This window comes from Streptomyces sp. NPDC107471, assembly GCF_055582845.1.
The window spans coordinates 1-104,501 of sequence record NZ_JBVJPC010000018.1 but is presented as its reverse complement, the minus strand read 5'-3'; the positions used below and the strand labels follow the sequence as shown (position 1 = coordinate 104,501).

At 71.4% G+C, this 104,501-nt stretch carries 87 protein-coding genes, 1 pseudogene and 2 riboswitches; of the genes and pseudogenes, 56 read left to right on the top strand and 32 right to left on the bottom strand.

The genetic code is table 11. From position 1 onward, the window contains the following. Window positions 1-90: 90 nt before the first annotated feature. Entirely contained in the window at window positions 91-531 is a 441-nt protein-coding gene (locus ACZ66S_RS38965) for a MarR family winged helix-turn-helix transcriptional regulator (RefSeq protein ID WP_469906321.1), read from the bottom strand. Between the two features lie 79 nt (window positions 532-610). On the opposite strand from ACZ66S_RS38965, the gene ACZ66S_RS38960 reads away from it, so the two are divergent. Further along, a complete protein-coding gene (locus tag ACZ66S_RS38960; RefSeq protein WP_469906320.1) occupies window positions 611-1,267 on the top strand; it encodes a maleylpyruvate isomerase family mycothiol-dependent enzyme in 657 nt (218 codons plus the stop codon). Window positions 1,268-1,321: 54 nt separating this feature from the next. Here the strand turns inward: ACZ66S_RS38960 and ACZ66S_RS38955 are convergent, their stop codons facing one another. Next, entirely contained in the window at window positions 1,322-2,242 is a 921-nt protein-coding gene (locus ACZ66S_RS38955; RefSeq protein ID WP_469906319.1) for an NAD-dependent epimerase/dehydratase family protein, read from the bottom strand. A 45-nt stretch (window positions 2,243-2,287) separates the two neighbouring features. On the opposite strand from ACZ66S_RS38955, the gene ACZ66S_RS38950 reads away from it, so the two are divergent. The 4 genes from ACZ66S_RS38950 to ACZ66S_RS38935 all read left to right on the top strand — a co-directional run bounded on the left by ACZ66S_RS38950 (window position 2,288) and on the right by ACZ66S_RS38935 (window position 5,967). Continuing rightward, window positions 2,288-2,797 carry an Lrp/AsnC family transcriptional regulator gene (locus ACZ66S_RS38950; protein ID WP_469906318.1) on the top strand — a complete coding sequence of 170 codons (510 nt, stop codon included), beginning with the start codon at window positions 2,288-2,290 and terminating at the stop codon, window positions 2,795-2,797. A 29-nt stretch (window positions 2,798-2,826) separates the two neighbouring features. Continuing rightward, entirely contained in the window at window positions 2,827-3,255 is a 429-nt protein-coding gene (locus ACZ66S_RS38945) for a MerR family transcriptional regulator (protein ID WP_469906317.1), read from the top strand. 14 nt (window positions 3,256-3,269) lie between these two features. Continuing rightward, window positions 3,270-3,584 carry a thioredoxin family protein gene (locus ACZ66S_RS38940; RefSeq protein ID WP_469906316.1) on the top strand — a complete coding sequence of 105 codons (315 nt, stop codon included), beginning with the start codon at window positions 3,270-3,272 and terminating at the stop codon, window positions 3,582-3,584. Window positions 3,585-3,750: 166 nt separating this feature from the next. Continuing rightward, window positions 3,751-5,967 carry a HelD family protein gene (locus ACZ66S_RS38935; RefSeq protein ID WP_469906315.1) on the top strand — a complete coding sequence of 739 codons (2,217 nt, stop codon included), beginning with the start codon at window positions 3,751-3,753 and terminating at the stop codon, window positions 5,965-5,967. Between the two features lie 81 nt (window positions 5,968-6,048). Here the strand turns inward: ACZ66S_RS38935 and glgB are convergent, their stop codons facing one another. The 5 genes from glgB to ACZ66S_RS38910 all read right to left on the bottom strand — a co-directional run bounded on the left by glgB (window position 6,049) and on the right by ACZ66S_RS38910 (window position 15,697). Further along, complete coding sequence (gene glgB / locus ACZ66S_RS38930; protein ID WP_469906314.1) at window positions 6,049-8,934, bottom strand: 1,4-alpha-glucan branching enzyme; 2,886 nt, start codon at window positions 8,932-8,934, stop codon at window positions 6,049-6,051. Between the two features lie 32 nt (window positions 8,935-8,966). After that, window positions 8,967-10,355, bottom strand: a complete 1,389-nt coding sequence (locus ACZ66S_RS38925) for a maltokinase N-terminal cap-like domain-containing protein (protein WP_469906313.1) — start codon at window positions 10,353-10,355, stop codon at window positions 8,967-8,969. 96 nt (window positions 10,356-10,451) lie between these two features. Beyond that, window positions 10,452-12,152 carry a maltose alpha-D-glucosyltransferase gene (gene treS, locus ACZ66S_RS38920; RefSeq protein WP_469906312.1) on the bottom strand — a complete coding sequence of 567 codons (1,701 nt, stop codon included), beginning with the start codon at window positions 12,150-12,152 and terminating at the stop codon, window positions 10,452-10,454. Then, complete coding sequence (locus tag ACZ66S_RS38915) at window positions 12,149-14,278, bottom strand: alpha-1,4-glucan--maltose-1-phosphate maltosyltransferase (RefSeq protein ID WP_469906311.1); 2,130 nt, start codon at window positions 14,276-14,278, stop codon at window positions 12,149-12,151. The genes treS and ACZ66S_RS38915 overlap by 4 nt, the downstream gene beginning before the upstream one ends. A gap of 216 nt (window positions 14,279-14,494) precedes the next feature. Next, window positions 14,495-15,697, bottom strand: coding sequence for a S8 family peptidase (locus tag ACZ66S_RS38910; RefSeq protein WP_469906310.1), 1,203 nt, complete (start codon window positions 15,695-15,697; stop codon window positions 14,495-14,497). Window positions 15,698-16,028: 331 nt separating this feature from the next. Here ACZ66S_RS38910 and ACZ66S_RS38905 point away from each other — a divergent pair, with 331 nt between their 5' ends. Beyond that, a complete protein-coding gene (locus ACZ66S_RS38905) occupies window positions 16,029-18,647 on the top strand; it encodes a glycosyltransferase family 1 protein (protein WP_469906309.1) in 2,619 nt (872 codons plus the stop codon). Window positions 18,648-18,678: 31 nt separating this feature from the next. On the opposite strand, the gene ACZ66S_RS38900 is transcribed toward ACZ66S_RS38905, so the two are convergent. The 7 genes from ACZ66S_RS38900 to ACZ66S_RS38870 form a co-directional block, all read right to left on the bottom strand. Continuing rightward, on the bottom strand, window positions 18,679-19,188 hold the full coding sequence (locus ACZ66S_RS38900; RefSeq protein WP_469906308.1) for a DUF1990 domain-containing protein: 510 nt from the start codon (window positions 19,186-19,188) through the stop codon (window positions 18,679-18,681). 69 nt (window positions 19,189-19,257) lie between these two features. Beyond that, complete coding sequence (locus ACZ66S_RS38895; RefSeq protein WP_469906307.1) at window positions 19,258-20,925, bottom strand: M4 family metallopeptidase; 1,668 nt, start codon at window positions 20,923-20,925, stop codon at window positions 19,258-19,260. A gap of 282 nt (window positions 20,926-21,207) precedes the next feature. Next, entirely contained in the window at window positions 21,208-23,253 is a 2,046-nt protein-coding gene (locus ACZ66S_RS38890; protein WP_469906306.1) for a M4 family metallopeptidase, read from the bottom strand. Window positions 23,254-23,489: 236 nt separating this feature from the next. Beyond that, window positions 23,490-25,268: an ABC transporter ATP-binding protein gene (locus ACZ66S_RS38885; RefSeq protein ID WP_469906305.1), complete on the bottom strand. Its 1,779-nt coding sequence runs from the start codon at window positions 25,266-25,268 to the stop codon at window positions 23,490-23,492. Next, window positions 25,265-26,977, bottom strand: a complete 1,713-nt coding sequence (locus ACZ66S_RS38880; protein WP_469906304.1) for an ABC transporter transmembrane domain-containing protein — start codon at window positions 26,975-26,977, stop codon at window positions 25,265-25,267. Before ACZ66S_RS38880 ends, ACZ66S_RS38885 begins: the two co-directional genes overlap by 4 nt. A 29-nt stretch (window positions 26,978-27,006) precedes the next feature. Then, the gene (locus tag ACZ66S_RS38875) at window positions 27,007-28,869 is read right to left on the bottom strand and encodes an ABC transporter ATP-binding protein (protein ID WP_469906303.1); all 1,863 of its coding nucleotides are present in this window, start codon (window positions 28,867-28,869) and stop codon (window positions 27,007-27,009) included. After that, window positions 28,866-30,689 carry an ABC transporter ATP-binding protein gene (locus ACZ66S_RS38870; RefSeq protein ID WP_469906302.1) on the bottom strand — a complete coding sequence of 608 codons (1,824 nt, stop codon included), beginning with the start codon at window positions 30,687-30,689 and terminating at the stop codon, window positions 28,866-28,868. The genes ACZ66S_RS38875 and ACZ66S_RS38870 overlap by 4 nt, the downstream gene beginning before the upstream one ends. A 207-nt stretch (window positions 30,690-30,896) precedes the next feature. On the opposite strand from ACZ66S_RS38870, the gene ACZ66S_RS38865 reads away from it, so the two are divergent. The 4 genes from ACZ66S_RS38865 to ACZ66S_RS38850 are packed head-to-tail and all read left to right on the top strand — an operon-like array spanning window position 30,897 to window position 34,443. Then, complete coding sequence (locus ACZ66S_RS38865; protein WP_469906301.1) at window positions 30,897-31,814, top strand: ABC transporter ATP-binding protein; 918 nt, start codon at window positions 30,897-30,899, stop codon at window positions 31,812-31,814. Next, entirely contained in the window at window positions 31,811-32,545 is a 735-nt protein-coding gene (locus ACZ66S_RS38860) for an ABC transporter permease (protein WP_469906300.1), read from the top strand. The genes ACZ66S_RS38865 and ACZ66S_RS38860 overlap by 4 nt, the downstream gene beginning before the upstream one ends. Window positions 32,546-32,570: 25 nt before the next feature. Then, a complete protein-coding gene (locus ACZ66S_RS38855) occupies window positions 32,571-33,815 on the top strand; it encodes a sensor histidine kinase (RefSeq protein WP_469906299.1) in 1,245 nt (414 codons plus the stop codon). Then, the gene (locus ACZ66S_RS38850) at window positions 33,805-34,443 is read left to right on the top strand and encodes a response regulator (RefSeq protein ID WP_469906298.1); all 639 of its coding nucleotides are present in this window, start codon (window positions 33,805-33,807) and stop codon (window positions 34,441-34,443) included. The genes ACZ66S_RS38855 and ACZ66S_RS38850 overlap by 11 nt, the downstream gene beginning before the upstream one ends. A gap of 13 nt (window positions 34,444-34,456) precedes the next feature. Here the strand turns inward: ACZ66S_RS38850 and glgX are convergent, their stop codons facing one another. Continuing rightward, window positions 34,457-36,694, bottom strand: a complete 2,238-nt coding sequence (gene glgX, locus ACZ66S_RS38845) for a glycogen debranching protein GlgX (protein ID WP_469906297.1) — start codon at window positions 36,692-36,694, stop codon at window positions 34,457-34,459. Between the two features lie 287 nt (window positions 36,695-36,981). Between glgX and ACZ66S_RS38840 the strand changes: the two genes are divergently transcribed. The 6 genes from ACZ66S_RS38840 to ACZ66S_RS38815 all read left to right on the top strand — a co-directional run bounded on the left by ACZ66S_RS38840 (window position 36,982) and on the right by ACZ66S_RS38815 (window position 43,236). Beyond that, window positions 36,982-38,214, top strand: a complete 1,233-nt coding sequence (locus ACZ66S_RS38840) for a L,D-transpeptidase (RefSeq protein ID WP_469906296.1) — start codon at window positions 36,982-36,984, stop codon at window positions 38,212-38,214. Window positions 38,215-38,375: 161 nt separating this feature from the next. Continuing rightward, complete coding sequence (locus ACZ66S_RS38835) at window positions 38,376-39,614, top strand: L,D-transpeptidase (protein WP_469906295.1); 1,239 nt, start codon at window positions 38,376-38,378, stop codon at window positions 39,612-39,614. A gap of 97 nt (window positions 39,615-39,711) precedes the next feature. Further along, window positions 39,712-40,479 (top strand): enoyl-CoA hydratase/isomerase family protein, encoded by a 768-nt coding sequence (locus tag ACZ66S_RS38830; RefSeq protein WP_469906294.1) that lies wholly within the window; start codon window positions 39,712-39,714, stop codon window positions 40,477-40,479. Between the two features lie 157 nt (window positions 40,480-40,636). Beyond that, window positions 40,637-41,245 (top strand): ATP-binding protein, encoded by a 609-nt coding sequence (locus ACZ66S_RS38825; protein ID WP_469906293.1) that lies wholly within the window; start codon window positions 40,637-40,639, stop codon window positions 41,243-41,245. Window positions 41,246-41,287: 42 nt separating this feature from the next. Next, a complete protein-coding gene (locus ACZ66S_RS38820; protein ID WP_469906292.1) occupies window positions 41,288-42,034 on the top strand; it encodes a polysaccharide deacetylase family protein in 747 nt (248 codons plus the stop codon). Then, on the top strand, window positions 42,034-43,236 hold the full coding sequence (locus tag ACZ66S_RS38815; RefSeq protein ID WP_469906291.1) for a YncE family protein: 1,203 nt from the start codon (window positions 42,034-42,036) through the stop codon (window positions 43,234-43,236). Before ACZ66S_RS38820 ends, ACZ66S_RS38815 begins: the two co-directional genes overlap by 1 nt. Here the strand turns inward: ACZ66S_RS38815 and ACZ66S_RS38810 are convergent. Then, window positions 43,207-43,887 carry a GNAT family N-acetyltransferase gene (locus tag ACZ66S_RS38810; RefSeq protein WP_469906290.1) on the bottom strand — a complete coding sequence of 227 codons (681 nt, stop codon included), beginning with the start codon at window positions 43,885-43,887 and terminating at the stop codon, window positions 43,207-43,209. The two genes, ACZ66S_RS38815 and ACZ66S_RS38810, sit on opposite strands and share 30 nt — an antisense overlap. A gap of 174 nt (window positions 43,888-44,061) precedes the next feature. Here ACZ66S_RS38810 and ACZ66S_RS38805 point away from each other — a divergent pair, with 174 nt between their 5' ends. Next, the gene (locus tag ACZ66S_RS38805) at window positions 44,062-44,280 is read left to right on the top strand and encodes an EF-hand domain-containing protein (protein WP_469906289.1); all 219 of its coding nucleotides are present in this window, start codon (window positions 44,062-44,064) and stop codon (window positions 44,278-44,280) included. Window positions 44,281-44,320: 40 nt separating this feature from the next. Here ACZ66S_RS38805 and ACZ66S_RS38800 read toward each other — a convergent pair whose 3' ends face one another. Both ACZ66S_RS38800 and ACZ66S_RS38795 read right to left on the bottom strand, forming a co-directional pair. Continuing rightward, window positions 44,321-45,115 (bottom strand): ABC transporter ATP-binding protein, encoded by a 795-nt coding sequence (locus ACZ66S_RS38800; protein ID WP_469906288.1) that lies wholly within the window; start codon window positions 45,113-45,115, stop codon window positions 44,321-44,323. Continuing rightward, window positions 45,112-46,736 (bottom strand): annotated as a pseudogene (locus ACZ66S_RS38795) (2-isopropylmalate synthase). The gene ACZ66S_RS38800 and the pseudogene ACZ66S_RS38795 overlap by 4 nt, the downstream one beginning before the upstream one ends. A gap of 240 nt (window positions 46,737-46,976) precedes the next feature. On the opposite strand from ACZ66S_RS38795, the gene ACZ66S_RS38790 reads away from it, so the two are divergent. Next, window positions 46,977-47,654 (top strand): FadR/GntR family transcriptional regulator, encoded by a 678-nt coding sequence (locus tag ACZ66S_RS38790; protein ID WP_469906287.1) that lies wholly within the window; start codon window positions 46,977-46,979, stop codon window positions 47,652-47,654. 36 nt (window positions 47,655-47,690) lie between these two features. On the opposite strand, the gene ACZ66S_RS38785 is transcribed toward ACZ66S_RS38790, so the two are convergent. From ACZ66S_RS38785 to gcvT, 6 genes are all read right to left on the bottom strand, one after another. Beyond that, window positions 47,691-48,233 carry an MOSC domain-containing protein gene (locus ACZ66S_RS38785; protein ID WP_469906286.1) on the bottom strand — a complete coding sequence of 181 codons (543 nt, stop codon included), beginning with the start codon at window positions 48,231-48,233 and terminating at the stop codon, window positions 47,691-47,693. A gap of 31 nt (window positions 48,234-48,264) precedes the next feature. Next, window positions 48,265-48,822, bottom strand: coding sequence for a glycoside hydrolase family 25 protein (locus ACZ66S_RS38780; protein ID WP_469906285.1), 558 nt, complete (start codon window positions 48,820-48,822; stop codon window positions 48,265-48,267). A 155-nt stretch (window positions 48,823-48,977) separates the two neighbouring features. After that, the gene (locus ACZ66S_RS38775) at window positions 48,978-50,345 is read right to left on the bottom strand and encodes an L-serine ammonia-lyase (protein ID WP_469906284.1); all 1,368 of its coding nucleotides are present in this window, start codon (window positions 50,343-50,345) and stop codon (window positions 48,978-48,980) included. 56 nt (window positions 50,346-50,401) lie between these two features. Continuing rightward, window positions 50,402-51,667 (bottom strand): serine hydroxymethyltransferase, encoded by a 1,266-nt coding sequence (gene glyA, locus ACZ66S_RS38770; RefSeq protein WP_469906283.1) that lies wholly within the window; start codon window positions 51,665-51,667, stop codon window positions 50,402-50,404. Window positions 51,668-51,681: 14 nt separating this feature from the next. Further along, window positions 51,682-52,059 carry a glycine cleavage system protein GcvH gene (gene gcvH, locus ACZ66S_RS38765; protein ID WP_053846966.1) on the bottom strand — a complete coding sequence of 126 codons (378 nt, stop codon included), beginning with the start codon at window positions 52,057-52,059 and terminating at the stop codon, window positions 51,682-51,684. Window positions 52,060-52,156: 97 nt separating this feature from the next. Then, window positions 52,157-53,275, bottom strand: coding sequence for a glycine cleavage system aminomethyltransferase GcvT (gene gcvT / locus ACZ66S_RS38760; protein WP_469906282.1), 1,119 nt, complete (start codon window positions 53,273-53,275; stop codon window positions 52,157-52,159). A 52-nt stretch (window positions 53,276-53,327) separates the two neighbouring features. Next, window positions 53,328-53,431: riboswitch (glycine riboswitch) on the bottom strand. Then, a riboswitch (glycine riboswitch) is annotated at window positions 53,432-53,528 on the bottom strand. It lies immediately after the preceding riboswitch. Between the two features lie 182 nt (window positions 53,529-53,710). Here gcvT and ACZ66S_RS38755 point away from each other — a divergent pair. The 10 genes from ACZ66S_RS38755 (at window position 53,711) to ACZ66S_RS38710 (ending at window position 65,066) form a co-directional block, all read left to right on the top strand. Next, window positions 53,711-54,379 carry an AAA family ATPase gene (locus tag ACZ66S_RS38755; RefSeq protein WP_469906281.1) on the top strand — a complete coding sequence of 223 codons (669 nt, stop codon included), beginning with the start codon at window positions 53,711-53,713 and terminating at the stop codon, window positions 54,377-54,379. 93 nt (window positions 54,380-54,472) lie between these two features. Continuing rightward, the gene (locus ACZ66S_RS38750; RefSeq protein ID WP_469906280.1) at window positions 54,473-55,270 is read left to right on the top strand and encodes an enhanced serine sensitivity protein SseB; all 798 of its coding nucleotides are present in this window, start codon (window positions 54,473-54,475) and stop codon (window positions 55,268-55,270) included. A 154-nt stretch (window positions 55,271-55,424) separates the two neighbouring features. After that, a complete protein-coding gene (locus ACZ66S_RS38745) occupies window positions 55,425-56,225 on the top strand; it encodes an enhanced serine sensitivity protein SseB C-terminal domain-containing protein (RefSeq protein WP_469906279.1) in 801 nt (266 codons plus the stop codon). Window positions 56,226-56,561: 336 nt separating this feature from the next. After that, entirely contained in the window at window positions 56,562-57,560 is a 999-nt protein-coding gene (locus tag ACZ66S_RS38740; protein ID WP_037711495.1) for an ABC transporter permease, read from the top strand. A gap of 59 nt (window positions 57,561-57,619) precedes the next feature. Further along, complete coding sequence (locus ACZ66S_RS38735) at window positions 57,620-59,368, top strand: ABC transporter substrate-binding protein (RefSeq protein ID WP_469906278.1); 1,749 nt, start codon at window positions 57,620-57,622, stop codon at window positions 59,366-59,368. A gap of 69 nt (window positions 59,369-59,437) precedes the next feature. Beyond that, window positions 59,438-60,445, top strand: a complete 1,008-nt coding sequence (locus ACZ66S_RS38730) for an ABC transporter permease (RefSeq protein ID WP_469906277.1) — start codon at window positions 59,438-59,440, stop codon at window positions 60,443-60,445. After that, on the top strand, window positions 60,442-61,533 hold the full coding sequence (locus ACZ66S_RS38725) for an ABC transporter ATP-binding protein (RefSeq protein WP_469906276.1): 1,092 nt from the start codon (window positions 60,442-60,444) through the stop codon (window positions 61,531-61,533). Before ACZ66S_RS38730 ends, ACZ66S_RS38725 begins: the two co-directional genes overlap by 4 nt. Next, window positions 61,530-62,897 (top strand): ABC transporter ATP-binding protein, encoded by a 1,368-nt coding sequence (locus tag ACZ66S_RS38720; protein ID WP_469906275.1) that lies wholly within the window; start codon window positions 61,530-61,532, stop codon window positions 62,895-62,897. The genes ACZ66S_RS38725 and ACZ66S_RS38720 overlap by 4 nt, the downstream gene beginning before the upstream one ends. Window positions 62,898-62,994: 97 nt before the next feature. Further along, complete coding sequence (locus tag ACZ66S_RS38715; protein WP_469906274.1) at window positions 62,995-64,386, top strand: M1 family metallopeptidase; 1,392 nt, start codon at window positions 62,995-62,997, stop codon at window positions 64,384-64,386. Between the two features lie 23 nt (window positions 64,387-64,409). Beyond that, complete coding sequence (locus ACZ66S_RS38710; RefSeq protein ID WP_020121087.1) at window positions 64,410-65,066, top strand: trimeric intracellular cation channel family protein; 657 nt, start codon at window positions 64,410-64,412, stop codon at window positions 65,064-65,066. On the opposite strand, the gene ACZ66S_RS38705 is transcribed toward ACZ66S_RS38710, so the two are convergent. After that, on the bottom strand, window positions 64,975-66,195 hold the full coding sequence (locus ACZ66S_RS38705; RefSeq protein WP_469906273.1) for an alpha/beta hydrolase: 1,221 nt from the start codon (window positions 66,193-66,195) through the stop codon (window positions 64,975-64,977). The genes ACZ66S_RS38710 and ACZ66S_RS38705 overlap by 92 nt on opposite strands. Window positions 66,196-66,340: 145 nt before the next feature. On the opposite strand from ACZ66S_RS38705, the gene ACZ66S_RS38700 reads away from it, so the two are divergent. The 3 genes from ACZ66S_RS38700 (at window position 66,341) to ACZ66S_RS38690 (ending at window position 68,796) form a co-directional block, all read left to right on the top strand. Further along, window positions 66,341-67,195, top strand: coding sequence for a thioesterase family protein (locus ACZ66S_RS38700; RefSeq protein ID WP_469906272.1), 855 nt, complete (start codon window positions 66,341-66,343; stop codon window positions 67,193-67,195). A gap of 101 nt (window positions 67,196-67,296) precedes the next feature. Beyond that, window positions 67,297-68,301, top strand: a complete 1,005-nt coding sequence (locus ACZ66S_RS38695; RefSeq protein ID WP_469906271.1) for a helix-turn-helix transcriptional regulator — start codon at window positions 67,297-67,299, stop codon at window positions 68,299-68,301. A gap of 114 nt (window positions 68,302-68,415) precedes the next feature. Then, window positions 68,416-68,796: a hypothetical protein gene (locus ACZ66S_RS38690; protein WP_469906270.1), complete on the top strand. Its 381-nt coding sequence runs from the start codon at window positions 68,416-68,418 to the stop codon at window positions 68,794-68,796. Window positions 68,797-68,881: 85 nt separating this feature from the next. Here the strand turns inward: ACZ66S_RS38690 and ACZ66S_RS38685 are convergent, their stop codons facing one another. Beyond that, window positions 68,882-69,508: a TetR family transcriptional regulator gene (locus ACZ66S_RS38685; RefSeq protein WP_469906269.1), complete on the bottom strand. Its 627-nt coding sequence runs from the start codon at window positions 69,506-69,508 to the stop codon at window positions 68,882-68,884. 133 nt (window positions 69,509-69,641) lie between these two features. On the opposite strand from ACZ66S_RS38685, the gene ACZ66S_RS38680 reads away from it, so the two are divergent. The 3 genes from ACZ66S_RS38680 to ACZ66S_RS38670 all read left to right on the top strand — a co-directional run bounded on the left by ACZ66S_RS38680 (window position 69,642) and on the right by ACZ66S_RS38670 (window position 71,358). After that, window positions 69,642-69,806: a hypothetical protein gene (locus tag ACZ66S_RS38680; protein WP_086723909.1), complete on the top strand. Its 165-nt coding sequence runs from the start codon at window positions 69,642-69,644 to the stop codon at window positions 69,804-69,806. A gap of 50 nt (window positions 69,807-69,856) precedes the next feature. Beyond that, a complete protein-coding gene (locus ACZ66S_RS38675; RefSeq protein ID WP_469906268.1) occupies window positions 69,857-70,123 on the top strand; it encodes a DUF4190 domain-containing protein in 267 nt (88 codons plus the stop codon). Window positions 70,124-70,188: 65 nt separating this feature from the next. Next, window positions 70,189-71,358 (top strand): cysteine desulfurase family protein, encoded by a 1,170-nt coding sequence (locus ACZ66S_RS38670; RefSeq protein ID WP_469906267.1) that lies wholly within the window; start codon window positions 70,189-70,191, stop codon window positions 71,356-71,358. A 267-nt stretch (window positions 71,359-71,625) separates the two neighbouring features. On the opposite strand, the gene ACZ66S_RS38665 is transcribed toward ACZ66S_RS38670, so the two are convergent. After that, window positions 71,626-72,291, bottom strand: coding sequence for an N-acetylmuramoyl-L-alanine amidase (locus ACZ66S_RS38665; protein WP_469906266.1), 666 nt, complete (start codon window positions 72,289-72,291; stop codon window positions 71,626-71,628). 59 nt (window positions 72,292-72,350) lie between these two features. Between ACZ66S_RS38665 and mnmA the strand changes: the two genes are divergently transcribed. Continuing rightward, window positions 72,351-73,475 (top strand): tRNA 2-thiouridine(34) synthase MnmA, encoded by a 1,125-nt coding sequence (mnmA, locus tag ACZ66S_RS38660; RefSeq protein ID WP_469906265.1) that lies wholly within the window; start codon window positions 72,351-72,353, stop codon window positions 73,473-73,475. A gap of 115 nt (window positions 73,476-73,590) precedes the next feature. Here the strand turns inward: mnmA and ACZ66S_RS38655 are convergent, their stop codons facing one another. Both ACZ66S_RS38655 and ACZ66S_RS38650 read right to left on the bottom strand, forming a co-directional pair. Continuing rightward, on the bottom strand, window positions 73,591-74,373 hold the full coding sequence (locus ACZ66S_RS38655) for an alpha/beta fold hydrolase (RefSeq protein ID WP_469906264.1): 783 nt from the start codon (window positions 74,371-74,373) through the stop codon (window positions 73,591-73,593). A gap of 37 nt (window positions 74,374-74,410) precedes the next feature. Then, window positions 74,411-74,734, bottom strand: a complete 324-nt coding sequence (locus ACZ66S_RS38650; protein ID WP_469906263.1) for a DUF427 domain-containing protein — start codon at window positions 74,732-74,734, stop codon at window positions 74,411-74,413. Between the two features lie 50 nt (window positions 74,735-74,784). Here ACZ66S_RS38650 and ACZ66S_RS38645 point away from each other — a divergent pair, with 50 nt between their 5' ends. The 9 genes from ACZ66S_RS38645 to gatB all read left to right on the top strand — a co-directional run bounded on the left by ACZ66S_RS38645 (window position 74,785) and on the right by gatB (window position 85,565). After that, a complete protein-coding gene (locus tag ACZ66S_RS38645; protein WP_469906262.1) occupies window positions 74,785-75,324 on the top strand; it encodes an LOG family protein in 540 nt (179 codons plus the stop codon). Window positions 75,325-75,347: 23 nt separating this feature from the next. Further along, window positions 75,348-76,037 (top strand): SDR family oxidoreductase, encoded by a 690-nt coding sequence (locus tag ACZ66S_RS38640; protein WP_469906261.1) that lies wholly within the window; start codon window positions 75,348-75,350, stop codon window positions 76,035-76,037. A gap of 61 nt (window positions 76,038-76,098) precedes the next feature. After that, the gene (locus tag ACZ66S_RS38635; protein ID WP_469906260.1) at window positions 76,099-77,100 is read left to right on the top strand and encodes a methionine synthase; all 1,002 of its coding nucleotides are present in this window, start codon (window positions 76,099-76,101) and stop codon (window positions 77,098-77,100) included. 15 nt (window positions 77,101-77,115) lie between these two features. Then, the gene (gene ligA, locus ACZ66S_RS38630; protein ID WP_469906259.1) at window positions 77,116-79,308 is read left to right on the top strand and encodes an NAD-dependent DNA ligase LigA; all 2,193 of its coding nucleotides are present in this window, start codon (window positions 77,116-77,118) and stop codon (window positions 79,306-79,308) included. A gap of 273 nt (window positions 79,309-79,581) precedes the next feature. Further along, window positions 79,582-81,816: a putative bifunctional diguanylate cyclase/phosphodiesterase gene (locus ACZ66S_RS38625; RefSeq protein ID WP_469906258.1), complete on the top strand. Its 2,235-nt coding sequence runs from the start codon at window positions 79,582-79,584 to the stop codon at window positions 81,814-81,816. Window positions 81,817-82,003: 187 nt separating this feature from the next. Then, window positions 82,004-82,300, top strand: a complete 297-nt coding sequence (gene gatC, locus ACZ66S_RS38620; protein WP_007384860.1) for an Asp-tRNA(Asn)/Glu-tRNA(Gln) amidotransferase subunit GatC — start codon at window positions 82,004-82,006, stop codon at window positions 82,298-82,300. A 5-nt stretch (window positions 82,301-82,305) separates the two neighbouring features. After that, the gene (gene gatA / locus ACZ66S_RS38615; RefSeq protein WP_469906257.1) at window positions 82,306-83,799 is read left to right on the top strand and encodes an Asp-tRNA(Asn)/Glu-tRNA(Gln) amidotransferase subunit GatA; all 1,494 of its coding nucleotides are present in this window, start codon (window positions 82,306-82,308) and stop codon (window positions 83,797-83,799) included. Continuing rightward, window positions 83,796-84,035 carry a hypothetical protein gene (locus tag ACZ66S_RS38610; RefSeq protein ID WP_031051298.1) on the top strand — a complete coding sequence of 80 codons (240 nt, stop codon included), beginning with the start codon at window positions 83,796-83,798 and terminating at the stop codon, window positions 84,033-84,035. The genes gatA and ACZ66S_RS38610 overlap by 4 nt, the downstream gene beginning before the upstream one ends. A 15-nt stretch (window positions 84,036-84,050) precedes the next feature. Then, entirely contained in the window at window positions 84,051-85,565 is a 1,515-nt protein-coding gene (gene gatB / locus ACZ66S_RS38605; RefSeq protein ID WP_469906256.1) for an Asp-tRNA(Asn)/Glu-tRNA(Gln) amidotransferase subunit GatB, read from the top strand. 51 nt (window positions 85,566-85,616) lie between these two features. Here gatB and ACZ66S_RS38600 read toward each other — a convergent pair whose 3' ends face one another. Further along, complete coding sequence (locus ACZ66S_RS38600; RefSeq protein ID WP_469906255.1) at window positions 85,617-86,432, bottom strand: methyltransferase domain-containing protein; 816 nt, start codon at window positions 86,430-86,432, stop codon at window positions 85,617-85,619. Between the two features lie 139 nt (window positions 86,433-86,571). On the opposite strand from ACZ66S_RS38600, the gene ACZ66S_RS38595 reads away from it, so the two are divergent. The 7 genes from ACZ66S_RS38595 to ACZ66S_RS38565 all read left to right on the top strand — a co-directional run bounded on the left by ACZ66S_RS38595 (window position 86,572) and on the right by ACZ66S_RS38565 (window position 94,326). Continuing rightward, window positions 86,572-86,877 carry a hypothetical protein gene (locus tag ACZ66S_RS38595; protein WP_469906254.1) on the top strand — a complete coding sequence of 102 codons (306 nt, stop codon included), beginning with the start codon at window positions 86,572-86,574 and terminating at the stop codon, window positions 86,875-86,877. Window positions 86,878-87,070: 193 nt separating this feature from the next. After that, window positions 87,071-89,299: an MMPL family transporter gene (locus ACZ66S_RS38590; RefSeq protein WP_469906253.1), complete on the top strand. Its 2,229-nt coding sequence runs from the start codon at window positions 87,071-87,073 to the stop codon at window positions 89,297-89,299. Further along, entirely contained in the window at window positions 89,277-89,852 is a 576-nt protein-coding gene (locus ACZ66S_RS38585; RefSeq protein WP_469906252.1) for a GNAT family N-acetyltransferase, read from the top strand. The genes ACZ66S_RS38590 and ACZ66S_RS38585 overlap by 23 nt, the downstream gene beginning before the upstream one ends. 35 nt (window positions 89,853-89,887) lie before the next feature. Further along, complete coding sequence (locus ACZ66S_RS38580; RefSeq protein WP_469906251.1) at window positions 89,888-90,466, top strand: hypothetical protein; 579 nt, start codon at window positions 89,888-89,890, stop codon at window positions 90,464-90,466. A 196-nt stretch (window positions 90,467-90,662) separates the two neighbouring features. Further along, window positions 90,663-90,851 (top strand): hypothetical protein, encoded by a 189-nt coding sequence (locus ACZ66S_RS38575; RefSeq protein ID WP_469906250.1) that lies wholly within the window; start codon window positions 90,663-90,665, stop codon window positions 90,849-90,851. Between the two features lie 140 nt (window positions 90,852-90,991). Further along, on the top strand, window positions 90,992-94,078 hold the full coding sequence (locus ACZ66S_RS38570; protein WP_469906322.1) for a helix-turn-helix transcriptional regulator: 3,087 nt from the start codon (window positions 90,992-90,994) through the stop codon (window positions 94,076-94,078). 35 nt (window positions 94,079-94,113) lie between these two features. Continuing rightward, window positions 94,114-94,326, top strand: a complete 213-nt coding sequence (locus tag ACZ66S_RS38565) for a DUF6191 domain-containing protein (RefSeq protein ID WP_469906249.1) — start codon at window positions 94,114-94,116, stop codon at window positions 94,324-94,326. Here ACZ66S_RS38565 and ACZ66S_RS38560 read toward each other — a convergent pair. Then, window positions 94,319-95,497, bottom strand: a complete 1,179-nt coding sequence (locus ACZ66S_RS38560) for a PQQ-dependent sugar dehydrogenase (RefSeq protein WP_469906248.1) — start codon at window positions 95,495-95,497, stop codon at window positions 94,319-94,321. The two genes, ACZ66S_RS38565 and ACZ66S_RS38560, sit on opposite strands and share 8 nt — an antisense overlap. Window positions 95,498-95,626: 129 nt before the next feature. Further along, entirely contained in the window at window positions 95,627-96,625 is a 999-nt protein-coding gene (locus tag ACZ66S_RS38555; protein ID WP_469906247.1) for an aldo/keto reductase, read from the bottom strand. A gap of 75 nt (window positions 96,626-96,700) precedes the next feature. Between ACZ66S_RS38555 and ACZ66S_RS38550 the strand changes: the two genes are divergently transcribed. The 5 genes from ACZ66S_RS38550 to ilvC all read left to right on the top strand — a co-directional run. Then, window positions 96,701-97,651, top strand: coding sequence for a 2-hydroxyacid dehydrogenase (locus tag ACZ66S_RS38550; protein ID WP_469906246.1), 951 nt, complete (start codon window positions 96,701-96,703; stop codon window positions 97,649-97,651). A 437-nt stretch (window positions 97,652-98,088) separates the two neighbouring features. Further along, window positions 98,089-101,085, top strand: a complete 2,997-nt coding sequence (locus tag ACZ66S_RS38545) for a putative bifunctional diguanylate cyclase/phosphodiesterase (RefSeq protein ID WP_469906245.1) — start codon at window positions 98,089-98,091, stop codon at window positions 101,083-101,085. 207 nt (window positions 101,086-101,292) lie between these two features. Next, on the top strand, window positions 101,293-103,137 hold the full coding sequence (locus tag ACZ66S_RS38540; protein ID WP_469906244.1) for an acetolactate synthase large subunit: 1,845 nt from the start codon (window positions 101,293-101,295) through the stop codon (window positions 103,135-103,137). Window positions 103,138-103,158: 21 nt separating this feature from the next. Further along, window positions 103,159-103,686, top strand: a complete 528-nt coding sequence (ilvN, locus tag ACZ66S_RS38535) for an acetolactate synthase small subunit (protein WP_037712203.1) — start codon at window positions 103,159-103,161, stop codon at window positions 103,684-103,686. 110 nt (window positions 103,687-103,796) lie between these two features. Beyond that, window positions 103,797-104,501 (top strand): ketol-acid reductoisomerase (gene ilvC, locus ACZ66S_RS38530; RefSeq protein ID WP_469906243.1); only part of this gene is annotated, 705 nt, incomplete at its 3' end.

The following is a 104,501-nucleotide window of genomic DNA, read 5'->3' as shown; positions in this document are numbered from 1 at the left end:
AACGGCTCGATCACCGCCCACGACTCATCAGTCAGCTCATGACGACGCACCACGAACAGACCAACGACACGGGCACTTTGCGGACACGACCTAGGCCCACGGATCGGTGATCTCCCGCAGCAGGGTCAGGGCCTCGCGGAGCTGCTTCATACGGCGCCCGCCGAGGTGCTCCTCCCACTCCTTCTCCACCTCCGCGACCACCCCGTCGGCGACCTCCTTCGCCGCCCACGCCTTCGCCGCGCCCCGCACCAGCCGGGCCCGCTTGTCGGTCGGGTCCGGGACGCGGGTGACATAGCCCGCCTTCTCGAGCTGGTCGACCAGGAAACCGGCGGTCTGCTTGGTGATCTGGGCCTGCTCGGCCAGTTCCGTCAGCCGGGTGCCGTCGGGGCCGATCCGCTGCATGACCCGGGCCTGGGCGGGCGTGAAGTCGTCGAAACCGGCTTCCGCGAGCGCGGCGAAGATTCGATTCTCCAGGGCCCGGTACGGGAGGAACAGGAGCACGCCCGTGTTGAGCTCGCTCTCCGCCACCATCGTCGACGCTCCCTCGCACTGCTTGACATTGGTCAGAGATACTGACTACTTTGGTCAGAGAAGCTTACCACTTGAGTGGGTGATTCACGTGGGTGCAGTGCTGGACACCGACGAGCTCTGGCAGATCGTCGACCGGGAGCGGGCGAGCCTGGCCGACCTGCTGGAGGGGCTGAGCCCGCAGGAGTGGGAGACCCGCACGCGGTGCGGGGACTGGCGGGTGCGGGACGTCGCCGCGCACCTGACGATCGCGGCGCGCTTCTCCCGCGGCCAGGTCGTCCGCGAGATGGTCCGCGCCCGGGGAAACTGGAACCGCATGATCCATGACTCGGCGGTCCGCGAGGCGCAGCAGCCGGTCACCGCGATCGTCGCCGACCTGCGCTCGATCGTCGGCTCCCGCCGCCTCGCGCCCACCACCTCACCCCACGAGCCCCTTCTCGACCTCCTGGTCCACGGCCAGGACATCGCCCTCGCCCTCGGCCGGGAGCGCGCGGTGCCGGCGGCCGCCGCGCGGGACGCCGCCGACCGGGTGTGGACCATGCGTTTCCCGCCGCGCCCCTGGCCCCTGCCGAAGGCACGCCTGGTGGCCACCGACATCGACTGGACGCGCGGGACGGGGGAGGAGATCCGCGGTCCGGTCGCCGCCCTGCTCCTGCTGCTCACCGGCCGCCCCGAAGCGGCCCGACAGTGGGCCGAGCGCACCGGGGAGCCGTGGACGGGGGTCACGGCTTCCCGGTGACGGGAGGGGGTGCGGGTGCTGCCCCTGGCTGTGTCTCGCCGCCCTACGGGCCGTTCACGGGTGAACGTCCCCCGATCCGAGCGTCTCGGCCACGGCCCGCGGCAGCCATCGCCGTACGTCGTCGAAGCCGAACCCGAGCCGGGTGGCACGCGTGTTGTCCATGCCGTAGGCGCGGGTGAAGGAGAACGGCGAGACCTCGCCGTGCTCGACGAGCTGGAGGAGGGTCCTGCCCTCGGGGATGTGCGCGGCGACCGCCTGGCACAGCTCCTCGGTGCCCAGCAGGCCGTGGGAGGCCGCGTTCACCGGCCCGGTGAAGTCCTGCCCCGCCGTCCAGGCGAGGAAGTCGGCGATCTCCTCGACGTGGATGTAGGTGGCGGGCTGGTTGTCGACCGGGACGGCGATCGGCTCACCGGCGCGGATACGGTCGGCGTAATGGGCGAGCCTTCCGGTGAAGTCGTCGGCGCCGCCGAGGACATGCGCCACGCGGACCGCTGTGCAGGGAAAGGCGGGGTCCTCCGAGAAAACGGATTCCGCCTGCCGCTTTCCCTCGCCGTAATGGGAATCGAGGAATGCGGGGTCGTCCCAGGGCAGGTCGAGATCGACCGACACGGCCGTCGGGTCGACGGCGTCCTCCCGGACCGGGGTGATCGAGTCCTCGTACGCGTACACCTCCACCGTCGACGTCATCACATAGCGACGGACCTGTCCGGCGAGGACCCGGCGGGCGATCGCCGCCTGGCGCGGGGTGTAGCAGACCTGGTCGACCACGACGTCGAACGAACGGGCGCCCAGCGCGTCGGCCAGCGCGCGCTCGTCGTCGCGGTCGGCGACCAGGTGCACCACCCCGGCAGGGGGCGCGGACGAGCCCCGGTTGAGGACCGTGACCCGGTCGCCGGCGGCCAGGAACCGTGCGACCAGGCGCTTGCCGACATACCGGCTGCCGCCGATGACCAGTACCTCTCGTGGCGTTTCCATGACCATAATTCTCCCGGCGTACGTCCGGGTACTGAAGGGGGAACCATGGGAGTTCAGGCGGCAGAGCCGAAGGAACCACGGCGTCTGCGCTCCGCTGCCGACGAAACCTCGGTCGCCTTCGACGCGCTCGACCGGCAGATCCTGGAGCTCCTCCAGACCGACGGCCGGATCAAGCTCAGCGAGCTGGGCCGCCGGGTGCGGCTGAGCCCGGCGGCGGTCACCGAGCGGGTGCGGCGGCTGGAGGCGGCCGGCGTGATCGGCGGCTACGGCGCCCATGTGGTCCCGGCCCGGCTCGGCTACGGCATCCAGGCGTTCATCCGGGTCAGCCCGCACGGCGGCTACACCCTGCGGCATCCGCGGACCCTGGAGCTGCTGGAACGCCCCGAGATCACCGAGGTGCACCACGTGGTCGGCGAGGACTGCTGGATCCTCAAGGTCGCCGTCCGCGACACCGTCCACCTGGAGGAGGTCCTCGAGGAGGTCTCCGTCCTCGGCCGCACCACGACGTCGATCGTGTTGACCTCTCCCGTGCAGCGCAAACCGCTCTTGCCTTGACGTCGGCGTCAAGGACTACGTTCGTCAGCATGCGAATCGGCGAGCTGGCCGCACGGGCCGGGACCACCACGCGGACGCTGCGCTACTACGAGGCGCGGGGTCTGCTGCCCGCGAGGCGCGGCGACAACGGCTACCGGACCTACGACGAGGACGACCTGAAGCTGCTCCGGCAGATCCGGACGCTCCAGGACTTCGGGTTCGACCTGGAGGAGACGCGGCCGTTCGTGGAGTGTCTGCGGGCCGGTCACCCCGAGGGTGACGCGTGTCCCGCCTCGCTCGCGGTCTACCGGCGCAAGCTCGGCGAACTGGACGCGCTGATCGGTGAGTTGCAGACCGTGCGCGCCCAGGTCGGGCAGCAGCTCGAACGGGCCGAGCGGGCGCGTGCCGAGCTGGCCGCCGACGCGGAGGTTCCGGGCGGTCCGGAGCCGGTGTGCGAACTGGGAGGGGATCACAGGTGATCAGGGCAGCAGGTGTGGCAGAGGTGACGGACGCGGACTTCGAGGCGGAGGTGCTCGGGGCGGATCTGCCGGTGCTGGTGGAGTTCACCGCCGACTGGTGCCCGCCGTGCCGGCAGATGGGGCCGGTGCTCACGGCTCTCGCCGCGGAGGAGGGGGAGCGGCTCAAGGTGGTGCAACTGGACGTCGACACCAATCCGCTGACCACGAACGCCTACCGGGTGCTGTCGATGCCCACCTTCATGGTGTTCCGGGACGGGGAGCCCGTCCGGTCGATGGTGGGGGCGCGGCCCAAGCGGCGGCTGCTGGAGGAGCTGACCGACGTGCTGTGAGCCGACGCAATACGAGAAATCCCCCGGGCGATTGCGCCCGGGGGATTTCTTTGCGTATATTCAATGGTTCGCGACTTCACCTGAATGAGGCCGCAAAGAAGCTCAGTGAGCACAGTATATCCGGGCGGGAGTGGAATTGTCAAACACCGGTTTTCCGGACGATGAATTGCGACAGGAACAGGAATTCATCGACGGGCTGTACGCACACGTGGACGCTCTGCGCGGCGACACCGAGGCCTCCGTCACGGACGCGCTCGCCCAGGGCAACACCCCCATGCAGGCCCGGCTGGAGCGGGACATCCTGGTCGCCGAGCGCTCGGGACTGCTGGCCGCGCTGAACGCGGTGGACGGCTCCCTCTGCTTCGGCCGGATCGACCTCACCTCCGGCATCACCCACCACATCGGCCGGATCGGCCTGCGCACCGAGGACGCCGAGCGCACCCCGATCCTCATCGACTGGCGCGCCGACGTCGCCCGCCCCTTCTACCTGGCCACCGGCCACACCCCGATGGGCCTGCGCCGCCGCCGGCACATCGGCACCGAGGGCCGCCGGGTGACCGACCTGCACGACGAGATCCTCGACCTGGGCGACCAGGAGCGGACCGGCCACGAGGACCCGGCCGGCGACGCGGTCCTGCTCGCCGCGCTCAACTCCGCGCGCACCGGCCGCATGAGCGACATCGTGCAGACCATCCAGGCCGAGCAGGACGAGATCATCCGGGCACCGCACCGCGGGGTGCTGGTGGTCGAGGGCGGCCCCGGCACCGGCAAGACCGCCGTCGCCCTGCACCGGGCCGCGTACCTCCTCTACGAACACCGGGAACTGCTCGCCAAGCGGGCCGTGCTCATCGTCGGCCCCAACCCCGCCTTCCTCGGCTACATCGGCGAGGTGCTGCCCTCGCTCGGCGAGACCGGGGTGCTCCTCGCGACGGTCGGGGAGCTGTTCCCCGGGGTGCGGGCGACGGCGACCGACAGCCGGGACGCGGCCGCGGTGAAGGGGCGCGCCGCCATGGCGGACGTCCTCGCCGACGTCGTACGCGACTGGCAGGCGCTGCCCGACCCGGTCATCGCGATCGAGCACGACCGCGAGATCCTCATGCTCGACGACGGTCTGGTCAAGGTCGCCCGCGAGAAGACGCGTGCCGCCCGGCTGCCGCACAACGTCGCCCGGGAGCACTTCGAGGGCCATATCCTCAACACGCTCACCGACATGGTCGCCGAACGCATCGGCACGGACCCGTTCGACGGGACCAACCTGCTGGACCCGAGCGACATCACACAGATCCGCGACGAGCTCGCCGAGAACCCCGAGGTCTGGGCCGCCATCGACCAGTTGTGGCCGCGCCTGACCCCGCAGCGGCTGGTCGCCGACTTCCTCGCCGACCCCGTCGGCTACCTCCCGGACGAGGACGCGGCCGCGATCCGCCGCCCGGTGACCCGCGGCTGGACCGTGGCGGACGTGCCGCTGCTCGACGAGGCGGCCGAACTCCTCGGCGTGGACGAGCGGTTGGCGCGGGCCCGGGCCGAACGCGAGCGCGAGACGCAGGTCGCGTACGCGCAGGGCGTCCTCGACGTGTCGTACGCCTCGCGCACCTACGAGTTCGACGACAAGGACGAGGAGGATTCCGAGGTCCTGTCCGCGCACGACATCATCGACGCCGAGCGGTTCGCCGAACGGCAGGAGGAGGACGACCACCGCAGCGCCGCCGAGCGCGCGGCGGCCGACCGCACCTGGGCGTTCGGGCACATCATCGTCGACGAGGCGCAGGAACTGTCGCCGATGGCCTGGCGGTTGCTCATGCGGCGCAGCCCGACCCGTTCGATGACCCTGGTCGGCGACCCGGCGCAGACCGCGGAGGCGGCGGGCGTGGGCTCGTGGCAGCAGATCCTTCAGCCGTACGTCCAGGACCGCTGGGAGCATGCGCGGCTCCGCGTCAACTACCGCACCCCGGCTGAGATCATGGAGCTCGCGGCGGCCGTGGTGCGCGCCTCGGACCCCGGCTTCGAGCCCCCGAGCTCGGTGCGGTCGACCGGGGTACGGCCATGGGTACGGGCCACCGACGACCTGCCCGGCGCGGTCGCGGAGGCGGTGCAGGAACTGACCCCCACCGAGGGCCGGCTCGCCGTCATCGCCCCCCGCCACCTGCACCGCAGGCTCGCGGCCCGCCTCGACGGCGTCACGGCGGGCACCGAACCCGACCTGACACAGACCGTCGTGCTCCTGGACCCCCGCCAGTCGAAGGGCCTCGAATTCGACTCCGTCCTCGTCGTCGAACCGTCCCTCTACGGCACGAGCGACCTGTACGTCGCCCTGACCCGAGCCACCCAACACCTGGGAGTACTGCACACGGGCCGCCTGCCGAAGGCGCTGGACACCACCTGAGCGGCAGGTGTCGTCCCGGTCCTCGCGAAGGTGCCCCGCGTCCCGGAGCGGACCCCGGCGGGTCCGCTCCGGTGACCTCGGTCAGGCCGGGCGCAGCCACACCGTCGCCAGGGGCGGCAGGGTGAGTTGGATGCTGGCCGGGCGGCCGTGCCAGGGGGTGGGGTCCGGTTTCACGACGTCCGGGTTGGTGACGTCACCGCCTCCGTACCGGGCGCCGTCCGTGTTGAGGGTCTCCAGCCAGGCCGGGACGTCGTCCGGGGCGCCCAGGCGGTAGCCGGGGCGGACCACGGGGGCGAGGTTGGAGACCGCCAGGAGGGGGGAGCCGTCGGCGTCGTAGCGGAGGAAGGCGAAGACGTTGTCCTCGGAGGCGTCGCCGACGATCCACCGGAAGCCCGAGGGGTCCGTGTCCCGCTGCCAGAGGGCGGGGGTGTGGCGGTACACGACGTTCAGATCGCGGACCAGGTCACGGACGCCCCGGTGGTCGGCCTCGGCGCCGTACGCCGGGTCGAGCAGCCACCAGTCCGGGCCGTGGGCCTCTGACCACTCGGCGCCCTGGGCGAACTCCTGGCCCATGAACAGGAGTTGCTTGCCGGGGTGCGCCCACATGAAGGCCAGGTAGGCGCGGAGATTGGCCCGCTGCTGCCACCAGTCGCCCGGCATCTTCGACACCAGTGAGCGTTTGCCGTGGACGACCTCGTCGTGGGAGATCGGCAGGACGTAGTTCTCGCTGTACGCGTACACCATCGAGAACGTCATCTCGTGGTGGTGGTACTTGCGGTGCACCGGCTCGTGGGCCATGTAGTCCAGCGAGTCGTGCATCCAGCCCATGTTCCACTTCAGGCCGAACCCGAGACCGCCGAAGCCCCCGGGACCCATGTGGTGCGTCGCGCGCGTCACGCCGTCCCAGGCCGTCGACTCCTCCGCGATCGTCACCACGCCCGGCACCCGCCGGTACACCGTCGCGTTCATCTCCTGGAGGAAGTCCACCGCGTCCAGGTTCTCCCGGCCCCCGTGCACGTTCGGGACCCACTGGCCCGGCTCACGCGAGTAGTCGAGGTAGAGCATCGAGGCGACCGCGTCGACCCGCAGCCCGTCGATGTGGAACTCCTCGCACCAGTAGACGGCGTTCGCCACCAGGAAGTTGCGCACCTCCCGGCGCCCGTAGTCGAACTCCAGCGTGCCCCAGTCCGGGTGGGCGGAGCGCAGCGGGTCCTCGTGCTCGTACAGGGGCCGGCCGTCGAACTCGGCGAGCGCCCAGTCGTCGCGCGGGAAGTGGGCCGGCACCCAGTCCATCAGTACGCCGATGCCGGCCTGGTGCAGCGCGTCGACGAGGTACTTGAAGTCGTCGGGGGTGCCGAGCCGTGCCGTCGGCGCGTAGAACCCGGTGACCTGGTAGCCCCAGGAACCGCCGAAGGGGTGCTCGGCCACCGGCATCAGCTCGACGTGGGTGAAGCCCAGGTCCTTGACATAGGCGGGCAACTGCTCGGCAAGCTGACGGTACGTCAGGCCCGGTCGCCAGGAGGGGAGATGGACCTCGTAGACGGAGAAGGGGGCTTCGTGGGCCGGCGCCCCGGCCGCCCGGTTCGCCAGCCACTCCGCGTCCTGCCACTCGTGGTGCGAGGCGTGGATGATCGAGGAGGTGTTCGGCGGGACCTCCGTGCGGCGGGCCAGCGGGTCCGCGCGCAGCGTCTTGGAGCCGTCGGGGCGGGTGATCTCGAACTTGTACAGCTCGCCCTCGCCGACCCCGGGCACGAACAGCTCCCACACCCCGGTGGAACCGAGCGAGCGCATCGCGAACGCCGAGGGGTCCCAGAAGTTGAAGGTGCCGGCCACCCGCACCCCGCGCGCGTTCGGCGCCCACACCGTGAAGCGGGTGCCCGGCACGCCCTGGTGGGTCATGGGCTGCGCGCCGAGCGCCGTCCACAACTGCTCGTGCCGGCCCTCGCCGATCAGATGCAGGTCGAGGTCGCCGAGCGCGGGCAGGAAGGCGTACGCGTCCTCGGTGTCCTGGACCGTCTCCGCGTACGTGACGAGCAGCCGGTAGGAGGGGATCTCCCGCAGCGGCAGCAGGCCGGAGAAGAAGCCGTCGCCGTCGTCGTGCAGTTCGGCGCGCACCTCCCCGGCCACGACCGTGACGCCCTGGGCGTACGGGCGGAACACCCGGAAGGCCACCCCGCCGGGCACCGGGTGCGCGCCGAGCACGCCGTGCGGGTCGTGGTGCGTGCCGGAGAGCAGCCGGTCCCGGTCACCGGCGTCCAGGGCGGGCGAGCCGGGTGCCTCCGGCGGCTGGACGGGGTCGGGTGCGGAGGTCTGCGCAACCGCGGCCGGTTCCGCCACGGCGTTCTCGGCGGCCACCGTCGGCGCGACGGCCTTCTCGGCGGCACCCTTCTCCACCGCGGCCTTCCCCACGGCAGTCTTCTCCGCCGCGGTCTTCTCGGCCGCGCTCTTCTTCGCCGGGACCTTCTTCACAGCAGTCTTCTTCGCAGCAGTCTTCTTCACCGCGGTCTTGGTGGCGGCGGTCTTCTTCGCTGCGGCCTTCTTCACGGCAGGCGTGTCGACGGCCGCCTCCTTGACCAGCGCCTTCTTGGCCACGGCCTTCCCGGCCCCCGCCTTCTTCGGCGCGGCCTTTCCCCCGGGGGCCTTCTCGCCGCCGGCCCGCTTGGCGACCGCCTTGACGGCGTCGCCCGCCCCAGCGACGGCCTTCTCGCCACCGGCCTTCTTGGCGACGGCCTTGACCGCGTCGGCCGCCTCGGCGCCGACCTTCTCGGCACCGGCCTTCACCGCCCGGGCCGTCTCCGCCGCCGCGGCGCCGACACCGGTCCTCCCGGTGTCCGCTTTCTTCGCGGGAGCCTTCCTGGCCACCGGCTCCGCCTTCTTCGCCGACGCCTTCTTGGTCACTGTCTTCTCCGCGGCCTTCTTCTTCGCAGTCTTCTTCGGGTCCGAACCGCTGGGGGTGGGCGGAGTCACAGGTGGAGCCTCCTCGGCGGGAGTCGGGTCGGTCAGATCAGGTCGGTCGTCGCGTACCGCGCGACCGCGGCCATCGGCACCTGGAGCCAGTCCGGGCGGTGCCGGGCCTCGTAGACGACCTCGTAGATCGCCTTGTCGGTCTCGTACGCGCGCAGCAGCACCGGATCGGTCCGCGGGTCCACGCCGCTGACCTCGGCGTATCCGGAGCAGTACGCGGCCCGGCAGGCCTCGGCCCAGCCCGGAACCGGCAGGTCGGTGGAGTGTGCCGCGTAGTCGAAGGAGCGCAGCATCCCGGCGATGTCCCGGGCCGTCGGCTGCGGCAGCCGGCGTTCGGCGAGCGGCTTGGACGGCTCGCCCTCGAAGTCGATCAGCGACCAGTGCCCGGCGGCCGAGCGCAGGCACTGGCCGAGGTGCAGGTCGCCGTGGATGCGCTGGGCGGTCCAGGTGCTGCCCTCGGCGGAGAGATCGCCCAGCGCGGTGAACGCGGAGCGCAGGCCGGGCGCGTGCGGCCGGAGCGCCGGGACCGCCTGGACGGCCGCCTCCAGCCGCTCGATCATGCCGTCGACCAGCAGGTGCAGTTGCTGGTGGCCCAGCGTCACGGTCGGCAGGGCCCGCGCGAGCGCGGTGTGCACCTCGGCGGTGGCCCGCCCGAGCGCGTGCGCCTCGGCACTGAAGTCCTCACCCTTGGCGAGTTCCCGCAGGGCCAGCTCCCAGCCGTCCGAGGCGCCCTGCACGAAGGGCTGGAGCACCCCGAGGGTGTACGGCTCGCCGTCCAGCTCCGCCCGCAGCCACCCCGTCGGCGCGGGCACCCGGGGGCAGCCCTCGCGGGCCAGCGCCAGCGGCAGCTCCAGGTCGGGGTTGACGCCGGGCACGACCCGGCGCAGGAGTTTCAGGATGAACGTATCTCCGTAGACGATCGACGAGTTCGACTGCTCGGCGGTCATCACGCGGGCCACCAGGCCCTCCCGGATCTCCTGGTGCTCGTCCCGCTCGAAACGCAGCCCGCCGATCCGGCTCCCGGAGCGGATCGCCTCCAGGAGCAGTTCGGCGGGCAGCGGGTCGTAGAGGGCGTCGTACGCGGTCCTGCCGGTGAGCGGGCCCTCCTCGACATGGCCGATCAGCGCGGGCGCCAGCCGGGGCGGCAGCGCCTCGCGCACACCTATGAGGAGCTGGTAGCAGTCGCCGGGGTGCGGCGGGGCGCCCACGGCGAGCGGCTGGTGGGCCCGGACCAGCAGGTGGTACAGGCCGAGCTTGGCGGTGGGCGGCAGCAGCTCGGTGACCGCCACCAGGGAGAACCCGGTGACCGGGCGTCCCTTGCCCGCGAACCAGCGCTGCCGTGGCAGCCACTCGCGCAGGAGTGGATCGAGGGAGGCGAGGAGGCCTGGACTTGTCGTGGCGGTACGGGTGACGGCTTCCGACATGGCGTGGCGTCCTTTCCCCGGGCTGGCTGGTCGGGGTGCTACTGATGCGTGCCCCGGGCGGGGCGGTGGAAACCGCCCCGCCGGAGTCCTCGTCGGCTATGCGGCGTCCTTGCGGAGCCGGAACCAGTAGAACCCGTGCCCCGCGAGGGTCAGCAAGTACGGCAGATCACCGATGGCCGGGAACCGCACCCCGCCGAACAGCTCGACCGGGTGCCGGCCGTTGAAGGCGCTCAGATCCAGTTCCGTGGGCTGTGCGAACCGCGAGAAGTTGTGGACGCACAGGACCAGGTCGTCCTCGTACTCCCGCAGGAAGGCCAGCACCGCCGGGTTGGAGGACGGCAGCTCGGTGTAGGAGCCGAGGCCGAACGCCGGGTTCTGCTTGCGGATCTCGATCATCCGGCGGGTCCAGTGCAGCAACGACGAGGGCGACGCCATCGACGCCTCGACATTGGTGACCTGGTAGCCGTGGACCGGGTCCATGATGGTCGGCAGATAGAGCCGCCCGGGGTCACAGGAGGAAAATCCCGCGTTACGGTCCGGTGTCCACTGCATCGGCGTGCGGACGGCGTCCCGGTCGCCGAGCCAGATGTTGTCGCCCATGCCGATCTCGTCGCCGTAGTACAGGATCGGCGAGCCGGGAAGGGACAGCAGCAGCGCGGTGAACAGCTCGATCTGGTTCCGGTCGTTGTCGAGCAGGGGGGCGAGGCGCCGGCGGATGCCGATGTTGGCGCGCATCCGTGGGTCCTTGGCGTACTCGGCCCACATGTAGTCGCGTTCCTCGTCGGTGACCATTTCGAGGGTGAGCTCGTCGTGGTTGCGCAGGAAGATGCCCCACTGGCAGTTCTGCGGGATCGCCGGGGTCTTGGCCAGGATCTCCGACACGGGGTAGCGGGACTCGCGGCGCACGGCCATGAAGATGCGGGGCATGACCGGGAAGTGGAAGGCCATGTGGCACTCGTCGCCCCCGGACTCGTAGTCGCCGAAGTAGTCGACGACGTCCTCGGGCCACTGGTTCGCCTCCGCCAGGATCACCGTGTCCGGGTAGGACGCGTCGATCTCCTTGCGGACCCGCTTGAGGAACTCATGGGTTGCCGGAAGGTTTTCGCAGTTCGTGCCCTCCTGCTGGTACAGGTACGGCACCGCGTCCAGCCGGAAACCGTCGATGCCCAGGTCCAGCCAGAACCGCAGGGCGGAGATCATCTCCTCCTGGACGGCCGGGTTCTCGTAGTTGAGGTCCGGCTGGTGGGAGAAGAAGCGGTGCCAGAAGTACTGCTTGCGCACCGGGTCGAAGGTCCAGTTGGAGGCCTCGGTGTCGACGAAGATGATCCGCGCGTCCTGGAACTGCTTGTCGTCGTCGGCCCACACGTAGTAGTCGCCGTAGGGGCCGTCGGGGTCCTTGCGGGACTCCTGGAACCACGGGTGCTGGTCGCTGGTGTGGTTCATGACGAAGTCGATGATCACGCGCATGCCGCGCTGGTGGGCGGCGTCGACGAACTCCACGAAGTCGGCGAGGTCACCGAACTCCGGCAGGACGGCGGTGTAGTCGGAGACGTCGTACCCACCGTCTCTGAGCGGTGACTTGAAGAAGGGCGGCAGCCACAGGCAGTCGACGCCCAGCCACTGCAGGTAGTCCAGTTTGGCGGTCAGGCCCTTGAGGTCGCCGACGCCGTCGCCGTTGCTGTCCTGGAAGGAGCGGACGAGGACCTCGTAGAACACGGCCCGCTTAAACCAGTCCGGGTCCCGGTCCTTGGCGGGGGTGTCCTCGAAGGTGTCGTGGACGGGCTCGTTGACGATCATGTTGTGGGTGACCCTCCGATCAGCGGGGTGGACGGTCGCAGGACGGTGCTGTGCTCACCCGGGGGATGACCCCCGGACCCCCGGCCGACCACGAGGACGTGTGCCCCGCCGGGCTCCAGACGCACGTAGTTCGCCCTGCCCCAGTGATAGGTCTCACCGGTGAGCTCGTCGCGCACCGGCACCGACTCGTGCCAGTCCAGGCCGAGTTGCGGCATGTCCAACGAGACCGTCGCCTCCTGGGTGTGGTGCGGATCGAGGTTCACGACCACCAGAACCGTGTTCGAGCCGCTCCGCTTCGCGTATGCGATCACCTCGTCCTTGTCGGCGTGGTGGAAGTGGATGTCGCGCAACTGCCGCAGGGCCGGGTTCTCCCGCCTGATGGTGTTGAGCTGGGTGATCAGGGGGGCGAGGGAGTCGGGGTTGTCCCAGTCGCGGGCCTTGAGCTGGTACTTCTCCGAGTCGAGGTACTCCTCGCTGCCCTCGCGCAGGGGGGTGTTCTCGGCGAGTTCGTAGCCGGAGTAGATACCCCAGGTCGGCGACAGCGTCGCGGCCAGCACCGCGCGCAGCGCGAACGCGGGCCGACCGCCGTGCTGGAGGAAGGCGTGCAGGATGTCGGGGGTGTTGGCGAAGAAGTTCGGCCGCATGTAGGAGGCCGCCTCCCCCGACAGCTCCGTCAGGTACTCGGTCAGCTCCTGCTTGCTGTTGCGCCAGGTGAAGTACGTGTACGACTGCTGGAAACCGATCTGGGCCAGGGTGTGCATCATCGCCGGCCGCGTAAACGCCTCCGCCAGGAAGATCACATCCGGGTCGGTGGCGTTGATGTCGGCGATCACCCGCTCCCAGAACACCACCGGCTTGGTGTGCGGATTGTCCACCCGGAAGATCCGCACCCCGTGCCCCATCCAGTGCCGCAGCACCCGGCACGTCTCCGCGATCAGCCCCTCCAGATCCGCGTCGAAGGCGATCGGGTAGATGTCCTGGTACTTCTTCGGCGGATTCTCCGCATACGCGATGCTCCCGTCCGGGCGGTGGTGGAACCACTCCGGATGCTTGTGCACCCACGGATGATCCGGCGAACACTGCAGAGCGAAGTCCAGCGCGACCTCCAGCCCCTGCCCGGCCGCCTCCCGCACGAACCAGTCGAAGTCCTCGATCGTGCCCAGATCCGGGTGCACCGCGTCATGGCCGCCCTCCGGCGAGCCGATCGCCCACGGCACCCCCACGTCCTCCGGCCCCGCGGACAGCGTGTTGTTGCGGCCCTTGCGGAACGTGGTGCCGATCGGGTGGATCGGCGGCAGATACACCACGTCGAAGCCCATCGCCGCGATCGCCGGCAACCTGCGCGCCGCCGTACGGAACGTGCCGTGCGGCCGCTCCGGAGTGCCCTCCGACCGGGGGAAGAACTCGTACCACGACCCGAACAACGCCCGCTCCCGCTCCACCAGCAGCGGCAACGACTCCGACGCCGTGATCAACTCCCGCAGCGGAAAGCGCTCGAGGACCGCGTCCACCTCGGGCGTCAGTGCGGCGGCGAGGCGGGCGGCGGCCGGCCGGCTCTCGTCGCGCAGGGCGCGGACGGCCGCGAGGATCACGCCGTTGCGCCCGTCGTCGGGGACTCCGGCGGCGGCCCGTTCGTAAAGGCGGGCGCCCTCCTCCAGGACCATCTCGGTGTCCATGCCGGCCGGGATCTTGATCTGGGCGTGGTGCCGCCAGGTGGTGACGGGGTCGCCCCACGCCTCCACGGTGAAACTCCACAGGCCGGGCGCGCCCGCTGTGACGGTGGCGCCCCAGCGGTCGGTGCCGGGGGCCAGTTCCCGCAGGGGGGTCCAGGGTCCGGCGCGGCCTTCCGGATCCTTCAGTACGACATTGGCGGCGACCGCGTCATGACCCTCGCGGAACACGGTGGCCGAGATCTCGAACGTCTCGCCGGTGACCGCCTTGGCGGGCCGGCGGCCGCGCTGCACGACGGGGCGGACGTCCAGGACGGGTATGCGCCCGACGGCCGGAGCCGGTCCGGCCTGCGGGGAGGGTCGCTCCTGAGGCGGTGGGCCGGGGTCGGCGGGGCGAGTGGTGGATGCGTCGGTGCTGGTCGTCAGGGGTGCTGACGAGTGGTGCGTGGCGGGCATGACCGCTCCTGTCCGCGTCAACTTCGGGTGGGCGGATGGCTGTGGGGAGGGGGTCCTGCGGGGCGTACCGGTGAACCTACCTGAGCCGTGTACCGGAGGAGCCTTCCCACCCTCTTCGGGTGGGCAATCCGGCACTTTGCTAACTACTCACGCGTATGTCTTTACACAAGACCGGCCCCGTTCTGGCCGAACGGGGCCTCCTTGCGGACGCTTCCCCTAGGAACCGGGCACCTGGAGAAGTTCGTCCGGTGAACCCGGTCCCCGACCGGACACCTTCCCGCCGACCGCCAGTTTGACCAGCGCTTTGCCGACCTGTGCCGGAGTGGCCCGCGGGTGGTCGGCCAGGTACAGCGCGGCCGCCCCCGCCGCGTGCGGGCTGGCCATCGATGTGCCCGAATACGTCGCCCTGGCGGTGTCACCGGTGATGCCCGCCGAGGTGATCGAGACTCCCGGGGCGAACAGGTCGACGGCCGAGCCGTAGTTGGAGAAGCCCGCCCGCCGGTCGGTCCTGTCGGTCGCGCCGACCGTGATCGCCTGGGGCAGGTCGGCGGGCGAGTAGAGACCGGCCGGCCGGCCGTCGTTGCCCGCGGCGACGGTGTAGGTCACCCCGGACGCGATGGAGGTGCGTACGGCGGCGTCCAGCGGGGCACTGCGGGCGCCGCCCAGGCTGAGATTGGCCACCGCCGGCTTCCGCGCGTGCCTCGTCACCCACTCGACACCGGCGATGACCTGCGCGGTCGTACCCGATCCGGCGTTGTCGAGGACGCGTACGGCGACCACCTCGGCCTTCTTGGCGACGCCGTAGCCGGTGCCGGCGACGGTGGCCGCCACATGGGTGCCGTGGCCGTTGCCGTCGCCCGCCGACCGGTCGCCGTCGACGAAGTCCCAGCCGTGCCGCGCCCGGCCCCCGAAGTCCCGGTGGGAGACGCGGATGCCGGTGTCGATCACGTACACCGTCGTCCCGGCGCCCGCGGACCGGGGCCAGGTGTAGGACCTGTCCGGCGTCCGCTCCGGCTGGTCGAGGCGGTCCAGGCCCCAGGACGGCGGGTTCCTCTGGGTGCCCTCCAGGGTCACCCGGGTGTCCTGCACGACCGAGGCGACCCGGGCGTCCGCCGCGAGCCGCCGGGCCTGTCTCTCGTCCGCCCGGATCGCGTAGCCGTTGAGTACCGTGCCGTAGGTATGGCTGATTCTCGCCCCGTACTTCTCGGCTAGGCCCTTTCCGGCCGCCGACGGGGCGTCCGTTCCCTTCTTGAGCGTCACCAGGTAACTCCCGCTGACGGAACCGGCCTCCCCGGCGCCGAGTATCCGCCCCTCCGGTGCGGCGTGCGCGGGTGGGGAGATGGCCGAAAGCGCGGCGGCACAGCTCACCGCGGTCAGACTCCCCACCCGGCGCAGACGCCGGTCTCGCGTCCGTGCCATGACGTGCGTTCCCCTCCTCGGTGCGGCGTACGGCAGCCGTGGTCCGCCGGATGCACCCGGCGTCGGCCGGTACGCCCTGGGGAAGCCTCTCGTGCGGTGTGAAGTACCACAAGGACGCCTACGGGGGTGTAATCGGCCATATCGGCTATGGGGTGACGTAGGGAGGTTGCGGCGATTTCCGGACTGTTCGAAGCGGAACGGCTTGGCGGCGACACGGCCTTCTGCCGACAACTGCGCCGTGGTGACGAGCCCTCCGCACGGTTACCGTCGAGGCTGAAGACGGGACGCACACCGCCGTGCGTCCCACTCCGCTTGCTCGCCGAGGTGGAATGTGAAGGCGATCCGTCGATTCACCGTCCGACCCGTACTCCCCGATGCCCTGCGGCCCCTGAGCGACCTGGCGCGCAACCTGCGCTGGTCCTGGCACGCGGAGACCCGCGACCTGTTCCAGACCGTCGACCCGGAGCACTGGGCCGCGTCGGGCGGTGATCCCGTACGGCTGCTCGGCAGCGTGCGGCCCGCCCGGTTCGCCGAGCTCGCCGAGGACCGCCGCTTCCTGCGCCGGCTCACCGCGGTCGCCGACGACCTCCACGACTACGTCACCGGTGAGCGCTGGTACCAGGCCCACACCGGTGAACTCCCCGCCGCCGTCGCCTACTTCTCGCCCGAGTTCGGCATCACGGCCGCCCTGCCGCAGTACTCCGGCGGGCTGGGCATCCTGGCGGGGGACCACCTGAAGGCGGCCAGCGACCTGGGCGTACCGCTGATCGGCGTGGGCCTGCTGTACCGCCACGGCTACTTCCGCCAGACCCTGTCCCGGGACGGCTGGCAGCAGGAGCACTATCCGGTCCTGGACCCCAACGAGCTTCCGGTGGCGCTGCTGCGGGAGGCCGACGGCACCCCGGCCCAGGTGTCGCTCGCCCTGCCCGGCGGCCGCCGCCTGCACGCCCGGATCTGGCTCGCCCAGGTCGGCCGGGTGCCCCTGCTGATGCTGGACTCCGACGTCGAGGAGAACGACCTCGGCGAACGCGGGGTGACCGACCGGCTGTACGGCGGCGGCAGCGAGCACCGGCTGCTCCAGGAGATGCTCCTCGGCATAGGGGGCGTGCGCGCGGTACGGACGTACTGCCGGCTGACCGGCCACGCCGACCCCGAGGTCTTCCACACCAACGAGGGGCACGCCGGGTTCCTCGGTCTGGAGCGGATCGCCGAACTCTGCGACCAGGGGCTGGACTTCGACGCCGGTCTGGAGGCGGTCCGGGCGGGGACCGTGTTCACCACGCACACCCCCGTCCCGGCCGGCATCGACCGCTTCGACCGGGAACTGGTCGCCCGGCACTTCGGCCCCGACGCCGAGCTCCCGCGCATGGACGTGGGCCGCATCCTCGGCCTCGGCATGGAGACCTACCCGGGCGGCGAGCCCAACCTCTTCAACATGGCCGTGATGGGTCTGCGCCTGGCCCAACGCGCCAACGGGGTCTCGCTGTTGCACGGGCAGGTCAGCCGGGAGATGTTCTCCGGACTCTGGCCGGGATTCGACCCCGAGGAAGTGCCGATCACCTCCGTGACCAACGGGGTGCACGCCCCGACCTGGGTCGCGCCCGAGGTGTTCCGGCTCGGCGCCCGGCAGATCGGCGCCCAGCGCACCGAGGACGCGCTGACCGTCGGCGGCTCCGACCGCTGGGACGCCGTGGGGGACATCCCCGACCAGGACATCTGGGAGCTGCGCCGAGCGCTGCGGGAGCAGTTGGTGACGGAGGTGCGGGACCGGCTGCGCGCGTCCTGGCGTCAACGCGGCGCGGGTACGGCGGAGTTGGGCTGGATCGAGGGTGTGCTGGACCCCGACGTCCTGACCATCGGATTCGCCCGCCGTGTCCCGTCGTACAAGCGGCTCACCCTCATGCTCCGCGACCGCGACCGGCTGATGGACCTGCTGCTGCACCCCGAACGCCCGATCCAGATCGTGGTCGCGGGCAAGGCGCATCCGGCGGACGACGGCGGCAAGCGGCTGGTCCAGGAGCTGGTGCGGTTCGCCGACGACCCGCGGGTCCGGCACCGGATCGTCTTCCTGCCCGACTACGGCATGGCGATGGCGCAGAAGCTCTACCCGGGCTGCGACATCTGGCTCAACAACCCGCTGCGGCCGCTGGAGGCGTGCGGCACGAGCGGGATGAAGGCCGCGCTCAACGGCTGCCTGAACCTCTCCGTCCTCGACGGCTGGTGGGACGAGTGGTTCCAGCCCGACTTCGGCTGGGCGATCCCGACGGCCGACGGTGTGGGGACCGATCCCGACCGCCGTGACGACATAGAGGCCGACGCCCTCTACGACCTCCTCGAACAGCGGGTGACGCCCCGCTTCTACGAGCGCGGCCAGGGGGGCCTGCCCGACCGCTGGATCGAGATGGTCCGCCAGACGCTCACCCTGCTGGGTCCGAAGGTCCTGGCCGGCCGCATGGTCCGCGAGTACGTCGAGCGCCTCTACGCCCCCGCGGCCCACGCCCACCGTGCGATGGCCCCGGACGCGGCGCGCGAACTGGCCGAGTGGAAGGCCAGGGTGCGGACGCAGTGGCAGGGCGTGACGGTCGACCACGTGGAGACCACGGCCGCCACGACCACGGCCGAACTCGGCACCACGCTGGGCCTGCGGGTCCGCGTCGGCCTCGGCGCCCTCGGCCCCGACGACGTGGAGGTCCAGGCGGTCTCCGGCCGCGTGGACGAGGAGGACCGCATCGCGGACGCGTCCACGGTCCCGCTCAAGCCGGTCGGCGGCCCGGACGCGGAGGGCCGCTGGGTGTACGAGGGCCCCCTGTCCCTGGACCGCACGGGCCCCTTCGGCTACACGGTCCGCATCCTGCCCACCCACCCCCTCCTGGCCTCGGCCACGGAACTGGGAATGGTGGCGATGCCTTCGGAGGACGTGGTGGAGGGGGCGGGGGTGTTGATGCGGTGAGCGGTCGGGGGCGCGGGCCGGGGCTCCGTGCTCAGCCCGCGTCCTCTCCGCCGCACAGCCTGCGCAGGACGGCCCCGCACCGCCGCGCGTACGCGTGCTGGAGTCCCCGGGTCGCAGGGCCGCCCGCCCGGGAGTACCACTTGGCGGCCCGGCTGAAGGCCGAGACCGTCAGCCATACCGTGCCGTCGCCCGTGCGGTCGACTACGAAGGACTCCTCGCCGCATTCGGGGTGGCCGGACAGGGTGCCGTAGGCCCAGCCCGCGCGGCGGTGCTCCTCCACGGTCCACACCACTCGGCAGGGGGCCTTGATGACGCCGGCCAGGGTGACCGTGACGTCCACGTCCGGGGCCGCGCGCTCGGCGGTGGTGTCGATGCCCACCCCGAGCGCCCGGTGCATCTCCCAGGTCAGGACCGCCTCGGAGGCCTTACGGAAGACGTCGTGACCCTCGCCTATGCGCGTGCGGACGTGCAGGGGGTGGAAGCCGGGCGGGCAGAATCCGCTCCGCCGGGTCGCACCGACGTCGTCGTACGTGAAGGACATGGGACCCAAGAGTAGGGCGGTACCCGGGGATGCCTTCGTCCCGGGTACCGCCCGTCGACTCACTGCTGACTAGCTCACGTTGACCGCGGACCAGGCCGCCGCCACCGCCTTGTACTCGGCGCTCGTCGAGCCGTACAGGGCGGACGCCGCGGACAGCGTGCCCGTGCGGGCCGACTTGTAGTTGGTCGTCGACGTGAAGTACGTCGTCAGCGCCTTGTACCAGATCTGCAGCGCCTTGGCGCGGCCGATGCCGGTGACCGTGGAGCCGTTGGACGTGGGCGAGTTGTAGGACACGCCGTTGATCGTCTTGGCGCCGCTGCCCTCCGCGAGGAGGTAGAAGAAGTGGTTCGCGACACCGGACGAGTAGTGGACGTCCTTGTTGCCCACGGTGGACGACCAGGAGTCGGCCGAGCCGCCGTCCTTGCTGGGCTTGTCCATGTAGCGCAGCGGGGTGCCGTCCCCGTTGATGTCGATCTCCTCGCCGATGAGGTAGTCACCGACGTCGTTGGAGTTGCCCGCGTAGAACTCCACGCCCGTGCCGAAGATGTCCGAGGTCGCCTCGTTGAGGCCGCCGGACTCGCCGGAGTAGTTCAGGCCCGCGGTGTTCGAGGTGACGCCGTGGCTCATCTCGTGGCCGGCGACGTCCAGCGAGGTGAGCGGGTTGACGTTGCCCTCACCGTCGCCGTACGTCATGCAGAAGCAACTGTCGTCCCAGAACGCGTTCACGTACTGGTTGCCGTAGTGCACCCGCGAGTAGGCGCCGACGCCGTTGTTCTTGATGCCGCTGCGGCCGAAGGTGGACTTGTAGAAGTCCCAGGTCTCCTGCGCGCCGTAGGTGGCGTCCACGGCCGCGGTCTGGTCGGTGGTGGAGCTGGAGGCCGCGCCGGTGCCCCACACGTTGTCGGCGTCCGTGAACAGGGTCCCCGCGGAGGAGCTGGTCCCGTGGGCCTTGTTGTAGGTCTTGTGGTTGCCGCGCGTGGCGTCGGTGAGGTTGTACGTCGACCCGGACAGCGTGGTGCTGAGGCTGACCGTGCCCGAGTACAGGCTCTTGCCGGTGCCGGTCGCGTTCTCGATGCCCTGGTACTCGTAGAGCTTCTTGCCGGTGACGGCGTCGGTGATGACGTGGAGCTGGTTCGGGGTGCCGTCGTCCTGGAAGCCGCCGACGATCGTCTCGTAGGCGAGGACGGGGGTGCCCGAGGCGGCCCAGACGACCTTGCGGGCGCCGTTGGCGGCGGCCTTGTCGGAGCCCGCGGCCTTGGCGGCGCTCAGCGCCTGGGTCTCGGCCTTGGCGACGGTGACCTTCGGGGTCAGGGAGGCGACCTTGATGCTCTTGGTCGTCGCCTTGGAGACGCCCTCGGCCGCACCGGACTTCGACTCGTGCACGACGAGGTCGCCGCCGAGGACGGGCAGGCCGTCGTAGGTGCGCTCGTAGCGGGTGTGGACGGTGCCGTCGGCGTCCTTCACGACGTCCTTGACGACCAGTTGCTCCTTGGCGCCGAGTCCTATCTGCCGGGCCGTGGCCGCGGCGCCGGCCTGCTGCTCCTTGATGAGCGAGGTGCGGGCGGCCGCGGAGAGCTGGATGGGTGCGCCCGCGAGGGTCGCCTTGCCGGTGCCTTCGGCCGGGGTCACGGCGGCGGCACTTCCGGTGGTCAGACCGGTGGTGAGCAGGGCCCCGGCCGCGACGGCGGTGGCGATGGCCAGGGTGGTGCGCTTGTGACGCGCGTAGAGGGGGGTCACACAAGCTCCTTCGTGGGGGAGCCCGGGAGGCGTGGGGTGCCTTCCGGGGTGGTCGTGAAGTTGTGCGGCGGTTGTGAGGAAGCGTGGCATTAAGGCGCGTACATGTCATGACCCCCATGTGATGTTGGCCGAAAGTCGACCAGCGGGTGAACATTGCCGCTGTGTAAAGCGAGTTGACCTGGGCAAAGCCCCAACAACACGTCGGTCATGGGATGGCAAAAAGAGGGCGCCGCCCCGGGGAGTCGAACCACCGGGACGGCGCCCTGTCCGGGCGGCAGCGACCTACGGGAAGGTCAGCTTCCAGCTATTGATGTAACCGGTGTCCTGGGCCGCGTTGTCCTGGACCCGCAACTGCCAGGTCCCGTTGGCGACCTCGGAGGACGCGTTCACCGTGTACGTGGTGCTGAGGTTGTCGGCGCTGCCGCCGGTCCCGTACGCCTTCAGCGTGTACGCGGTGCCGTCGGGGGCGATGAGCTGCACCCGGAGGTCACCGATGTAGGTGTGCACGATGTCGACCGCGACCGCGAGGTTCGAGGGCGCGTTGCCCGTACGCCCCGACACGGTGATCGGCGAGTTGACCGCCGCCCCGTTGTCCGGAATCGATACGTCGGTGGTCGACTCGAAGGAGGTGCCGCCACCGCCGCCGCCGGGACGCGAGCCGACCGCCACGCCCGCCCAGGCGTTCGCCACGGCCGTGTACTCGGCGCTCGTCGTGCCGTACAGCTCACCGGCCGCCGCCAGGGTGCCGGTGCGGGCCGCCGCGTAGTTCGTCGTCGACGTGAACTTCGTGGTCAGCGCGCGGAACCAGATCTTCTCCGCCTTGTCCCGGCCGATGCCGGTGACCGGAAGGCCGTCCGCGGTGGCGGAGTTGTAGGTGACACCGTTGATGGTCTTGGTGCCGCTGCCCTCCGACAGGAGGTAGAAGAAGTGGTTCGCCGGGCCGGACGAGTAGTGGACGTCCACCGACCCGATCCCCGAGTACCAACTGTCCTTGGATGCCCCGTCCTTGCTCGGCTTGTCCATGTAACGCAGCGGCGTGCCGTCGCCGTTGATGTCGATCTCCTCGCCGATGAGGTAGTCACCGACGTCGGAGGAGTTGTTGGCGTAGAACTCGACGGCCGTGCCGAAGATGTCGGAGGTCGCCTCGTTCAACCCGCCGGACTCGCCCGAGTAGTTGAGTCCCGCGGTGTTCGACGTGACGCCGTGGGTCATCTCGTGCCCGGCCACGTCGATCGACGTCAGCGGGTGGGTGTTGCCCGACCCGTCGCCGTACGTCATGCAGAAGCAACTGTCCGACCAGAACGCGTTGACGTAGTTGTTGCCGTAGTGGACCCGGGAGTACGCCCCGACCCCGTCACCGCGGATGCCCGAACGCCCCTGGACGTTCTTGTAGTAGTCCCACGTGAGGGCGGCACCGTAGTGCGCGTCCGCGCCGGCCGTCTCCGCGTTGGAGGCGCTGCCGTTGCCCCAGACGTCGTCGGGGCCCGAGAAGAGGGTGCCCGTGCCGGAGGTGCCGCGGTTGAGGTTGTACGTCTTGTGGCCGCCGCGCGCCCCGTCGGTCAGGTTGTACGTCGACCCGGACTGGGTGGTGCCGAGGGTGACCGTTCCGCTGTACATGGTGTTGCCGGTGCCGGTCTCGATGGCCTGGTACTCGTAGAGCTTCGCACCGGTCGCCGCGTCCGTGACGACGTGCAGCTCGTTCGGCGTGCCGTCCTCCTGGAGGCCGCCCACGACCGTCTCGTAGGCCAGGGTCGGGGTGCCGTTGCCGGCCCAGATCACCTTGCGCGGGGCCCGGTCGGTGTCGGCCTTGTCGGCACCGGCGGCCCGCGCGGCCTTCAGGGCCTGCGCCGACGCCGTGGCCGCGGCCACCTTCGGCGTCACGGAGGCGACCTTGATGGTCTTGTTCGTCGCCTTGACGACCCCCTCGGTCGCCCCCGACCTCGTGGTCTCCACGACGAGGTCGCCGCCGAGGACGGGCAGGCCGTCGTAGGTGCGCTCGTAGCGGGTGTGGACCGTGCCGTTGCCGTCCTTGACCACGTCACGGACGACGAGCTTCTCCTTGGCGCCGAGGCCGAGGTCCTTGGCGGTGTCCGCCTTGGTGGCGTTGGCCTCGCGGATCAGCTCGGCGCGCTGGGCGGGGGTGAGCCTGAGGGACTCGGAGCCCGGGATCGCCTTGCTCGCGGCCGACGGTGCCTTCTCCGGGGCTGCGGTGGCGGCGCCCGACTGGACGGCCGCGGCGATCAGGGCGGAGACACCGACGAGGGCCACGGCGGCGGCCTTGCGGTGCAGGGTGTGGGGGGTGCGTCTGTGGGAGGAACGGTCTCTCAACACTGACTCCTTCTGCGCGGCCGCGGATCACGCGGCCAGGGGAGACCGGACGGTGGGTCGACCGTCCGGGCGGTACGCGGAACGAGGTGCAGGTGGCCGCGGATCGGAACACAGCGAGAGAACTGTGAGGTTGCTGTGAGGCGGCCGTGGGAAGAGTGGCACCGGAAAGCCCGTACTGTCAGGAGCGCGTCAGAAACTTGGCCGGAAATGGTTCGTTGTCCGGGAGTTCATGTTCGTTATACGGACTCGCCACCCTGGCCGGGCACCGACGGCCGGTCCCCGTGCCACGACCCCCACAGCGCCGCGTACGCCCCGCCCGCCGCCACCAGCTCCTCGTGCGTGCCGAGTTCGGTCAGCAGGCCGTTCTCCATCACCGCCACCCGGTCGGCGTCGTGCGCGGTGTGCAGCCGGTGCGCGATCGCGATGACCGTGCGCCCTTCCAGTACGGCGCCCAGGGCGCGCTCGGTGTGCCGCGCGGTCGTGGGATCGAGCAGCGCGGTCGCCTCGTCGAGGATCAGGGTGTGCGGGTCCGCCAGCACCACCCGGGCCAGCGCGAGCTGCTGCGCCTGCGAGCCGTCCGTACGGCTGCCGTCCTCGCCGAGCGGGGTGTCGAGCCCCTCGGGCAGCTCCCGCACCCACCCCTCGGCGCCCACGGCGGTCAGGGCGGCCCACAACTCCTCGTCCCCGGCGCCGGGCGCGGCGATGAGGAGGTTGTCGCGGACCGTGCCCAGGAAGACGTGGTGCTCCTGGGTGACCAGCACGACCTGACGGCGGAGCTGCTCGGGGTCCAGGCCGACCACGGGCACGCCCCCGACGGTCACCGAGCCGGACGTGGGCGCGTCGACACCGGCGAGCAACCTGCTCAGCGTGGTCTTCCCGGCGCCCGACGGACCGACCACCGCGAGCCGTTCACCGGGGCGCACGGTGAGGTCGACGCCGTGCAGGACCTCACCGCCGCGGCCGTAGGAGTAGTGCACACCGGTGACGTCGATGCGGTCGTCGGCGGGGGCGGACGAGTGCGTGGAGCCGGCCCGCGGGGCCGCCGCGAGACCCTCGACCCGGGCGAACGAGGCGCCGCTGGACTGGAGTTGCTCCACCCGCACGAGGATCTGGTCGAGCGGGTTGACCAACTGCTGCAAGTACAGGGCGGCCGCCACGACCGAACCCAGGCTCAGCACGCCCCGCGCGTGCAGCGCGCCGCCGGCCAGCAGCACACCGGCCACCGGCAGGATGTACGCCACCTCCACCACCGGGAAGAACACACTGCGCAGGTAGAGCGTGTACAGACGGGTGCGGCGGGCCGTGTCGAGGGCCTCCCGGCCGGCCCGGACACGGCGCTCCTGAAGCCGCAGCGCCTCGACCGTGCGGGCCCCGGAGGCGGTGGCCGCGAGGATCTCGGCGACGTCGGAGGTGGCCTCGCCCTCGGCCAGATAGCCGTCCCGGGCCCGGCGCAGATACCAGCGCAGCACGCACCAGATGGGCAACAGGCCGAACACGCCGACCGCGCCGAGCAGCGGGTCCAGCACGAACACCGCGGCGAGCAGGAACAGGAACTGCACGCAGTTGATGAGCAGTTCGGGGCCCGCGTCGCGCAGCGTGGTGCCGACGGTGGCCACGTCGGCGGTGCCCCGGGCGGTGAGGTCACCGGTGCCGGCGCGTTCCACGACCGAGGCGGGCAGGGCGAGCGTGCGGTCCACGAACTCCTCGCGGACGCGGGCCAGGGTGCGTTCGCCGAACCGGTGGCCGACGTACCGGGCCCAGCGGGCCAGCAGGAGCTGGGCGCTCGCGCACCCCACGAGGACGGCCGCGAGCCGGTCCACCGCGGAGACTCCGCTCCCCGCGCGCACCTCGTCGATGATCCGGCCCAGCAGCCAGGGGCCGGCGAGGCCGGTGAGGGCGGCGGCCGCGTTCAGGGCGAGCACGGCGGTGAAGGCGCGGGCGTCCTCGCGGATCAGCCGGCCGGCCGCCCTCCGTACGGTGACCTGGTCGGCGACCGGGAGGTGGCCCCTGCTCACTTCACGACCTCCACGTCCCGTGCGACCAGGGCGCGGTATCCCGGTTCCCCGGTGAGGAGTTGCTGGTGGGTGCCGGTCGCCGCGAGCTTGCCGTCGACCAGGTAGAGAACCGTGTCGGCGTGGTCCAGGACCAGGGGGGAGGTGGTGGTGACGGCTGTGGTGCGGCCGTCCCGTGCCTCCCGCAGGCGTTCGGCGACCAGGGCCTCGGTGTGGGCGTCCAGGGCGGAGGTGGGTTCCACGGCCAGCAGGATCTCCGGGTCGGCGAGGAGGGCCCTGACCAGCCGGACGCGTTGGCGCTGGCCGCCGGAGAGGTTGCGGGCCTGGGCGTCCAGGGGGGAGTCGAGGCCGTCCGGGAGGCCCTGGACGATGTCGTCCGCCACGGCCGCGTGCAGGGCGGCCGCGAGTTCGGCGCGGCCGGCCGCGCCGGTCCCCGTCGGGGGCGCCACCACCTCGTGCAGGCTTCCCGCGAACAGGTCCGCCTCGTGGTCCGCCAGCAGGATGTGTTCCCTGACCCGGGGCAGCCTGATCTCGTCCAGCGGGACCCCGCCCCAGGTCGCCCGCGACGGGCGGTAGCGGGCCAGGCGGTCCAGGACCGTGGCCGTGTCCGCGGGGTGCGCCGAGGCCAGTGCCGTCAGACGGCCCGGCAGGACGCTCACCCCCGACTCGGGGTCGTGCAGGACCGAGGGCTCCGCCGGGGCGTCCCGGGTGCCCCGGTCCTCCAGCGGCTCCAGACGCAGGAACCGCACGACCCGTCGCGCCGCGACCACGCCCCGGCTCAGTTGGTAGCCGCACTCCACCCAGAACGCCACCGGGCCGACGAGGACCGCGACATAGCCGTACACCGCCACCAGCTCGCCCACGGTGATGTCGCCCCGGGCGGCCAGGCGGGCCGCGAGCCAGGTGACCACGGCGAGGAACAGGGTGGGCAGGCCCACGCCGAGGGCCTGGACCCAGCTCGTGACCGCGCCGACCCGGTAGCCCTGCGACCGCAGGCGCCGGGAGTCCTGCTGGAAGGCGTCGGCGACCAGGGACTTGCCGCCGAGGCCGTTGAGGACGCGCAGGCCGCCCGCCAGGTCGGCGATGCGGGCGGTGAGAACACCCTGCCGGTCGCGGTACTCGGTCTCGGCGCCCTGGAGGCGGGACAGGAACGGGCCCACGAGGACGACGATCGCGGGGATGCCGAGGAGGACCACGGCCGCGAGGACCGGGGAGACCGACACCAGGACGGCGGCGACCGTCAGATAGGCGACGCACGCGCCCACCCCCGGGCCCACCACGGTCAGGGCGCCGGCGATCGTCTGCACGTCGCCCACGCCGATCGTGACGACCTCACCGGCCCCGGTCCGGCGCGAGAGCGCGGCGCCGAGCCGGACCGCCTGCCCCACGACCACCTTGACCGTGCGGAAGTTGGCGTCCATCCGCACCCGGGTCATCGTGCGGTGCCGCATGATGCTCAGCCAGGCGTTGAACGAACCGACCGCGAACAGCGCGAAGCTCCAGCCGGCCAGCGCCGGCCAGTCGCCCGGCTCCAGACCCTCGTCGATCGCCTTCGCCATCAGGTACGGCGTCGCCGCCAGCAGCACCATCCAGGAGCTGCCCAGCAGCGCCCCGGCCACGGACCGCCCCGGCTGGCAGCGCACCAGCCACCACAGATAGCGCCAGCCGCCCCGGACGTCGGGCGTGCCGGGGTCCTCGTACGCGTCGATCACCTGTACCCCCCGATCACCGATGTGGCCGCTCACGCCAGACTGTCCCGCCAGGCCCGGTGCAGATCCGCGAACCGGCCCGTGCCCGCGACCAGTTCGGCCGGTGTGCCGTCCTCGACGATCCGGCCGTGCTCCATGACGAGGACCCGGTCGGCGATCTCCACGGTCGACAGCCGGTGCGCGATCACCACCGCCGTACGGCCCCGCAGGACCGTCGCCATCGCCCGCTGCACGGCCCGCTCGCCCGGCACGTCGAGCGAACTGGTCGCCTCGTCCAGGATCAGCACCGCCGGATCGGCGAGCAACGCCCTCGCGAACGCGACGAGTTGGCGCTGACCCGCCGAGATACGGCCGCCCCGCTTGCGGACGTCCGTGTCGTAGCCGTCGGGCAGCGCGCTGATGAAGTCGTGCGCCCCGATCGCCTTCGCGGCCCGCTCGATGTCCTCACGGGTGGCGTCCGGGCGGCCGATCGCGATGTTCTCGGCGACGGTGCCGGAGAACAGGAACGCCTCCTGCGTCACCATGACCACCCCGCGCCGCAGTTCGGGCGTCGCGAGGTCGCGCAGGTCCACGCCGTCGAGGAGGACCCGGCCGGCGGAGGGGTCGTAGAACCGGGCCAGCAGCTTGGCCAGGGTTGACTTTCCGGCGCCGGTCGAGCCGACGACCGCGACCGTCTGTCCGGCGGGCAGGGTGAGGTCGAAGCGGGGGAGCACCTCGCCGCCGGTGCGGTAGCCGAACGAGACACCCTCGAAGACCACCTCGCGGCCGGGACGGTCCGCCGACGCGAGCGCCGGGAGCTGCCGGGGAGCCGACGGCTCCGGCACGGTCGGCCGCTGGGCGAGCAGGCCCGCGATCTTCTCCAGCGAGGCCGCCGCCGACTGGTAGGAGTTCAGGAACATCCCGAGCCGGTCGATCGGGTCGTACAGGCGCCGCAGGTACAGCACCGCGGCGGCCAGCACACCGAGTTCCAGCGAGTCCTGCGCCACCCGGGAGGCGCCCCACAGCACGATCCCGGCGACGGCCGCGTTGGCGACCAGCCGGGACCCGACGACATAGCGGGCCATCTCCAGCAGCGCGTCGCCGTTGACCCGCTCGTGCCGCTTGTTCAGCACGGCGAAGTCGGCGTCGTTGGCGGCCTCGCGGCGGAACGCGCGCACCGGCCGGATGCCGTTCATCGTCTCCACGAACTTCACGATCACGGCGGCGATCGCGGTGGACCGCTTCCGGTACACCCGCCCGGCTCGCCGCTGGTAGATCCGCACCAGTCCGTACAGCGGCACGAAGGACGCCACCGCGACCGCGCCGAGCCCGAGGTCCAGCCAGAGCAGCAGGGCGGAGATGTACAGGAACGACAGGATGACGGTGACGAGCTCCTGCAGCCCCTCGCTGAGCAGTTCGCGCAGCGACTCCACGTCCGTCGTCGAGCGCGAGATGAGCCGGCCCGAGGTGTAGCGCTCGTGGAAGTCGATGCTCAGCGCCTGCGCGTGGCGGAAGATCCGGCCGCGCAGGTCGAGCAGCACGTCCTGGTTGACGCGCGCGGAGGCCAGGATGAACGCGTACTGGAGCCCGCCGGAGGCCAGCGCGCACAGCAGGTAGCCGGCCCCCACCGCGATCAGCGGGCCGTGGTCGTGGTCGCGGAAGGCGGGCACGGCCCGGTCGATCGCGTACGCCACGAGCAGCGGGCCCGCCTGCACGGCCGCCTGCTGGAGCAGCAGCAGGAGGGTCGTCACGGCGACCCGTGCCCTGAGCGGGGCGAGCAGGGAGCGCAGCAGCAGGGCCGTGGAGTTCGGGGGAGCGGGCAGCCGGTCCTGGTCGAAGGCGTCGCCGGAGTCCTTCGCCCGCGGGGGGCCGGGCTCCTCGTCCGCGGTGGGCGCGGACGTCGTGGGGGCCGTCATCGGGCGTCCTCCCGTTCTCCGGTGACCCCGGATGCTTCCGCGGGTGCTCCGGATGCTTCTCCGGGGTCACCGGACCCGGACATCAGGTGGGCGTACTCCGCGTTGCTGCGCAGGAGTTCGTGATGGGTGCCGACCGCCGTGATGCGGCCGTTCGACAGCAGGGCGACCCGGTCGGCGAGCTGCACGGTGGAGGGGCGGTGGGCGACGATCAGGGCGGTGGTGTCCGCGAGCACGTCCCGCAGCGCGGCCTCCACGGCGGCCTCGGTGTGCACGTCCAGGGCGGAGAGCGGGTCGTCCAGGACCAGGAACCTGGGCCTGCCGACGACGGCCCGCGCGAGGGCGAGGCGCTGGCGCTGGCCGCCGGAGAGGCTGAGGCCCTGTTCGCCGACCTGGGTCGCGGTGCCCTGGGGGAGGGCGTGCACGAAGTCGGCCTGGGCCACGGACAGGGCGCGGTCCAGTTCCTCCTCGTCCGCGCCCATCAGGACGTTGTCGCCGACGCTGGTGGAGAAGAGGGTGGGGTCCTCGAAGGCCATGGCCACGGTGGCGCGCAGCTCTTCGCGGGGCATGGCGGTGATGTCCTCGCCGTCCAGGGTGATGCGGCCGGAGGTGAGCTCGTGCAGGCGCGGCACGAGGGCGGTGAGGGTGGTCTTGCCGCTGCCCGTCGCGCCGACCAGGGCCATGGACTCGCCCGGGCGGATGTGGAGGTCGATCAGGTCGAGGACGGGCGGGGAGTCCTCGGGGGCGTCGGGGTAGCGGAAACGGACGTCGTGGAACCGCAGGCCGTCCGCGGACCGGGGGCCTGCCGCGCCGCCGGTACGGGTCTCCTGTTCCGGTGCCTCGTCCATCGCCTCGAAGTAGCGCTCCGTCGCCGTCGCCGCCTCCTGGCTCATCGCCAGCAGGAAGCCGATCGAGTCCACCGGCCACCTCAGGGCCAGGGCGGTGGAGAGGAACGCCACCAGCGTGCCCGCCGACAGGTCCCCGTCGGCCACCTGCACACAGCCCAGCACCAGCGCCGCGCCGATCGCCACCTCCGGCAACGTCACGATGACGCCCCAGATCGTGGCCAGCAGGCGGGCCTTGTGCAGTTCCGTGCCGCGCAGGGTGCCCGAGAGTTCACGGAACGCCCTGGCCTGCGAGCGGTGCCGGCCGAAGCCCTTGACGATGCGGATGCCGAGCACGCTCTCCTCGACGACCGTCGTGAGGTCGCCGACTTGGTCCTGGGCGAGCCGGGCCACATGGGCGTACCGCCGCTCGAAGATCACGCAGGTGACGACGACGGGGATCGCGGGCCCCAGGATCACCAGGCCGAGCGTCCAGTCCTGGAGCAGCATGATGACCACGCCGACGAGGATCGTCACGCCGTTGACCAGCAGGAAGGTCAGCGGGAAGGCGAGGAACATGCGCAGCAGCATCAGGTCCGTGGTGGCCCGGGACAGCAGTTGGCCCGACGCCCAGCGGTCGTGGAAGGCCACCGGCAGGCGCTGGAGGTGGCGGTACAGGCCCGCCCGCATCTCCGCCTCCACATGGGAGAGCGGCCGTGCCACCAGCCACCGCCGCAGCCCGAACAGCAGGGCCTCCGCGAAGCCGAGCAGCAGCAGGTACAGCGCCCCGCGCCACACGCCCGCCGTGTCCCCGTCGGCGACCGGTCCGTCCACCATCCACTTGAGCACGAGCGGGATCACCAGACCCGTGCAGGAGGCGAGGACCGCCACGAACGCGGCGGTGAGGAGCCGCGCGCGGGCCGGTCGCACATACGGCCACAGACGCAGCAGCGTCCGCACGGCCGATCGGTCCTTGGTGGTTGCACGTGTCGTGGGCATCAGCAGCGAGCCTACGGATCGGCACTGACAACGCCCACCTAGTTTTGGCCGGACCCGCATCGGTCGCCGGACCTACGACCTGCGTGTTCGAGGGGCCGTACGGGACGGGCCGAGGGGGGTCGTACCACCGCATCCACCGATCGGTCGATGCCGGGTCGAGCGCGACGGGCGATGCGGCGGCGGGGCCCGGCCCGGGACGCTGATGCCATGTCCGTCATCGAAGTCAGCGAACTGCGCAAGTCCTACGGCGGCCGGGCCGTCGTCGACGGGGTGTCCTTCGCCGTCGAGGAGGGCGAGATCTTCGGGATCCTCGGCCCGAACGGCGCCGGGAAGACCACCACCGTCGAGTGCGTCGAGGGCCTCAGGGTCCCCGACGCGGGCCGCGTCCGGGTCACCGGCCTCGACCCCGTCGCCGACCACGCACGCGTGGCCCGGGTCCTCGGCGCCCAGCTCCAGGAGAGCGAGCTCCAGGCCAGGCTCACCGTCCGCGAGGCCCTGGAGCTCTGGTCCACGTTCTACGACTCGCCCCTCGACTGGCGGCCGCTCACCGAACGGCTGGGCCTCGCCCAGAAGCTCACCACCCGCTTCGGCAAGCTCTCCGGCGGCCAGAAGCAGCGCCTGTTCATCGCGCTCGCCCTCGTCGGCAACCCCCGGGTCGTCGTCCTGGACGAGCTGACCACCGGCCTCGACCCGCGGGCCCGCCGCGACACCTGGGAGCTCATCGAGGACGTCCGCGCGGGCGGGGTGACCGTCCTGCTCGTCACCCATTTCATGGAGGAGGCGCAGCGGCTCTGCGACCGGATCGCCGTGATCGACAGGGGCCGGGTCGCCGCCCTGGACACCCCGGCCGGGCTCATCCGGCGCTCGGCGGGCGCCACCGTCATCAGCTTCACCCCGTCCGCCCCGCTCGACGCGCACGACCTCAACGCCCTGCCCGCGCTCGCCTCCGTCGAGGACCGGGAGGGCCGGCTCACCCTCTCCGGCACCGACGAGACCGTGAACGCCGTCATCACCCTGCTCGCCCGCCGGCACGTCACCGCCCACCAGCTCCGGGTCGTCGACGCCACCCTCGACGACGCGTTCCTGGACCTCACCACGACCGACACCCAGGAGGCCACGGCATGAACACCGCCGTACTGCGGACCGAGGTCCGGCTCTTCCGCCGCGAACCCGGCGCCCTGTTCTGGATCCTGCTGTTCCCGACGCTGCTCCTGGTGATCCTCGGCTCGATCCCGTCCTTCCGGAACCACGACCCCGACCTGGGCGGTCTGCGGACCGTCGACGTCTACGTCCCCGTGGCGGTGCTGCTCGGTCTGATCGTCGGCGGCCTGCAGTCCATGCCGCAGACCCTCACCGGCTACCGCGAACGCGGCATCCTGCGCCGCATGTCCACCACCCCGGTCCGCCCGACCGCCCTGCTCAGCGCGCAGATGACCGTCTACGGCGGTGCCGCCCTCGCGTCCGCGCTGCTCGCCCTCGTCGTCGGCCGCCTCGCCTTCGCCGTACGACTGCCCGAGCAGCCCCTCGGATACCTGCTCGCCCTGCTCCTCGCGGTGCTGGCCGCCCTCGCGCTGGGCGCGGTGGTCTCCGCGCTGTCCCGGACCACGAAGATCGCCGGCGCGATCGGGTCCGCCGTGTTCTTCCCGGCGATGTTCTGCGCGGGCGTGTGGGCGCCGGTGCAGACCATGCCGCACGTGCTCGCCCGGATCGTCGGGTGCACACCGTTCGGCGCGGCCGCCGAGGCGCTGAACCGGGCCGCGGCCGGCGACTGGCCGGGCTGGACCCACCTGGGTGTCCTCGTCGTCTGGACCGTGCTGCTCACCGCAGCCGCCGGCCGCTGGTTCCGCTGGGAGTGAGGAAGGCGCCGTGCAGACTGGGGAGATGAACGCGTCGGACGCCAGGATCGACAGGTACTGGGAGCGGCTGCACATCTGGGGGCCGTACGGACTGCTCGGCACCGGACTCGTCCTCGCGGTCGTCTCCGCGGGCATCATGGACGGCCCCGTCGACTGGTGTCTCGTCGGTGCCCTGGTCGGCGCCGCGGTCCTGCTCCAGTCGTGGTGGCACGGCACCCGGCACCGGCGCGTCCGGCGCGGCCGCAGCCCCTCCCGGGCCGGGACCGTCTACTACGCGCTCCGCTGGGCGATCGCCTTCATGCTGACCTGGCTCAACCCGTTCTTCGCGTTCTACGCCGCCAGCGGCTACATGGACGCCGACGAACTGATCCCGGGCCGGTGGCGGCGGCTCGGCCTGTTCGCCAGCGCGGTCACCGTGGCGGGCGCGCAGGCCGGCGGACTGATGCCCGAGAGCACCGCCCAGTGGCTCGGCTTCGCCGCGCTCCTGGCCGCCAACTTCGGCCTCCAGTCGGTCGTCGCCCACATCACCGAGCAGGAGGAGCAGCGCTCCCGCGACCGCGCCTCGACCATCGAGGCCCTCCAGCAGGCGCTCGACGAGAACGCCGCCCTTCACGCCCAACTCCTCGTCCAGGCGCGGGAGGCGGGCGTCGCCGACGAACGCCGGCGGCTCGCCGCCGAGATCCACGACACCCTCGCGCAGGGCCTGACCGGGATCATCGCCCAGCTCCAGGTCGTCACGAACACACCCGACGAGAACCAGGCCCGCGAGCACGTCCACCGGGCCATGGACCTGGCCCGCCACAGCCTGGGCGAGGCGCGCCGCTCGGTGCACAACCTGGCCCCGGTGGCGCTGGCCGACGCGGGCCTGCCCGAGGCCCTGAAGCAGACCGTCACCGACTGGGGCGAACGCACCGGTGTGCGCGCCGAGTTCACCGCCACCGGCACCGCACAGCAGCTCCACGACGAGATCGCGGCCACCCTCCTGCGCATCGCCCAGGAGGCCCTCTCCAACGCCTCCCGGCACGCCCGGGCCGGCCGCCTCGGCGTCACCCTGACCTTCCTGGGCGACGAGGTCATCCTCGACATCCGCGACGACGGCGTCGGCTTCGACCCGGTCGCCCTCCCCGCCCGCACCCGCACCGGCGGCTTCGGCCTCGACGGCATGCGGGCCCGCGCCGAACGCGTCGCGGGCTCCCTCACCGTCGAGTCCGAACCGGGCCACGGCACCGCGCTGTCGGCTCGCGTACCGTTGGTCCGCCATGACCGCTGACATCTCGCTGCTGATCGTCGACGACCATCCCGTCGTACGGGACGGGCTGCGCGGCATGTTCGAGTCCGCGCCCGGGTTCGCCGTCCTCGGCGAGGCGGCCGACGGCGTCGAGGCCGTCGAGCGGGCCGCCGCGCTCGACCCCGACGTGATCCTGATGGACCTGCGGATGCCGGGCGGGGGCGGGGTGGACGCCATCCGCGAGCTGACCCGCGCCCGCAGTCGCGCCAAGGTCCTCGTGCTGACGACGTACGACACGGACTCCGACACCCTGCCCGCCATCGAGGCCGGAGCGACCGGCTACCTCCTCAAGGACGCCCCGCGCGACGAGCTGTTCACGGCAGTGCGGGCCGCGGCGGAGGGCCGTACCGTGCTGTCCCCGGCCGTCGCCTCCCGCCTGGTCTCCGCGGTCCGCACCCCCGGCGCCCCCGGCAACGAACCCCTCTCGGCCCGTGAGCGCGAGGTGCTGGCGCTGGTCGCCAGGGGCACCTCCAACCGCGAGATCGCCCGTGAGCTCTTCATCAGCGAGGCGACCGTGAAGACCCACCTCACCCACCTGTACGCCAAGCTGGGCGTCAAGGACCGCGCGGCGGCGGTCGCCACGGCCTACGAGCGCGGGATCCTCGGCTGAGCGCGGCGGGGACTCACCCGGCGACCCGCAGCAGCAGCACCGCCCGCGCCGGCACGGTGATCGAGGACCCCGCCCGGTGGACCACGCCCGGCGCCCCGGCCTGTTCCTCCCTCGACGTGTCGACGACCACCTCGTACCGCTCCGCCCACGGCGGCCCCGGCAGCAGGAAGGCCGCCGGGCGGTCGCCGGCGTGCAGGACGGTGAGGAAGCTGTCGTCGACGATCGGCGCCCCGCGTTCGTCGCGGCCGGGGATGTCCCGCCCCGACAGATACATGCCGAGGCCGGCGGCCGGCGCGTACCAGTCCCGTTCCGTCATCTCCGTGCCGCGGGACGTGAACCAGGCCAGGTCGCGCAGGCCGTCCGCGGAGTGCGCGCGGCCGGAGAAGAAGGCGCGCCGGCGCAGCACGGGGTGGCGGTGGCGCAGCGCGATGAGCCGGGCGGTCAGGTCGAACAGTGCCTTCCAGCCGGGGTCCTCCAGCAGTCCCCAGTCCAGCCAGCTCATCTCGTTGTCCTGGCAGTAGGCGTTGTTGTTGCCGCGCTGGGTGCGGCCCAGTTCGTCCCCCGCGACCAGCATCGGCACGCCCGTCGACAGCAGCAGCGTGGTCAGCAGGTTCCGCAACTGCCGCCGCCTGAGCGCCCGTACGCGCTCGTCGTCCGTCTCGCCCTCCGCCCCGCAGTTCCAGGCCCGGTTGTCGTCCGTGCCGTCCCGGTTGCCCTCGCCGTTCGCCTCGTTGTGCTTCCTCTCGTACGAGACGAGGTCGCGCAGGGTGAAACCGTCGTGCGCGGTGATGAAGTTGACCGAGGCGTACGGCCGCCGCCCGCCCCACGCGTACAGGTCGCTGGAGCCGGACAGGCGGTAGCCGAGGTCCCGCACGTCCGGCAGCGCGCCCCGCCAGAAGTCCCGCACGGCGTTGCGGTAGCGGTCGTTCCACTCCGTCCACAGGGGTGGGAAGGCGCCCACCTGGTAGCCCCCGGAGCCCACGTCCCACGGCTCGGCGATCAGCTTCACGCGCCGCAGCACCGGGTCCTGCGCGATCACCGCGAGGAACGGGGAGAGCATGTCTACGTCGTGCATGGAACGGGCCAGGGCGGCCGCGAGGTCGAAGCGGAAGCCGTCCACGCCCATCTCCGTCACCCAGTAGCGCAGGGAGTCGGTGATGAGCCGCAGCACGTGCGGCTGGACCACGTGCAGGGTGTTGCCGCAGCCGGTGTAGTCCGCGTACCGCCGGGCGTCCGACTGGAGGCGGTAGTAGCCCCGGTTGTCGATGCCCTTCAACGACAGCGTGGGCCCCAACTCGCCCGCCTCCGCGGTGTGGTTGTAGACCACGTCGAGGATGACCTCGATCCCCGCGGCGTGCAGCGCGCGCACCATCCGCTTGAACTCGCCGACCTGCTGGCCCGTCGTACCGGAGGCGGCGTAGGCCGCGTGCGGCGCGAAGTAGCCGATGGAGTTGTAGCCCCAGTAGTTCTTCAGACCGCGGCGCAGCAGGTGGTCCTCGTGGGCGAACTGGTGGACGGGGAGCAGCTCGACGGCGGTGACGCCCAGCTCGACGAGGTGCTCGATCGCGGCGGGGTGGGCGAGACCGGCGTAGGTCCCGCGCAGCTCCTCGGGGATGCCGGGGTGCAGCGCCGTGAAGCCCCGTACGTGCACCTCGTAGATGACCGAGTCCGCCCACGGCGTCTTCGGCCGCCGGTCCTCCGCCCAGTCGTCGTCGTCATGGACGACCACGCCCTTGGGGACGCAGGGCGCCGAGTCGCGGTCGTCCCGCACGGTGTCCGCGACCTGCTGCTGGGGCCAGTCGCGGACATGGCCGTACACCTCGGGCGGCAGGCTGAAGTCGCCGTCCACCGCGCGGGCGTAGGGGTCCAGGAGCAGCTTCGCCGGGTTCCAGCGGCCGCCGGTCCACGGGTCCCAGCGGCCGTGCACCCGGAAGCCGTAGCGCTGGCCGGGCATCACCCCGGGGACGAAGCCGTGCCAGATCTCGTGCGTGAGCTCGGTGAGCCGGGCCCGGGTCTCCTTGCCGTCCGCGTCGAACAGACACAGCTCGACGGCCTCGGCACCGCCCGCCCACAGTGCGAAGTTGGTCCCCGCGACCCCGTCCGGGCCGACCCGGAACCGGGCGCCCAGCGGCGTCGGCGCACCGGGCCACACCGGCACGGGCGGCATGCCCCGCGGCGCCCCGTTCACCAGCGCGGCGGGGCGCTCCTCGGCGGCTTCCGTCACCGCCTCCTGCTCGGCTGCGCTGGACACCGGTCGGCCTCCCACGGCTCGTGGAACGAGGTGGAAAAGGGCGCACGGCGTCCCGGCCGCGGCACCCTCTCACGTCGTCCTCCCCACTGTTCTGCCCAGAGCTTGGGGCACACTCACGTTTCGCTGTGTCGGCTTGAGCGGGGCGCACGGGAGAGTGCCGGGCCGGGTTGCGGGGCGGTGGGGGCTGGTCGCGCGGTTCCCCGCGCCCCCGAAAGCGGGGCGCGGCTCCGGCGCCGTAGGACCAAAGGTCACGTTTCCCCCTGGTGGGGCGCGTCGTTTAGCTCCTCGTGAGACATGGACATGGGCGCGCTCGGCGCTCGCGGGCCGCTTTGGCCGCCGTAGTGACATGGGCAGGGCTGCTGGCCGGGGCCGTCGGCTGCACCGCGGACGGGGGCGGTGGGATCGGGGGCGTGGGCGGGTTCGGGAAGCCTCCCGCACCCGAGGACGTCATCCGGGTCGCCCCCGACGACGGCACCAAGGGTGTGCCGCCCGAGGAGCGACTCCGGGTCCGGGTGCCCGGCGGGCGCCTGGAGTCGGTCACCGTCGTCAAGTCGCAGGACGCGCAGGAGTTCCCGGTGCCCGGGCACATCTCCGAGGACGGACTGCGCTGGGAACCCGACGAGGCACGGCTCGCGCTGGCCGCCGAGTACACCGTCGACGCGGTCGCGCTCGACGCCCACGGCCGCCGCTCGGCCCGGCACACCACCTTCACCACCTACGTCCCCGAGGAGCGCTTCATCGGGTACGTCAGCCCGGAGAACCGCTCCACCGTCGGCACCGGGATGATCGTCTCCCTGGAGTTCAACCGGGAGATCGAGGACCGTGCCGCCGTCGAACGCGCCGTGCACGTCACCTCGAAGCCACCGGTCGAGATCCGCCCGCACTGGTTCGGCAGGGGCCGCCTCGACTTCCGCCCCGAGCACTACTGGACCCCCGGCACCCAGGTGACCGTCGCCCTCCGGCTCCGGGACGTGGAGGGCGCGCCCGGCGTCTACGGCCTCCAGCACAAGACCTTCTCCTTCACCGTCGGCCGCAGCCAGGTCTCGCTCGTCGACGCGGCCGCGCACACCATGCAGGTCCGACGGGACGGCGAACTGCTCGCCACCGTGCCGATCACCGCCGGCGCCCCGAAGACGACCACGTACAACGGCAAGATGGTCGTCACCGAGATGCTCGAGGTGACCCGCATGAACAGCCGCACGGTCGGCTTCGGCGGCGAGTACGACATCCCGGACGTGCCGCACGCCCTGCGCCTGACCGACTCCGGCACCTTCCTGCACGGCAACTACTGGGCGCCCGACGCCCCCGGCAGGGTCAACGTCAGCCACGGCTGTGTGGGTCTCAGGGACGTGAAGGGCGGCGGCTCGGACACGCCCGCGGGCTGGTTCTTCGACCGCAGCCTCGTCGGGGACGTCGTCGAGGTGGTCCACAGCAACGACAAGAAGGTCGCTCCCGACAACGGCCTCGGGGGCTGGAACATGGGCTGGAAGGAGTGGAAGGCGGGCCATGCGGTGAAGTAACCCGACAGGGGGGCGGCTTGGCCCAACTTTCCGTTGAAGTTGGGACGGAATGGTGACCTTGGACTTACACGATGCTCAAAAGTCTGCGGTTAATATTCGCCAACGCGTGCTAGAACGCGCCGGGGAGCGGGCCTGACCAGGTCCTTCGAGGGGAGAACGACTTGAACGTGCGACCGATATCGGGGGCGTCGGTTGACGCGCGGGGGCGCGGGACCAGGGGGCTGCTGGCGCTGATACTCGGCGTGCTGCTGCTGGCCGTCACCGCATGTGGTGGGGGAGATTCCGGTTCCGGTGACGCCAAGGCGGAGAAGGGCGACTCGTCCGCCACCGAGACCAGGCAGTCCGAGGCGGTCGTCTCCATCTCCCCGAAGGACGGGGCGAAGGCCGTGGACACCAGCGGCGCCCTCAAGGTCGCGGCGAGCAAGGGCAAGTTGACCGAGGTCCAGGTCAAGGACGCCAAGGGCACCGCGATAGCCGGGAAGATCGCCGCCGACGGCGCCTCCTGGACGCCGTCCACCCACCTCGCCTCCGGCACCGCCTACACCGTGCACGCCGTCGCGAAGGACGCCGGGGGCCGTACCGCCGCCGAGGACTCCCGCTTCACCACGCTGACCCCGAAGAACACCTTCATCGGCACCTTCACCCCCGAGGACGGCTCGACGGTCGGCGTCGGAATGCCGTTCTCCATCCGCTTCACCCGGGGCATCACGAGCCCCGAGGACGTCGAGAAGGCCATCACGGTCAAGACCACGCCGGCCGTCGACGTCGAGGGCCACTGGTTCGGCAACGACCGCCTGGACTTCCGTCCCGAGCAGTACTGGAAGGAAGGCACCAAGGTCACCGTCGACCTCAACCTGAACGGGGTCGAGGGCCGCGAGGGCGTCTACGGCAAGCAGAACAAGACCGTCTCCTTCACCATCGGCCGCAACCAGGTCTCCGTCGTGGACGCCAAGAAGCACACGATGAAGATCACCCAGGACGGCAGGACCGTCAGGACCATCAAGGTCACCACCGGCAAGCCCGGTTACGACACCTGGAACGGCCAGATGGTGATCAGCGAGAAGCTCGCGGTGACCCGGATGAACGGCGAGACCGTCGGCTACGGCGGCGAGTACGACATCAAGGACGTCCCGCACGCCGCCCGCCTCACCGACTCCGGCACCTTCATCCACGGCAACTACTGGGGCGGCGACGCCTTCGGCAACTACAACGCCAGCCACGGCTGCGTGGGCCTGCGGGACGTCAAGGGCGGTTACGACAGCGAGGTGCCGGCCGCCTGGTTCTTCAACCACTCGATGATCGGCGACGTGGTCGTGGTCAAGAACTCCGACGACGCCACGGTCGCACCGGAGAACGGCCTCAACGGCTGGAACATGTCCTGGGAGAAGTGGACGGCGTAGCTCCGGCAGGGCGTGGTCCCTGCGCCCGACGAGCGGCCCCGGTGTTGTGAGATACGGCACCGGGGCCGTTGTCGTTAGTGGCCGTTAACCTGCTGGCATGACCGTGAATCTCGAAGTCGCCGAAGGCGTCGGCACCATCCGACTCGACCGCCCGCCCATGAACGCCCTGGACGTGGCCACCCAGGACCGGCTCAAGGAGCTCGCCGAGGAGGCGGCCCGGCGCGAGGACGTGCGCGCGGTGGTCGTGTACGGCGGGGAGAAGGTGTTCGCGGCCGGCGCGGACATCAAGGAGATGCAGGCCATGGACCACACCGCGATGGTCCTGCGCGCCCGCGCCCTCCAGGACTCCTTCACGGCGGTGGCCCGCATCCCCAAGCCGGTCGTCGCGGCCGTCACCGGTTACGCCCTGGGCGGCGGCTGCGAGCTCGCCCTGTGCGCGGACTTCCGCATCGCCGGGGAGAACGCCAAGCTGGGCCAGCCGGAGATCCTGCTCGGTCTGATCCCCGGCGCCGGCGGCACCCAGCGCCTCGCCCGGCTGGTCGGTCCGTCCAAGGCGAAGGACCTCATCTTCACGGGCCGTATGGTCAGGGCCGACGAGGCGCTGACGCTCGGTCTCGTGGACCGGGTCGTGCCCGCCGACGAGGTGTACACCGAGGCGCACGCCTGGGCCGCGAAGCTCGCGCAGGGGCCGGCGATCGCGCTGCGTGCCGCGAAGGAGTCGATCGACACCGGCCTGGAGACCGACATCGAGACGGGCCTCGCGGTGGAACGGAACTGGTTCGCAGGTCTGTTCGCCACGGAGGACCGTGAGCGGGGCATGAAGAGCTTCGTCGAGGAGGGCCCCGGCAAGGCGAAATTCCTCTGAACCCCTTGCAATTGACGCGATGTCTGATCCGGGTCCCTCGATGGGGCGGTTTATGGGAGCCTTAACGCAACCTTAAGTCTGTCTTGTCGAGGGAGTCCGTCGATTGCCTCCCAGTGAGCCTCCGCCGCAGGTCAGAAGGGTCGTAGCGGGCACCGAAGTGCCCACGGCATATGCCGATCGACTCCATCGGAACGACGTGTTCCGGGGGGCGTATTCCGCGGAGACGGCCCCCGGGGCCACGTCGGGCGGCCATGATGGGGGCATGGCGGGGCTGGAGGGTTTCGAACAGCCGCGGGGAGACAGCCGGGCGACGACGGCGCGCTGGTCTCCGGCGGTCGAGGACGAGCACGCACAGAAGGTGCTCGAACTGTTCGGAAATCCCACGGAGGCCGAAGTCCCGCTGCCGTCCCGGCCGGAGTCCGCCGCGGCCGCGCGGCGCCTGACCCAGGTGATCGTCCTGCGCCACTGGGGGCTCACCCCGAAGATGACCGAGGACGCCGTGTTACTCGTGTCCGAACTGGTCGGCAACGCGGTCCGGCACACCGGGGCACGGGTGTTCGGCCTGCGGATGCGGCGTCGGCGGGGATGGATCCGCATAGAGGTGCGTGACCCCTCGCGCGGACTGCCCTGTCTGATGCCGGTGCAGGAGACGGACATCAGCGGGCGCGGGCTGTTCCTCGTGGACAAGCTGTCGGACCGGTGGGGCGTCGACCTGCTGCCGCGCGGCAAGACCACGTGGTTCGAGATGCGGGTGGCCGACAGGTAGCCGGTGGGTCGATCAGCGTCAATCTCGGACACACCCCCTTAAATGGGGCGGGTGACCGCTACCGATCGCCGGACAGTGCTCCTCGCCACCGCTGGACTGGCGTTGGCCGCGGGATGTGCGACCAGGAGTGCCGTCGCCCATCCCGTCCACTCCTCCGGCAGCGCCCCGGCCCTGCCCGCCCTCCCCGACCTGCCCGCCCAGCTCACCCACGGCCCCCGCGACCGCCCGAAGGTCGCGCTCACCTTCCACGGCGGCGGCGACCCCGCCCCCGCCCGCACCCTGCTCACCGAGGCCGAACGGCACGGCGCCCACGTCACGGTGCTCGCCGTCGGGACCTGGCTCGACGAGCACCCCGACCTCGCCCGGCGCGTCCTCGACGGCGGCCACGACCTCGGCAACCACACCCTGCGCCACCTCGACATCAACGCGATGTCCGAGGCCGAGGCAAAGGCGGAGATCGTCGGCTGCGCCGAACGGATCCGGCGCCTGACCGGGTCCGCCGGGACCTGGTTCCGCCCCTCCCGCACCCCCACCGCCTCACCCCTCGTCACCCGCCTGGCCCAGGAGGCCGGCTACCCCCACGTCCTCTCCTACGACGTCGACTCCCTCGACTTCACCTCGCCCGGCGCCACCGCCGTCGCCCGCAAGGTCCTCGCCGAGATCCGCGAAGGGTCCGTGGTGAGCCTGCACTTCGGGTACGACGACACGGTCGCCGCCCTCCCCGTCGTACTGGAAGAACTCGACCGGCGCGGCCTGGCCGCGGTGACCACCACGGAGCTGTTCAGCTAATGCCCCCCACTTCCCTGAAGCGCCACCTCGTGAAGAGCACCCTGATCGCGGGTGCCGCGTTCGTCGCCCTCGCCGCCTGCGGCACCGGAACCCAGCACGAGGTCCCGGGCACGAGGGCGGCCGCCCCGGCCCCCGTGAGACCGGCGAAGCCGGTGCGACCCGCGACGGCCGACGGGCTGCCCGGGATGCCGCCCGTCCTCGACCCGAAGGACGTCTACGCGGCCGACCGGCCCGGCAGGCTCTCACCGGTGGTCAAGGACTTCCCGTCGCGCGTCTACGTCCCCAACACCGAGTCCGACACGGTGTCCGTGATCGACCCGCGGACGTACGAGATCGTCGACACGATCCGGGTCGGGCGGCAGCCCCAGCACGTCGTGCCCTCCTGGGACATGAAGACCCTCTGGGTCAACAACAACCGCGGACACACCCTCACCCCGATCGACCCGAGCACCGGGAAGGCCGGCAAGCCCGTCGACGTGCACGACCCGTACAACCTCTACTTCACCCCCAACGGCAGGTACGCCGTCGTGATGGCCTCCCTCGACCGCGAGCTCGTCTTCCGCGACCCGCACACCATGGAGCGCAGGAAGACGGTCCCGGTGAGCTGCTACGGCGTCAACCACGCCGACTTCTCCCTGGACGGCCGCTACTTCATCGTGTCCTGCGAGTTCAGCGGCGAACTGCTCAAGGTCGACACCGAGCGGATGAAGGTGATCGGCCAGCAGAAGCTCCCCTTCCGCGGGGCCATGCCGCAGGACGTCAAGGTCTCGCCGGACGGGAAGCGCTTCTACGTCGCGGACATGATGGCCGACGGCATGTGGGTCCTGGACGGCGACACCTTCGGCAAGCCGACCCTGCTGCCCACCGGCAAGGGCACCCACGGCCTCTACGTCAGCCGCGACTCCCGCGAGATGTACGTGTCCAACCGGGGCGAGGGGACCGTCTCCGTCTTCGACTTCACGAAGAACCGGCTCACCAGGAAGTGGCGGCTCCCCCAGGGCGGCAGCCCCGACATGGGCGGCGTCTCCGCCGACGGCAAGGTCCTGTGGCTGTCCGGCCGCTACAACTCCGAGGTCTACGCCATCGACACCCGCACCGGCGCCCAGCTCGCCCGCGTCAAGGTCGGCAGCGGACCGCACGGGCTCGCGGTGTACCCCCAGCCGGGGCGGTACTCACTCGGGCACACCGGCATCTTCCGCTGAACCGGCAACGCCCCGCGGGCCGGTGGCGAGCAGCACCGCCTCCGCGCCCACCGGACGGTAACCGGCCGCCTGGAACGCCCGCATGCTGCGGGCGTTCCCCGGGGACACCTGGGCCCACAGCGGCTCCGCGACGAGATGCCTGGCCGCGGTCACCAGCGCCCGCCCCAGACCGCGGTGCCGGGCGTCCTCGTCCACCTCGACCGAGACCTCCAGGCGTCCGCCGACCCCGCGTCCCGTCACCAGCACGCCGCCCTCCGTCGTCCAGGCGCGGACAGAGTCGCGCCGCCTGCGGGCGTAGGTGATCCGGGGGTGGTGCGCGTCCTCGATCTCCCGCAGCGCGAGCGGCGGTCCGCCCGGGAGCGGGTCGGCGACGAGCATCGCGTCGATGGTCTCGGACCTGCGCCCGGTCCGGTCCAGGAAGGCGGCGAGGAACCGCGGGTTCATGGTCGCGGCCAGCGCGTCGCAGTCCAGGCCGCGCAGGGTGGCGTGGACCCACTCGGGGTCCTCGTCGGTGAAGACGACCGAGTGCGCCGTGAAGGACAGCACGCCCGCGTCCCGGTGGCAGGCCTGCGGTACGACCGTCGTGCCGCCGTCCGCGGGCGGGAACACCCCGCCGGCCGCCGCGTCGAGAATGTCCCGCAAGGTCTCCATCACACCGCTCCCGAGGTCCGCACCGGCTGGAGGGCCCACCCTCGCAGACGTGATCGCGGACGGCACCGGGGTTTCCCCGGGTGGTCGCCGTGAGGCAGGCCGGGCCGGGCCGCTAATCTGACCTGCGGCAGTAAGCCGGCAGGACACGACAGAGGCAAGAAAAGGGGCGGACCGGTGGCGCACATCGACATCGAGGAAGCACGCAAGCAGTTCGAGCGGATCGATGCGGACGGTGACGGCCACATCACCGCCGCCGAGTTCAAGTCCGCCCTGGCCCAGGGCGGCGACTGGAACGTGACCGAGTCGGTCGCCGAGGCGATCATCAAGAGCCGCGACCTGAACGGCGACAAGCTCCTGTCGTTCGACGAGTTCTGGGCCTTCCTGAACAAGTAGTGCCGACGGTGAGGGGGGCGCCCGACGGGCGCCCCCTTCGTCATGCCCGGCCCCGGCCCCGGAGCCGCACCGTCCAGCGGCCCTCCTGGCGGTCCAGCACCAGCGGCAGGTCGAAGCACTTGCCGACCTGGTCGCCGGTGAGGACGTCCGGCGCCGGGCCCTGCGCGAGGACGCGGCCCTCGCGCAGCAGCACCGCGTGGCCGGTGCCCGGCGGCAGCTCCTCCAGATGGTGGGTGACCAGGACCGTCGCCAGTGCCGGATGCCCGCGGCGCAGGGTGTCCAGGGCGTCGATGAGCTGTTCGCGCCCCGGCAGGTCGAGGCCGGTCGCCGGTTCGTCGAGCAGCAGGAGCCGCGGCTCGGGCATCAGGGCCCGGGCGATGAGCGTCCGGCCGCGCTGCCCCTGCGAAAGGGTGGGCCAGCGGGCGTCGGCGAGATCCGCGAGGCCGAGGGTGCCGATCAGCCGGTCGGCCCGGTCCCGCTGCTCCGGCGTCGGCCGCCAACGGGGGAGCGGGGCGACGGAGTTGGTCAGCCCGGTCAGGACGACGTCCCGGACCCGCAGCGGCGCGGTGAGCGGATGGCGCGGGTCGACGTGGCCGACGTGGGCGCGCAGCTCCCGCAGGTCGACCCGGCCGAGCCGGCGGCCCAGCACCTCGACGGTGCCCCGGGTGGGGTGCACCAGAGCGCCCAGCAGGCCCAGCAGCGTGGACTTGCCCGCCCCGTTGGCGCCCAGGAGGGCCCAGTGCTCGCCCGTCCGGACGGTCAGGGAGACCTCCTGGAGGATCGGCTTCCCGTCCCGGACGACCCACACGTCCTCGGCGCGCAGGACCTCCCTCACCGCATCGCCCGGTTCGTCGCGGACAGCACGGCCCGGACGGCGGCGGCCGGCCCCACGCCGGCGCCCCAGGCCGTCGTACGGCCGTCGACGCGGCACTCGGCGTAGGCCGCCGTGCCGTCCTCGGTGAAGTCGACGACCTCGACGGCGTACCCGGCGCCGGCGAGCACGTCCACGAAGGCCGAGAGCGCGCTGCCGCCCGTGCCCTCGTGGTCGCCGACGCGCTCGTCGCACTCCAGCGTGCCGACGAAGCGGTGGACGCCGGGCGCCTCCTCGTACGCCGTCCCCTCGTGCAGCCGGACCTCGCCCTCCGTGAGGTAGCGGGCCCGGAACAGTTCGTACAGCTCCTTCGGGCTCATCTCCCGGCCGCTCGTGTCGGTGGCCTCCTGGACGGCCCGGGCGAAGTCGGGGCGCATGCGGGGCGGCAGGTCGATGCCGTGGTGGGTGCGCAGCAGGTACGCCGCCCCGCCCTTGCCCGACTGGGAGTTGACGCGGATGACCGCCTCGTACGACCGCCCGATGTCGGCCGGGTCGATCGGCAGGTAGGGGACCTGCCAGGGCTCGTCCGGGTGCGCGTCCCGGTGGGCGAGGCCCTTGCTGATGGCGTCCTGGTGGGTGCCGGAGAACGCGGTGTGGACGAGGTCGCCCGCGTACGGGTGGCGGGGTGCACCGGCAGCCGGTTGCAGTGCTCGACCGTCTCGCGGACGGCGTCGATGTCACCGAGGTCGACCATGGGGTCGACCCCCTGGGCGTACAGGTTCAGGGCGAGGGTCACCAGGTCGACGTTGCCGGTGCGTTCGCCGTTGCCGAACAGGCAGCCCTCCACGCGCTGGGCGCCGGCCAGCACGGCGAGTTCGGCGCAGGCGACGCCGGTGCCGCGGTCGTTGTGCGGGTGGACGGAGAGGATCACGCAGTCCCGGCGGGCCAGGTGGCGGTGGGCGTACTCGATCTGGTCGGCGTAGACGTTCGGGGTGGCGATCTCGACGGTCGCGGGCAGGTTGTGGGTGACCGGACGGTCCGGGCTCGCGTCCCACAGTTCGGTGAGCCCGTCGCACAGCTCCAGGACGAAGTCCGGTTCGGTGAGGTTGAAGGTCTCGGGGGAGAACTGGAAGCGGACGGCGGTGTCGGGGAGGGCGTCGGCCCGCCGTGCCATGTGCGCGGCCGCCTCCCGCACGGTCCGCCGCACCTGCTCGCGGTCCCGGCCGAGGACGACGTCCCGCCACACCGGTGAGGTCGCGATGTACAGGTGGACGACGGCCCGCGGCAGGCCGGCGATCGCCTCGAAGGTCCGGTCGATCAGGTCGGTGCGGGCCGGGGTGAAGACGACCGGAGTGACGTCGTCGGGGACGGCGCCCCCGGTCACCAGGTGCCGTACGAAGTCGAAGTCGGCACGGCTCGCGGAGGGGTAGCCGACCTCGATCTCCTTGAAGCCGGTGCGCACCAGCAGGTCGAAGAAGCGGCTCTTGCGGGCGGGGTCCATCGGCTCGGCGAGGGCCTGGTTGCCGTCGCGCAGGTCGACGGGGACCCAGAGGGGGGCGTGCTCGATGCGGGCGTGGGGCCAGTCCCGGTCGGTGACCGGTACGGTCACGCGGTCCTGGAAGGGGCGGTAGCGGTGGAAGGGCATGGGGCTCGGCCGCTGTGGGTTCCAGACGGTGGTCACGCTGTTCCTTCGGCTCGGTCCGGCGGAGGACCGGCAGCACGGCGTCCCGCGGCGGGGTGCCGGTCGCGTCAGGCCCCGCCGCGGCAGCCGAGAAGAAGGAGACCGCTGAGCGTCATGCCGGTAGGCTAGCCACTCCTCAGGTCCTCAGACAAGTCAGAATCTTCTCTACCGTCCCCGTCCGTCGCACGAGTTGGTGAAGCACAGATGCCGCTGGGCCCCGTCCGCCCGAGCCCCCTGGTCGAACAGGCCGCCGAGCGGCTGCGCGAGCAGATCGCCGCGGGGCACTGGCCCGTCGGCACGAAACTGCCCGGCGAGACCACGCTCGCGAGGGACCTCGGCGTCGGCCGCTCCACGGTCCGTGAGGCGCTGCGGGCGCTGGCCGGGGCGGGGCTGGTGCGGGCGCGCCAGGGCGCGGGGGTCTTCGTCACCGCGACGGAGGCGGTGGAGGACTGGCCCACGCGGCTGCGCCGGGCCGCGGTCACGGACGTCTACGAGGTCCGCATGGCGGTGGAGGTCCACGCGGCCCGCCTCGCCGCGCGCCGCCGCACCTGCGAGGACGTGACGGCCCTGGAGCGCGCGCTGGAGGGCCGGCGGGCCGCCGCCACGTCCTCCGACACGGCCTTCGTCGACGCGGACATCTCCTTCCACGCGGCGGTGGTCGCGGCCGCGCACAACCCCGTGCTCGCCGACCTGTTCCGGGAGTTCACCCCGGTGCTGCGCGAGGGCCTGGTCGAGCTGCTGGCCCTGACCGGCCTGCGCGAGGACGACCCCAACACCGCGGACGCGGCCCACGCGGCCCTGGTCCGGGCGGTGGCGGACGGCGACGCGGAGGGTGCGGCGGAGATCCTGCGGGCGGAGCTGGAGGACCCGTTCGACGGCTGAGCGGCGACAGGGCTCCGGGCCCCAGGCCCGCGGCGGTCACACGATGTCGAGCGGCCGGTGCGGGCCCTGCGGCGGCTCGATGCCGACCGGGTCCCCGGGACGCACCACGCCTCCCGCCGCGACGACGGCCATGATCCCGGACCGGAACCGGGCGCTCCCGTCCGGACCCCGCCCGACGACCTCCTTCAGCAGGCCCTTGCGGAAGCCGTCGATCTGCGCGCAGGGGTTGCGCAGCCCGGTCACCTCGACGACGGCCTCGCCGCCCAGGTGCAGCCTGGTGCCCACCGACAGCCCCAGCAGGTCGACCCCGCGCGTCGTCACGTTCTCCCCGAGCTGCCCGGCGCCGACCTCGAAGCCGGCCGCACGGAGTTCCTCGAACAGTTCGGCGTGCATCAGGTGCACCTGCCGGAGGTTCGGCTGCGAGGGGTCCTTCCGCATCCGGAAACGGTGCTTCACCGTCGCCCCGCCATGGACGTCCCCCTCCACACCGAACCCGGCGAGCAGCGTGATGCTCTCGCGGTTCGGCTTGGTGAAGGAGTACGTCCCGTTGCTGCTGACCGCAGTGATCTTCCCGCCCATGGGACAAGCGTACGAGCAGGGTGGGCGCGGGTCAGGCGTCGGTCGCCCACTCCCGCAGGGCCGCCTTGCTCGCGAAGTCGGCGACGTTCTTGTCCACCGGGTCGTCGGTGTACTGGTGGAAGCGCCACTTCGCCTTGATGCGCGGCTTGCCGGCCGTGACGTAGTCGGCGATCCAGAGCCCGTCACCGGCGTACGACGTGGTGTCGACGTTCAGCCAGTAGTGCCTGTTCGTGTAGAGGACGACCCGGTTGTTCGGGCGGAGCTGCCGCACCTTGCGGATGAAGGAGTCCTTCTCGGCGTTGCTCGCGTGGGTGCCGTCGCCCGTGGTCTCCCAGTCGACCGCCAGGATGTCGCCGCCCTTCTCGGGGGCGTGCTTGACGAAGTACTCGGCCTGGGCGGTGAGGTTGCCGGGCCACAGGAAGTGGTAGAAGCCGACGACCAGCCCGGCGTCACGGGCGTGCTTGGTCTGCGCCGAGAGCTTCGGGTTGGTGTAGGAGCGGCCCTCCGTCGCCTTGATGAAGACGAAGGAGAGACCTTCGGTGCTGAAGGAGGAGGACTGGTAGGCGCTGACATCGATGCCGCGGAGCATGTGGGGGCTCCCTGAAGTGAGAGTGGAGGAACGGGAGTTGATGATGCCCCACCTGCCTGCCGGAGGAACCCCGATCGGACTTATGCGGTGGACGCGCCGCACAGGTCCCGGATGCCTGGAGTGAGACGAAAGCTGCGCTCCTGGCCCCGCGACGTTCAGCACTCGATGATGTTCACCGCGAGGCCGCCCCGGGCCGTCTCCTTGTACTTCACGCTCATGTCCGCTCCGGTGTCCTTCATGGTCTTGATGACCTTGTCGAGGGACACCTTGTGCGAACCGTCCCCCCGCAGCGCCATCTTCGCCGCCGTGACCGCCTTCACCGCGGCCATGCCGTTGCGCTCGATGCAGGGGATCTGGACCAGACCGCCGACCGGGTCGCAGGTGAGGCCGAGGTTGTGCTCCATGCCGATCTCGGCGGCGTTCTCGACCTGTTCGGGGGAGCCGCCGAGGACCTCGGCGAGGGCGCCCGCGGCCATCGAGCAGGCCGAGCCGACCTCGCCCTGGCAGCCGACCTCGGCGCCGGAGATGGACGCGTTCTCCTTGAAGAGCATGCCGATGGCGCCGGCGGCGAGCAGGAAGCGGACCACGCCGTCCTCGTCCGCGCCGGGAACGAAGTTCATGTAGTAGTGCAGGACCGCGGGGATGATGCCCGCCGCGCCGTTCGTCGGGGCCGTCACCACCCGGCCGCCGGCCGCGTTCTCCTCGTTGACGGCCATCGCGTACAGCGTGATCCACTCCATGGAGTGGGCCAACGCATCGCCCTCCGCCCGCAGTTGACGGGCCGTCATGGCGGCCCGCCGACGCACCCGCAGACCGCCGGGCAGGATGCCCTCCTGGGACATGCCCCGGGACACACAGGCCTGCATCACGCGCCAGATCTCCAGAAGACCGGCCCGGATCTCGTCCTCGGTGCGCCAGGCGCGCTCGTTCTCCAGCATCAGGGAGGAGATCGACAGGCCGGTCTCCTCGGTCAGCCGCAGCAGCTCGTCACCCGTGCGGAAGGGGTACTTCAGCACCGTGTCGTCGAGCTTGATGCGGTCCTCGCCGACCGCGTCCTCGTCCACGACGAAGCCGCCGCCGACCGAGTAGTACGTCTTGGACAGCAGTTCCGCGCCCGAGGCGTCGTACGCCCACACCGTCATGCCGTTGGCGTGGTACGGGAGCGCCTTGCGCCGGTGCAGGACGAGGTCGTCGTCGAAGGAGAAGGCGATCTCGTGCTCGCCGAGCAGCTTCAGCAGCCCCGCGGACCGGATCTCCGCCACCCGGTCGTCCGCCCCCGCCACGTCGACCGTACGGGGAGACGCCCCCTCCAGGCCCAGCAGCACCGCCTTCGGGGTGCCGTGACCGTGGCCGGTCGCGCCGAGGGAGCCGTACAGCTCGCAGCGGACCGAGGCGACGGCCGGCAGCAGGTCCTCGTTGCGCAGGCGGCGGGCGAACATGCGGGCCGCGCGCATCGGGCCGACCGTGTGGGAGCTCGACGGGCCGATGCCGATCGAGAACAGGTCGAAGACCGAGATGGCCACGGGAACTCCTTCAAAAAGGGTGGGGGCACACGTCGTCGGGTGCCCCCACCGTGGAACTACTTGCTCAGGCCGGGGTACAGCGGGTGCTTGTCCGCCAGCGCCGCGACCCGGGCCTTGAGGGTCTCGACGTCGTATGACGGCTTCAGCGTCTCGGCGATCACGTCCGCGACCTCGGCGAAGTCCTCGGCCGTGAAGCCGCGGGTGGCCAGGGCGGGCGTACCGATCCGCAGCCCCGACGTGACCATCGGCGGGCGCGGGTCGTTCGGGACGGCGTTGCGGTTGACCGTGATGCCGACCTCGTGGAGGCGGTCCTCGGCCTGCTTGCCGTCCAGCTCGGACTCGCGCAGGTCGACGAGGATGAGGTGCACGTCGGTGCCGCCGGAGAGCACGTTGACCCCGGCCTCCCGGGCGTCTTCGGCCGTCAGGCGCTCGGCGAGGATGCGCGCACCGTCCACCGTACGCCGCTGGCGCTCCTTGAACTCCTCCGAGGCGGCGACCTTGAAGGACACCGCCTTCGCCGCGATCACGTGCTCCAGGGGACCGCCCTGGAAGCCCGGGAAGACGGAGGAGTTCAGCTTCTTCGCGAACTCCTGCCTGGCGAGGATGATCCCGCCGCGCGGGCCGCCCAGCGTCTTGTGGGTGGTGGAGGTGACCACGTCCGCGTGCTCGACGGGGTTGGGGTGCAGCCCCGCCGCCACCAGGCCGGCGAAGTGGGCCATGTCGACCCACAGGTACGCCTCGACCTCGTCGGCGATCCGGCGGAACTCCGCGAAGTCGAGCTGCCGCGGGTAGGCGGACCAGCCCGCGATGATCACCTTCGGCCGGTGCTCCTTGGCGAGCTTCTCCAGCTCGGCCATGTCGACCAGACCGGTCGCCGGGTCCACGTGGTAGGCGACGACGTCGAACTGCTTGCCGGAGAAGTTCAGCCGCATCCCGTGGGTCAGGTGACCCCCGTGCGCCAGGTCCAGGCCGAGGATGGTGTCGCCGGGCTGGGCCAGCGCGAACAGGGCGGCCTGGTTCGCGGAGGCACCGGAGTGGGGCTGCACGTTGGCGTACTCGGCGCCGAACAGGTCCTTGAGCCGGTCGATCGCGATCTGCTCGGCCACGTCGACGTGCTCACAGCCGCCGTAGTAGCGGCGGCCCGGGTAGCCCTCGGCGTACTTGTTGGTGAGGACCGAGCCCTGCGCCTCCATGACCGCGAGCGGAGCGAAGTTCTCCGAGGCGATCATCTCGAGCGTGGACTGCTGCCGGTCCAGCTCGGCGTCGACCGCGGCGGCGATCTCCGGGTCGAGCTCGTGCAGGGGCGTGTTCAGTGCGGACATCAGGTGCGGACTCCTCAGCCGGCGGAAAAGGCGGTGTACTCGTCGGCGGAGAGCAGGTCGGCCGGCTCCTCCGTGACGCGTACCTTGAACAGCCAGCCGCCCTCGAAGGGGGCGGAGTTCACCAGTGCCGGGTCGCTGACGACGTCCTCGTTGACCTCGGTGACCTCACCGGAGACGGGGGAGTACAGGTCGGAGACCGACTTGGTCGACTCCAGCTCGCCGCAGGTCTCGCCCGCGGTCACGGTGTCACCGACCTCGGGGAGCTGGACGAAGACGACATCGCCGAGCGCGTTGGCCGCGTGCTCCGTGATGCCGACCGTCGAGACGCCGTCCTCGGCGCCCGACAGCCACTCGTGCTCCTTGCTGTAGCGAAGCTGCTGGGGGTTGCTCATGGCCTGAATTCTCCTGTACGCGGGGAAGTGCTGGTGAATGGGGGACTGCGGAAGGCGTGCGTGAGCGACGACTCCGTGCTCAGCATCACCTGTGCGGCTACTTCTGGCGCTTGTAGAACGGCAGAGCCACGACCTCGTACGGCTCGTGGCTGCCCCGGATGTCCACACCGACACCGGCCGTGCCGGGCGTCGCGTGCGCGGCGTCGACGTACGCCATCGCGATCGGCCTGCCCAGCGTGGGCGAGGGGGCGCCGGAGGTGACCTCGCCGATCACCTGGCCGTCCGCGACGACCGCGTACCCGGCCCGCGGGACGCGACGCCCCTCGGCGATCAGCCCGACGAGGACGCGCGGCGGCTCGTGGTCCGCCTTCTCCGCGGCCTCGCGCAGCGCCTCACGGCCCACGAAGTCGCCCTCCTTCTCGAACTTCACCACGCGCCCGAGCCCGGCGTCGAAGGGGGTCAGCTCCCGCGAGAGCTCGTGCCCGTACAGCGGCATGCCCGCCTCCAGGCGCAGCGTGTCCCGGCAGGACAGTCCGCAGGGGACCAGCCCGACGCCCTCGCCCGCCTTGGTCAAGGCCTGCCACAGCTCGACCGCGTGCTCCGGCTTCACGAACAGCTCGAAGCCGTCCTCGCCGGTGTACCCGGTGCGCGCGATCAGCGCCGGCACCCCGGCGACCGTGCCCGGCAGACCGGCGTAGTACTTCAGGCCGTCGAGGTCGGCGTCGGTGAGGGACGCGAGGATCCCGGGGGACTCCGGTCCCTGGACGGCGATCAGGGCGTAGGCGTCCCGGTCGTCGCGCACCTCGGCGTCGAAGCCGGCCGCGCGCTCGGTCAGCGCGTCCAGCACGACCTGGGCGTTGGAGGCGTTGGCGACCACCATGTACTCGCTCTCGCCGAGCCGGTACACGATCAGGTCGTCCAGGATGCCGCCGTCGGCCTGGCAGATCATGGTGTAGCGGGCCCGGCCGACACCGACCGAGGCGATGTTGCCGACCAGGGCGAAGTTCAGCAGCGCGGCGGCCTGCGGTCCGGTCACGGTGATCTCGCCCATGTGGGAGAGGTCGAAGAGCCCGGCACTCGTGCGCACCGCGGTGTGCTCGTCGCGCTCGGAGCCGTACCGCAGGGGCATGTCCCAGCCGGCGAAGTCGGTCATCGTGGCACCGAGGGAGCGATGCAGGGCATCGAGCGCGGTGAGACGGAGTTCAGAACTGCTCATCGGACGGTCGTCTCCAAGGATCCCAGGACATGGGTGTGACGGGCGAGGTGATTCCTCCCCATCTGTCATCGGAACCTGAGAGGTTCGCCATGAACGACATGGCTTGCACCTTGGGTGGGGCCGCCTTCGAGTGGGCGGCCCGCTTTTCAGATGTGCCTCGCCCGCGCGGTAACGGGGCCTGAGAGATTCAAGGGAGGGACTTGCTCCTTCGGCGCCCGGGTACATGTACCCGGGACTCTCCCGCGCGGATTCAAGCGGCCGGTATGCAGTTGGCGCGGACATCATTGCACGCATCGGACGCCGACGGCAGGGCCGGTTCCACGGCTCCCCTTTGTAACCGGCCTGTGGCGGTACGCGTACAGAAACGCGAGAGATCGTCCATTACCTTCTCTTTACGCTCGGAGGGGAGGGGAACCCCGACCCCGGAGGAGGACGATGACGGTGAACAGGACCAGGGCGTACGCGACGACCTCGGGGCTCGCGCTGCCCGAGCAGCCCGCCGCCCCGGCCGTCGAGGCCCGCGGCACCCGTCCGGTCGTCCGTGACCTGCGCGAACGCGCGGGCCACAGTCCGCACGCCCTGCTCTTCGGCCCGGGGGACCTCGTCGTCATCACCGGCCTGCCCGGCAGCGGCAAGTCCACCCTGATGAGGCGCGCGGTCAGGGGGGCCAGGATCGACTCCCAGGACACCCGCGACCGTTGGGACGGCCGGCTGGCCCGCGCACTGCCGTACGCCGTCTACCGCCCCCTGGTCCGGCTCGCGCACTACGCCGGACTGCGCCGCGCCCTGCGCTCCGGCGAGGGGGTCGTCGTGCACGACTGCGGGACGCAGGCCTGGGTGCGGCGCTGGCTGGCCCGCGAGGCCCGGCGCCGCGGCGGCACCCTGCACCTGCTGCTGCTCGACGTCACGGCGGACACCGCGCTGGAGGGCCAGCGCGAGCGCGGCCGGGGGGTCTCGCGGTACGCCTTCCGGCGGCACCGGGGGGCCGCCGCCCGGCTGATCCGCTCCGTGGAGCGCGGCGACCTGCCCCCGGGCTGCGGCTCGGCGGTGCTGATCGACCGGGACGCGGCGGACGTGCTGCGGCGGATCGGGTTCACCGGCTGAGACCCGCGGGTCTCCCGGGCCGAACCGCCCGCGCGCCGCACCCGCTAGCCTTTCAGCCACATCAACAGCGGTTCACAGCAGGCGGTCAGACAGATGGACTTCCCGGCGGATCTTCCCGCGGACTTCCCAGGGCAGGCGCACCCGCACCCCCATCCGCACGGCGGATGGCCCGGCAACGAGCTGGAGGAGGTGCTCTCGGCCTCCCTCGGCATGCCCTCGGCGGGCGGCCGGATCATCGAGGTGCTGGGTCGCAGCTTCGTCTGGATCCCCCTGCCCAACGGCGGCGGCCCGCACAGCGGCCCGCTCGACCTGCCCACCCTGGAGATCGAGGGCCAGGCCTTCGTCCCGGTGTTCAGCTCCGAGGAGCAGTTCCGCCAGGTCGTCGGCAGCCATCTGTCGTACACCATCGCCCCGGCGGTCGAGTTCGCCCGCGGTCTGCCCCCGCACGTGGGCATCGCGGTGAACCCCGACGGCGTGGTCGGCGTGCCCCTGCCGCCCGCCGCCGTCGCCGACCTCTGCCGGGTGGGCCGCACCCCGCTGGACGGGCCCAACACCGGCGGCCGGGTCAAGCTCTACGAGCCGGACTGGCAGGACGACCCGGTCGACTTCCTGGCGGCCGCGTCCGCCGAGTTCGCGGCCACGGGAGTGGTCCGGACGGCCCGCCGCTGCCTGGCCGCCATCGAGACCGCCGACCCGGTCATGTTCGTGGGCGTGGAACTCTCCCAGTGGGAGGGCGACCTGCGCACCCTGCCGATGGACGCCCTCGGCCGGGCCCTCGGGCGGGCTCCGGTGCGGTGGCCGGTCAACCTGGTCCTGCTGGACGTGGCGGACGACCCGGTGGGCCACTGGATGCGCGGACAGGTGCGGCCCTTTTACACGCAGGGGACGTAGTGCGGGGCGCGGGGCTGTGTCGATGTGCGGCTCCGCCGCGTGGGCGTGAGCAACCCCCACGACCCGCAGCCGCGATCCGACACCAGGACCCGCGTTCCTGGGCGCTTAAGCTGTGTCCATATCCGGGGCAACGAACAGGGAAGGGGCGGTCCAGGTGAGCGCCAGCGGCACGGGCACCGCGACCGGCACGGTCGAGCACATGCTGCGCCAGGTGACCCCCGGGCGCTACGACGCATACGAGGCACTGCTGCGCGCCCTCGCGACCCCGAACAACGGCCAGATCTGGATGCTCCTGTGGCACGGCCAGGCCGGCTCCCCGGACGCCCAGTACGCGAACATGGAGGTCGACGGCTACGGCTACGCCCCCTGTGTGACCTCGGCGCAGGAGCTGAGCGCCAGTGGCTGGAACCGGTCGTACGAAGTGGTCGACGGCATCGACGTGGCCCGCACCCTGTACCCCGACCACTACGGCCTCTGGCTCAACCCGCACGCCCCGGGCGGCGGGGTCGGCATCCCCTGGCTCGACCTGCGCCGCATCGCGACCGGTCTGGAGCGCCAGCCCGCGGGCCCGCTCCGGCTGTCCGAACCCGGCATCGAGGTCCCCCAGTTCTACGCCCTGCTCGTGCAGAACGCCCACCGCACCCCGGCGGTCCGCTCGTTGCGCCGCGCCTGGGTGCAGCCCGCCCTCGGGGCGCCGTACCTCGCCATCGGTCTGGACGTGTACGACACCAGCCCCTCGGCCGTGGACTCGGTGCGCGCGATGATGCAGCAGTCCATCGGCGCGGTCCCGGAGGGGCTGCCGGTGTCGACCGTGGCGATGTCCGACGAGTACGACCCGGTGGCGCTGTGGATGCGCGCCGGTGCCCGTCCGTTCTACGACCGCGAGGCCCACGGATCGCCCGCCCAGGCACCGGCCTCGGGGTACGGCTACCCGCCGGTCCGCGGTGGTTACTGAGAGCGACGGCAACCTGTTCGGCTCGTTTACATAACGGCCACATTTCTTCGCGCGTAGATGGCGGAGGTTCGTCCCGAACGTCGCTTATTGTGCCGTTCTGTCCCAACTGACATACGTCCGAGGGGCGTTACCCGTTGTTCGGATAACGGAATCCCTCTTACTGCATCACGGTTGCGCATACTTTCTTCGTCAGACCTGGCGGGTGATCACAGCGAAGCTGAAGACTCCCCAGGCAGACGCAGGATCAGACGTTTCTGCGAGCTGAAGCAAGTCGACAAAGCCGTAATCCACGGCAGGTGTAGGCCGGTCACCACCGGCGAGAGGGGTCGGGTCACTGTGACCGCACCGATCGAGACCACCGGGGCGCAGGCCGAGGCGCAGCCGGAGGCTGTCCTGGCCGGAGCCGGCAAGGGGCAGATCGAGGGCCGTTCCCTGGGGCAGATCGCCTGGTCCCGTTTCAAGAGGGACAAGGTGGCGGTCGCCGGTGGTGTGATCGTCATCCTGCTGATCCTGGTCGCGGTGCTGTCCCGTCCCATCCAGGCCCTGTTCGGGCTGGACCCGAACGCCCTGCACCAGGATCTGATCGACCCCAACACCTCGCTGCCCAAGGGCGCCTGGGGTGGCATGAGCTGGGACCACCCGCTCGGCGTGGAGCCGAAGTTCGGCCGCGACATCGCCACCCGCATCCTCGAGGGCTCCTGGGTCTCCCTGGTCGTGGCCTTCGGTGCCACGATCCTGTCGAACACGATCGGCGCGGTCCTCGGCGTGGTCGCCGGGTACTACGGCGGCCGGGTCGACACGATCATCAGCCGGCTGATGGACACCTTCCTGGCGTTCCCGCTGCTGCTGTTCGCCATCGCCATCTCGGCCACCCTGCAGGGCGGCGCCTTCGGCCTTGAGGGCCTGCCGCTGCACATCAGCGTGCTGATCTTCATCATCGGCTTCTTCAACTGGCCCTACCTGGGCCGTATCGTGCGCGGGCAGACACTGGCCCTGCGCGAGCGGGAGTTCGTCGACGCATCCCGGGGGATGGGGGCCAAGGGGCCCTACATCCTCTTCCGTGAGCTGCTGCCGAACCTCGTCGGCCCGATCATCGTCTACTCGACGCTGCTCATCCCGACCAACATCCTCTTCGAGGCGTCCCTCAGTTTCCTCGGCGTCGGCATCCAGCCTCCGCAGGCGTCCTGGGGCGGCATGATCAACCAGGCGGTCGACTACTACCAGGTCGACCCCCAGTTCATGATCGTGCCTGGTCTGGCCATCTTCGTGACCGTCCTGGCGTTCAACCTGCTCGGCGACGGTCTCCGCGACGCTCTCGACCCGCGCAGCCGCTGACCCGCGACCGCGGTGAGAGTCCACAAGATTTCCGACAATTGAAGGGGAAGCAGACCATCATGCGAAGGTCAGCGCTGGCCGCAGTGGCGGCCATCGGCAGTGCGAGCCTGTTGCTCTCGGCTTGCAGCAAGGCCGATGACAACGGTGGAGACGAAAACAAGTCGGCTGGGGCCAACGCAGCGACCAAGGGTGTCGTCAACGCCTCCACCCAGAAGGGTGGGACGGTCACGTACGAGTACTCCGACGTCCCGGACTCCTTCGACCCGGGCAACACGTACTACGCCTACATGTACAACCTCAGCCGGCTGTACGCCCGCCCGCTGATGACCTTCGCGCCCGGTGCGGGCGAGGAGGGCAACAAGCTGGTCCCGGACCTCGCCGAGAGCGCCGGCCAGCCGAGCGACGGCGGCAAGACCTGGACGTACAAGATCCGTTCCGGTCTGAAGTACCAGGACGGCACGCCGATCACCTCGAAGGACGTCAAGTACGCCGTCGAGCGCTCGAACTTCGCGCGTGACGTGCTCTCCCTCGGCCCGAACTACTTCCAGCAGTTCCTCCAGGACGGCGACAAGTACAAGGGCCCGTACAAGGACAAGAGCGCCGAGGGCCTGAAGTCCATCGAGACGCCGGACGACAACACGATCGTCTTCAAGCTCAACCGCGCCTTCCAGGAGTTCGACTACCTGGTCGCCACGCCGCAGACGGCTCCGGTGCCGCAGTCCAAGGACACCGGCGTCGACTACGTCAAGAGCATCGTCTCCTCGGGCTCGTACAAGTTCCAGAGCTACAAGGAGGGCCAGCAGGCCGTCCTCGTGCGCAACGAGAACTGGGACGCCAAGACGGACCCGCTGCGCAAGCAGTACCCGGACAAGATCGTCGTCAAGCTGAAGGTCAACGCCGAGACGATCGACCAGGACGTCCAGGCCGGCGACGCGATCGACCTCGGTGGCACCGGTGTCCAGGCCGCCACCCAGGCGAAGGTCGTCAACGACGCCAACCTGAAGGCCAACACGGACAACACCTACGGTGGCCGTCTGGTCTACATGGCGATCAACACCCAGGTCGCCCCCTTCAACAAGGTCGAGTGCCGCAAGGCCGTCGAGTACGCCATCGACAAGGTCTCCGTGCAGACCGCCGAGGGCGGCCCGATCCGCGGTGACATCGCCACGACCGTCCTGCCGCCGGACATCACCGGCTACGCCAAGGAGGACGTCTACGCGACCACCGGCAACAAGGGTGACGTCGCCAAGGCCAAGGAGCAGCTCAAGGCCTGCGGCAAGTCGAGCATCAACACCAACCTCTCGGCCCGCAGCGACCGTCCGCAGGAGATCGACGCGGCCACCGCGATCATCGCCTCGCTGAAGAAGGTCGGCATCAACGCCAGCCTGAAGCAGTACCCGTCGGGCAAGTACTTCACCGACTACGCCGGTGTGCCGACCTTCGACAAGAAGCAGAACATCGGTCTGCACATGATGCAGTGGGGTGCCGACTGGCCCTCCGGCTACGGCTTCCTGCAGCAGATCCTGCACGGTGACGCGATCGGTGCCTCCGGCAACACCAACCTCTCGTACCTGAACGACAAGCAGATCAACGAGATGCTGGAGAAGGCCATCGCCACCGAGGACGACACGGCGCGCAACGCCCTGTACGCCCAGATCGACAAGCGTGCGATGGACCTGGCGGCGCTGGTCCCGCTGACCTACTTCAAGGTCCTGCTGTACCGCCCGGCCGGCTTCACCAACCTGGTGTCCACGGCTGCCTTCAGCGGTCAGTACGACTACCTCAACATCGGCACGACCAAGAAGTAGCCCCGGAAGGCAGGTGAAGGCATTGGTGCCCGTGGGCTTCGCGGCCCACGGGCACCAGCGCCGGTCCCCGTGATCTCGTACATCCTCCGTCGGACGTTCGCGGCAGTGATCCTGCTGTTGGTCGTCACCGCGGTCACCTTCGCGATCTTCTTCCTGCTGCCACGGATGGCCGGCCAGACCGCCGACCAGCTCGCGCAGCAGTACCTGGGCAAGAGCCCGACGAAGGCCGACATCCTCGCGGTCAAGCAGAACCTGGGTCTGGACGACCCGCTGTACCTGCAGTACTGGCACTTCATCAAGGGTGTCGTGTCCGGGGCCACCTACAACCTGGGTCCCACGACCGCGCACTGCGACGCGCCGTGCTTCGGCTACTCCTTCAAGACCCACGAGGCGGTCTGGCCGCAGCTCACCTCGCGCATCCCGGTGACCGCGTCGCTGGCCCTCGGTGCCGCCGTGCTGTGGCTGGTCTCCGGTGTCGTGATCGGTGTGATCTCCGCGCTCAAGCCCGGCAGCTTCTTCGACCGCAGCTTCATGGGTGTCGCACTCGCCGGTGTCTCCCTGCCCATGTTCTTCACGGGCAACCTGGCGCTGCTGCTCTTCACCTACCAGTGGCCGATCTTCGGGCGGACCTATGTGCCGTTCACCGAGAATCCGGCCCAGTGGGCCAACACGCTCTTCCCGGCCTGGTGCTCGCTCGCTCTGCTGTACTCCGCCATCTACGCCCGGCTCACCCGCTCGGGCATGCTGGAGACGATGAACGAGGACTTCATCCGCACGGCCCGCGCCAAGGGCCTGCGCGAGCGCAACGTGGTCGGCCGGCACGGCCTCAGGGCAGCGCTGACGCCGATCATCACCGTGTTCGGCATGGACCTGGGTCTGCTGCTCGGCGGTGCCGTGATCACCGAGACCGTGTTCTCGCTGCCCGGCATCGGCCAGTACGCGGTCCAGGGCATCACCGACAACGACCTGCCCCCGATCCTCGGCGTCACCCTGCTGGCCGCCATCTTCGTCGTAGTCGCAAATCTCCTGGTGGACCTGTTGTACGCCGCCGCCGACCCGCGGGTGAGGCTCTCGTGACCGAACTCTCCAAGACCGGCGCCGCCCTCGGCGAGCCCGCGCCCGGCAACGCTCCCGACGCCTTCCTCGCGGTCCGCGACCTCAAGGTGCACTTCCCGACCGACGACGGCCTGGTCAAGTCCGTCGACGGCCTCAGCTTCCAGGTGGAGAAGGGCAAGACCCTCTGCATCGTGGGCGAGTCCGGCTCCGGCAAGTCGGTCACCTCGCTGGCGATCATGGGCCTGCACCGGCTCGGCGCGCGCGGCAAGAACGTGCAGATGTCCGGCGAGATCTGGCTGGGCGGCAAGGAGCTGGTCTCCGCCGACCCGGACGAGGTGCGCCGGCTGCGCGGCCGCGAGATGGCGATGATCTTCCAGGACCCGCTGTCCGCGATGCACCCGTACTACACGATCGGCAGTCAGATCGTGGAGGCGTACCGGGTCCACCACGACGTCAGCAAGAAGGTCGCCCGCAAGCGGGCCGTCGAGATGCTCGACCGGGTCGGCATCCCCGAGCCCGGCAAGCGCATCGACAGCTACCCGCACGAGTTCTCCGGCGGTATGCGCCAGCGCGCGATGATCGCCATGGCGCTCGTCAACAACCCCGAGCTGCTGATCGCGGACGAGCCGACGACCGCCCTCGACGTCACCGTCCAGGCGCAGATCCTCGACCTGATCCGGGACCTGCAGAAGGAGTTCGGCTCCGCGGTCGTCCTCATCACCCACGACCTGGGTGTGGTCGCCGAGATCGCCGACGACGTCCTCGTGATGTACGGCGGCCGGTGCGTGGAGCGCGGCAGCGTCGACGACGTCTTCGAGCGGCCGCAGCACCCGTACACCTGGGGCCTGCTCGGTTCGATGCCGCGCATCGACCGGGAGACCTCCGAGCGGCTCATCCCCGTCAAGGGTCAGCCGCCGAGCCTCATCAACGTCCCCTCGGGCTGCGCCTTCCACCCCCGCTGCCCGTACGCGGACATCCCCAAGGGCGATGTCACCCGTACCGTGCGCCCGGAGCTCCAGCAGGTCGGCGGCGGGCACTTCTCCGCGTGCCACCTCTCGCCGGAGGACCGCACGCGGATCTGGACCGAAGAGATTGCGCCGAAGCTGTGAGTGAGACGAAGAAATCGGACGCGGACGTGACGACCGCCCCCGGCGAGCGCGAGGTGCTGCTCAAGGTCGAGGGCCTCCAGAAGCACTTCCCGATCCGCAAGGGCGTCCTCCAGCGCCAGGTCGGCGCGGTCAAGGCGGTCGACGGCATCGACTTCGAGGTGCGCAAGGGCGAGACCCTCGGCGTGGTCGGCGAGTCGGGCTGCGGCAAGTCGACCATGGGCCGGGTCATCACCCGTCTCCAGGAACCGACCGGCGGCTCGATCCACTTCGAGGGCCGGGACATCACGCGGCTGAACACGGCCGGGATGCGTCCGCTGCGGCGGGACATCCAGATGATCTTCCAGGACCCGTACGGCTCCCTGAACCCCCGGCACACCATCGGCGGCATCGTCTCGGCGCCCTTCCGGCTCCAGGGCGTGGAGCCCGAGGGCGGGGTGAAGCGGGAGGTCCAGCGCCTCCTGGAGCTGGTGGGCCTGAGCCCCGAGCACTACAACCGCTACCCGCACGAGTTCTCCGGCGGTCAGCGCCAGCGCATCGGCATCGCGCGCGCCCTGGCCCTGAAGCCGAAGCTGGTGGTGGCGGACGAGCCGGTCTCGGCCCTCGACGTGTCGATCCAGGCGCAGGTCGTGAACCTGATGGACGACCTCCAGGAGGAGCTCGGCCTCACGTACGTGATCATCGCGCACGACCTGTCCGTCGTCCGGCACGTCTCGGACCGCATCGCGGTGATGTACCTCGGCAAGATCGTCGAGCTCGCCGACTGCACCTCGCTGTACGAGGCGCCGATGCACCCGTACACCAAGGCCCTGATGTCGGCGGTCCCGGTGCCGGACCCCAAGCGCCGGGGCGCCAAGTCCGAGCGCATCCTGCTGCGCGGCGACGTCCCGTCCCCGATCTCCCCGCCCTCCGGCTGCCGTTTCCACACGCGCTGCTGGAAGGCCACGGAGATCTGCAGGACGACCGAGCCGCAGCTCGTCGAGCTGCGCCCCGGTCAGCGTGTGGCCTGCCACCACCCGGAGAACTTCGCGGACCAGGCCCCGCAGGACACCGTGCTCCTGTCGGTCGCCAAGGAGGCGGCCGACCTGGTCGCCGACGAGGTCCTGGCCGAGTCGGCGGAGACGTCGGCGGCGGTGGCGGCGGTGGCCGGGTCCGGTCAGGTGACCGGCGGCAAGGAGGCCGACGCCAAGGCCGCCGGGGAAGCGGCGGACACGGCGGAGAAGCCGGAGGCGGAGGCCGCGGCGGACGTCGAGGCCGCGACCGCGAAGACGGGCCCGGGCGCCAGGACGGCTCCCACGGCACCGTTGAAGACCGGCGAGTCCACCACCGAAGCGGATGACGACGGTCAGGAGTCAACCGACAAGTAACGCATGACGAGTTGGCAAAGTCATGCACATGCCCGAACGGGAGAGCGCAGAGTCGTCCCTGTCCGACTTATCGGCAGACGCGCGAAAGGGACGACGCATGAGACTCTCCCGTTCGGCACGTTTAGGGGCCATCGCCACGGCGGTGGCCTCTTTCTGTGTCATCGCCGCCGCCCCGGCCCCGGAACCCGGCGCCCCCGGCATCGGCGACCCCTACTTCCCGAACCTCGGCAACGGCGGCTTCGACGCCCGCCACTACGCCCTCGACGTGGCGTACGACCCGGCCACCGACCGGCTGGACGGCCGTACGACGATCACCGCCCGCGCGACCCGGAACCTCTCCTCCTTCGACCTGGACCTCCAGCAGCTCACGGTCACCCGGGTCGAGGTGAACGGCACCCGCGCCCGGTTCACGCGCGACGGCGACGAGATCCGCATCACCCCGCGTCAGTCCCTGCGCAGGAACAGGGACTTCACCGTCGCCGTCACCTACGGCGGGGTCCCGCAACCCCTGAGCGGCCCCATCGTCTTCGGCTCCGACTACGGCTGGATGAAGACCCCCGACGGTGTCTTCGTCGCCTGCGAGCCCAACGCCGCCTCCACCTGGTTCCCGTCCAGCGACCACCCCTCGGACAAGGCCGCCTACGACATCCGCATCAGGACGCCGAAGGGCCTGACCGCGGTCTCCAACGGCCGGCTCGTGTCGACGTACGACAAGGGCGGCTCCACCTACACCCACTGGCGCGAGAAGAAGCCGATGGCGACCTACCTCGCGACCGCCACCATCGGGAAGTTCGACGTCCGCACCGGCAGGACCCCCGGCGGCATCCCCGTCTACACCGCCATCGACCCGGTGCTGGAGAACAGCAACAGCGTCGACGTGTACGGCGTCACCGCCGAGGCCACCGACTACTGGTCGCAGGTCTTCGGGCCGTACCCGTTCGAGGAGACCGGCGCGATCGTCGACGACATGCCGCAGGCCGGGTTCTCGCTGGAGGTGCAGACCAAGCCGGTCTACTCGGCGGTGCGCAGCGAGACGACGATCGTGCACGAGCTGGCCCACCAGTGGTTCGGGGACAGCGTCTCGGTCGCGCACTGGAAGGACATCTGGCTCAACGAGGGCTTCGCCACCTACGCCCAGTGGCTGTGGGCCGAGCACAAGGGCACCCGCAGCGCCCACGATTCCTTCCTCGCGGGCTACGACTCCCGGCCCGCCGACAGCGCGTTCTGGCAGACCGTCGTCGGCGATCCGCAGCGCGACACGATGTTCGCGTCCGCGGTGTACCAGCGGGGCGCGATGACCCTCCAGGTGCTGCGCGAACGGATCGGCGACAAGGCGTTCTTCAAGCTCCTTCCGGCCTGGACCGCGCTGCACCGCTACGGCAACGCCGACACCGCCGACTTCGTCCGGCTCGCCGAGAAGGTGAGCGGACAGCAGCTCGACGACCTGTTCCGCACCTGGCTCTTCACGAAGGGCAAGCCCGTGCTGTAACAGCCACTGCGCAAGAATGCGGTGTGCTCCAGCAACTGTTCAGCCCCTCCGTCCAGCACACGCTCGACCTCGTCGGCATCTTCGTGTTCGCCATCTCCGGCGCGCTGCTGGCCGTCCGCAAGAACTTCGACGTCTTCGGCATCGCCGTGCTCGCCGAGGTCACCGCGCTGGGCGGAGGGCTGTTCCGGGACCTGATCATCGGCGCCGTCCCGCCCGCCGCCTTCACGGACCTGGGCTACTTCATCACCCCGCTGCTCGCCGCCCTCCTGGTCTTCTTCCTGCACCCGCACGTGGAGCGCATCCAGGTCGGCGTGAACGTCTTCGACGCGGCCGGGCTCGGCCTGTTCTGCGTCGCCGGGACGACGAAGGCGTACGAGTACGGGCTCGGCCTCACCCAGTCGGCGACCCTCGGCCTCGCCACCGCCGTCGGCGGCGGTGTGCTCAGGGACGTGCTCGCCAACGAGGTGCCCTCCCTGCTGCGCTGGGACCGCGACCTGTACGCGGTCCCGGCGATCGTCGGCGCCACCATGGTCGTGCTGTGCATCCGCTACGACGCCCTCTCCCCGTTCACCAGCGGGCTCGCGGCGCTCACCGCCTTCGTGCTGCGCCTGCTCGCGATGCGGTTCCACTGGCGAGCTCCGCGGGCGTGGAACCGCCGGTCGACCGTGCGGGAGGAGTAGCGCCCGCCCGGCCGTGCAGCAGCCCCATCTCCTCGGTCAGCCAGCGGAACGCCGGGACCACCTGCGGCTTCCACAGCGCCATGTTGTGGCCGCCCGCGCTCTTCGGGACGTAGACCACGTGCACGGTCGTCGGCGCCTTCGCGAGCTGTTCGAGGCCGGTGGCCGCCTCGTAGCCGTCGCCCGGCTGACCGGACTCGTAGAGCGCGACCGCGGGCGGGGTGCGGGCGTCGCGCAGCAGCACGTAGGGGTTGTTGGCGCGGCGCAGGGCGGGGGTCTCGGCCGCGAGGGAGTTGCGTTCGCCGATCGGGTCGTTGTAGCCGGACATGCTGACCGCGGCCCGGTAGCGGTCGGGGTGGGCGACGGCGAGCTTCGTCGCGCAGTGCCCGCCGGCCGAGTACCCGGCCACCGCCCAGCCCGCCGGACCGGACAGGGCGCGGAGGTTGTCGGTGACCATCTTCGGGACGTCGACGCTGAGCCAGGTGTCGGCGTTGACCGTGCCCGTGATGTTGGCGCACCCGGTGTCGACCCCGGCCAGCAGGTTCATGCGCGGGGCGACCAGGATGAAGGGCGCGACCCTGCCGTCCCGCATCAGCGGCCGGAGCTGGTTCACCGCGTGCAGCGACCCGAACCAGGCCCTGGCCGAGCCCGGATAGCCGGACAGCAGCTCCACCACGGGGAACTTGTGGTGGCGGTAGGCGGGTTCGCGGTACTGCGGCGGCAGCCAGACGTAGACCTCGGCGTTCACACCGGAGACCCGGCCCTTGAGCTGGGTGACCCGCACGCCCTCCATGCCGGGCCCGGAGACGTCGGAGAAGTGCTGTTTCACCCTGGGCAGCCGTTTCAGCGAGATCCCGCCGGTGCCGTCCGCACCCAGGTCGGCGGCCTGCTGGACGTGGTCGCCGGTGCCGAGCAGGTCGGCCCAGTTGTCGTACAGGTTGTTCTGGTTGTTGACCAGCACGAACACGAGGGCCACGGCCGTGCCCTGGGCGAACAGCACCATCAGCACGCGGGCGACGGCGCGGGCGATCCGGGGGCCCCGCAGCCGCGACCACAGGGCCAGCGGCAGCACGACGGCGACGACGGACAGCACGATCAGCGTGGAGAGGAACGCGGTCCCGGTGAGGCTCATGTCCCTGTAGAGGGGGAGGCGGCGGCCGGGGTTTACGGACGAGTACGGACACTTACCGAGAAATTGCCCGGGTCTCACCCGGCCGAGGCGAGGCGGAACGGTCACAAAGCTACCGCTTAGTAGTTGGTTGTTGTACCGTTCAGGCATGCCAGAAGCAGCCTCCGCCACACGCGCCACGATCGGTGACAGCGAGTTCGACCGGGACACCGCGGTCACCCGCCGGGCGCCCGGCGTCTACGACATCGACCTCTCCGCGGGCTGGACCATCATCAGCGCCGTCAACGGCGGCTACCTCCTGGCCGTCCTGGGCCGCGCCCTCGCGGACGCACTGCCGCACGCCGACCCGTTCACCATCTCCGCGCACTACCTCACCGCGTCCCAGCCCGGACCGGCGGTGATCCGCACGGACGTCGTCCGCACCGGCCGCACCCTCTCCACCGGCCAGGCCTCGCTCCTCCAGTACGACGACGAGGGCCGCGAGGTGGAACGCATCCGGGTCCTCGCCTCCTACGGCGACCTCGACGCCCTCCCCGACGACGTCCGTACGACGGCGAAGCCGCCCGCGATCCCGCCCATGGACCAGTGCTTCGGCCCCGAGGACGGGCCGGCCCCGGTCGACGGCAGCTCCGCCATCACCGACCGGCTGATGCTCAAGCTGGACCCCTCGACGCTCGGCTGGGCGCTCGGTGCCCCGTCCGGCCGGGGTGAGATGCGGTCCTGGTTCGGCCTCGCCGACGGCCGGGACGCCGACCCCCTCTCCCTGCTGCTCGCGGTGGACGCGCTGCCGCCCACGGCCTTCGAGATCGGCCTCAAGGGCTGGGTCCCGACGGTCGAGCTCACCGTCCACGTGCGCTGCCGTCCCGCCCCGGGCCCCCTCCGGGTCTCCATCACCACCCGCAACCTCGCCGGCGGCTTCCTGGAGGAGGACGCCGAGGTCTGGGACAGCGCGGACCGGTTGGTGGCACAGTCACGTCAACTCGCCCGGGTCAGACTGCCGTGACCCGCCCGGGGGCGCGGGGCACTGCGCGACCCGCCACGGGCCGCGCGCGGCTGCCCTGCGACCTCGGGTCCGACGGCTTACCCGTCATGGATCCTTGAGCCGTGAAGTCCGACCGCCTCCTGTCGATCCTCCTGCTCCTCCAGACCCGAGGCCGCACTCCCGCCCCCGAGCTCGCCGAGCGGCTGGAGGTCTCCGTCCGCACCATCTACCGGGACGTCGAGGCGCTCTCCGCCGCAGGTGTCCCGGTCTACACCGAGCGCGGGCGGCACGGCGGCATCGAACTCCTCGCCGGTTTCCGCACCGACGTCACCGGACTGACCGCCGACGAGTCCCGCGCCCTGTTCATCCTCGCCGCCCAGGGCGCCCACGCGGCCCTCGGCCTGGACTCCGCCCTCGGCTCGGCGCTGCGCAAGGTCATGGCCGCGCTGCCCGCCCCGCACCGCCCGGCCGCCGAGGCGACCGCCCGCCGCATCCTGGTCGACGCCACCCGCTGGAAGGGCGGACCGCAGCGGTCCGTGGACCTGGCGGCCCTTCAGGACGCCGTCTTCGCCGACCGCAGGCTGAGGCTGCGCTACCGGCACAGCGGGGAGCGCGAGACACGGACGTACACCGTCGACCCCTACGGTCTCGTCGCCAAGGCGGGGGTCTGGTACCTGGTCGCCGACCGGCGGGCACGCCCGCGGCTGTTCCGTGCCGACCGGGTGCGGTCGGCGGCCGTGCTGGACGACCCGGTCAGGCGTCGGCCCGGCGTCGAACTCGCCGACGTCTGGGACGTGTTGCGGCGCGGGGTCGAGGAGCGGCCCGGCGGCATCGACGTGACCGTCCGGGTCCGCCGCGACCGACTCGACCTGTTCACCCGGCTGATGGCCCCGTACCTGGCCGAACTCCCCGAGGAGGACGGCGAGAACACGTGGGTGACGGCCCGGCTCCGCCTCGGCGTGGTCGGCGAGGCCCGCCAACTCCTGCAGTTCTCCGACCGGGTGGAGGTCCTCTCGCCGCCCGAGGTGCGCGCGGAGGTGGCCCGCGCCGCCGCCTCTGTCACGGACCTGTACCAGCCAGTAGGCGGGCGATCCGAGCAGAACCGCAGCTCAGAGGGGCGGCTTTAGCCGCGCTTTGCTCCTCGCACAGGTGGGCGACAGGCCCAACTCAACGAAGCCTCAGGGGCTGTTGCGAGAGTTCCCGGCCTCAGGACTTCCTCATCCTCCCTGGAGCTGTCTCTCATGAAGCGTGTGCGTCTCCTCCCCGCCGTGGCCCTGCTGGCGCTCTCGCCCCTCGCCCTGGCGGCCTGCGGCTCGGGCGACTCGTCGTCGACCTCGAACAGCGGCACCTCGGGGCAGCAGAACTGTCAGGCCCCCACGGGCAACGCGTCCGGCATGCCCGGCGGCGCCCCCTCCGGCGCCCCCACCGCCGACGGGACCGCGCGGCCGTCGGGCGCGCCCAGCGGCAACCCCTCCGGCATGCCGAGCGGTGGTCCCGGCGGCGGCCAGGGCGGTCAGGGCGGCCCCGGCGGCGGCATGGGCGGCTGCGGCGGTCCCGGTGGCGGTGCGGCCCCGAGCGGCGCGCCCAGCGGAGCGCCGAGCGCGGCGGCCACGAAGAGCTGACCCGGCGCGGGACGCCGTACGACAGGGGCGGCACTCCCGGTGAACGGGGGTGCCGCCCCTGTGTGCCGCCCTCGCCGCGAGGGTCCTAATCCAGCCAGTGTGCGCGGCCGATGCCGATCAGCCGCATCTGGCGCTCGGCCACCTGGCAGACCCGGTCCCGCTCCTCCGGCGGCGCCTCCAAGGCCTCCAGGAACAGCGAGGCCGTGATCAGCATCTGGTCCACGTAGAGGTTGGCCAGCATCAGCAGGTCCTCGTCGCTCCAGCCCTCGGACACCGGGTCCTTGGCCAGCTCGTCCTTCACCTCCTGCCCGAACCGGGCCAGTTGCTCCCGGATGGCCTCCCGGACCGGCTGAACCCCGCCATGTCGTTCCCGGGCGATGAAACGGACGTGAGCGGGGTACGCGTCCACATGACCGGCGATCAACTCGATGGCGCGCCTGATGCGTTGATCGTGGTCGTCGGCCGCGGACACCGTCGTCCGGATCATCGGGTGCAGGCTGCCCAGGGCCTCCTCGACCAGGGCCACCCCGAGGTCCGCGGTGGAGCGGAAGTGCCGGTAGAAGGCGGTCGGCGCGACGCCGACCGCGCGCGTGACCTCGCGCAGGCCCAGGCTGCTCAGGCTCTGCTCCTCCAGCAGGGCCAACGCCGCGTCCAGGAGCGCCTGTCGGGTCTTCTGCTTCTGTGCCTGCCGGATGCCGAGGGTGTGACTCATGTCATCCAGTTAACAACTGTTCTCCGTAATTGGAAAGCCGTACGACGCGCTAGACTCTGGAGTCAGTGAACAACTGTAACCACAACTGTTCACCCAAATGTTACGACCGCCGAACCGGAGGGGGATCCGTCCCATGCTGTTCCTCGTCGCCGCACTCATGCTGCTCGGCGTCGTCCTGGGCACCGTCGCCCACGCGCCGCTCACCTTCACCGCCGTCGCCGCCGTCGTGATCGCCGCCTGGCTGGGCATCTTCGCGCTCCGCGAGCGCCACGCCCGCCGCCGCACCCCGTCCCACTGATCCCTGTCCCACTGACCCCCGCCCCGTCGTCCCCAGGAGCACTGATCACCATGCAGCTCACCGCGCAGGCCAGCCGCCAGACGGGCGCCCGCGACGCCGACGGCATGGCCGTGGCGTCCTTCGTCCTCGGCCTCCTCGGCCTTCTCGTCCTCAACGTCTTCCTCGGCCCGATCGCCATCGTCCTGGCCTCGGTCGCCCTGTGGCGCGGCACCGCCCGCCGCGGCCGCGCCTACCTGGGCCTCGGCCTCGGCGTGGCCGACCTCCTGGTCCTGGTGGCCTTCATGCAGTTCGACAGCACGCCGTCCTGGAGCTTCTGACGCCACGGCACCGGCCGGTCCTGGCCTGAGGGCGCACACCCGCGACCCGTAGAATCGGCGTCACCATGGCATACCTCGACCACGCCGCGACCACCCCGATGCTCCCCGAGGCGGTCGAGGCACTCACCGCGCACCTCGGCGTCACCGGCAACGCCTCCTCCCTGCACGCCTCCGGTCGCGGGGCCCGCCGCACGGTCGAGGAATCCCGCGAGACCCTCGCGGAGGCACTCGGCGCCCGGCCCAGCGAGATCGTCTTCACCTCCGGCGGCACGGAGGCCGACAACCTCGCCGTGAAGGGCCTGTACTGGTCCCGGCGCGACGCGGACCCCGCGCGGACCCGGGTCCTCGCCAGCCCCGTCGAGCACCACGCCGTCCTCGACGCCGTCCACTGGCTCGGCGAGCACGAGGGCGCCACCGTCGAGTACCTCCCCGTCGACAAGCACGGCCGGGTCCACCCCGACGCGCTGCGCGAGGCCATCGCCCGCAACCCCGCCGACGTCGCCCTGGCCACGGTCATGTGGGCCAACAACGAGATCGGCACCGTCCTGCCGGTCCGCGAACTCGCCGACGCCGCCGCAGAGTTCGGCGTCCCGCTGCACGCCGACGCGGTGCAGGCCTTCGGTCAGGTGCCCGTCGACTTCGCCGCCTCCGGCCTCGCCGCGATGACCGTGTCGGGCCACAAGATCGGCGGCCCGTACGGCATCGGGGCGCTCGTCCTCGGCCGCGAGTGGACCCCCGTGCCCGTCCTGCACGGCGGCGGCCAGGAGCGCCACGTCCGCTCCGGCACCCTCGACGTCCCCGCCATCGCCTCCTTCGCGGTGGCCGGCCGCCTCGCCGCCGAACAGCGCGCGTGGTTCGCCACCGAGATCGGCGCCCTGCGCGACGCCCTGGTCGAAGCGGTCCGTACGGCCGTCCCGGACGCGATCCTCGGCGGCGACCCGGAGCCCGGCGGCCGCCTCCCGGCCAACGCCCACTTCACCTTCCCCGGCTGCGAGGGCGACTCCCTGCTCCTCCTCCTGGACGCCCAGGGCATCGAGTGCTCCACCGGCTCCGCCTGCACGGCGGGCGTCGCCCAGCCCAGCCACGTCCTGCTGGCCACCGGCACCGACCCCGACCTGGCCCGCGGCACCCTGCGCTTCTCCCTCGGCCACACCTCCACCGAGGCCGACGTCGAGGCGGTCGCCAAGGCCATCGGCCCGGCGGTGGAACGCGCCCGCGCGGCGGGGCTGACGTAAGGCGCCCGACGCAGGACACTCCGGGCGTGCACCTCGTGTCCCAGGTCCTCGCCCTGCTCGCGGCCCCGACCCACCTGAGGTCACCCCGTGGCGCTCGGGTGTCGCCGTCCACCACCTGTTCCTCGGACTGGGCCCGGTCGCCGGGGTCGTCGCGCTGCACGCCGGCGAACCCACTGCGGGGCCAGGGAGTACCCCCGGCCCTGGTGTCCGTGGCCCTCCTCCAGCGGCCCCCACCGGAGCCGCCGCGTCCCGCCCTGGAGCGCACGCCTACGCGGAAGCGCTCCGGGCCTGCCCCACCAGCCTCATGTACCGGTCCCAGTCCCAGTGTTCGCCCGGGTCGGTGTGGTCCGTCCCCGGCACCTCCACATGGCCGATGACGTGCTCGCGGTCCACGGGGATGGCGTACCGCGCGCATATCCGGGCCGTGAGCCGGGCCGAGGCCGCGTACATCGCGTCCGTGAAGTCCTCGGGCCGGTCCACGAAACCCTCGTGCTCGATGCCCACACTGCGTTCGTTGTAGGCGCGGTTGCCCGCGTGGTACGCCACGTCCAGTTCGCGGATCATCTGCGTGATGTGCCCGTCCTTGCGGACGACGTAGTGCGCGGCCGCCCCGTGCCCAGGGTCCTGGAACACCTTCACCGCACTGGCGAAACTGCCCTGTGTGACATGGATGACCACCATGTCTATGCCGTAGTCGTCGGGCCGGTCCGCGCGCCGCCAGTTTGCGTCGGAGGCCGCCACCCACTGCGCGCCGCCGAAGTCGACCGCGCCCTCGACCCGCGGTTTCTCCACGCCCGGCGCCCGCCACCACAGCCGCGCCAGCTCGTCCCGGGCCAGCACCGCCGAGCCCACGGCGGCCGCCGTCCCGCCGACGATCAGCGCCCGCCGGCCGATGCGCCGGTCGCCGTCCCTGGAACCCTCAGTCGCCCCCATGTGGTCGTCAACGGATACCCGACGGCTCCGGTTCCCGCGCCCCGTACCCTGGAAGGGTTATGACTGACACCACGCAGCGCCCCCTTCGCGTCCTCGCCGCCATGTCCGGAGGAGTGGACTCCGCCGTCGCCGCCGCCCGTGCCGCCGAAGCCGGCCACGACGTGACCGGCGTCCACCTCGCGCTCTCCGCGAACCCGCAATCGTTCCGCACCGGCGCGCGTGGCTGTTGCACCATCGAGGACTCCCGCGACGCCCGCCGCGCCGCCGACGTCATCGGCATTCCGTTCTACGTCTGGGACCTCGCCGACCGCTTCCGCGAGGACGTCGTCGAGGACTTCGTCGCCGAGTACGAGGCCGGCCGCACCCCCAACCCCTGCCTGCGCTGCAACGAGAAGATCAAGTTCGCCGCGCTGCTCGACAAGGCGCTGGCGCTCGGCTTCGACGCGGTGTGCACGGGGCACTACGCGAAGGTCCTGGTGGGTGAGGACGGCTCGCGGGAGCTGCACCGCGCCTCCGACATGGCCAAGGACCAGTCGTACGTCCTCGGCGTCCTGGACGACAAGCAGTTGGCGCACGCCCTGTTCCCGCTCGGCGACACCGTCACCACCAAGGACGAGATCCGCGCCGAGGCCGAGCGCCGCGGCCTCGCGGTCGCCAAGAAGCCCGACTCGCACGACATCTGCTTCATCGCCGACGGTGACACCCAGGGCTTCCTCGCCTCCCGCCTCGGCAGGGCGGAGGGCGACATCGTCGACGAGTCGGGCGCCAAGGTCGGCACCCACGAGGGCGCGTACGGCTTCACGATCGGCCAGCGCAAGGGGCTGCGCATCGGCACCCCGGCAGCCGACGGCAAGCCGCGCTACGTCCTCGACATCTCGCCGGTGAACAACACGGTGACCGTGGGCCCGGCCGCCGCCCTGGACGTGACCGCCCTGAGCGCGATCAAGCCCCGCTGGTGCGGCGCGGCCCCCACCGGCCCCGGCACCTACACCGCGCAGCTCCGCGCCCACGGCGGCGAGACCGAGGTCACCGCGGAGCTGGTCGGCGGGGAGCTGCGGGTGTCCTTCGCCGAGCCCGTCCGCGGGGTGGCCCCCGGCCAGGCGATCGTCCTGTACGACGGCACGCGCGTGGTGGGCTCGGCGACGATCGCGTCCACGGTCCGGGCGACGGCGGGCGTGGCCTGACACCCGGCCCGCCGGCCGTGACGACGATGGGCGTGGCCTGACACCCGGCCCGCCGGCCGTGACGTCGTAGGCACGCGCACGCGTGGCCGCCGTCGACAGCCGGGCCCCAGGGGCGTCAGTCCGCGAAGAACTCCGCCAGGACCGGGGCCAGCGCGGTCGGGTCGACCATGTGGGTCTGGCCCTCCAGCTCGCGGTACGAGCCCTGCGGGGCCGCCTCCGCGACCGCCGCGGTGGCCTCGCGCATCCACGCGGGGCTCGCGCCGCCCGCGACCGCCAGGACCGGGACGGTGATGGAGGCCAGCCGGTCCCGGGGGACCAGACCGCCGGCCATGACCGCGTTGTCGTAGGCGAGCGTCGGCGCGACCGCCTCCATGCCGGGCCACATGGGGGACTGACGGGCGCCCTGGATCATCTCCTCGCCCATGCCGGTGAGCCGCAGGAACAGCTCCACCGCGTCCCCGTTCCGGCCCTCCGAGAGCGCCGCTTCGAGGTTTCGGGTGTACGCGGCGTTCCCCTCGGCGCCGCCCTCCAGGAAGTCGGCGAACGGCGTCTCGTACACGGCGATGCGGCGCACCGGCAGTCCGCTCGCCGCGGCCTCCAGGACCAGCGCACCGCCCGAGGAGATCCCGCACAGGCTCGCCTCGCCGCCCGCCGCCTCGATCAGCGCGGCGAGGTCCTCGACCTCACGGGCCACGGCGTAGGGAGCGGTGTCGCCGCTCTGACCGCGGCCCCGGCGGTCGTGCACGAGGACGTCGAACCGCTCGGACAGCGGCACCGCCAGCGGCGCGACCGTGCCGCCCGTGGACATCGCGCCGCTGACGAGGATGACCGCCGGGCCCTGCCCGGTGCGTGCGTACGCGATCGGAGTGCCGTCGCGCGAGAGGGTCTTCTTGTCCATGCCTGAGGAGACTGCCGTACGGCGGCGGACTCATCGGTCAGGACACGTCGACCTCGTAGAAACAGAGGTGGTCCTTGATCTCGGCGACGGCGGGCTTCGGTTCGGGATAGGACCACACCAGGTCCGGCGCGTCCGGCAGCGACCAGTAGGACGCGGTGCCCTTGAACGGGCAGTAGGTGTGGGTGTCGGAGGGGGTCAGCAGCTCCAGCCGCACATCCTCGGCGGGGAGGTAGTACCGCGGCGGACAGCCCGTCTCGCGCAGCACGAGAGGGCGTTCGCTCTCCGCGAGGACCTGGTCGCCGTGCACCACGCGCACGTGCTGGTCGACTTGCTCGATGGTGATCGTGTGTCCTTCGGCCATACCGGAAGAGCGCTCGCGGGGCCCCGGTTCTTCCCGCGTACGGTGACCTCATGCGAATCTGCGTCTTCCTCTCCGCCGCCGACCTCGACGACCGCTACACGCGCCCCGCGCGGGAGTTCGCGAAACTGCTGGGCAAGGGCGGGCACACCCTCGTGTGGGGCGGCTCGGACGTGGGCTTGATGAAGGTCGTCGCGGACGGGGTCCAGGAGGCGGGCGGACGGCTCGTCGGGGTCTCGGTGGACTTCCTTTCCGCCAAGGTCCGACCGGGCGTGGACGAGATGGTGATCACCAAGGACCTCGCCGAACGCAAGCAACTGCTCCTGGAGAAGGCCGACGCCGTGGTGATCATGGTGGGCGGCACGGGCACCCTCGACGAGGCGACCGAGATCCTGGAGCTGAAGAAGCACGGGCGCACGGAGAAGCCCGTCGTGCTGCTGAACACGGCGGGCTTCTACGACGGGCTGAAGGAGCAGTTCCGGCGCATGGAGGACGAGGGCTTCCTGCCGCGCCCGCTCACCGAGCTGGTGTTCTTCGCGGAGGAGCCGGTGGGGGCGCTGGCGTACCTGGAGGAGTCGCTCGGCACCCGGTGACGCCGTGATGCGAGCATGGCGGCATGGCTACACATGTGATCACCGGAGCGGGCTCCGGCATCGGCGCGGCGGTGACCCGGCGGCTGCACGCGCGCGGGGACGAACTCGTGCTGCACGCGCGTGACGCGGGCCGTGCGAAGGAGCTGGCCGCGGAGTTCCCCGGCGCGCGGACCCTGGTCGGGGACCTGGCCGACCCCGACAAGCTGAGCTGGGCCTTCTCGCACCAGACGCTGCCGGACCGGGTGGACTCCCTGCTGCACGTCGCGGGCGTGGTCGACCTCGGCCCGGTCGGCGACCTGACCCCGAAGTCCTGGCGGCACCAGTTGAACGTCAACCTGATCGCCCCGGCCGAGCTGACCCGCCACTTCCTGCCCCAACTGCGGGCGGCCCGCGGCCATGTGGTGTTCGTGAACTCGGGCGCGGGCCTCAGCGCCCACGCCGACTGGTCCGCGTACGCGGCCTCCAAGCACGGTCTGAAGGCCCTGGCTGACTCCCTGCGCCACGAGGAGCACGGCAACGGCGTCCGCGTCACCTCGGTCTACCCCGGCCGCACGGCGAGCCCCATGCAGGCCAAGGTCCACCAGCAGGAGGGCAAGGACTACGACCCCTCGCGGTGGATCGACCCCGAGTCGGTGGCCACGACGATCCTGACGGCGCTCGACCTGCCGAGGGACGCGGAGATCAACGACCTGACGGTCCGCCCGGGCCGCTGACGCGTCCTGGTCGCCGGGCGGGGGCGCGAACCTCCCGCGGTCACCTACGTAGGCTTCACACGTGACCGCAGACATCCGCTTCGCCCCCGCCACCGGCATCGGCTCCCTTCCCGGCGGCGACGCCCGGGAGGCCGCCAGGACCGCCACCGGCTCCTTCGAGGACTTCCCCTTCCTGCCCGAACTGCCCGCCCGCGGCCCCGGCGCCGACATGATCGGCCGGACCGCCGGGATGCTCGTGGAGCTGTACGCGCGCGTGGAGCCCAGCGGCTGGCGGCTCGGGGACCGGCCGGGCCGCGACACCAAGCGGGCGCGTTCCTGGCTGGGGGAGGACCTCGACGCCCTGGAGGAGTTCACCCAGGGGTACGAGGGACTTCTGAAGGTGCAGGCCGTCGGACCCTGGACGCTCGCCGCCGCGCTGGAGCTGCGGAACGGCGAGGTCGCCCTCTCCGACCCCGGTGCCTGCCGGGACCTCACCGCCTCGCTCGCGGAGGGGCTGCGGCTGCACCTGGAGGAGGTCCGGAGCCGCGTCCCCGGCGCGCAGGTCGTCCTCCAGCTCGACGAACCCTCACTCATCGCCGTACTGAGGGGGCAGGTGAGGTCCGCCAGCGGCTACCGGACCCACCGGGCCGTGGACCGGCAGGTCGTCGAGGCGGCCCTGCGCGATGTCGTCGGGGTTCACGCGGGCGGCCCGGTCGTGGTCCACTCGTGCGCACCGGACGTCCCCTTCGCCCTGTTGCGGAGGGCGGGCGCGACGGCGATCTCCTTCGACTTCTCTCTCCTCACCGAGCGTGACGACGACGCCATCGGGGAAGCGGTGGAAGGCGGCACGAGGCTCTTCGCCGGTGTCGTACCGGGCACGGACACGGCATTGTCAGACCCTGCCGGTAGCGTCATGGGTGTCAGGACGTTGTGGCGCAGGCTGGGGCTGCATCCGGGCCTTCTCGCGGAGGGGGTCACGGTCACGCCGTCGTGCGGACTCGCGGGGGCCTCCCCGGAGTACGCGCGCAGGGCCCTCGCCCACTGCGTCCAGGCGGCGAGATCCCTCGCGGACAACCCAGAGTAACGGGAGGACAACACGGTGGCCGGCGACAAGCAAGCGGAGACGACGGTGCCCGCCGAGGCACGGGAGAAGCACGCGCAGCTCGCTGAGCAGATCGAGGAGCACCGCTTCCGGTACTACGTGAACGACGCGCCGGTCGTCAGCGACGCCGACTTCGACAAGCTCCTGCGCTCCCTGGAGGCGCTGGAGGAGGAGTACCCCGAGCTGCGCACCCCCGACTCGCCGACCCAGAAGGTCGCGGGGGCGTACGAGACCGAGTTCACCTCCGTCCAGCACCGCTCCCGCATGCTCTCCCTGGACAACGCGTTCAGTGACGAGGAGCTGGCGGCCTGGGCGGAGCGGGTGGCGAAGGACGTCGGCACCACCGACTACCACCTGTTGTGCGAGCTCAAGGTCGACGGTCTCGCCGTCAACCTCACCTACGAGCACGGGCGGCTCGTCCGCGCGGCCACCCGCGGCGACGGCCGCACCGGCGAGGACATCACGCCCAACGTCCGCACGATCGCCGAGATCCCGGACCGGCTCACCGGCGACAAGGTCCCCGACCTCGTGGAGATCCGCGGCGAGGTCTACTTCCCGATGGAGAAGTTCGAGGAGCTCAACGCCCGCCTGGTCGAGGCCGGCGACAAGCCCTTCGCCAACCCGCGCAACGCGGCGGCCGGTTCGCTGCGCCAGAAGGACCCCCGCGTCACCGCCACCCGCCCCCTCCACATGGTCGTGCACGGCATCGGCGCCCTGGAGGGCTTCGACGGCATGACCCGCCTCTCCCAGGGCTACGACCTCCTCAAGTCCTGGGGCCTGCCCACCGCCAAGCACAACAAGGTGGTCGACGGCCTCGACGGCGTCCGGGAGTTCATCGCCTACTTCGGCGAGAACCGCCACTCCGTGGAGCACGAGATCGACGGGGCCGTCGTCAAGCTCGACGAGATCCCCCTCCAGGGCCGCCTCGGCTCCACCTCCCGCGCCCCGCGCTGGGCGATCGCGTACAAGTACGCGCCCGAGGAGGTCAACACCAAGCTCATCAACATCCGCGTGGGTGTGGGCCGTACGGGCCGGGTCACGCCGTACGCCCAGGTCGAGCCGGTGACGGTGGCCGGCTCCGAGGTCGAGTTCGCCACCCTGCACAACCAGGACGTCGTCAAGCTCAAGGGCGTCCTCATCGGCGACACCGTGGTGCTGCGCAAGGCCGGTGACGTCATCCCCGAGATCCTCGGCCCGGTCGTGGACCTGCGGGACGGCAGCGAGCGCGAGTTCGTGATGCCGGCCGAGTGCCCCGAGTGCGGCACCGCGCTGCGGCCCATGAAGGAGGGCGACGTCGACCTGCGCTGCCCCAACGCCCGCTCCTGCCCCGCCCAACTGCGTGAACGCCTGTTCTACCTCGCGGGCCGCAAGTCGCTGGACATCGAGCACTTCGGGTACGTCGCCGCGGCCGCGCTCACCCAGCCGCTGGAGCCCGCCGACCCGCCGCTGACCGACGAGGGCGACCTGTTCGACCTCACCATCGACCGACTGCTGCCCATCAAGGCGTACGTCCTCGACCAGGACAGCGGTCTGCCCAAGCGCGACCCGAAGACCGGCGAGGAGAAGATCGTCACGGTCTTCGCCAACCAGCAGGGCGAGCCCAAGAAGAACGCCGTCGCCATGCTGGAGAACATCGCGGCCGCCAAGGACCGTCCGCTCGCCCGCGTCCTGACCGGTCTGTCGATCCGCCATGTCGGCCCGGTCGCCGCGGAGGCGCTGGCGCGCAACTTCCGCTCCATCGACCGCATCGAGCAGGCGAGCGAGGAGGAGCTGGCGAACACCGACGGCGTCGGCTCGATCATCGCGAAGTCCCTCAAGGAGTGGTTCGCGGAGGACTGGCACCAGGAGATCCTGCGCAAGTGGAAGGCCGCGGGCGTGCGCACCGAGGAGGAGGGCTCGGGGGAGGACGAGGGACCGCGTCCCCTCGAAGGGCTCACCGTCGTCGTCACCGGCACCCTGGAGCGCTTCACCCGCGACGGGGCCAAGGAGGCGCTGCAGTCCAGAGGGGCGAAGGTGACCGGTTCGGTTTCGAAGAAGACGTCTTTCGTCGTTGTGGGTGACAATCCGGGGTCCAAATACGACAAGGCGATGCAACTCAAGGTGCCGGTTCTGAACGAGGACGGCTTCGACGTGCTCCTCGAACAGGGCCCCGAAGCGGCCGCCGAAGTGGCCCTTCCCACGGAGGAGTAGCGAGGAGCCGCGGTTGAAGGCCACCCGATCGGCGCATACCAGATGCATACGGGTGGCCGGGGCGCATTCGGGCAACCGTCGGCGACCGTTGCCCGTGGAAGCCTTCTGCGGCCTACTGTTGAGATGTGCGCCTGCCGTGCCCAGCCGCGGCCGGGGCATCCCCGTGCTCCTGCCGAGCAAGGGGAAGGGTTTCCCAACGCGGCGCCGTCGAGGGTTCTTGTCGGGCGAACGAGCCGCGTGGCGTGGGCACCGCCGGCTGTGAGAGGGACGGGAATGGAACCGACCGAGAGCGCCGCCACGGACTCACGGCTGCGCCGATTCACCGGCGCGTGGCGGACGAGCCGGTGGTCCGGGCGGCCTTCGGAGCATCCGGGCACGGAAGGGCGCGCCGCCGGACAGTACACCGCGACCGGCGGCCCCGGCGCCGCCCAGCTCACCGTCGAGCGCGCCCCCGGTCCGCCGGAAGCCGAACCCGACCGTCACCTGTCCTGGCCCGCGCTGCCCACGGCGATCGTCGCCTCGGCCGGATTCGTCCTGGGCGCGGGCTTCTACCGCGCCTTCACCGGCGGCCACGCGCTCTTCCCGTCCGGCACCGTCGGCTGGTCGCTGGCCGTGCTGACCGGCGTCATCGTCGGGCACCTGGTCGCCCTCGGCCGGGCCCGCTGGTGGGGCGGCACCGGCTCGGGCGCCGCCCTGACCCTCGCCGTCCTGGTGCTGTACGGCTGGGTGCCCGCCGGCATGGTCAGCCTCACCGTCGTCCTGCTGGTCGGCATAGCCAGGCGGCACCGCTGGCGGCAGGGCATCCTGCACGGCGCGGTGGACATCCTCGGCATAGCCGCCGGCGCCCTGGTCCTCGCCGCGTTCGGCCAGTCGCCGTCCGTCGAGACCCCCTGGAACCCCGACACCTGGACCTTCTACACCGGCCCCGAGGTGGTCCTGGTCGCGGTCGCCTATCTCGCGGTCACCCGGGCCCTGGGCTGGTACCTGCACTCCGCCCGCCACGCCGGTCTGCCCACCGTGGCCCGCACCGCCCTGGTCAGACAGGGCCTGGTCGCGGTCGCGCTGCTCGGCATCGCCCCGCTGGTGTGCGTGGTCGCCACCGCCAAGCCGGTGCTGCTGCCGCTGTTCGCGATTCCCCTCATCGCCCTCGACTCCACCCTGTGGATGGCCCGGGCCCGCGCCGAGGAGCAGCTCCGTGACCCGCTGACCGGACTGCCCAACCGCCAGTGGCTGCTGGAGCGCATCTGGTCCGCCCTGGACGACGCCGAGCGCATCGGCGCCCGGTCCGCCCTGATGCTCATCGACCTCGACCGCTTCCGCTCGGTCAACGACACCCTGGGCCACCTCGCCGGTGACCGGCTCCTCCTGCAGATCGCCGACCGGCTGCGGATCGCGCTGCCGCGCGGCGCGGAGGCGGCCCGGCTCGGCGGTGACGAGTTCGCCGTCCTGCTGCCGGTCGCCGACTCCACGACCTCCGCGACCCGGGTCGCCCGCAACCTGGTCGCGGCCCTGAGCTCCCCGCTCGACCTGGACGGACTGACCCTCGTCCTGGAGGCCAGCGCCGGGGTCGCCGTCTTCCCCGACCACGCCGTGGACGCCGAGGGCCTGCTGCGGCGGGCGGACGTGGCGATGTACCAGGCCAAGCGGGACCGCACGGGCGTCGAGGTCTACGAGTCCAAGCGGGACTCCAACACCCCCGACAGGCTCGGGCTGCTCGGCGATCTGCGCCGGGCGCTGGACGCGCACGAGGTGCAGCTCCACTACCAGCCCAAGGTCCGCTTCGACGGACAGGTCGCCGGACTGGAGGCCCTCGTGCGCTGGGTCCACCCGGAGCGCGGGAAGGTGCCGCCGGACGAGTTCATCGCGATCGCCGAGTCGTCGGGCCTGATGCCGCACCTCACCGAGTACGTCCTCGACACAGCCCTCGCCCAGGTCGCCGAGTGGCGTGCGCAGGGCCTGTACGTCCCGGTGGCGGTCAACGTCTCCCCGCGTGACGTCCACACCCCGGGCTTCGCCGGCTCGGTCGCCGCGCGCCTCGCCCGGCACGGCGTCCCCGCGGGAGCGCTCCAACTGGAGATCACCGAGCACGTGCTGCTGGAGGACCCCTCCCGGGCCGCGGACACCCTCGCCGCACTGACCGGGCACGGCGTGAAGATGTCCCTGGACGACTTCGGCACCGGCTACTCCTCCCTGGTCCACCTGCGCCGCCTCCCGGTCAGCGAGCTGAAGATCGACCGCTCCTTCGTGGCCAAGCTCGCCGTCGACACCGAGGACGCCGAGATCGTCCGCTGCACGGTCGACCTCGCCCACTCCCTGGGCCTCCTGGTCGTGGCGGAGGGCGTCGAGGACGACGAGACCTGGGAGCGGCTGCGCGACATGGGCTGCGACGCCGTACAGGGCTGGCTGGTCGCGGCGGCGATGCCGCCGGACGAGACGACGGCGTGGCTGTTGGCGCGGGGGTCGCGGGGCTGGCAGCGGCCGAGGGCAGCGCTCCCGGCGGCGGAGTGAGCGCCCCGTAGGGGTGCGGGGCTGTATCGACATGCGGCTCCGCCGCGGGGCGCGACAAGCCACCACGCACCCGCGGCCGCCCAGAGCCCTTCTGCGGCACCCCTCCGGGATCCGTTTAACAGCCAGAGGCGAGCGCGCCATAGGATTGGGCCTCACACCACACGCACTCACCCCAGAGGATCGCTGCATGCCTGGCATCACGCGCGAGGAGGTCGCCCACCTCGCACGGCTGGCGCGTCTGGAGCTGAAGCCCGAAGAGCTCGAGCACTTCGCGGGACAGCTCGACGACATCATCGGCGCGGTCGCACGCGTCAGTGAGGTCGCCGACCAAGACGTACCGCCGACCTCGCACCCGCTCCCGCTGACGAACGTCATGCGGGCGGACGAGGTCCGTCCGTCGCTCACCCCCGAGCAGGCGCTCTCCGGCGCCCCGGCCCAGGAGCAGCAGCGTTTCAAGGTGCCGCAGATCCTGGGGGAGGACTAACCGCCATGACGGACATCATCAAGCTCACCGCCGCCGAGACCGCCGAGAAGATCGCTTCCGGCGAGCTCACGGCCGTGCAGGTCACCGAGGCCCACCTGGCCCGTATCGAGGCCGTCGACGAGAAGGTGCACGCCTTCCTGCACGTCGACCGCGAGGGCGCGCTGGCGCAGGCCCGTGCCGTCGACGAGAAGCGCGAGCGGGGCGAGAAGCTCGGCCCGCTGGCCGGTGTGCCCCTCGCGCTGAAGGACATCTTCACCACCGAGGGCATCCCGACGACCGTCGGTTCGAAGATCCTCGAGGGCTGGATCCCGCCGTACGACGCGACCCTCACCAAGCGGCTGAAGGCCGCCGGCGTCGTCATCCTCGGCAAGACCAACATGGACGAGTTCGCCATGGGGTCCTCCACCGAGAACAGCGCCTACGGCCCGACCGGCAACCCCTGGGACCTCACCCGGATCCCCGGCGGTTCCGGCGGCGGCTCCTCGGCCGCGCTGGCCGCGCACATGGCCCCCCTCGCCATCGGCACCGACACCGGCGGCTCCATCCGCCAGCCGGCCGCCGTCACCGGCACGGTCGGCGTGAAGCCGACGTACGGCGCGGTCTCCCGCTACGGCATGGTGGCCTTCTCCTCCTCCCTCGACCAGGGCGGCCCCTGCGCCCGCACGGTCCTGGACGCGGCGCTGCTGCACGAGGTCATCGCCGGGCACGACCCGATGGACTCCACCTCCATCGACGTCCCCGTCCCGCCGGTCGTCGAGGCCGCCCGCAACGGCAGCGTCGCCGGCATGCGCGTCGGTGTCGTCAAGCAGTTCCGCGGCGAGGGCTACCAGGCCGGCGTCATCCAGCGCTTCGACGAGTCGGTCGCCCTCCTCAGGGAGCTGGGCGCCGAGATCGTCGAGCTGGACTGCCCGTCCTTCGACCTGGCGCTGTCCGCGTACTACCTGATCGCGCCCTCCGAGTGCTCCTCCAACCTCGCCCGCTTCGACGGCCTGCGCTACGGCCGCAGGACCGGCGACGACGGCAGCCACTCGGCCGAGGAGGTCACCTCCCTCACCCGTGAGGCGGGCTTCGGCCCCGAGGTCAAGCGCCGGATCATGCTCGGCACGTACGCCCTGTCGAGCGGGTACTACGACGCCTACTACGGCTCCGCGCAGAAGGTCCGCACGCTCATCACGCGCGACTTCGAGAAGGCCTTCGAGCAGGTCGACGTGATCGTCTCGCCGACGACCCCGACCACCGCCTTCGCGATCGGCGAGCGCGCCGACGACCCGATGGCGATGTACCTCGCGGACCTGTGCACCATCCCGACCAACCTGGCGGGCAACGCGGCCATGTCGCTGCCGTGCGGTCTCGCCCCGGAGGACAACCTCCCGGTCGGTCTGCAGATCATCGCCCCGGCCCTGAAGGACGACCGCCTCTACAAGGTCGGCGCCGCCGTCGAGGCCGCCTTCGTGGAAAGGTGGGGCCACCCGCTTCTGGAGGAGGCACCGTCGCTGTGAGCAAGCTGACCAAGGCCAAGGACTTCAAGAAGTCCAAGTCCGGCACGTATCTGTCCATCGCCACCACGGCGTTCGGCGCCATCGGTGTCGCCAAGCGGCTCAAGAAGGCGCGCGCCGAGAGCGACACGTTGGTTCTGATCGACGCCACCGTGGCCGCCGTCGCCGTCGTCACCGGCCTCGCCGTCCTGTACCGCGAGCTGAAGCGGCTGGGCGACGACGACGTCCTGCTGGGCTGAGAGGGAAGTAACACCGTGACCACCACGACCGACCTGGTGTCGTACGAGGACGCTCTCGCGTCGTACGACCCCGTCATGGGCCTCGAGGTCCATGTCGAACTCGGCACCAAGACCAAGATGTTCTGCGGCTGTTCGACCGAGCTCGGTCAGGACGCCAACACGCAGACCTGCCCCACCTGCCTCGGCCTGCCCGGCGCGCTCCCGGTCGTCAACGCGATCGGCGTGGAGTCGGCCATCAAGATCGGTCTCGCGCTGAACTGCGAGATCGCCGAGTGGTGCCGCTTCGCCCGGAAGAACTACTTCTATCCGGACATGCCGAAGAACTTCCAGACCTCCCAGTACGACGAGCCGATCGCCTTCAACGGCTACCTCGACGTGCAGTTGGAGGACGGCGAGACCTTCCGCGTGGAGATCGAGCGCGCCCACATGGAGGAGGACACCGGCAAGTCGACCCATGTGGGCGGCGCGACGGGCCGCATCCACGGCGCCTCGCACTCCCTGCTCGACTACAACCGCGCCGGCATCCCGCTGATCGAGATCGTCACCAAGCCGATCGAGGGCGCGGGCGAGCGGGCTCCGGAGGTCGCCAAGGCGTACGTCCGTGAGCTGCGCGAGCTCATCAAGGCGCTCGGCGTCTCCGAGGCCCGGATGGAGATGGGCCAGATGCGCTGCGACGTGAACCTGTCGCTGCGCCCGAACGGCACCGAGAAGTTCGGCACCCGTTCCGAGACGAAGAACGTCAACTCGCTGCGTTCCGTGGAGCGCGCGGCCCGCTTCGAGATCCAGCGGCACGCGGCCGTGCTGTCCTCGGGCGGGACGATCGTCCAGGAGACCCGGCACTTCCACGAGGACACGGGGTCCACGACCTCGGGTCGCGTGAAGGAGGAGGCCGAGGACTACCGGTACTTCCCCGAACCGGACCTCGTTCCGGTGGCCCCCTCACGCGAGTGGGTCGAGGAGATCCGGGCGGCCCTGCCCGAACTGCCGCTGGTGCGCCGCAACCGGCTCGTCGCGGAGTGGGGCATCACGGCCCTCGACATGCAGGCGATCCTCAACGCCGGTGCCCTGGACCTGATCGTCGCCACGATCGACGCCGGTGCCGACGCGGCCTCCGCCCGCAAGTGGTGGATGGGCGAACTCGCCCGCAGCGCCAACGAGTCCGGCAAGGCGCTCGACGAACTGGCCATCACCCCGGAGCAGGTGGCCCGGGTCACCGAGCTGGTCTCCAAGGGCGATCTGAACGACAAGCTGGCCCGTCAGGTCATCGAAGGCGTCCTCGCGGGCGAAGGCACCCCGGACGAGGTCGTCGACAAGCGCGGTCTGAAGGTCGTCTCCGACGAGGGCGCCCTGGGCACCGCCGTCGACGAGGCCATCGCCGGCAACCCCGGCATCGCCGACAAGATCCGCTCGGGCAAGGTCGCCGCGGCCGGTGCCCTGGTCGGCGCGGTCATGAAGGCGACCCGCGGTCAGGCCGACGCGGCCCGCGTCAAGGAGCTGATCCTGGAGAAGCTGGGCGTCAGCGAAGGCTGAGCCGGAGCACGCGGTACGGCCCCGGAGGACATGTCCTCCGGGGCCGTACCGCTACTTACGGCGTCCCACCAGCCGTACGAAGCCCAGCGCGCGGCCCTCGTCGGCGCGGACCATCTCGCCGACCTCGCGGGCCATCGTGCGATGGAACTCCTCGGGGCTCTCCTCGGCGATCACCTCGCACCACAGCAGCCAGTCCCGCCAGCCGTCCGGCTGCCACTCGGCCGTCTCCACCTCGACGGCTCCGCTGCGGGTCCAGTGCCGCCGCCACCAGTCGGCGGTGTGGAAGCACCAGAAATCGGGCTCCCACCACTGCCGGAGATGCTCCGGCGGCTCGATGCCGTCCGGCTCCTCCCGCAGCGCCGGCACCACGACCCCGATCCGCCCGCCCGGCTTCAGCAGCCGGGTCAGCGTGGGCAGATAGAGGTCGGCCGTGCCGAAGTACTGGTACGCGTCGATGCTCACGATCGCGTCGAAGCTGCCCTCGGCGAACGGCAGGTCGTGCGCCTCGGCGTGCACGGGCAGCACCCGGTCGGCGAAGCCGGCCTCGGCGATGCGTCGCGCGTTCTCGTCCGGCTTGATCCACAGGTCGGCCGCGGTGACCTGGACGTCGTACTCCCTGGCCAGGAAGACCGAGGTCATCGCGCGGCCGCAGCCCAGGTCGAGCACGCGGGCGCAGGGGCGCAGGGTGTCCAGGCCGAGGGCGGGCGCGAGCCACTCGAGCAGCCACAGCGCGTTCGGGCCCATCTGGTTCTCGATGACCCAGCGGACGTCGTAGCTGTTGCTGCGGGGGTAGCGGGCCTGGGTCAGCCGTCGGGTGAGGTCCTCATTCGAGGTCTGCGAGGTCCTCTGGGTGATGTCGTCTGGCATCGGTGAACGGGCTCCTTGAGTCCTGAGAGACGGAAAGGGATACGGCGGAGCTCGGTCGGACGCTCAAACAACGCACCTGCTTCGGTCGGGGGCCGGAGGGGCCCGGTTCTCTCAGCGGAACACGCTACGCTCGCCCGCCATGAACGGTCCTGCGAATTCCGAGCCGTCCGACATACAGGAGGAGTACGACGACCAGGCGCTGGACGCCCGGCGGGCCCGCTGGACGGCCTCCGGCACCGGTGCCCTGCTGGCCCTCGCCGGGCTGGCCGCGGCGGCGCTCCGCGCGGCCGGCAGCGCCCCCGCGCTGGTGCCGGCGGCCTACGCCTTCGGCGCCGCGGTGTGCGCGCTCGCGGCGGTCCTGGGCTCCCGGGGACGCACCCGCAGAGCCCTGTGGCTGCTGATCGTAGGCGTCATGGTGATGGCGCTGGGCGACCAGTTCGACTGACGTGACAGAGTGAACGTTACTGTCCTGTGATCTGTCTCCCACTCCTGTGAATAAGCGCACGATCGAGGTAAACGATCACATTTGCCTGCAAGAGTGGTCCACGCATTGCTCATGCGTTCTTTGCGGGCCGTTCACCTCATGAACGACTGTTCCCGGTCAAAGATCCACAATTCACCACCCTGGGAGCACGTTCGTGGCAGCCCTCGCACGCTGGTGTGTCCGACGACGTCTCGTCGTCGTCCTCCTGTGGCTCCTCGCCCTCGGCGGCGTGAGCGCGGCCGCCGCCGCCACCGGCTCCGCGTACTCCAACGACTACGAGGTCCCCGGCACCGAGTCGGGCCGCGCCACCCAGCTCCTCGAACACGGCTTCCCGGACCTCGGCGGCGACAGCGACACCGTCGTCTGGCACGTCACCTCGGGCTCCGTCCGGGACGCCGACGTCGAGCAGACGATGACCACCGCCCTGGGCAGGATCGCCGACCTGCCCGGCGTGACCGCCGTGGTCAGCCCCTACGACGACACGGGCTCCGGCCGGGTCAGCGCCGACGGGCACACCGCGTACGCCACCGTCACCTTCGCTGACTCCGCCGAGGACATCGACGCCTCCGAGGCGAAGGCCGTCGTGAAGGCAGCCAAGGACGCCGAGGCCGACGGGCTCCAGGTGGAGCTGGGCGGCAGCGCCGTCGCCCTCACGGAATCCTCCGGCGGGCACGTCGCCGAGGTCGTCGGGGTCCTCGTGGCCGCCGTCGTGCTGTTCCTGGCCTTCGGCTCGCTCGCCGCCTCGCTGCTGCCCATCGCCACCGCCCTGGTCGGCGTGGGCACCGCCTGGGCGGGCATCGTGCTGCTCGGGCACACCATGACCGTCGCCGACTTCGCGCCCATGCTCGGCATGCTGATCGGACTCGGCGTCGGCATCGACTACGCGCTCTTCATCGTCACCAGACACCGGCGCGGTCTCAAACGCGGGCTGGGCGTCGGCGAGTCCGTCGTGAACGCCGTCACCACCACCGGGCGCGCGGTCGTCTTCGCAGGTGCCACGGTTTGCATCGCCCTGCTGGGCATGCTGATCCTGCGCCTCGGCTTCCTCAACGGCGTCGCGATCGCCGCCTCCCTGACCGTCGTCCTCACCGTCGCCGCGTCCGTGACCCTGCTGCCCGCCCTGCTCTCCCTCATCGGCATGCGCGCCCTGAGCCGGCGCGAGCGGCGCCGGCTCGCCGAGCACGGGCCCGAGCCGGAACTGCCGACCGGGTTCGCCCACCGCTGGTCCGCGTTCGTGGAACGCCACCCCAAGCTGCTCGGCGCGATCGCCCTGCTGGTCATCACCGTCCTCGCCCTGCCCACGCTCGGCCTGCGGCTCGGCACCTCCGACCAGGGCAACGACCCCCGGTCCGCCACCACCCGGCAGGCCTACGACCTCCTCGCCGAGGGCTTCGGGCCCGGTGTCAACGGCCCGCTCACCCTGGTGACCCGCGTCGACGGCGCCGAGGACAAGCTCCGCCTCGACAACCTCGACACCACCCTGCGCACCACCGAGGGCATCGCCTCCACCACCCCGGTCACCTACGACACAGGCGGCGACCTCGCCTACTTCACGGTCGTCCCCGACTCCGCCCCGCAGTCCCGGCAGACCAGCGACCTGGTGGACCGGCTGCGCACCGAGGTGCTGCCGCGCGCCGAGACCGGCACCTCCCTCGACATCCACGTCGGCGGGATGACCGCCTCGTACGACGACTTCGCCGACGTCATCGTGGGCAAGCTGCCCCTGTTCGTCGGCGTCGTCATCGCTCTGGGCTGTCTGCTGCTCCTGCTCGCCTTCCGCTCCGTCGGCATCCCGCTGAAGGCCGCCGCGATGAACGTCGCCGCCGTGGCCGCCGCCTTCGGAGTGGTCGTGGCGATCTTCCAGTGGGGCTGGGGGAGCGAACTGCTGGGGCTGGGCCGCGCCGGGCCCATCGAACCCTTCCTGCCCGTGATCATGGTCTCGGTCCTCTTCGGGCTCTCCATGGACTACCAGGTCTTCCTGGTCAGCCGCATGTACGAGGAGTGGCTGGAGACCGGAGACAACCGGCGGGCCGTCCGCGTCGGCCTCGCCGAGACCAGCCGGGTGATCAACTCCGCCGCGGTCATCATGATCTCCGTCTTCCTCGCCTTCGTCCTCAGCGGCGACCGCGTGATCGCCATGTTCGGCATCGCGCTCGCCGCCGCCGTGGCCCTCGACGCCTTCGTCCTGCGCACCCTGCTGGTGCCCGCCCTCATGCACCTGCTCGGCGGGGCCAACTGGTGGCTGCCGGGCTGGCTGGACCGCCGGATGCCCCGCATCAGCATCGAACCGCCCGAGTGCCGTGCCGCGCATGAAAGGCTGGACGCGGTCGTGGAGCAACTGGAGAAGGAGCGGGACGGGGATGTACGCGATATCGCTGGGTGAGGACGGGGCGGAACTGCGGCCCCTGGAACCGTGGCACGCGGAGGAGTTCCTCGCCCACCTGGAGCGGGGCCGCGAGTTCATCGGGCAGTTCATCCCCTTCGGCTCCCAGGCCGTCGACGTGGCCTCGGCGCGCGAGACGCTCCAGCGGTACGCGCGGATGCGCGCCGACGACACCGGCGGTTACCACGGCATCTGGCTGGACGGAAAGCTCGTCGGCGGGGTGCTCACCCTGAACTTCGACGCCGAGCAGGGCAACTGCGAGGTCGGCTGCTGGCTGGAGCCCGCCGCGACCGGCCGCGGACTGATCACCCGGGCCATGCGGGTGCTGATCGACTGGGTGGTCGAGGAACGCGGCATCCACCGGATCGAATGGGTCGCCGCCGCCGGGAACACGGCCAGCATCAACGTCGCCCGGCGCCTGGGAATGACCCGCGACGGGGTCCGCCGCGAGGCCCACCCCTATCGTGGCGTACGGCACGACCTCGAGGTGTGGTCGATTCTCGCCCCCGAGTGGCGTGAGACACGCGCGCGTGCAGCCCGGAACGATCATTAAGAACCCTCTCAGACAGGATCCGTACGGTGCCCGACATGGGAACGAAGACTGCTGACGAAACCGGCGCCGAGACGGGCGCCGAGGCCACGACCGACGAGCAGAAGGTGAGCGTCGCCAAGACCGACGAGGTGACGGACGCGGAGGCCGTCGCGGCCGACGAGATCGATGACGAGAGCGCCGACGAGCCCGTCGAGGCCGTCCAGAAGGAGGGCCCGACCGGCGTCGGCCAGGGCGCGGGCGCCGTCGTCTCCGCCGCGCTCGGCCTGGTCTCGCTGACCGGGAGCTGGATCGGCACCATCGCGTCCGCACGGCAGTCGCTCATCGGGCAGTTGCACGCGCAGACCGCGACCTCCTCCGACGTGGCGAAGCTCCTCGACGAGGGCTACGGCGACGCCTGGAAGGCCAACGCGCTGTGGAGCGGCCTCTTCGCGCTGTTCGCCCTGCTCGTCGGTGTCGCCGTGCTGGCCCGGCCCGCCTTCGGCGCCCCCGGCAGGCCGCAGGCCGGGTGGATCAAGTCCGTCGCGTGGGGCGGTGTCGCGCTCGGGGTCATCGGCCTGCTCCTGGCCGTGCTCAAGTACACCGGCGTCCTGCTGGACCTGCCCTCCGCGGGCTGAACAACCGCAGGTCACAAGGGGTCTCAGAACATCCGTAGGTACCTTACGGAGCTTCTGAGGCCCCTTCTGCGCGTCTAAGGCCCCCGCGGCCCCCGAAGATGCGGAACTCTCCCGATGTGGCGGACCCCCCTCGGAGACGAAGGTGGAGGCATCGCAGAAAGCGAAGCCGGAAACCGACTCCGAGAAGGACCACACCATGTACTCCGCATACGAGATCTCCCAGTACCGCTCCGCCGAACTCCTCCGCCAGGCCGAGCACGAGCGGCTCGTCCGCGAGACCCTGCGCGGTCGCCGCGCCGCCCGCCGCGAAGCCGCCGAACGCACCGCGGAGGCCGACTCGCATACCGGCCGCTCCCGGCGGCACCGGTTCCTCCGCACGGCGTGAGCGCCGGGGGGAGGGAGGACGGCCGCACGGCTCTGCCCGTCCCCGCGGCCACCGCCGCGGCCGTCCTCCCGTCGGGCGGGGCCGCCCGGACAACCGGCCCCGCCCGGAAAACGGGTGACATGGCGTCGGACCCGCGTGCGATGCTCGGGCCCGTGGAGACCAGGTCCGTCAGTCCCGTGTTCGTCGGCCGCACCGAAGAGCTCGACAGCCTGAACGAAGCGCTCGCCCGCGCCGCCGCGGGCGAGCCGCAGGCGTTGCTGCTCGGCGGGGAGGCCGGCATCGGCAAGACCCGGCTCGTCGAGGAGTTCGCCACCGCCGCCTGCCGGCAGGGCGCGGTCGTCGCCCTCGGCGGCTGCGTGGAGATCGGCGCCGACGGACTGCCCTTCGCGCCCTTCTCCACCGCCCTGCGCGCCCTGCGCCGCGCCCTGCCCGAGGAACTGGCCGCCGCGGCCGCGGGCCAGGAGGAGGAACTGGCCCGGCTGCTGCCCGAGGTCGGCGAGACGAACCCCGTGCGCGGCACCGGCCGCCACGACGAGGAGAGCATGGCCCGTCTCTTCGAACTCACCGCCCGCCTCCTGGAACGCGTCGCCGCCGAGCGCACCGTCGTCGTCGCGCTGGAGGACCTCCACTGGGCCGACGCCTCCACCCGCCACCTCCTGTCCTACCTCTTCCGCACCCTGCGCACCGGCCGCCTGGTCGTCCTCGCCACCTACCGCGCCGACGACATCCACCGCCGCCACCCGCTGCGCCCCCTGCTCGCCGAACTCGACCGGCTGCGCACGGTCCGCCGCATCGAACTCGGCCGCTTCAACCGGGACGAGGTGAGCCGCCAGATAGCCGGCATCCTCGCCACCGAACCCAACCCCGCCCAGGTCGACGAGATCTTCGAACGCTCCGACGGCAACGCCTTCTTCGTCGAGGAACTCGCCGTCTGCGCCACCGAGGGCTGCGGCCCCGGACTCACCGACTCGCTCCGCGACCTGCTCCTGGTCCGCGTCGAGGGGCTGCCCGAGAGCACCCAGCGGGTCGCCCGGGTCGCCGCCGAGGGCGGTTCCACCGTGGAGTACCGGCTGCTCGCCGCCGTGACCCGGCTGGCCGAGGACGACCTCATCGAGGCGCTGCGGGTCGCCGTCAACGCCAACATCCTCATCCCGGCACCGGACGGCGACGGCTACCGCTTCCGGCACTCCCTGGTCCGCGAGGCCGTCGCCGACGACCTGCTGCCCGGCGAACGCTCCCGCCTCAACCGCCGCTACGCCGAAGCCCTGGAGGCCGACCCGACGCTCGTCCCCGCCGACGAGCGGGTCATGCGCCTGGCCAGCTACTGGTACCACGCCCACGACGCCGCCAAGGCGCTGCCCGCCGTCCTGGACGCCTCCGTCACCGCCCGCCGCCGGCACGCCTACTCCGAACAACTGCGGCTCCTGGAACGGGCGATGGAGCTGTGGGACACCGCCCCCGAGGACGTCCGGGCCGCCCTGCGCCCCGTCGACTACACCGAGGTCTACCCTCCCCCACTGTCTCAACGACGTGGGGGGACCCCCAGCGGCTGCGACCCCGCCACCGCCCCGCTGCGCTACCTCGACCTGATGGCCGAGGCCGCCGTCGCCGGCCGGCTGGGCGGCGAACGCGAACGCGCCCTGAAGATCACCAAGCGGGCCCTGAACCTCCTGGAGGACGACGGCGACCCGCTGCGCGCCGCCTGGTTCTGGGTCCAGCGCTCCCACCTCGTCCAGGGGCTGGCCCGCGGCGACGGCTGGGCCGAACTGGCCGCCGCCGAGGACCTGGTCCGCGGCCTGCCACCGTCCGAGGTGCACGCCGAGGTGCTGTCCACCGTCGCCAACTGGTCCCATGTGCACGTCCCCGGCCCGGAGGCCTTCTCGGCCGCCGAACGTGCGGTGGAGTACGCCCGCATGGTCGGCGCCCGCGAGATCGAGATGAACGCGCGGCTCACCCTCGCCGGTCTGGTGGTGGAGTCCGGCAGCGTCGGGACCGGCCTCGACGAGATGTACGACGTCCTGCGGCGGACCCTCGACGACGGCATCCCCAGCGTCGCCAGCCGCGCCTACGTCAACCTGCCCTCCTCCCTCGAGAGCATCGGCCGCTCCCGGGAGGCCGTGGCCCTGCTGGAGGAGGGGCTGACCCACGCACGACGGCACGGCCTCTCCGACAAGGAGGCCTGGATCTGGGGGAACCTCGCCGAGTCCCTCTACTCGCTGGGCCAGTGGGACCGGGCCGCGGAAGCCGCCTCCCAGGCCGAGCGGGTCGGCCAGAGCGCCAAACCCCGCGGCTTCCACGCCGTGAACCGGGCAGCGCTCTCGCTCGCCCGCGGCGAACTGACCGAGGCCGCACGTCAACTCGTCGCGGCACGCGGCTACTTGGGCTCCCACGACCAGGCCCCCCAACATGAACTCCCCCTCGCCGACATCACCATCGGAGTCGCCGCCGGCGAAGGCCGCCTCCTGGACGCCCGTGCCGAACTCGAACGCGTCCTGGACTCCGGCTTCCCGCCCGGCACCCAGCGCTACGCCTGGCCCCTGCTGATCACCGCCGCCACCATGGAGACCGACAGCCTCGGCCTGCCCGTCGCCGACCAGGGCCGCACCAAGATCCTCCACCGCATCCGGGAGGCCGCCAGGCCCCTCGCCACCCACGCGCCCGTCTGGCTGGCCCACGACCGCTGGCTCCGCGCCGAACTCCTGCGCGCCGAGTGCGCCGACACCCCGGACCACTGGTACGAGGCACTCAGCGTCGTCGAGCCCCTGGAACGCCCCTACGACCTCGCCCGCGTCCGCCACCGGCTCGCCCAGGCCCTTCTGTCCACCCCTGGCGCCGAGCAGCCCGCACGCGACCGGGCCACCGACCTGCTCCGCCTCGCTCACGCCGCCGCCGACCACCTCGGCGCCCGGCCCCTCGCCGACGCGGTCCTGCTGCTCGCCCGGCGCGCCCGCCTCACCCTGACCGCGGCCCCGGTGCCCGACCGGGCCGACCCGCTCCACTCCCTCGGCCTCACCGGGCGCGAACGCGACGTCCTGGGCCTGGTCGCCCTCGGCCGCACCAACCGCCAGATCGCGGAGGAGCTCTTCATCTCCCCGAAGACGGCCAGCGTCCATGTGTCCAACATCCTCGCCAAGCTCGGCGTCTCCGGGCGGGGCGAAGCGGCGGCGGTGGCGCACCGCCTCGGGCTGTTCCCGGCGGAGGCCCTCCACGCGCCGATCTCCGAGTGAGGCGTACGGTGGAGGAGACCGGCCGGGGAGGCTGAATGTTCAACATGTTCGAGGAACTGTTCGCGCCCGGCCGCAAGCACACCCGGGACGAGCAGAACCGGCTGGAGCTCACCCGCGAGGACGTCGGCGACGGCGACCCCGGACGCGGGCCGATAGACCTCACGTCCGGGAAGGTCGTCGTCCGCAAACCCGAGCCGGACGAGGACGAGACCTCGGGCCTTGATCGGGACGCGGATCCGGCTAGTTGACCTGTATCTCCAGGATCTTGTCGTCCCCCGCCTTGGGGCTGCCGCGCCCGTCGGTGTTGCTGGTGACGAGCCACAGCTTGTCCCCGCCCGCGGAGACCACCGTGCGCAGCCGGCCGTACTCACCCTTCAGGAACGCCTGCGGGTCGGCCGATGCCGCCGTGCCCCGCAACGGGACGCGCCACAGGCGCTGACCCTTGAGACCGGCCATCCAGACCGAGCCCTCGGCGTAGGCGACACCGCTGGGGGAGGCGTCGTCGGTGTGCCACTGGGCTGTCGGGTTGTGGAACTGCTTGTCGTCGGACTTGCCCTCGGCCGTGGGCCAGCCGTAGTTGTCGCCGGGCTTGATCGCGTTCAGCTCGTCCCAGGTGTCCTGGCCGAACTCCGAGGCGAACAGCCGCTGCTTGGAGTCCCAGGCGAGGCCCTGCACATTGCGGTGGCCGTACGAGTACACGGGGGAGTCGGGGAAGGGGTTGCCCGGGGCCGGGTCGCCCTCCGGGGTCAGGCGCAGGATCTTGCCGCCCAGGGACTCGCGGTCCTGGGACAGGCCGGTGTTGCCGCTCTCACCGGTGCCCGCGTACAGCATGCCGTCCGGGCCGAACGCGATCCGGCCGCCGTTGTGGATGAAGCCCTTCGGGATGCCCTTGAAGACGGTGTCGGGGGCGCCCAACTGCTCGCCGGACGCCTTCTGCTCGTCGTAGACCATCCTGACGACGCGGTTGTCCGAGTCGGAGGTGAAGTAGGCGTAGACCATGTGGTCCGAGGCGTAGTCCGGGGACAGGGCGATGCCCAGGAGACCGCCCTCGCCGGCCGCGGAGACCCCCGAGACCTGCCCCAGCTCCGTCTTCCGGCCCGACTGTCCGTCGATCCGGGTGATGGTGCCCTCGTCCCGTGAGGAGACGAGCAGGTCGCCGTCCGGGAGCGGGGCGAGGCCCCACGGGGTCTTGAGGCCCTCGGCGACCGTGCGCACCACCTTCACCGAGCCCTTCGCCGGCGGGGTCGCCTCCGCGGCCTGCCGGGTGGGGGAGGACCCCGAGGCCGTACTGCTCGACGAGGCGCTGTCGCCGCCCGTCGCGTCACTGCCGCCCCCTCCGCCGTCGGAGGAGCAGCCGGCCGTCAGCAGGAGCGTGGTCGCGGCCAGTACGGCCGTCACAGCTCGACGATGCACGATCATGGTCCCTTCGAAGCGGCGGGTTCTACCTGTCATACACCGCTCGCGCCTCCCAGGTTCCCGATCTCCGGACCTCGATGCGCACACCCCCGGCGCCGCCGGTCCGCACGCCCCGCCCGGTCGACGGACCCGCTAGTCCCACGAACCCTGCGCCGGCGGGAGTGCCGCCACCTCCGTGAGGTCCTGGGCGGTCAGGCGGAGCGCGGCCGCCCCCGCGTTCTCCGTCGCCCAGCGCTCCCGCTTGGTGCCCGGCACCGGGACCACGTGGCGGCCCTGCGCCAGCACCCACGCCAGCGCCACCTGGGCCGGGGTCACCCCCTCGCCGTGCCGGGCCGCTGTGCGGCGCAGGCCGGAGACGATCGGCTGGTTCGCGGCCATCATCTCGGCGGTGAAGCGGGGGTGGCGGGCGCGGACGTCGTCCCGTTCGAAGCCCTGGCCCGGAGTCAGGGTGCCGGTCAGGAAGCCGTTGCCGAGGGGCATCGCCGCGAGGAAGCCGATGCCGCGCTCCGCGCACCACGGCACCAGGGTCTCCAGAGCCTCCGGCGACCACACCGACAGCTCGGCCTCCACCGCGCTCACCGGGAAGACCTGCTGGACCCGCCGCAACTGCCGGACCGTCGCGTCGTACAGCCGTGTTCCGGAGCGGCGCCCGCCCCGCGCCCCCATCGCGCAGAGCCCCAACGCCCGTACTTTTCCGGCCTGTACGAGCTCCGCCATCGCACCCCAGGTCTCCTCCACCGGGACCTCGGGGTCCTCGCGGTGCAGTTGGTAGAGGTCGATCACATCGGTCTGGAGCCGCCGCAGGGAGGCGTCGCAGGCTCTTCTCACATAGCCGGGGCGGCCGTTGGCCACGATGTGCTGCTCGCCCACCAGCAGGCCGACCTTGGTCGACACGAACGCGTCCTGGCGCCGCTCCTTCAACACCCGCCCCAGCAACAGCTCGTTGGTGAACGGGCCGTACATGTCGGCGGTGTCCAGCAGCGTCGAGCCCAGATCGAGCGCCCGGTGCACGGCCCTGACCGACTCGTCCCCCCGCTGCCGCGACCCGCTGTAGGCCCAGCTCATCGGCATGCACCCGAGTCCGACGGCTCCCACCGCGAGCGCCGCCGCGCCGATCGTCCTGCGCTCCACCTGCTCGTGACCCTCCCTCTTCCGGCCCCCAACCTAACCTCTGGGCTCCCGGGCGCCTGACATAGCCTCCGGAGCATGAGTGCTGACGTGTGGCTTCCGATCCCGCCCGACGACATCGAGGGGCTCCCCGAGGGCCCCGACTACCGTTTCTGGAACGGCCAGGAGGACTTCCCTGCCGACCCGGCCGACTGCGCCTACTACGTCGTCCCCTACATGAAGCCCCTGGACGTGGTCCTGCGGCCGATGCCCCACCTCAGTTCCGTCGAGGTCGTGCAGACGCTGTCGGCGGGCGTCGACAACGTGACCCCGGGTCTGAAGCACCTGCGTCCCGGTGTGCGGCTGTGCAACGCGCGCGGTGTGCACGAGGCGAGCACCGCCGAGCTCACCCTCGCTCTGGTCCTCGCCTCGCTGCGCGGCATCCCCGACTTCGTGCGCGCCCAGGACAAGGGGGAGTGGCGCGGGGGGTTCCATCCCGCGCTCGCCGACAAGAGCGTCCTCATCGTCGGCTACGGCTCGATCGGCTCCGCCATCGAGGACCGGCTCGTACCGTTCGAGGTCGCGCGGGTGGCGCGCGTCGCGCGCTCCGCGCGCACCACGGAGCGCGGCCCCGTGCACCCGCTCGCCGAACTGCCCGCCCTGCTCCCCGAGGCGGACGTCGTCATCCTGTCCACGCCCCTCGACGAGACCACGCGTCACCTGGCCGACGCCGAGTTCCTTGCCCGTATGAAGGACGGCGCGCTCCTCGTGAACGTCGCCCGCGGCCCGGTCGTCGACACCAAGGCGCTGCTCGCCGAGCTGGAGAGCGGCCGCATCACCGCCGCCCTCGACGTCACCGATCCCGAGCCGCTGCCCCAGGGCCACCCCTTGTGGCAGGCGCCGGGCGTACTGGTCAGTCCCCATGTCGGAGGACCCACGTCGGCGTTCCTGCCGCGCGCCAAACGCCTGTTGGTGGACCAGTTGAACCGTTATGTGAACCAGGAGCCCCTGCGCAACGTGATCCTTACGACGGGGTCCGACGGCGCGTGACGCGTGACAAGCGCACCGGCGGGCGCGGGCGCGCAACGGGCGTGTAATCCGTTTCCGGTACCCTCCGCAACCTTTCGGACGCGGTCCGTGCCCGCATCGCCGCTGGTCGTCACGGAGCGTAGAGGAACTATGTCCCTGAGTGACGAGACTGGTGTATCGTCCCGACAGGGGCTGCGCCGCGCACCGTTCGGCGCCGGGGATGGACATTGCAGACTGTGAGGGGGGCGACGGGCGATGCACGGCCTATGGACCAACGATCCGACGCGGCGGGGCCGCCGGCTCCGACCCTGGCACACGGCCGCGCGCAGACGCGGCCACCACGCCGGTCACGGCGGTCACCACAGCCATCACCGCAGGCACAGCGGCCGCAGGAGGCATGCGCACCCGGCGCACCCGGACCCCCGGGACCCCGGAGCGGCGCGGACCGGGAGGGCCCGGTGAGCTCGCCCCCGTCTCCCACGACCACCCTCGACGGAGCGCTGCGGGCCCGGCCCGCCCGGGGGGCGCTGCCCTCCCGGCCGCCGGTCTCCCGCCGCGGGTCGAGCCTGGCCCACCAGCTCCTCCTCGCCCTGGTCTGCGCGGGATACGCCATCGGCTCCGCGCTCAACTGGGGCTCGCGCGAAGTGGCCCTGATCATGGGCGACTTCGGGCTGAGCGCCGCGGCGGGCACGGCCGCCGTGTCGTGCTTCGTCTACGCCCGTAACCGCAGGGTCCGCTTTCGACCCGCCTGGCTGCTCTTCGCGCTGTCCTCGACGATGGCGTCCCTCGGCAACCTGATCTGGGGGTGGTACGAGGTCGTCCTGGGCCGGCCCGTGCCCAGCCCCAGCTACGCCGACCTGTTCTTCCTGTGTTTCGCGCCGCCCGCCATCGTGGGTCTGCTGGTCCTCGCCAAGCGGCCGGTGACCAAGGCGGGCTGGGTCTGTCTCGGCCTCGACTCCTGGCTGATCGGCGGCTCGCTGCTCACGCTCTCCTGGAGCCTGGCCCTCGCCCAGGCGGCGAAGTCCGAGGGGCCGAGCGTCGCGCACACCGCGCTGTCCCTGGCGTACCCGATGCTGGACATCGCCCTCGTCAGCATGGTCCTCGCGCTGCACTTCCGGCGCTCGGCGGTCAACCGCACCGCGGTGAACACCGCGATCGGCGCGCTCGCCCTGACCGTGATGTGCGACGCCCTGTTCACCTCGCCGCTGTTGCACAACAGCTACCGCTCCGGCCAGTTGCTGGACGCCGGCTGGTTCGCCGGCTCCCTGCTGCTCGCCTACGCACCCTGGGCCGCGCCCCGGCACCCGGAGAGCGACCGGCAGCGGCCGACCGGGCACACGCGCGTGGTGCGCGAACACCTGCCCCGCCAGCGGTTCGGGATCCAGCACCACCCGTCCGCGCAGGGAGCGCCGGGCGGCGACCACGGCCGGTATCCGGGCACCCGGCCCATCACCGGGTCGCTGGCCGCCCTCACGCCCTACCTCGCCGCCGCGGTCTGCACGTTGGGGATCCTCTACAACGTCCTCAACGGCCGCAGCGTGGACCGCGTGGTGCTGCTCACCGGCGGCACCGTCGTGCTCGCCCTCGTGGTGCGCCAGGGCATCATGCTGCTCGACAACATCACCCTCACCCAGGAACTGGCGCAGAAGGAGAACCACTTCCGCTCCCTGGTGCAGGGCTCCAGCGACGTCATCATGATCGCCGCGCCCAACGGCATCCTCCGGTACGTCTCCCCGGCCGCCGCCGGTGTCTACGGACGCCCCGCCGAGGAACTCGTGGGCACGGAACTGGCCGGTCTGATCCACCCGGAGGACCTGGGCTGCGTGGTGCACGAGGTGCGCCGCTTCCTCGCCGCCAATCCCCTGGAGGAACCCACCACCCGCATCGAGTGCCGTTTCCGGTCCGGTGACGGCGGCTGGCTCAACGTCGAGTCCACCGTCAACCGCCACCACGGCGGCCTCATCTTCAACAGCCGGGACGTGACCGAGAGAGTGCGCCTGCAGGCGCAGCTCCAGCACAACGCCGAGCACGACCCGCTGACCGACCTGCCCAACCGCGCCCTGTTCACCCGGCGCGTCCAGCAGGCGCTGTCCGGCCGCCGGTCCTCCGACCGCGGCACGGCCGTCCTCTTCATCGACCTGGACGGCTTCAAGGCCGTCAACGACACGATCGGGCACCAGGCCGGGGACGAACTGCTCGTCCAGGCCGCCCGCAGACTGCAGGACGCGGTCCGGTACGGGGACACCGCCTCCCGGCTCGGCGGGGACGAGTTCGCCGCGCTGATCGTCGGGGACGGCACCCGCGACCGCACCGCGCGCGAGGGCAACATCCTGGAGCTCGCCGACCGCCTCAGGGTCACGCTCTCCCAGCCGTACCTCATCGACGGCAACGATGTCCGGGTCGCCGCCTCCATCGGCGTCGCCTTCGCCGAGCCCGGCCTCGGAGCGGGCGAGATCCTGCGCAACGCGGACCTCGCGATGTACCGCGCCAAGGCGGGCGGCAAGGGCCGGGTCGAGCTGTACGCGCCGCAGATGCAGCAGGACGTCGTACGGAAGGCGGAGCTGGCCACGCGCCTGCGTGCCGCGCTGCACGACGGCGAGTTCGCCCTGCTGCACCAGCCCGTCGTCTGCCTGGAGGACGGCCGGATCACCTCGGTCTCCGCCCAGGCGCGCTGGCGCTCCTCCCAGGGGGTGCTGTTCACGCCCGCCGAGTTCCTGCGGGTGGCCGAGGACAGCGACCGGACGCAGGAGCTCGGCCGCTGGATCCTGGAGGAGGCCGTGGAGCAGGCCGCCGAGCGGGCCGCGAACGGACTCACCGTGCCCGTGGCGGTCCGGATGGGCGCCCAGCGGCTGCTGGACCGCTCGCTGCCCCTGGGGTCCGTCGAGGCGCTGCTGACCCGGCACGGACTGCCGTCCGGCTCCCTGGTCATCGAGCTGTCCGACACCGACCCCCGGGTCTCGCTGGACGAGCTGGAGCGCCGGCTGACCGCGCTGCGGCGGGTCGGTGTCCGGATCGCCCTGGACGGCTTCGGCAGCGGCTACGCGGCGATCACCGCGCTGCGCAGACTCCCCGTGGACGTGCTCAAGCTCGACCGCAGCCTGGTCGAGGGCGTCGTCGAGTCCGCCCGCCTGCACAAGATCACCAGTGGGCTGCTCAGAATCGCCGGGGACCTCGGACTCCAGTCCGTGGCCGACGGGGTGGACCTGCCCGAACAGGTGGTCGCCCTGCGCGCGATGGGCTGCACGCACGGACAGGGCGTGGCGTTCGCAGGACCGCTGGACGAGTACCGGCTGCGCAGGGCGCTGGCCTCGGGGCAGTACCCGGTGCCGCACGGCCCCGCGGAACCCGCCTTCGCGGGCGGCGGTACGGGCGTCTACGGCGGAGGCATGACCGCCGTACTCGGTGGTGGGACGACCCTCCGCTCACATAATGAGACTCCCGTCCCACCCACTTGACAGTGAGTGCGTGCCGGGGGGAGGGTCAGTCTCATGCGCACCCGAATTCTCGTACTTGGAAAGCGCGTCGGCTGACGCTGAGCCACAGACCGCTCAGCGATCCCCACCCGGCGCGCTCCCCTCGCTTGCCTTCTGGCACGAGGGGTTTTTTGTTGCCCAGTCTCCCCACCTCAGCTTCACACCCTCAGCATCGAGAAGAGAATGACGATGACCGAGCAGGCCACCGGGGCCCATCCGCAGCCGCGGCCCCGATCCGGAGGACAGCAGTCCGCCCCCGAGCACGTCACGGGCGCGCAGTCCCTCATCCGCTCTCTCGAGGAGGTGGGCGCCGAGACGGTATTCGGCATTCCCGGCGGTGCCATCCTTCCGGCGTACGACCCGCTGATGGACTCCACCCGGGTGCGCCACGTCCTGGTCCGGCACGAGCAGGGCGCGGGCCACGCGGCCACCGGTTACGCGCAGGCCACCGGCAAGGTCGGTGTCTGCATGGCGACCTCGGGTCCCGGTGCCACCAACCTGGTCACCCCGATCGCGGACGCCCACATGGACTCGGTGCCGCTCGTGGCGATCACCGGCCAGGTGGCCTCCAAGGCGATCGGCACGGACGCCTTCCAGGAGGCGGACATCGTCGGCATCACCATGCCGATCACCAAGCACAACTTCCTCGTCACCAAGGCCGAGGACATCCCGCGGGTCATCGCGCAGGCGTTCCACATCGCCTCCACCGGCCGCCCGGGACCGGTCCTGGTCGACATCGCCAAGGACGCGCTCCAGGCGAAGACGACCTTCTCCTGGCCGCCCGTCATGGACCTGCCCGGCTACCGCCCGGTGACCAAGCCGCACGCCAAGCAGATCCGCGAGGGCGCCAAGCTGATCACCCAGGCCAAGCGGCCCGTCCTCTACGTCGGCGGCGGTGTCATCAAGTCCGGCGCCACCGCCGAGCTGAAGGTCCTCGCGGAACTCACCGGAGCTCCCGTCACCACCACCCTGATGGGGCTCGGCGCATTCCCCGACAGCCACCCGCTGCACGTGGGAATGCCGGGCATGCACGGTTCGGTCACCGCCGTCACCGCGCTGCAGAAGGCCGACCTGATCGTCGCCCTCGGTACCCGTTTCGACGACCGCGTCACCGGCAAGCTGGACAGCTTCGCCCCGCACGCCAAGATCGTCCACGCCGACATCGACCCGGCCGAGATCGGCAAGAACCGCGCCGCCGACGTGCCGATCGTCGGTGACGCCCGCGAGGTCATCGCCGACCTGATCCAGGCCGTCCAGAAAGAGCACAGCGAGGGCCACCAGGGCGACTACAGCGCCTGGTGGAAGGACCTCACCCGCTGGCGCGAGACCTACCCGCTCGGCTACGACCTGCCCGCCGACGGCTCGCTCTCCCCGCAGCAGGTCATCGAGCGGATCGGCCAACTCGCCCCCGAGGGCACGATCTTCGCGGCGGGCGTGGGCCAGCACCAGATGTGGTCCGCGCACTTCATCCAGTACGAGAACCCCGCCACCTGGCTGAACTCCGGCGGCGCCGGAACCATGGGCTACGCGGTCCCGGCCGCGATGGGCGCCAAGGCCGGCATGCCGGGCAGCACCGTCTGGGCGATCGACGGCGACGGCTGCTTCCAGATGACCAACCAGGAACTGACCACCTGCGCCCTGAACAACATCCCGATCAAGGTCGCCATCATCAACAACGGCGCCCTCGGGATGGTCCGCCAGTGGCAGACCCTCTTCTACAACCAGCGCTACTCCAACACCGTGCTGCACAGCGGTCCGGAGGACGTCAACCCGGACGCGAAGGGCACGCGCGTGCCGGACTTCGTGAAGCTGTCCGAGGCGATGGGCTGCGTGGGCCTGCGCTGCGAGCGCCCGGAGGACCTGGACAAGGTCATCGCGGAGGCGAACTCCATCAACGACCGTCCCGTCGTCGTCGACTTCATCGTCCACGAGGACGCGATGGTGTGGCCGATGGTCGCCGCCGGCACCTCCAACGACGAGATCATGGCCGCCCGGGACGTCCGCCCCGACTTCGGCGACAACGAAGACGACTGAGAGCCGTAAAGGAAGCAGACCATGTCCAAGCACACGCTCTCCGTCCTGGTGGAGAACACCCCGGGCATCCTGGCCCGGATCGCCGCCCTCTTCTCGCGCCGCGGCTTCAACATCGACTCGCTCGCGGTCGGAGTCACCGAGCACCCCGAGATCTCCCGGATCACCATCGTGGTCAGCGTGGTCGACGAACTGCCGCTGGAGCAGGTGACCAAGCAGCTCAACAAGCTCGTCAACGTCCTGAAGATCGTCGAACTGGAGCCGGGTTCCGCGGTTCAGCGCGAACTCGTTCTGGTGAAGGTGCGTGCCGACAACGAGACGCGCTCCCAGATCGTCGAGATCGTCCAGTTGTTCCGCGCCAAGACCGTCGACGTCTCGCCGGAGGCCGTCACCATCGAGGCCACCGGCTCCAGCGACAAGCTGTCCGCGATGCTGAAGATGCTGGAGCCGTTCGGCATCAAGGAGCTGGTCCAGTCCGGCACCATCGCCATCGGCCGCGGCGCCCGCTCGATCACCGACCGCTCGCTGCGCGCCCTCGACCGCAGCGCCTGACACCGGCTACGGGCGGCTTCGGCCGCCCGTATGCCGAGACCCCGAACCTTCATCCCATCCCGCCGTCATACGGTGGGACGCAACACCTGCACCCAAGGAGAGAACCCAAAGTGGCCGAGCTGTTCTACGACGCCGACGCCGACCTGTCCATCATCCAGGGCCGCAAGGTCGCGGTCATCGGTTACGGCAGCCAGGGCCACGCCCACGCGCTGTCGCTCCGTGACTCGGGTGTCGACGTGCGTGTCGGTCTGCACGAGGGCTCCAAGTCCAAGGCGAAGGCCGAGGAGCAGGGCCTGCGCGTGGTGACGCCGTCCGAGGCCGCCGCCGAGGCCGACGTCATCATGATCCTGGTCCCGGACCCGATCCAGGCCCAGGTCTACGAGGAGTCCATCAAGGACAACCTGAATGACGGCGACGCGCTGTTCTTCGGCCACGGCCTGAACATCCGCTTCGACTTCATCAAGCCCCCGGCGGGCGTCGACGTCTGCATGGTCGCCCCGAAGGGCCCGGGCCACCTGGTGCGCCGCCAGTACGAGGAGGGCCGCGGCGTCCCGTGCATCGCCGCCGTCGAGCAGGACGCCTCCGGCAACGCCTTCGCGCTCGCGCTGTCGTACGCCAAGGGCATCGGCGGCACCCGCGCCGGCGTCATCAAGACGACCTTCACCGAGGAGACCGAGACCGACCTGTTCGGTGAGCAGGCCGTTCTCTGCGGTGGTACGGCCGCGCTGGTCAAGGCCGGTTTCGAGACGCTGACCGAGGCCGGTTACCAGCCGGAGATCGCGTACTTCGAGTGCCTGCACGAGCTGAAGCTCATC

Coding starts and splice junctions, on each gene's coding strand:
- ACZ66S_RS38685 (WP_469906269.1), bottom strand. CDS start 69,508: ATGAGTCACACCCTCGGCATCCGGCAGGCACAGAAGCAGAAGACCCGA.
- glyA (WP_469906283.1), bottom strand. CDS start 51,667: ATGTCCGCACTGAACACGCCCCTGCACGAGCTCGACCCGGAGATCGCC.
- ACZ66S_RS38645 (WP_469906262.1), top strand. CDS start 74,785: ATGCGAATCTGCGTCTTCCTCTCCGCCGCCGACCTCGACGACCGCTAC.
- ACZ66S_RS38575 (WP_469906250.1), top strand. CDS start 90,663: ATGTACTCCGCATACGAGATCTCCCAGTACCGCTCCGCCGAACTCCTC.
- gcvT (WP_469906282.1), bottom strand. CDS start 53,275: ATGAGCAGTTCTGAACTCCGTCTCACCGCGCTCGATGCCCTGCATCGC.
- ACZ66S_RS38690 (WP_469906270.1), top strand. CDS start 68,416: ATGAAGCGTGTGCGTCTCCTCCCCGCCGTGGCCCTGCTGGCGCTCTCG.
- ACZ66S_RS38665 (WP_469906266.1), bottom strand. CDS start 72,291: ATGGGGGCGACTGAGGGTTCCAGGGACGGCGACCGGCGCATCGGCCGG.
- ACZ66S_RS38785 (WP_469906286.1), bottom strand. CDS start 48,233: ATGGGCGGGAAGATCACTGCGGTCAGCAGCAACGGGACGTACTCCTTC.
- treS (WP_469906312.1), bottom strand. CDS start 12,152: ATGATCGTCAACGAGCCCGTCCACGACACCTTCGAGGACACCCCCGCC.
- ACZ66S_RS38655 (WP_469906264.1), bottom strand. CDS start 74,373: ATGGACAAGAAGACCCTCTCGCGCGACGGCACTCCGATCGCGTACGCA.
- ACZ66S_RS38580 (WP_469906251.1), top strand. CDS start 89,888: ATGGGAACGAAGACTGCTGACGAAACCGGCGCCGAGACGGGCGCCGAG.
- ACZ66S_RS38945 (WP_469906317.1), top strand. CDS start 2,827: ATGCGAATCGGCGAGCTGGCCGCACGGGCCGGGACCACCACGCGGACG.
- ACZ66S_RS38830 (WP_469906294.1), top strand. CDS start 39,712: ATGACCGTGAATCTCGAAGTCGCCGAAGGCGTCGGCACCATCCGACTC.
- gatC (WP_007384860.1), top strand. CDS start 82,004: ATGCCTGGCATCACGCGCGAGGAGGTCGCCCACCTCGCACGGCTGGCG.
- ACZ66S_RS38855 (WP_469906299.1), top strand. CDS start 32,571: ATGAACGCGTCGGACGCCAGGATCGACAGGTACTGGGAGCGGCTGCAC.
- ACZ66S_RS38810 (WP_469906290.1), bottom strand. CDS start 43,887: ATGGAGACCTTGCGGGACATTCTCGACGCGGCGGCCGGCGGGGTGTTC.
- ACZ66S_RS38780 (WP_469906285.1), bottom strand. CDS start 48,822: ATGCTCCGCGGCATCGATGTCAGCGCCTACCAGTCCTCCTCCTTCAGC.
- ACZ66S_RS38750 (WP_469906280.1), top strand. CDS start 54,473: ATGGACTTCCCGGCGGATCTTCCCGCGGACTTCCCAGGGCAGGCGCAC.
- ACZ66S_RS38755 (WP_469906281.1), top strand. CDS start 53,711: ATGACGGTGAACAGGACCAGGGCGTACGCGACGACCTCGGGGCTCGCG.
- ACZ66S_RS38955 (WP_469906319.1), bottom strand. CDS start 2,242: ATGGAAACGCCACGAGAGGTACTGGTCATCGGCGGCAGCCGGTATGTC.
- ACZ66S_RS38595 (WP_469906254.1), top strand. CDS start 86,572: ATGAACGGTCCTGCGAATTCCGAGCCGTCCGACATACAGGAGGAGTAC.
- ilvN (WP_037712203.1), top strand. CDS start 103,159: ATGTCCAAGCACACGCTCTCCGTCCTGGTGGAGAACACCCCGGGCATC.
- ACZ66S_RS38550 (WP_469906246.1), top strand. CDS start 96,701: ATGAGTGCTGACGTGTGGCTTCCGATCCCGCCCGACGACATCGAGGGG.
- ACZ66S_RS38600 (WP_469906255.1), bottom strand. CDS start 86,432: ATGCCAGACGACATCACCCAGAGGACCTCGCAGACCTCGAATGAGGAC.
- ACZ66S_RS38820 (WP_469906292.1), top strand. CDS start 41,288: ATGGGGCGGGTGACCGCTACCGATCGCCGGACAGTGCTCCTCGCCACC.
- ACZ66S_RS38640 (WP_469906261.1), top strand. CDS start 75,348: ATGGCTACACATGTGATCACCGGAGCGGGCTCCGGCATCGGCGCGGCG.
- ACZ66S_RS38700 (WP_469906272.1), top strand. CDS start 66,341: ATGCCAGAAGCAGCCTCCGCCACACGCGCCACGATCGGTGACAGCGAG.
- ACZ66S_RS38565 (WP_469906249.1), top strand. CDS start 94,114: ATGTTCAACATGTTCGAGGAACTGTTCGCGCCCGGCCGCAAGCACACC.
- ACZ66S_RS38870 (WP_469906302.1), bottom strand. CDS start 30,689: ATGCCCACGACACGTGCAACCACCAAGGACCGATCGGCCGTGCGGACG.
- ACZ66S_RS38865 (WP_469906301.1), top strand. CDS start 30,897: ATGTCCGTCATCGAAGTCAGCGAACTGCGCAAGTCCTACGGCGGCCGG.
- ACZ66S_RS38925 (WP_469906313.1), bottom strand. CDS start 10,355: ATGTCGGAAGCCGTCACCCGTACCGCCACGACAAGTCCAGGCCTCCTC.
- ACZ66S_RS38900 (WP_469906308.1), bottom strand. CDS start 19,188: ATGTCCTTCACGTACGACGACGTCGGTGCGACCCGGCGGAGCGGATTC.
- gcvH (WP_053846966.1), bottom strand. CDS start 52,059: ATGAGCAACCCCCAGCAGCTTCGCTACAGCAAGGAGCACGAGTGGCTG.
- ACZ66S_RS38625 (WP_469906258.1), top strand. CDS start 79,582: ATGGAACCGACCGAGAGCGCCGCCACGGACTCACGGCTGCGCCGATTC.
- ACZ66S_RS38675 (WP_469906268.1), top strand. CDS start 69,857: ATGCAGCTCACCGCGCAGGCCAGCCGCCAGACGGGCGCCCGCGACGCC.
- ACZ66S_RS38860 (WP_469906300.1), top strand. CDS start 31,811: ATGAACACCGCCGTACTGCGGACCGAGGTCCGGCTCTTCCGCCGCGAA.
- ACZ66S_RS38570 (WP_469906322.1), top strand. CDS start 90,992: ATGCTCGGGCCCGTGGAGACCAGGTCCGTCAGTCCCGTGTTCGTCGGC.
- ACZ66S_RS38560 (WP_469906248.1), bottom strand. CDS start 95,497: ATGATCGTGCATCGTCGAGCTGTGACGGCCGTACTGGCCGCGACCACG.
- ACZ66S_RS38950 (WP_469906318.1), top strand. CDS start 2,288: ATGGGAGTTCAGGCGGCAGAGCCGAAGGAACCACGGCGTCTGCGCTCC.
- ACZ66S_RS38815 (WP_469906291.1), top strand. CDS start 42,034: ATGCCCCCCACTTCCCTGAAGCGCCACCTCGTGAAGAGCACCCTGATC.
- mnmA (WP_469906265.1), top strand. CDS start 72,351: ATGACTGACACCACGCAGCGCCCCCTTCGCGTCCTCGCCGCCATGTCC.
- ACZ66S_RS38965 (WP_469906321.1), bottom strand. CDS start 531: ATGGTGGCGGAGAGCGAGCTCAACACGGGCGTGCTCCTGTTCCTCCCG.
- gatA (WP_469906257.1), top strand. CDS start 82,306: ATGACGGACATCATCAAGCTCACCGCCGCCGAGACCGCCGAGAAGATC.
- ACZ66S_RS38585 (WP_469906252.1), top strand. CDS start 89,277: ATGTACGCGATATCGCTGGGTGAGGACGGGGCGGAACTGCGGCCCCTG.
- ACZ66S_RS38875 (WP_469906303.1), bottom strand. CDS start 28,869: ATGACGGCCCCCACGACGTCCGCGCCCACCGCGGACGAGGAGCCCGGC.
- ACZ66S_RS38650 (WP_469906263.1), bottom strand. CDS start 74,734: ATGGCCGAAGGACACACGATCACCATCGAGCAAGTCGACCAGCACGTG.
- ACZ66S_RS38540 (WP_469906244.1), top strand. CDS start 101,293: ATGACCGAGCAGGCCACCGGGGCCCATCCGCAGCCGCGGCCCCGATCC.
- ACZ66S_RS38705 (WP_469906273.1), bottom strand. CDS start 66,195: ATGAGCCTCACCGGGACCGCGTTCCTCTCCACGCTGATCGTGCTGTCC.
- ACZ66S_RS38915 (WP_469906311.1), bottom strand. CDS start 14,278: ATGCCCGCCACGCACCACTCGTCAGCACCCCTGACGACCAGCACCGAC.
- ACZ66S_RS38680 (WP_086723909.1), top strand. CDS start 69,642: ATGCTGTTCCTCGTCGCCGCACTCATGCTGCTCGGCGTCGTCCTGGGC.
- ACZ66S_RS38670 (WP_469906267.1), top strand. CDS start 70,189: ATGGCATACCTCGACCACGCCGCGACCACCCCGATGCTCCCCGAGGCG.
- ACZ66S_RS38790 (WP_469906287.1), top strand. CDS start 46,977: ATGCCGCTGGGCCCCGTCCGCCCGAGCCCCCTGGTCGAACAGGCCGCC.
- ACZ66S_RS38735 (WP_469906278.1), top strand. CDS start 57,620: ATGCGAAGGTCAGCGCTGGCCGCAGTGGCGGCCATCGGCAGTGCGAGC.
- ACZ66S_RS38910 (WP_469906310.1), bottom strand. CDS start 15,697: ATGGCACGGACGCGAGACCGGCGTCTGCGCCGGGTGGGGAGTCTGACC.
- ACZ66S_RS38715 (WP_469906274.1), top strand. CDS start 62,995: ATGAGACTCTCCCGTTCGGCACGTTTAGGGGCCATCGCCACGGCGGTG.
- ACZ66S_RS38850 (WP_469906298.1), top strand. CDS start 33,805: ATGACCGCTGACATCTCGCTGCTGATCGTCGACGACCATCCCGTCGTA.